Genomic DNA, 113,449 nt, shown 5'->3' with positions numbered 1-113,449 from the left:
GTCGTGAACACCGGCGAGATCATGGTGTTCGTCGGCGAGGACTTCGTCATCACGGTCCGACATGGCCGGCACGGGTCACTGGGTCCCCTGCGCGAGGAGCTGGAGGCGCATCCCTACCAGCTCTCGAAGGGCCCGGCGGCGGTGCTGCACGCGATCGCCGACCACGTCGTCGACGACTATCTGAGCGTCACGGACGCGGTACAGGCCGATATCGACCAGGTCGAGACGGATGTGTTCTCGGAGAACGGCGCACGGGTCGACCCCGGCCGCATCTACCAGATGAAGCGTGAACTGCTGGAGCTGAAACGGGCCGTGGTGCCGCTGGGCCGCCCGGTGGAGGACCTGGCCACCCGGCCGATACGGGTCGTCGCACCGGAGATACAGGCCTACTTCCGGGACGTGCTCGACCATCTGATCCGGGCCAAGGAGCAGATCGCCGCGTTCGACGAACTGCTCAACTCGATCCTGCAGGCCCACCTCGCGCAGGTGACCGTCGCGCAGAACGAGGACATGCGGAAGATCACGGCCTGGGCGGCGGTGATCGCCGTGCCGACCATGGTGTGCGGCGTGTACGGCATGAATTTCGACCACATGCCGGAGCTGCACTGGCGATTCGGCTATCCGGTGGTCATGGCCGTCATGGCGGGGGCGTGCCTGGTGCTGTACCGGGGCTTCCGGCGCAACGGCTGGCTCTGAGCCGCAGAAGCCGGCGGCCGGGCCGCGCGGCTCAGCCGCTCCAGGCGGGATGGCGCGGGTCGTCGGTGCGTACCAGGACGTCGGCCGTGCCCGCGGGGTCGGTCTCGTACTCGTAACGCTCGAAGGCGGGAAGCATCCAGTGGTCTGCCTCCGGGGTACGACGGCGCAGCGCGCCGGGGGAGAGGAGGAGGTGCACGGTCAGGTCGAAGGGGAACCAGTGGCGCAGCAGGAGGGGGCCGTGGAGCAACAGGATCCCGTCGGGCGGGAGTTGGACGTAGGGGCTGCGAGTGGCCCGGTCGGTGACCGGGTCCCATAGGTCGGGCAGGACGCGCCCGCTGCCGCCGGGGTCCAGCGGGCCGAAGACCTCCCGCCACAGGGCGCCGGTGTCGAACCAGCCGCCGTAGTACGACTCCGCGTCCCGCCGCCCGTGTTCCAGGCGAAGTGAAGCGGGACGCAGGAAGCCCTCGGCGCCGACCACGAGCGACGGGCGGCCTCGCACCCGCAGCGCCTCCCCGACCCGCTCGGCGAGGTCGCCGGGCCGAGCAGCCGGAGCCCCGTCGAACCCGACACGCGGCCAGCCGCTTGCGTCGGCCGGCTCCAGTCCGACCAGCCGGTCGGCGAGCAGCTCGGCGAGCCGGTCCCAGGTGATCGCTTCGAGTCGCACAAAGCCCATGATGCCGGGTGGCAGGGAGGTGAGGTGACAGAGCCTGCAGAAGGGGCGGACGGTGCTGGACCGATGAAAGCGGCTGGGGCGGCGCGAGTGGCGGGAACGGTGAGGGGGTTGCTCTTGGGTGGGCGGGGTCGTGAGGCGTGGCTGTCGTACACCGATCTCACGGTGGCAGTAGCGGTAGCCGTGGTGGACGAGAACCAGGCTCCGGTGCGGCACCGTACGCGGGTGCCGGTGTTCAACTTCCGGCGCGGGAAGGAGAGCGACAGGCGGGAGATCGACAGGCGAAAGAACGGCATGCAGGAGGAGGACATGCGCGAGGGGAAGTCGGAGTAGGCAAGGCATGGGACGTGTGGGCGGCAGCGGGGAAAGTACCGCGTATGGCGCTTCCCTCAACTCCCCACTCCCCCGGTCGGCTTGTCGTCATCCAGGCGCTGAAACCCAAGCGCTGCGCCGCTTGCGGGCGCGGGCCGCTGTCGCTGCTCGTGCTGGAGGACGGGGCACCGCGCTGCCTGCACTGCGCGGACCTCGGGCACCTGGTGTTCCTGCCGCGCGGGGACACCGCGCTGACCCGCAGGTCCCGGGAGGAGAGCGGGCTGTCGGTCGTGGTGGTGCGGTTCAACCGGCGCAAGAGCCGTTACGAGCGGCAGGGCGTGCTCGTGGAGGAGGCGGCGCTGGCCCGGGCCGAGGCCCGCTGTCTTGCGGACGCGGAGGCGCGGCGCCGACGGCGGGCCCGGGACGCGCGGCGCAGGGGGACGGAGGACGAGCGGTTCGCGGCGGCGTTCGCGGCCGAGATCCTGCGGCTGTTCCCCGGCTGCCCGGCCGACCGCGCACGCGCCATCGCGGCGCACGCGTCCGCGCGGGGCAGTGGGCGGGTCGGGCGCAGCGCGGCCGGGCGAGCCCTGTCTGAGGGGGCGGTGATCTCGGCGGTCGTGGCGGCCGTACGGCATGTGGACACGCCGTACGACCAGCTGCTGATGAGCGGGGTGGCGCGGCACGAGGCACGGCGCCGGATCGCCCCGGCCGTGGAGAGCGTGCTGCGGGCGTGGCAGGACGCCGGGGCGGACGTGGGTTGAGAGCACGTGAAGAGCGGCAGGAAGCGGCGTGAGGGGAGAAAGAGACGGAAGAGGAGAAAGAGAAACGAGAGGGGACGTGGTGATCGACGGGCCGTTCTTCGTGCTGGTCGTTGCGGGGGTGCTCGGCACCGGGCTGATGGCAGGGGTCTTCGGCGCGTTCTCGCTCTTCGTGATGCGAGGGCTCGCCGCGCTGCCGCCCGTGCAGGGCGTCGCGGCGATGAACGCGATCATTGTCGCCGCCGTCCGGCCGGCCTTCATGACGGTGTTCACCGGCTCGGCGGTGCTGAGCGCGATGATCGCGGTGGTGACGTTCGTGGTGTGGCCGGACGAGGGGAAACTCGAGTTGCTGCTGGGCAGCGCGCTGTACCTCGTCGGCTCGTTCGGGCTGACGGTGGTCGCGAACGTCCCGCGCAACGCCAGACTGGCCCGGCTGTCCCCGGACGCCCCGGAGGCCGCCGCGTACTGGCCGACGTACGTGCGCGAGTGGACGTACTGGAACCATGTCCGGGCCGTCGCCGCCACCGCTGCGGCCCTGGTCTACGTGCTGGCCCTCACGTGACCTCCCCGGGCCCCCTTCGCCCGGCCCGCCCCTGACAGCACCAGACCCTGGAAGAAAGCGCTCTCCGCCACCCTGCGCAGCGCTCGGCGCGGACGTATCGTGGCCGAAAGAGTGCCGAGGCTGCCGCCGGAGAACGGCAGGCCGAAAGCTGGAGGCCGAAGGCCGAAGGCTGCCGCCGATGACGTACGGCCCGTCGTACACCCGGTACCCGCGCGGTACCCGTACGCGAGGAAGTCGACCATGGCCGATCCCAAGGGGTTCATGACCACGCCGCGCCAGGAGTGGCCGCGGCGGCCCGTCGAGGAGCGGGTGCGGGACTGGGACGAGGTGTACGTCCCCGGAGCGCTGCTGCCCATCATCAGCAAGCAGGCCGACCGGTGCATGGACTGCGGGATCCCGTTCTGCCACGACGCCTGCCCGCTGGGCAATCTGATCCCGGAGTGGAACGACCTGGTCTCGCGGGAGGACTGGCGGACGGCGAGCGACCGGCTGCACGCGACGAACAACTTCCCCGAGTTCACCGGCCGGTTGTGTCCCGCGCCCTGTGAGGCGGGCTGCGTCCTGGCGATCAACCAGCCGGCCGTCACCATCAAGAACGTCGAGTGCGCGATCGCCGACCGGGCCTGGGCGGAGGGCTTCACCCCGCCGCGGCCGCCCGAGCGGCTGTCCGGGAGGACGGTCGCCGTCATCGGCTCCGGGCCCACCGGGCTCGCCACGGCACAGCAGTTGACCCGGGCCGGGCACACGGTCGCCGTGTACGAGAAGGACGACCGGATCGGCGGGCTGATGCGGTACGGGATCCCCGAGTTCAAGATGGAGAAGCGGCATCTGGAGCGGCGGATCGAGCAGATGCGGGCCGAGGGCACGAAGTTCCGTACGTCGACGGCGATCGGGCGGGACGTGGGAGCGGTGGAGCTGCGGGGACGGTACGACGCGGTGGTGATCGCCACGGGAGCGACGGCGTGGCGGGAACTTCCGGTACAGGGCCGGGAGTTGAACGGGATACACCAGGCGATGGAGTATCTGCCGCTGTCGAATCGAGTGTGTGAGGGGGACCTGGAGGTTTCGCCGCTGTCGGCGGCCGGCAAGCACGTGGTGATCGTGGGCGGCGGGGACACCGGGGCGGACTGTCTCGGGACTGCCGTGCGCGAGGGGGCCGCGTCCGTGACCCAGCTGGACATCTACGCGCAGCCCGGCGCCGAGCGCGACGAGGACACCGAGCCGTGGCCGACGTACCCGAAGATCTACCGGCTGTCGGCCGCGCACGAGGAGGCCCGGGACCTGCGTACGGCGCCGGCGGCGGACGCGGACGCGCGGCTGTTCGCGGCGTCCACGCTCCGCTTCGCCGGGGACGACAGCGGGCGCGTGCGGTCGCTGCACCTGGTGGAGGTCGACGAGCTGCGCCGCCCGCTGCCGGGCACCGGGCGGACGCTTCCCGCCGATCTCGTGCTGATCGCCCTCGGGTTCTCCGGGCCGGACCAGGAGGACGGGCTGATCCGGCAGTTGGGAGTGGCTCTCACCCCTCGCGGCACCATCGCGCGGGACGACGGCTTCGCGACCAACGTGCCTGGGGTGTTCGCCGCCGGGGACGCGGCACGCGGGCAGTCGCTCATCGTCTGGGCGATCGCGGAGGGACGGGCGGTGGCGGCGGCCGTCGACCGCTATCTGACCGGGAGTTCGCAGCTGCCGGCGCCGGTCTCTCCGAGGGATCGGCCGATGAGGGTGTAGGTGTGGCCGACGGCTTCCTGCCGACCGTTCGCTGTTCTGGGCGGTGGCTGCGGCTGTGGCTGTGGCTGTGGCAATGACGGCGGTGGCGGTGGCAATGACGGTTGCGGTCGGCCGCGCGCCTCCCCCCTCCCGCACTGCCCTGGAAGCGTAGGCCCCCCGGTCGGCTCGGGTCAGCCCTTCCGCTCGTCCGTGCCTGCCACCTTTCCCGTCGACAGGGCCACCCTGTTCCACGTGTTGATCGTGCAGATCATGGCCAGGACGTGGGCCAGTTCCTCCTCGTCGAAGTGGGCTGCGGCCTCGGCGTAGACGGTGTCGGGGACGCCCGCCTCGGCCACGAGGGTCAGTGCCTCCGTGAGCGCCAGGGCGGCCTGCTCCTTCGGGGTGAAGAAGTGCCGGGCCTCGCGCCAGACGGCGACCATGTGCAGCCGGTCCTCGCTCTCGCCGGCCTTGCGGGCGTCGCCCGTGTGCATGTGCAGGCAGTACGCGCAGCGGTTGAGGTGCGAGGCGCGGATCTGGATCAGCTCGACCAGCGCCGGGTCGAGGCCCGCGCGGGCGGCGGCGTCGAAGCCGATGATGGCGCGGAAGACCTTCGGAGCGGACTTCGCGAAGTCCAGTCGGGTACGAGAGGCCTCGGCCTCGGCGATCGCGGGGGTGAAGTCGGTGGCGGTGGCGGTGGTGTTCGTCGTCATGGCTTCAACCTACCGGCCGGATAGACCGGCTGTAGGGTGCATTTCCATGACGGAATCATGGGTCAATTCCGCCGAGCGGATCGGCGCGGATCTACATCTGGAGCTGTCCGGTCCGGGTAGCCGGCGGGCGGCGCTGACCCGGGCCCTGCGGGAGGCCGTGCGCAGCGGACGGCTGGCGCCCGGCACGCGCCTGCCGCCGTACCGGTCGCTCGCCGCCGATCTGGGCGTGGCCCGCAACACGGTGGCCGACGCCTACGCGGAACTGGTCGCGGAGGGCTGGCTGACCGCCCGCCAGGGCTCGGGAACCCAGGTCGCTGACCGGGCGGAGCCGCTGCGCAACGCCGTACGGACGCCGGTGAAGGCGCCTTCACGCGCGCGTGGCCCGCGACACGATCTGCGGCAGGGCACGCCGGACGCCTCGGCGTTCCCGCGGGCCGCCTGGTCGGCCGCGTACCGGCGGGCGCTGCAGGCGGCGCCGAGCGAGGCGTTCGGGCCGGGGGATTCGGCCGGGCGCCGGGAGCTGCGGGAGGCGCTGACCGAGTATCTGGCACGCGCGCGTGGTGTGCGGACCGAGCCGGACCGGATCGTCGTCTGCTCGGGCTTCGCACATGCGCTGCGGCTGCTGTTCGGCCAGGGCGGGGGCGGGGTGCTGCGCGGTCCGCTGGGTGTGGAGGCGTACGGGCTGGGCTTCCACCGTGAGCTGCTCGCCGCGGCCGGGGTGCGCACGGCGCCGCTCCCACTGGACGAGCACGGCGCGCGCGTGGACGCACTCGGGCGGGAGCGGGCAGTGCTGCTCACGCCGGCGCACCAGTTCCCGACCGGCGGCCCACTGCATCCGGAGCGCCGGGCGGCCGTGATCGACTGGGCACGCGCGCGTGGGTCGGTCGTCCTGGAGGACGACTACGACGGCGAGTTCAGGTACGACCGCAAGCCCGTCGGCGCCCTCCAGGGCCTCGATCCGGAGCGGGTGATCCATATCGGATCGGTCAGCAAGAGCCTGTCGCCGGCGCTGCGGCTGGGCTGGATGGTGCTGCCGGGGCGCTACGTCGGGCCCGTGCTCGCGGCGAAGGGCGAGCGGGAGAGCTGGGCGAGCGTCCTGGACCAGCTGGCGCTGGCGGAGTTCCTCGTCTCCGGGTCGTACGACCGTCATGTGCGGCGCATGCGGCAGCGCTACCGGCACCGGCGTGACCGGCTCGTCGCCGCGCTCGCCACGCACGCCCCGCATGTCGAGGTGACGGGCATCGCGGCCGGACTGCACGCGGTGCTGCGACTGCCGCCCGGCACCGAGCGGTCCACGGTGAAGGCCGCCGCGTGGCAGGGCGTCGCCCTGGACGGACTCGCCGCGTTCCGGCATCCGGAGGCGGAGACGACGGCGGACGACGGGCTGGGGGACGGGTTGGGTGACGCGTTGGGTGACGGACCGAGCGACGGACTGGTGGTCGGGTACGCGGCCGCCGCCGAGCACGCCTACGGCGCGGCGCTGGAGGCTCTGTGCGGGGTGCTGCCGCCGGTGTGAGGGGCGGGGCCTTCCTGCTGAGGAGGGGCAGGCCCTGTCCTGTTCTGCCCTGTCCTGCGGAACTCCGTGAGTGCCTGACGCGTTCAATCATCAAATCGGTACTACAACAAGTAAGTTGAGCGAGAAACAACACATGGTCAGGGTCAGGACAGCAGGAAGTCGGCCTCCCCCGCCTTGGCTCCCTCGATGAACGCGGTCATCTCGTCCGCGGTGTAGATCAGCGCCGGGCCGTCCGGGTCGGTGGACTGGCGTACGGCGATCCGGCCGTCGGCAAGTTTCATCGCCTCCAGGCAGTTTCCGCCGTTGCCGCCGCTCCAGGGCTTGTGCCAGCCCTCACTGCCCAACTCCCGCGCAGGCATGCCGTTGTAGACGTGTCCACGCGGCTCTATGCGGTCCATTCACAGCTCCTTGCGGAGATCCCGGAGGATCTCCTTCGTGCGTTGTGCCGTAGCGGCCTGCGCCGCCATGCGGTCCATGACCTCGAGGTGGGTGGCCACCTCGGTGCGCGCGTCCAGATAGACGGCGCCGGTCAGGTACTCGCTGTAGACCATGTCCGGCAACTCCGGCATGGCGAATCGGAACAGCACGAACGGCCCGTACGTCCCCGGATGCGGCCCGCTCGCGAACGGGGCGACCTGGAGCGTCACATGGGGCAGCTTCGTGGCCTCGAGCAACTTGTCGATCTGCGCACGCATCACCTCCGGATCGCCGACCGGGCGGCGCAGGGCGGTCTCGTCCATCACCGCCCAGAAGCGGGGTGCGTCGGGACGAGTCAGCAGTTGCTGGCGCTGCATGCGCAGGGCGACGTGCCGCTCGATGTCGTCCGGGCTGGTCTCGCCGATGGCACCGGACCTGAGCACACCGCGCGCGTAGTCCTCGGTCTGGAGCAGGCCGGGGACGAAGTGCGGCTCGTAGGAGCGGATGAGGCTGGCCGCGCCCTCCAGGCTGACGTACATCGAGAACCAGCCGGGCAGGATGTCGTGGAAACGCTGCCACCAGCCGGGCCTGTTGGCCTCCTCGGCCAGCTGGACGAAGAGTTCGGCCTCGTCGTCGGGCACGCCGTAGGCCTTGAGCAGCAGTTGCAGGTACGGGATCTTGAGGGCGACCTCGGCCATCTCCATACGGCGGACGGTGGCGGGAGCGACGTGCAGGACGCGGGCGGCCTCCTCGCGCTTCAGCCCGGCGCGCTCCCGCAGGTCCAGCAGGCGCCGACCGAGGACCACCTGACCCACCGTCGGCGCGGACCGCGGCTCGCTCACGCTCCCACCTCCACCGAAAGCTCCACAGCTGGACAGCTCCACCGAAATGTTTCCGACAGCCCTGCGGCGCCATTCGAAGATACATTCGAAGACCGGGCGGATCTCCGATGCTCCCAATTGGCGCCGCTCTAGGTGCTGTTGCGAGCAGTGTGCCACGGCCTTTGACCGAGTCACACAGCACTCTGCATTTTTCAGAGTGACACTTGCCAAGTGTTCACGGCGGGGAGATAGTGGCAAGCGTGATTCCGTCCGCGCCCTTAGGAACAGACGCCGCCGCAGACCGTCCCGGTCTCGGTGCCGCCACGGGAGCAGCTCCTCAGGGGGGCGCTGCCCGGCGCCGGTTCCGTTTCGAGCTGGCCGCACATCCGGGTTCCGTCGCCCAGGCAAGACGCCTGACGCATGCCCGGCTGACCCGCTGGTCGGTGTGCGCGGACACCTGTGACAGCGCGGCCCTGGTCATATCCGAGCTGGTCACGAACGCGATCGTGCACACAGCAAGCAATCGCGTGGTGTGCGAGCTGCACGACCACGACGACACCGTGCGCATCGCCGTACGCGACTGGGGCTGTGCCCCTGGCGAACCCCACCCGTCCCCGCAGCGACCCGACGAGGAGCACGGGAGGGGATTGTTTCTCGTCGACGCGCTGTGCCGGGCCTGGGGCGCCCAGGAGCACGGCCCCGGGCTGCTGGTCTGGGCCGAGCTGGCCCGCCGGACCGACGCCGCCCCCGAGACCCCGGTCCACGACACCCCGGGCCACGAGACCGCGGCTCACGACACCACCGCCTACGGCAGCACCGCTTACGGCAGCACCGCTTACGGCATCGCGGATCCGTGCAACGACCTCGGCTGGGGCGCCCGCACCAAGCCGGGCCGCCCGGACGACTCCGACGAGGACGAGTCACCGGAGGGCCGGCACCCGGGTTCCGGGCACCCGCCGCACCAGCCCTCCGACGAGCCGCACCCCTTGCACCGGCCTTCCGACCAGCAGCACCGTCTGCGCCCGCCCTTCGAGCAGCAGTACCGTCCACCTCAGCTCCCCGAACAGCAGCAGCGCCACTGGACGCCGGAGTCCCACCGGCACGGGACGCCAGAGCCGCACCGGCACCGCGCCCCGGACCGGCCCTCGCACCAGCCCCTGCACCGGGCCCCCGAGCAACGCCACGCCGGGGAGCGCCCGTGACCGGCGGCCGCGACTCCGTCCCGCAGGGCGGCGCCGACTCCGAGCAGTACGGCGGCGCTCACTCGGGCGGGCGTGAGGACAGCGGCTGGGATCAGGACGGCTCTGCCGGCATCGACCGCAACGGCGCCGCACGCCCCTTCCGGCCCGCCCCCGTCGCTCCCGCCGACCGAGGCTCCGTGGGCTCTCTCGGCCTGGACACCCTGGTGCGGCTGCAGCGCCGCAGGTCCGTCCCGGACGCGCCCCGTCGGCTCACTCTGCCGGAGGGCATGACCGCACCGCTCGGCTGGGACGCCGTGGCGGTTCCCGACCGTCTCGGCCCGCTGGTCGTCCCCCGGCTGCCGCGGCTGGGCTGTGTGTACACCGACGGCGCCCGCTGGTGGTGGATCGTTCCGTCGGACTCCGACTACGCCCTTCCCTGGCCGTCCCCGGCCCACTACGCCCCCGGCGCCCTGGTCAGCGGCACGGCCCGGCTCATCCACCGCCCGGACGGCACGGTGCCGTACACCCCGCCGATCCCGCTCTACCTCTCCCTGTGCCGGGTGACCGGGACGACCCCGGACTGGTCTCGGGCGGTCTCGGTGTAGTCGCCGCGCTTGCTTCGGCCGCGGTGCCCGCCAGGGTGCCGGGTACTGGCTCACAGGAGCGGCTGCGGGACGTCCGTGCTTTGTCGCGCCCACACGGCGGTAGCCGCATATCGGACACGGCCCCGCGCCCCTTGGCCGGGTGACCCAGATCGGCTGATGGGCCGACCCCTCCGCCGAGTCCCGCCGTACACCCCTTTCGATCCCCTCGCACTCCCCGACGCGCCCTGCCCCGCCATCGGCCCGTCCGGGGACAGTGGCCGTTCGGCGATTCACCGGGGAGGTCGGTGGTGAGGAAGCGGCGGGGGACGCCCGAGCCCACGGTGTCGGAGTCGGAGCGGCTGCTCGTCGGCGGGCCGCTGCGGTACGACACGGGATGGAACGAGCATGCGGACGCCTTCCTGGAACTGAGCTTTCGCGCGATGGTGGTCCGGCTGCCCGGCATGCTGGCGTCCAGCCTCCGGCTGGCCCTGCGGGCCGACGCCCGGGCCGCCCGGATCGTCCTGGCCGCCGAGGTGGTCCGGGGCGCCGCCCAGGCGATGAGCCTGCTGGCCGTGAACAGCGCGCTCGGCAGCCTGCTGACCGGCCCGGACATCGGGCAGCGGCTGTGCGCGGCGGCTCCGGCCCTGATCGCCATGGCCGCCGTGTCCCTCGTCTCCGTGCTGCTGCGGGCGGCCTCCACCTACGCGACCGGGCGGCTGGAGCCCCAGTAGGGGGCGCGGCGAAGCCGCTCCAGTGGAGCCGGTGCTTGCACCGGGGGGTGGCGACCGAGCTGTATCTGGAGCGGGCGGCCAATGTGGAGCTGGCCGCCATCGAGGACCACGCCTTCCACAAGCTGCTGGACACCGCCCAGTACGGCGCCGAGTCCGCGCGCCGCATGATCTCCTACGGCACCCGGGTGATCAGCGCGCTGATCTCGCTGGCCACGGCGGCGGGCGTACTGGCGGTGCTGCATCCGGTGCTGCTGCCGCTGCTGGCCACCATGACCCTGCCCAGCGCCTGGAGCGCGCTGCCCAACGCCCGGCGCCGCTATGCGTCCTTCCATGTCTGGGTCCAGCACGCCCGCGCCGGCAGGCTGATCAGCCATCTGCTCACCGAGCCCGCCGCGGCCCCGGAGATCCGGGTGCACGGGGTCGGCCCGTTCCTGCTGCGGCACTTCCGGTCCATGTCGGAGACCGCGGAGGCGGAGCAGGCCCGGCTGTCCCGGCTGGCCGCCCGGACCAGCCTGATCGCGGCGGGCTGGACGGGCCTCGCCACGCTCGCGACCTACGCCACGCTGGGCGCGCTGCTGCTGGCCGGCGCGATGGCCCTGTCGGTCGCCGGTACGGCGGTGATCGCGATCCGTACGGGAGCGGCGAGCCTGGACAGGCTGGTGCTGGAGATCAACCAGCTGCACGAGGAGGCCCTGTTCGTGGCGGATCTGCAGCGGCTCTACGTGGAGGCGGCCGAGCGCGCCGTCCCGGCGGGCGGCGAGCCGCTGCCGGAGGATCCGCGGGAGATCCGGTTCGAGCACGTCACCTTCAGCTATCCGGGTGACTCGGCCCGCCCCGCCCTGGACGACGTCACCCTCACCCTGCCGCTCGGCCGGATCATCGCGCTCGTCGGCGAGAACGGCTCGGGCAAGTCCATGCTGGTCAAGCTGCTGGCGGGCCTGTACACCCCGGACCGCGGCCGGATCCTGTGGGACGAGGTCGACGCGGCCCGCGCCAACCGGCGGCTGCTCGCCGAGCGCATCGCGATGGTGGCCCAGGACTTCAAGCGCTGGCCGTTCACGGCCCGGGTGAACGTGGCCGTCGGCCGCTCCTGTGCGCCCATCACCGAGGAACGCCTGGCCGAGGCGGTCGCCGAGGCGGGGGCCGGGGAGGTGGTCGCGGATCTGCCGCGCGGCCTGGACACGCTGCTGGCCCGCGACTTCAGCGGCGGGCACGAGCTGTCCGGCGGTCAGTGGCAGCGGCTCGGCATCGCCCGGGCCGCGTACCGGCGGGCGCGGGTGCTGATCGTGGACGAGCCGACGGCCGCGCTGGACGCGCGCGCCGAGCTGGAGGTGTTCGAGAAGATCCGGGCGCTGGCCGACAACGGGCAGACGGTCGTGCTGATCACCCACCGGCTGGCCTCGGTCCGGCACGCCGACCTGGTGCATGTGCTGGAGCACGGGCGGCTGGTGGAGTCCGGCACGCCCGAGGAGCTGCTGGCCGGCGGCGGTGTCTACGCCGAGCTGTACGCCCTCCAGGCCGAGCAGTTCACGGCGAAGGTACCGGCGCCGAAGCCGGCCTGAGCCGACCCGGTGGCGGCAGCGGGCTCACTCCGGGCCGTCGCCGGCCCGCACGATCACCAGGAATGTGTCCGTCGCGAGGTCCATGACGACCTCGGCGGGCAGGCCCTCCAGACGTCGTGCGTGCGCGAACTCCTCCGCGGGCCAGGATCCCCGCGGGCCACCGGCGGGAAAGCGTTCGAGCACGGTTCGCCCGTTCACCATCTCGCACCTCCAGAAAGCGTCGTCCTTATGGGAGTTAACGCCCTGGGGAAGGAAAACACCTCGCTCAGTGATGGGACTGAGATATTACCTACACCCTTTCAACGCGAAGCGTGAGGATCCGTTCACTTGGTGACATGAAAGACACCCTCTGTGTCAGGAGTCGTACGCGTCGTGAAGGCGGAGCCGCCAGCGGCCTGGATTCTGCCGACCGGCGCTCAGGACCGCATCGGCAGGGCCGTCAGTACCGTACCGGCAGGGCCATCAGCCCGCGCGCACGCAGGGACGGACGCCACCTCAGCTCCCCGTCTCCCAGAGCCAGCTCGGGGAACCGCTCCAGCAGGGCCGCCAGGGCGATCTCCGTCTCCGCGCGGGCCAGGGGCGCGCCGAGGCAGTAGTGGATGCCGTGGCCGAGGGCGAGGTGGCCGGAGGCGTCTCGGGAGAGGTCGAGGCGGTCGGGGTCGGGGAAGCGGGCGGGGTCGCGGTTGGCGGCGGCCGGGCACACCAGCACGGTCTCCCCCGCCGGGATGGTGACACCGGCGACGGTCACGTCCTCCACCGGGAAGCGGCGGATACCGAGCGGCGCGGGACCGTCGTAGCGGGCGAATTCCTCGACGGCGGCCGGTAGTTGTGCCAGGTCCTTGCGCAGCGCGGCGAGCTGGTCGGGGTGCTGGAGGAGGGCGAGCACGGCGTTGCCGATGAGCTGGACCGTGTTCTCGTAGCCGGCGAAGAGGATGAGGAAGGCCAGCGACATCAGCTCGTCCTCGCTGAGCCGGCCGCCGTCCTCGTCGCGTACGTCGATCAGGTCGGACAGGAGGTCGTCGGCGGGCGCCCTGCGTTTGGTCGCGAGCAGCCGGGTGAGGAAGCCGAGCATCGCCGCCATCGCCTCCTTCGAGGCGTCCGGGCGGGCCGGGTCGGGGGCGGTGAGGGTGTCGGTCCACTGCCGGAAGTCCAGCCGGTCCTCCTCCGGGATGCCGAGCAGGTCGCAGATGACGGTGATCGGCAGCGGGGCGGCGTAGGAGGCGATCAGATCGGTGGTGCCGTGCGGGCCGAGCGCGTCCAGGAGCCGGTCGGCGGTACGGCGGATGGGCTCGCGCAGCTGCTGGACGCGGCGCGGGGTGAAGGCACGGCCGACCAGGCGACGGATGCGGGTGTGGTCGGGCGGGTCCATGTTGAGGAGGTTGGCGTCGAGGGCGGGCGGCAGGGAGAGCCCCTTGTACGTGCCCGCCGACGCGTTCCGCTTGTCCAGCGAGAGCCGCGGGTCGGCGAGCGCGGCGCGGACGTCCTCGTACCGGGTGACGAGCCAGGCGGGGGTGCCGTCGGGTCCGGTGATGCGGTGCACGGGCGCGGTGTCGCGCAGGCGCCGGTAGACGTCGTAGGGGTGGTCGATGAGACCGTCCGCAGGATCCATACCCGCAGCTTACGCGGGCTCATACGCGGGCTCAGGCGTCGTACTCCTGGATGCGCCGCCCATGGCTCCGGTCGGTCAGCGCGGGCAGGCGGTGGCCCAACTCGCGGAGGACGGCGGGGAGGTCGAGGGTGAGCAGCTCGCGGTCGCGCATCAGGACCCGGCCGTCGACGACGGTCGTGCGGACGTCCGACGCTCGGGCGCTGTGCACGAGGGTGGCGGCGAGGTCGTGGACGGGCTGGGTGTGCGGGCCGGTGAGGTCGACCAGGATGATGTCGGCGCGCCGGCCGGGCGCGAGGGTGCCCACGCCGGAGCCGAGGCCGACCGCGCGGGCACTCTGCACGGTGGCGTGGTGCAGCGCCTGACGGGCTGTCAGCCAGCGGGGATCGCCTTCGGCCGCCTTCTGGGTCAGGGCGGTCAGCGTCATCGCCTCCCAGACGTCGAGGGAGTTGTTGGAGGCGGCGCCGTCCGTGGCGAGGCCGACGGGGACGCCGGCGGCGCGCAGGGCCCGTACCGGAGTGGTGGCCGGCCAGGCGAACCTGAGGTAGCCGCGGGGCGCGCTCGCCACGGCCGTACGGCCGCCCGTGCGGGCCAGCAGCGGAAGGTCGCGCTCGACGATGCCGGTGCCGTGCGCGATGAGCAGGTCGGTGTCGAGCAGTCCGGCGTGGTCCAGGACCTCGATGGGGGTGCGGCCGTGCCGGGCCAGGCTGGTGTCGGTCTGGTCGCGGTTCTCGGCGGCGTGGAGGTGGACGGGCAGGCCGTGCCGGCGGGCGAGTTCGGCGGTGGCGGCGAGGTCGGCGTCGGTGACGGTGTAGGGGGCGTGCGGGGCGAGGGCGGTGGTGATACGGCCGTCGGCGGCGCCGCGGTGGCGCAGCGCGAACTCCGCCGAGCGCTCCCGGCCTTCGGGGCCCTGGCTGGAGAAGTAGGCCTCGCCGAGGTGGGCGCGCAGCCCGCACTCGGCGACGACGGCGGCGACGGCGTCCATGTGGAAGTAGTGGTCGGCGAAGCAGGTCACCCCGCCCCGGATCATCTCGGCGCAGGCGAGCCGGGCGCCCAACTCCACGTCGTCGGCGGTGAGATTGGACTCGACGGGCCAGACGACGTCGTTGAACCACTCCTCGATCGGCAGATCCTCGGCGAGGCCGCGCAGCATCGTCATCGGCGCGTGCGTATGGCAGTTGATCAGCCCGGGCATGGCGACCTGCCCGCGTGCCTCGATCCGCTCCAGGGCGGGCAGTTCCCGCGCGGACGCGGCGGTCGTCACCGACTCGATGACCCGGTCGCGTACGACGATCGCCGCGTCGGTGCGAAACCCGATCTCTTCCTGCTCCTCATGGACGAGCACGGTGCAGCCGGTGATGACGAGGTCGGCGGGAGAGGCGCTCATGCGGCCACCGTACGGTTATGCGGCCGCCGGCAGCGGTACCTCGATCCCCTGGGTCTCCAACTCGCTCAGCGCAGCACACAGTTGTCCGAGGTGCCGGTGCGTGAGGCGGCCGGTGTCGTCGAGGTGGACGGCGCAGGCCGTGGTCGTGTCGACAAGTCGCTCCAGAAGGTCCGCGACGGCGTCCGTGCCCGCGGTGTGCCGGGCGAGGGCGGGCAGTTCGGCGGCGGCGAGCGCGATCGCGGTGCGGGCCTCGGCGAGGGTGCGGTAGGCCTCCCGACGCAACGCCCACCGCTCGGCACGGTGACCGGGCTCGGCGCGATCACCGGACACGGCACGCTCGCCGGGCCCGCCGAGGTCACCGGAGGCGGCGCCGGCGCCAGACTCACCGTGAGCACCAGACGTACCGCGAGCATCAGACTCACCACGAACGCCGGACTCGCCGAGAGCACCTGACTCGCCGAGGACGTGGACCAGATAGGCCTGCGCGGCGCGACCGGCCGTGGCGAGCCGGGCGTGTACCCCGGCGCCGCGCTCCCCCGGCATCGGCAGATGCCCGACGATCAGCACGAGCGCGCAGGCCAGCAGGGTCTCGCCGATACGGCTGGCGGAGGCCTGCGGCTCACCGCCGGCCATGGTCAGGGCGAGGACGAGGACGGTGACGACGGCGGTCTGCGCGGCGAAGTGCCGGGTGGCGACCGGGACGAGCGCCCCGCAGACCGCGACCAGCGCGATCAGCCCGGCGGGCCGGGGCAGCAGCGCGGCGAGCCCGGCGAACACCAGGGCGCCCAGCACGGTCCCGGCGGCCCGGCACAGCACCCGGGAGACGAGCGGCCCGAGGTCGGGCTTGACGAGGAAGACGGCGGTGGCGGGCAGCCAGTACCAGTGCTGGTGCTGGCCGTACCAGCGGGTGTGGTGCAGCGCCTGGGCGATGGCGGCGCTGGCCCCGAAGCAGAGGGCGACGCGCAGCCCGTACTCGCGTCCGCCGGTGCCGAACGCGGCGCGCAGGGCGTCCTGGACACCTCGGCGCCGGGTGAGCAACCGCTGTCGCGCGCCGTGTCGCGCGCCGTCCGCCCGGTCGAAGGACTCGGCGGCGCGCAGCAGGGCGTCGTCCAGGGCGCGCAGGGCGGCAACTGACCGGCTGGGGGCGGGAAGCGGGCCGGTGCCGGTGTCGCCGCGGACGGCGGCGGCGAGCCGCCGGGGCCCTTCCGCGGCCCGCGCCGAGACCGGCTCCCCCGCCCAGAACAGGGCGGTGGCGGCCTCGGCGAGGGGCAGGGCGGCCATGTACTGGGCGTGCAGCCGGCGCTCGGTGGCCGAACTGGCGTACCGGCGCAGCCGGGGTCCGGCGAGGGCGTCCTGGGCGTGGTCGAGGGCGGCGGTGAGCGCGGCCCGCCGCGCGGTGGCATGCGGTCCTCCCACGGCCTCGACCAGCGCGGCGACGGCGTCGTACACCTCGGCGACCGCCGCCCGCTCCCCGTCGAACCGGAAGTCCCCCGCGGGCGCACCGGGCGTGGGCAGGGCGAGCCGCAGCAGAAGCAGCCAGCCGGCCCCGGCGAGGAAGGCGAGGGCCCGCTGCCACCCGCTCTCGGCCGCCGGCATCCCGGCGCCGAGCGCAGCCCCGACGAGCAGTTGCGTGCCGGCGGCGGAGGCGACGGGCCCGACCGCGCTCACACCGCCGGCGACCAGCCCGAGCCCCGTGAGCGCCAGGGTCAGCGGTACGGCGGCCAGCCCCTGCCCGGCATACGTGCCCACGAGCAGCCCGAGGGCGCCGGCCAGCGCGGGCACCCCGAGCCGTGCGACGGAGGCCCGCCGGCTGCCGGGCCGGTCGTTGATGCCGGCGAGCATCGCGGCGACGGCGGCGAGGACGCCGACGGCCGTCCGCCCGGCGAGCACCCCGGCGAGCAGCAGCGGTCCGGCGGCGAGGACGCCCCGGATCACCGCGCCCCAGGGGACGGGACCGCGCTGGGCGCGCAGGGCGTGGGCGAGCCAGAGGGGTGTGACGGGCCGGGACACGGGGCTCCTGTACATACGAGGGCGGGGTGGGCCTTCGGACGACGGTGGCCGGGCTGCGGGGCGTGCTTCCCACGGTAGATCGCGTTCCCTGAGCGAACGGGCCGATCACGTTTCGAGGAGGTGAAAGGTGCCGGGGTGGGCGGTTTCTTTATGAACGCAATGCGCCGGCGATGATCTTCTCGACCTCGGTCACGGCGGGGACGAGGACTTCGGGTCGGGCCCGCAGCCCGCCCACCACCGCGTCGATCCCGCGCAGCCCGGCCCGTTCCAGCAGCCGCTTCTCGTTCGTCACCCACTCTCCGCGGGCCGCGAGTACGGCGTGGGCGGCCTGGGCGGCGGCTGTGGCGAGGGCGCCGGCGGTCTCGGTGAGGCGGCCGTGGGCGGCGTGGTTGTTCTTCGCGTAGTCCAGGGTGGCGCGGGCGGTGCCGTGCCAGTGGCGGGCGGCGGCGGTGCGCAGCTCGGCCGGGTAGCCGGCGGGTCGGGGCAGGGTGCCCTTGAGCACCTGGTTGAGGGCCAGTTCGGCGACCAGCAGATAGGTGGGGATGCCGGCGAGGTGGAAGAGCAGGGGCTCCACCCGGAAGCGGCCCTCCTCGGCCTCCGCCAGCTCATGCTCGACCACGTCCAGGTCCCGGTAGTGCACATCCACCCGGCGTCCGTCGACGGTCAGCCAGGCGCCGCCGTTGAAGACCCCGCCGCCCCAGCCGCCGACCTCGGACACCTCCCCTTCCCAGCCGACGGCGCGCAGGGCGTCCGGGTCGAAGGCACCGCGGTAGTAGATCGCCAGGTCCCAGTCGCTGTCGGGGCGATGGGTGCCCTGGGCGCGGGAGCCGCCGAGGGCGACGGCCCGCACGGCGGGGAGGGCGGCGAGGCGGTCGGTGGTGCGGGCGAGGAACTCGGCGTCGGAAGGCTGGGACATGCCCTCAGCCTGCCGCAGCCATCCCGAAGTCCGCTCCTGAAATTTCCGCGAGGCCCTCCGCGATGCGTCGCAGTGGCTCGCGCAGCGCCGTGAGATCGGCTCGCATCTCCGCGGCCTGAGGCCAGGCGAGTTCGTGGTCGAGCGGCGCGGTGTCGGCGGGGCGGCCCGCCTCGTACGCGGCGAGCCGGGGGTGCCAGGTGGTGGTGAAGGGCCGGATGGTGTCGTTGATCAGGGCGTAGGCGAGGCTCTGCACCGTGGTGGCGCCCTCGGCCGTGCCCTGCTCCAGGCGGATGCTGTAGGTGTGCAGCGTGCCGCGGGTGAAGTCGATGAGCGACTTCAGCGACGACAGGGCCTCGCGCAGGCTGCCCGTGCCGGGGGCGAGTTCCTGCACCCCGATCCGGGTGACCAGCTCGACCTGGATGTCGAAGGCCGCCATCCGCTCCGACTCGCTGGGGGCTGCTGACACGAGGGCCTCCCTACGGCTTCCGGGTAGGGCCAGCGTAACCGTCTCGCGGTGGCCGCAGAGGGTGCGCAGGGCCGCGTGCCGGAGGGCTTCGGCGCGGGCGGGCGCGGGGTCGTGCTGGTGCCAGGCGTGCAGGGTCACGGGGTGGAGGGACCAGTGGTCGCCATCCGCACCGCCCTGGCCGGTCTCGGCGGCCGGCGTCAGCAGGCTGCGCGTGTGCAGTTCCGCGATGCCGTTGCCCGCGCGCCGGCCCGCCACGACGCGCGGCACCCGGTCCACGGCGGCCAGCACCCGGCACACGTCCTCGGCGGTCACCGGCAGGGGGTACAGGGCCGCCGCACAGCGCAGTACGTCGGCCGCGTCGACGGTGTCCACGTCGTGGACGACGGCCGCCGTGACGTCGTGGCCGGCGAGCGTGTCGAGGAGGGATGCGCCCCGGGCGTGCAGCCGTTCGTACAGGTCCTGGGCGCGGCGCCCGGCCCGCAGAGCGCCGCCCAGCAGTGCCAGGGCGAGCGGATGGCCGCCGGCCGTCTCGGCCAATGTCCCGTTCCCGCCGACGAGTTCGAGCGCGTGGACGTCGTCCAGCGGCCCCAGGTCGACGGGCGTACCGAGGGCGGCGTAGGCGCGGCTGCGCAGGGTGTAGACGGTGTGACCGAGCGGGTGCGGTGCCGCCATCGCCGCGATCGTCCGCAGCGGGACCCGGTCCTCGGCGACAGCGTCGACGATCCACAGGAACGGTTCGCCGATGCCATCGAAGTGGCCGAAGAGGGACGGGGCCGCGCCGCCCAGGCCGCAGGCGCGCAGCGACGCGTCGTAGTCCCGTCCGTCCAGCCGGAACACACCGCCGGGGTACGCCGCCTCGAAGCGGACCGCGTACTCGTCGGCGAGGAGTGTCTTGCCGATGCCGGCCATGCCGCGGATCTGCACCGTGCGGGTGGCGGACCGGCCGACGGTGAGCGGGGCCGCGTGGGCGTGCAGGGCCGAGTGCACACGCCAGAGTTCCGAGAGCCGGCCGAGGAACTCGGGGTGCGGTTCCGGCGCCCGGCGCCGGCCCTGCCCACCGCCGCGCTCACGGATCGCCATGGGCCCGGCCAGCCGTGCGACATGCTCGCGGACGTCCTCGACGAGGGCGGCGGGGTCGTCGGCGGACGCGTGCCGGGCGTCGCGGAGTTCGACGGGGTGGATGTGCCCGGTGGTGGGCTCCGGGTTGACGACCATGACCCGGCGCCGCGGATCGCCCTCCTCCAGTCCCGCGAGATAGGCGGTCGTCAGCTCCCACTGGCAGGCTTCCCGTTCGGGGTAGGCGGCCGAGTAGTAGGCCAGCAGCGCCTTGGAACGGCCCAGTTCGCGCCGGATGGTGTCGCTGATGCCGGCGAAGGACGCGACGCCGGTCTCGTCCGTGAACACCGTCAGCCCGCCGTCGCGCAGCGCACGGGCAAGCGGACGAACCTGCTCCACATCACCGCGGCTGTAACTGAGGAAGACGTCCCACACGGCGACTTACCCTACTGTGGGTACCGGGGAGGGCGATCATGGCACACAGGCGGCGCAGGCGGCGGCGACCCAGCGGTCCCACGCAGATCACGGCCAAGCTCACGATCCCGTTCGTCGGCGAGATCTCCGGCACCTGGGAGCCCGCCGACGCGGAGCGCAGCGCGGCCTGGGAGCTGTATCTGGAGCTGGTGACGCGGGTCTCGGTCGAGGAACTGGGACGCGAGGAAGGGCTGCTGCGCGAAGCCCTGTCCTCGATGTACACCTTCTTCACCACCACACGGGAGATCCTCCGGCGCTACGGCCCCGAGGTCGCGCCGCCCCTGTCCCCCGGCCATGTGAGCTTCGGCGTCCTCGCGGTGACCGTCCTCAACCGGGTCCTGCGCCCGCTGCTCGGCAACTGGCATCCGCGGCTGACGGCCCATGAGTCCGGGCGGCCCGAGGGCAGCGATCCGGTGGCGTGGGAGCGGGAGTGGGAGCACGCGGACGCGCTCCGCACGGAGATCGCGGCGGTGCGCGGGTCCCTGACCTCGCTGGCCCGAACGCTGCAGGAGGTGGCCGGGGTCAGTGATCTGATCAACCCGGCCGGCGCCCCGGCGCCGCGGTCGTCAGGGCCGGAAGGCAGGCGAAGGACAGATTCGGGGTACCCCCCCCCGGAGTTCAGGGGGCTCCTGACAGCACCGGCGAATAGAGGCTCGTCGCGCTGCGGATCTCGGACACCGCACGCCGGACGGGTCGCGAAGACGCCATACGGGGCCGCAGCCCGCTGAGAGAGCCGTCCTGAAATCCAGATGCGGGCAGGGCCGAGGGGAACGATCATCGGGACGTCGCCCACTGTCGTATGCCGTCTGTCGTGTGCCGGTTGCCGTCTGCCGTCTGTCGTGTGCCGGTTGCCGTCTGCCGTCGTAGGAGCCGCCTCGTGATCCAGCGCGTGACCGTCCCGACTCTCTTCCCGCCTCCCGCCTATGCCCATGCCTCCGTCGTCGAGGCCGGGACGAAGCTGGCCTTTCTCGCCGGGTCCGTGCCGCTCGACGAGAAGGGGGAGATCGTCGGTCCGGGTGACCCGGTGCGGCAGGCCGAGCAGGCGATGGCCAACCTTCATGCGCAACTGACGGCCGTCGGGAGCGACTTGGCGCATGTGGTCGCGACCGAGGTGTACGTGGTGAGCAGTGAGCCCTCCGTGCTGTCCGCGGTGTGGGAGGTCGTCGAGGCGTCCGGGCTGAGCACGGGCCCGCACTCGTCCACCCTGCTCGGCGTCGCCTGCCTCGGGTACACCGGGCAGCTGGTGGAGATCACGGCCACGGCCGTGGTGCCGGAGCGGGCCGGGGCGACCGGAGCGGGAGGAGAACCGGTGACGGACGAGGTGGTACTGCGCCGGGCCGTGGCGGACGACGCCCGCGCCGCCGCCGATGTGTGGCTGCGGTCCTTCCGCGCGGCGCTGCCCACCGTCGTCCGGCCGCACTCCGACGACGACGTGCGGGCGTACTTCCGGGATGTCGTGGTACCGGCGCGGGAGACCTGGGTGGCGCAGGCGGCGGGAGACGGTGGCATCGTCGGGGTGATGGTCCTGGACGAAGAGGAGTTGTCCCAGCTGTATCTGGACCCCGAGTGGCGGGGGCGCGGCATCGGCGACCGGTTCGTGGCGCTGGCCAAGGAGCGCCGCCCGGGCGGGCTGACCCTGTGGACCTTCCAGGTCAACCAGCCCGCCCACCGGTTCTACGAGCGCCACGGCTTCACCGCCGCCGAGTCCACCGACGGCAGCGGCAACGAGGAACGGGAGCCGGACGTGCGTTACGTCTGGCGACCCTGAGCCCGGTCGTCCAGCCCACCCGGGGGTCGGCGACTCTGAGCCCCGTCCTCCGGCTCGTCCAAAGGTCGGCGACCCTGAGCCCCGTCCTCCGGCTCGCCCGAGGGCCGGCCCCAGCGGCGGGTCTTGGGCAAGGGCGTGCCGTAGCTGCCCGCCCGGCTGGTGGTCAGGCCCAGGTTGACCAGGGACTCCGCGAGCTTGACCGCCGCCGCGACCCCGTCGACCACCGGCAGCCCGAGCTTGTCCCCCACCGCCCGCTGCAGTCCCGTCATCCCCGCGCAGCCCAGGACGAGGACCTCGGCGCCGGCGTCCCGGGCACGCTCGGCCGCCGTCAGGAACGCGGACTCCGTGCGGCCGGGATCGTCGGCGAGGTCGAGGACGCCCAGGCCGGTACCGACGACGGCGGCGCAGTTGCGGGCCACGCCGGCGGTCTCCAGGCTGTCCTCGATCTGCCCGCGCGAACGGTCGAGGGTGGTGACGACGCCGTAGCGACGGCCGAGCAGGCAGGCGAGGTGGGCGGCGGCCTCGGTGATGTCCACGACAGGGACGTCGACCAACTCCCGTACACCTTCCCGGCCGTGCTCGCCGAACCCGGCCAGCACGACCGCGTCGTACGCCGGTCCGTCGTACGTCCGCAGTGCGTCGAGGACGGCGGCGGCGGAGAGATAGCTGTCGAGCCAGCCCTCGGCGGACGCCGGACCCCAGGCCGGGGTCAGACCGGTCACGGTGGTGTCCGGTCCGGCGGCGGCCCGCGCGCCACGGACGATGTCCTCGGTCATCTCCCGCGTGGTGTTGCAGTTGGTGACGATGATCCGCACGCCCGTCAGACCTCCCGGGCCGTGCGCGTCCGGCGGCTCAGCAGCGCGTACAGGCCGGCGCCGAGTGCCGTGCCGATGAACCAGGAGTACGGCGCCACGTCGCTGAAGCCCTTCACCAGGGCCAGTACGGCGGCGACCGCGGCGGCGGGCAGGAACGCCCACAGCGCCGTCGGGTTGACGCCCCCGCGGTAGTGGTACGGGCTGCCCGGCCGGGCGTCGAACAGCGCGTCGACGTCGATCCTGCCGCGCTTGACCCGGTAGTAGTCGGTCATGATCACGCCGAACAGGGGGCCCAGGAAGGCGCCGAGGCCGCCGAGGAAGTAGTTCACCACGGTCGGGTCGGAGAAGAGGTTCCAGGGGGTGACGACCAGCGCGGCCACGGTGCTGATCATGCCGCCGATCCTGAAGGTGATCTTCTGCGGCCAGACGTTGGCGAGGTCGTACGCCGGTGAGACGAAGTTGGCGACGATGTTGACGCCCATGGTGGCGATCGCGAAGGCCAGCGCGGCGATGACCAGCACCCAGGTGTTGCCGACCTTGGCGACCAGTTCCGCCGGGTCCGTGATGGCCTGTCCGAACGCCTTCAGCGAGCCGGACGTGACGATCACCGAGACGACGACGAAGGCGGTGGAGTTGACGGGCAGGCCCCAGAAGTTGCCGCGCCGGACGGTCTTGTAGTCGGGTGCGAAGCGGGAGAAGTCGCAGAAGTTGAGCATCAGCGTGCCGTACGTGGCGAGGATGAGGCCGATCGCGCCGAACCACTGCCGCCACTGCTCGCCCGTGGACACGGGATGCGGGGTGGAGGTGAGCGAGATGCTCCAGTGGGCCTTGGCCAGCACCCAGACCGCCAGCGCGATCATCACCAGCCAGATCACCGGGCCGCAGAAGTCCTGGAACTTGCGCACCGCCTCCATGCCCTGGCTGATGATCACCCACTGCAGCAGCCAGAGCGAGACGAAGGAGATCCAGCCGAGCGCGTCCAGGCCGAGGAAGGAGTGGTGGGTGAGGGAGGCGAGGCCGGGCCAGGCCGCCAGCAGCATCACGTTGACGGCGACGGAGGCCAGATACGTCTGGATGCCGTACCACATGATGGCGATCACGGCCCGGATCAGCGCGGGGATGTTGGCGCCCCAGACGCCGAAGCTGATGCGGCTGACGACCGGGAAGGGCACGCCGTGGCGCTGGCCGATCCTCCCCATCCAGTTCATGCCGGCGTAGATGAGCACGAAGCCGACGAGCAGGGCGGTGAAGACCTGCCAGACGTTCATGCCGAGGACCAGCAGACCGGCGGCGAAGGTGTAGTTGCCGAGGTTGTGGACGTCGGACATCCACATGGCGAAGAGGTCGAAGACCTTCCAGTTCCGCTGCTCGGCGGGGGCGAGATCCTCGTTGACGAGGCGGGGGTCGGGGACGAACGCGGGGGCGCCGGTGGCTTCGGCGCGGTCGGCGAGGGACACGGGGCCTCCTGGACGGGGGACGAAGGGCCGTACCGCAGCTATCACGGGAACTCGGGCACACCACTGGCCGAAAGCCAGCGATGCGGCCCGGTTTGGTATACCAAACTGCCGACATGGTGCCGTCGTCAAGCGTGCGGACCGATGTCCTTGCCGTTACGGCCCCGTAAAAGTCGCCTCGCGTCGGCGAAGATGGGCCCATGACGAAGATCGAACCCCTGGGCGCGGTGCGCGAGCGGGTCCTGGCGAGCCTGCGGGAGGACATCATCGCCGGGCGTCTGGGACCGGGTGACCGGCTCGTCGAGCGGGAGTTGGCCGACCGGTTCGGTGTCTCGCGCGTGCCCGTGCGGGAGGCGATCCGCGCACTCGTCGCCGAGGGCTTCGTCCTCTTCGAGTCGGCCCGCCGCACGGTCGTACGGCGGCTGACCCCGACCGACGTCCGGGAACTCTTCGAACTGCGCGAGGCGTTGGAGGTGTACGCGGCGGGGCTGGCGGCGTCCCGGGTGACCCCCGAGGCCCTGGCGGAGCTGAGGGAACTGCTGGAGCGGGCGGCACGGGCGACGAAGGAGGGGGACGCCGAGGCGATCACGGACATCAACACGCGCTTTCACGACCGCATCCGCGCCCTGGCCGGCAACAGCCTGCTGATCTCGGTCATGGAACCGGTCGACGGTCGCCTGCGCTGGCTCACCCGGCGCAACGAGGAGTGGCCACAACTCCTCACCGAACACCGCGGGTTGTACGAGGCGATCGCCTCCGGCGACCCCGACCGCGCCCGCGCCCACGCGCTCGACCACGTCCGCGCCAACTACCGGTCGACGGTACGGCATCTGTTCGGATCCGATCCCGCCGAGGGTGGCTGAGCCCCAGCTCTCGGCTCCCGAAGAACCGGCGTCGAGAGTTCTCGGCCGCCGATGGACCGTTGTCGGCAGCTGCCGGCCCCCGAAGAACCGCTGTCGGCCGCGGGCGGTCACCCCAGCCCCGCCGCCTCCGCCGCCGCGCGCAGCACCTCGCGGAGCATCTCGGCGGTGAGGCGGCCGGTGAAGGTGTTGCGCTGGCTGACGTGGAAGCAGCCGAAGAGGTCCAGTCCGTCGAGGGCGACCCGGGTGCCATGGGCGAAGGCAGGGTGGGGCCGGGGAACGGTCCAGCCCGCCTCGGCGAACGCCGACAGCGCGGCCTGCCAGCCGAAGGCACCGAGGACGACCGCCGCCTTCAGTGTCGGCCGCAGCAGCCTCAGCTCCTGGACCAGCCAGGGGCGGCAGGTGTCGCGCTCGCCAGGGGTCGGCTTGTTGGCGGGCGGAGCGCAGTGCACGGGCGCGGTGACGCGGACGCCGTACAGCTCCAGCCCGTCGTCGGCGCTGACGGAGGACGGTTGCGAGGCGAGCCCCACGTCGTACAGCGCCTGGTAGAGCACGTCTCCGGAGCGGTCGCCGGTGAACATCCGGCCGGTGCGGTTGCCGCCGTGCGCGGCCGGGGCCAGCCCGATGATCATCAGTCGGGCGTCGGCCGGACCGAAGCCCGGCACCGGCCGCCCCCAGTACGTCCAGTCGGCGAACGCGGCCCGTTTCGTCCGGGCCACCTGTTCACGCCACTCGACCAGCCGAGGGCAGGCCCGGCAGTCCGCTACCCGCCGGTCGAGCCGGGCGAGGGCGCTGCTGTCCTCCATACGGCCACCGTATGCCCATCGGCCCCGGACGCCGGATTCCCTCTGTCGCCGGACCCGATCACCCGGCTTCATCTTCGGCTTCGGCTTCGGCTTCGGCTTCGGCTTCGAGAACAGCCGCGGGGGTGCGGGGGTGCGGCGCATCCGGGGTGCGCCAAGGGTGGGCCCACCACCGGCGCTGACCGAACCCCCGCGGAAAACGTCTCCGGCTCACCCCGCCGAGGGAGTTAAGGTCGGGACATGGCTTCCGAGGATGCGGACGAGAACGTGAACCGTGGCACCGGCGGACCCGCCGGACCGGAGGGGACGAGCCCCGCCCAGGAGGCCCCGGCCGCTGAGACCGCCCAGAACGGTCGGACCGCTCAGGACTTCGCTGCCTCCGCCGACCAGCCCGCCGACCCGAAGATCGCCGCTGCGGTGGCCGCCGCCGAGGCCGCGGGGCCGGCCAACGGTGAGACGGTCCGGATCGACAGCTGGATCTGGGCCGTCCGTCTGATCAAGACACGTTCCCTGGGCGCCGCCGCCTGCCGGGGCGGCCACGTCCATGTGAACGGCGAGCGTGTGAAGCCCGCGCACTCCGTGCGCATCGGCGACGAGGTGCGCCTGCGGCACGAGGGCCATGAGCGCATCGTGATCGTCAAGCGCCTGATCCGCAAGCGGGTCGGCGCCCCCGTGGCCACCCAGTGCTACGTCGACAATTCGCCGCCGCCCCCGCCCCGCGAGGCCATCGCCCCCGCCGGCCTCCGCGACCGAGGCACCGGCCGCCCCACCAAACGCGACCGCCGTGATCTGGAACGCCTCCGCGGCCTCGCGGGCCCGGGCACCCCCGGCGGCTTCGGTGCCTTCGGCGGCGCCGCGAGCCCAGGCGGCTTCGCCGGCCCCGGCGGTCCCGGTGGATCCGGCCGGCCTGGTGGATCCGGTGGCCGAGCCGGCTCCGGCTCAGGCGGGCGCGGCGGATCCGGCGTGACCGGCAAGCGCGGTGGATCCGGGACCGACAGGCGCGGCTGATCCACGCCCGTCGGCGCCGGCAGGCGCGCCAGACCCACGTGCGGTGGGACCTGCGGGACCAGTAGACCGCCCTCGGGAGGGGCCCCGGCCGCGCTGCCCCCTCGGCACGCGCCCGTGCCGTCGGTCGGGCCCCCGTGCTCGGCCGGCGGCGTCAGTGGCGTGGGCCAGGATCACCGCCGCCGTACCAAGCGCAGCAGCTCGCCGTTGTGCCCGCGTCGGGCCCAGGCGATCAGGGCGAGCGGCACGATCAGGATCAGCGGGGTCGCCGCGTTCTGCCCGTGGAAGGCCGTGAGCTGGACGATGAACGCGCCCACCATGAGCGCGCTGAGCGCGATCGCCGCCACGGACTGCAGCACAGGGATCAACAACGCGACGGCTCCGGCGAGTTCGAGTGCGCCGATGGTGTACATGGCCCCGCTGCCCCAGCCGATCTTGTCGAAGGACTCGACGGCCGAGGGGTGCGCGATGAGCTTGGGCAATGCACTCGCGATGCCGTAGAACAGCGCGAGCAGCACCTGTACGGACCGCAGCGCGACCCGGGCCGCGCGCCTCCTGCCACTGAGGGAGCCGCCGGAGGCGACGGGAGCGGTGGTCTCGGACATGAGGGTCTCCTGGGGGGAAGCGGTGCCGATTGCTTTCACCGAGGTAGACCCGGCACGGTCCGGGAACTCATCGCTCTCCGGCCGCCCGATGCAACCGAGTGCCCGCTATGCCTTCCGCACCGCCCGCACCCATGTCCCGTCCGATGTCAGATACGCGTCCACCTCCAGCCCCGCTTCCTCCAGTGCCGACTCGAACTGCTCCTTCGTCAGGGGCCGCGCCAGGAACGTCTGGGTCCAGACGGCGTCCGGGAACACATACTCCGCGCGGACCGAGTTCACTCCGTTTCCGGCAGGCTCCACCGAGGCGATCCGCACGGTGAAGCCGGTCGGGTCGACGCGCTCCCTCGGCACGTTCGTGTGGTAGTCCTCGCCCTCCCGCTGGATGAGCACACAGCCGCCGTCCGCCACCTGCCGAGCACAGGTGCGCAGAATGCCTCTGCGCACCTCCTCGTCGCCGTTGTGCACGAGGAACGACGCGAGCATCACCACGTCGAACTTTTCGCCGCCGAGGTCCAGATGCTCGATGGGGCTGCATATCGTGCGCGCCCCGCGGACCCGGCTCAGCATGTCGGCGGACTCGTCCACCGCCGTGACCGTGAAGCCGCGCTGGAGCAGGGGGTGGGTCATCCGGCCCACTCCGCTGCCCAGCTCCAGGATGTGCGCCCCGGCGGGTACCGCCGCGGCGATGATGTCCGGCTCGTCGCCCACCGGCAGGCGCTCGTACAACTCGACCGCGCAGCCGTCCGGGGTGATCGCACCGGGTCCCGTGCCCTCGTATCCCTCACGCATTTCGACTGTCATGCCCGAACAACGGCCGGTCTCCGCACACCCGTTCCCGTTCGGTGCCGGTTCACCCGTTCGAGCTATTCCGCAGCACCGCGTCAACCACGGTCATGCACCGGGAGTCGGCTCGGCCCGGAACGGGAACCAGCCGTGCCCGATGTACCAGTGGCCGCCCGCCCGCAGATGGTCCCCCACGGCCCGCTCCACGGACGTGCGGCGCGGCAGCTCCGCGGCCGGCAGGTCGGGGTCGCCGAAGACGAACTGGACGGGTTCGGTGTCGGACGGCTCGGTGTCCTCGCGGGCGGTGCGGAACCGTTCCTGGAAGCGGACGATGTTGGAGTCGGCCGGCAGGTACTGCTTCAACTGCGGATCGAGCAGCCAGGAATGGCACAGCGCGGCCACCGGACGCTCCTCGGGGAAGTGCAGGGCGAAGAAGGCGCGGGCCCGGTCCAGGGAGCGCTCGCAGGCGGACGGGGTCAGCGGGCCGTGGAAGTCGGGGATGTGCAGGTTCAGGCAGGGCGTGCCGGGGACGGCGTCCAGTCCGGCGGCCGCGAGCACCGGCGCCGAGCGCTGCCCGAGCCGAGCGCGCTCGAACTGGAGCCGGCCCAGCTGGTACAGCTCGCCGCGGAAGTGCCGGACGAGCCAGCGCGGCGCACCCACGCCGGTCGTGCCGTGCCGTCTGCGGTGCACCGCCATGTTCCGGCCCAGGTCGGAGAGGGTGTGCCGGGAGATCTCGGGCGGGATGCCGCGTTCCCGGTGCCGGGCGAGGGTGCGCGGGACCGCCGCGAGGAAGACATAGGCGGCGAAGGTGCCGGTCAGCTCGGCCGGCGCCGCGTCGAACAGTTCTGCGAGGTCGGGTGGGTGGCCGGTCCCCTCCGGGCCGCGGAACAGCTCCTCTACGCACTCCCGCAGGAGTCTGAGCGCTCCGGGGTCGTCGGTCACCCTGCGCCGCCGGGCCACCAGTTCGTTGATGTCCTCGTGCGGCACGGTCAGGTCGAGGAGCAGTTCGGGCAGGTCATCGGCGTCCGGCAGCAAGGGATCCCCCTTCGGCGAACGGCGGTCGGGCGCCGTTGATGAACGTCGGTCCCGAAGAGTACGTTGCAGGAAGGAGTGGTGATCCGATGCGTACGGGCAGTGAACCGGCGACCGCGCGCAGTGCTCTGCGGGCGCGCTTCTGGCTGTGCGTGTGGGGACTGGTCTGGGCAGTCTTCGGCACGGTGGCGTTCGCGCTCGCCGGGCGCCCCGGCTGGGCGGCGGCCTGCGGGGTGCTGTGGCTGGTGGTCACCGTCGACATGACCATGATCCTCCGCCACATCCGGCAGGGCCCGCACTACCAGCCGGGCCGTGATGTGCCGCCGTACCGGCCGCCGGAGAACGGACCGCCGTTCCCGAGGCAACCGAGGCACCGGCATCCGTGATCGACCCGGTCACCGGTATCCGCGACCGACACGCCACCGGCCGCCGGGGACAGTGCCCGGAGCCGATGCGCGACGGCGCACGCGGGCGCACGGCGCTCAGTCCTCGAACCGAGCGGCCTTCAGATACTGCGGGTTGGGGTCCAGCGCGGCCGCCAGGCGGAAATGGCGTTTGGCCTGGTCGGAGCGGCCCTGGCGTTCATAGGTGCGGGCCAGCGCGAAGTGCGCGAACGCGTTGTCCGGCTCCCGCTCGAGCACGATCGTGAACTCCAGCTCAGCGGGCCGCAGTTGCGCCGCGGCGAAGAACGCACGCGCGCGGAGCAGCCGAGCCGCGGTGTTCTCGGGGTGTGCGGCGATGACTCCGTCGAGCAGCTTCACCGCACCCCGCGGGTCCCGTGAGTTGAGCAGATGCTCGGCCGCACGGAAGTCGATGACATGCGTCTCCGGAGTACGTCCGCTGGAACCGCTGGTCTCGGGCACGCCACAATCCTTCCCTCGCTGAAGCGTTCCAACGCCCGTGGAGGGGGCCGCTATTCCGCGGGACCTGTCCGGAACCTATTCCGCGGATCTCTCGCGTGCCCGTCGTACGAGGTCCTCCCACACCTCGGCGACGCGCCGGCGCAGGGCGTCCAGGGGCACGTCGTTGTCGATCACGATGTCCGCGATCTCCCGGCGCTGCTCGCGGGTCGCCTGCGCGGCCATGCGCGCGCGTGCGTCCTGCTCGGTCATCCCGCGCAGCCGGACGAGCCGGTCGAGCTGGGTCTCGGGGCTCGCGTCCACGACGACCACGAGGTCGTAGAACGGCGCCAGGCCGTTCTCGGTGAGGAGGGGCACGTCGTGGATCACCACGGAGCCGGCGGCCGCGGCCTCCTCCAGCTCACGGGAACGGGCGCCCACCAGGGGGTGCACGATCGAGTTGAGGACGGCGAGTCTCTCGGGGTCGGCGAAGACGATCGCGCCGAGCTTGGGCCGGTCCAGGCTGCCGTCCGCGGTCAGGACGTCCGCGCCGAAGGCCTCGGCCACGGCGGCGAGACCGGGGGTGCCCGGTGCCACCACCTCGCGCGCGATGCGGTCCGCGTCGATCAGCACCGCACCGTGCTCGACGAGCAGCCGTGACACCTCGCTCTTGCCGGCGCCGATCCCACCGGTCAGGCCCACTTTCAGCATGAGCGGAAGCTTAGGCCCACCCACTGACAGCGGGGCTGGCGGAGGTCAGTTGTCGCCTTCCCGCTCCGCCAGGAAACGCTCGAACTCGCGCCCGATCTCGTCGGCCGAGGGGATGTCCACCGGCTCGGCGAGCATGTTGCCCCGGGTCTCGGCGCCCGCGGCCGCGTCGTACTGGTGCTCCAGGCCCTGGACGAGCGCGGTGAGTTCCTCGTCGCCCTCCTGGATCTGCCGGTCGATCTCCGTTTGCGTGCGGTGCGCGTCCGTGCGCAGCGAGTGCGCGATGGCCGGCAGCACCAGCCCGGTGGCGGCCGTGATGGACTCCAGGACGGTCAGGGCGGCGTCGGGATACGGCGAGCGGGCGATGTAGTGCGGGACGTGCGCCGCGACGCCCAGGACCTCGTGCCCGGCCTCCATCAGGCGGAACTCGACCAGCGACTCGGCGCTGCCGGGCACCTGGGCCTCCTCGAAGGGGCTGCGGTGGCCCGGGACGAGGTCGGTGCGGTTGCCGTGCGGGGTGAGACCCACCGGGCGGGTGTGCGGGACCCCCATGGGGATGCCGTGGAAGTTCACGGACAGGCGGACGCCGAGCCGCTCGACGATCTGGCGCACGGCCGCCGCGAACCGCTCCCACTCCACGTCCGGCTCGGGGCCGGACAGCAGCAGGAAGGGGGCACCCGTGGTGTCCTGGACGAGGCGGACCTCGATGGCGGGCACCTCGTAGTCGGTCCAGCGGTCCCGCTTGAAGGTCAGCAGGGGCCGACGGGCCCGGTAGTCCACGAGCCGGTCATGGTCGAACCGGGCGACGAGCTGGTGGGGCAGTGAGTCGAGCAGCCGGTCGACGATCTGGTCTCCGGTCTCACCCGCGTCGATGTATCCGTCGAAGTGGTAGAGCATGACAAGGCCGGCCGACTCCTGGGCGAGCGCCATGTCGACAACGGCGAGGCCCTTCGGCTCCCATGCGTACAAACCCTGCGGATCAAGCACTGTGACCGCTCCTCCTCGTGTTCGTCATCGTCAACACGCCCTGGAACGCGGTCATTCCCGCGACACGCCGCTGTTCAGGGATCCGGGGGACGGTACGAACGAAGGACTTCGGAAAGACCCCGAAAACGCCTGGGGGGCCGCACCTCGAAAGGTACGGCCCCTCAGAACCAGCTATCGGCTAAGCCGAGCGGCTAGCGTTCAGCTCTGGCCGCCGGCCAGCTTCTCGCGCAGCGCGGCCAGCGCCTCGTCCGAGGCCAGCGCACCGGAGGTGTCCGCGCCCTCGGAGGAGTACGAACCGCCGGTCGCGGCCGGAGCCGCAGCCTCGCCGCCCTCGGCGGCAGCCGCCGCGTCGGCCTCGCGGGACTTGATGACCTGCTGCTGGTGCTGCTCGAAGCGCTGCTGCGCCTCGGCGTACTGGCGCTCCCACTCCTCGCGCTGCTTCTCGTAGCCCTCGAGCCAGTCGTTGGTCTCGGGGTCGAAGCCCTCGGGGTAGATGTAGTTGCCCTGGTCGTCGTACGACGCGGCCATGCCGTACAAGGTCGGGTCGAACTCGACCGAGGCCGGGTCGGCACCGAAGGACTCGTTGGCCTGCTTCAGCGAGAGGCTGATGCGACGGCGCTCGAGGTCGATGTCGATGACCTTGACGAAGATCTCGTCGTTGACCTGGACGACCTGCTCCGGGATCTCCACGTGGCGCTCGGCCAGCTCGGAGATGTGGACCAGACCCTCGATGCCCTCGTCCACGCGGACGAACGCACCGAACGGAACCAGCTTCGTGACCTTACCGGGCACGACCTGGCCGATCTGGTGGGTGCGGGCGAACTGCTGCCACGGGTCTTCCTGGGTCGCCTTCAGCGACAGGGAGACGCGCTCGCGGTCCATGTCGACGTCGAGGACCTCGACGGTGACCTCCTGGCCGACCTCGACAACCTCGGACGGGTGGTCGATGTGCTTCCAGGACAGCTCGGAGACGTGGACCAGACCGTCGACGCCACCCAGGTCCACGAAGGCACCGAAGTTGACGATCGAGGAGACCACGCCGGAGCGGACCTGACCCTTCTGCAGGGTCGTGAGGAACGTCTGGCGGACCTCGGACTGGGTCTGCTCCAGCCAGGCACGGCGGGACAGGACCACGTTGTTGCGGTTCTTGTCCAGCTCGATGATCTTGGCCTCGAGCTCCTTGCCGACGTACGGCTGGAGGTCGCGGACGCGGCGCATCTCGACGAGGGAGGCCGGAAGGAAGCCACGCAGGCCGATGTCGAGGATGAGACCACCCTTGACGACCTCGATGACGGTACCGGTGACGATGCCGTCCTCTTCCTTGATCTTCTCGATGGTGCCCCAGGCACGCTCGTACTGGGCGCGCTTCTTCGAGAGGATCAGGCGGCCTTCCTTGTCCTCCTTCTGGAGGACCAGGGCCTCGATCTCGTCGCCGACGGCCACGACCTCGTTCGGGTCGACGTCGTGCTTGATCGAGAGCTCTCGGCTCGGGATGACACCTTCGGTCTTGTAACCGATGTCGAGCAGGACCTCGTCCCGGTCGACCTTCACGATGACGCCGTCGACGATGTCGCCGTCGTTGAAGTACTTGATCGTCTCGTCGATCGCGGCGAGGAAGGCTTCCTCGTTACCGATGTCGTTGACCGCTACCTGCGGGGTGGTGGCGGTGGTCTCGGTGCTGCTCGTCATGTGGGAAAGGGCTCCGGTACGGACATTGAAGTCGTAGGTACTGCTTACGCCGGGAGCCCGTTTCGCTCTGCAGAAGCCGGACAGCCAAGGAAGCGCCACCTTGTGGACACCGGAGTGCCCGGTGGCGCCTCGACAACCGAGGGGACATACAACAGATGCGAGCGCAGCCTGCTACGTCTGAGGTGCGCAGGCCCGCAGCGCAACTTGTAGCATACGGGGGTAGTCGGACCGGGTCAATGCGCGAAGGCGCACACCAGGGGCGGATCGCCGCATTTCCGGCAGAAGAAACGTCCCTTGAGGCCACGTGAGGCCACGCAGACCTATGGGACCGCTTCCGTGCGGGACCCCTGGCGGGTTGGACGGAAGAGTACGACGAGGGAGCCGATCATCCAAGAGCCGGAAGCGTACGAGCCCGAAGGATCCGAGACCTTCGAGCCGGAGGCCACGCGACGTGATGCCGACGTCGCGGAGAGCGCCCGGGCCAACCGGGGCTGGTGGGACCGCAACGCGGACGAGTACCAGATCGAGCACGGCACGTTCCTCGGCGACGACCGGTTCGTGTGGGGCCCCGAGGGCCTGGACGAGCTGGAGGCCGAGCTGCTCGGCCCGCCGGAGGAGCTGAAGGGCAAGGACGTCCTGGAGATCGGCGCGGGCGCGGCGCAGTGCGCACGCTGGCTGGCCGCCCAGGGGGCCCGCCCGGTGGCGCTGGACCTCTCGCACCGCCAGCTCCAGCACGCCCTGCGGATCGGCGGATCGTTTCCGCTGGTCTGCGCGGACGCCGGTGCGCTGCCCTTCGCGGACGGCGCCTTCGACCTGGTGTGCTCGGCGTACGGGGCGCTGCCGTTCGTCGCCGACCCCCGGCTGGTGCTGCGCGAGGTGCGCCGGGTGCTGCGGCCGGGCGGCCGGTTCGTGTTCTCGGTGACGCACCCGATCCGCTGGGCGTTCCCGGACGAGCCGGGCCCCGAGGGCCTCTCGGTCTCCTCCTCCTACTTCGACCGCACGCCGTACGTGGAGCAGGACGACGAGGGCCGCGCGGTCTACGTCGAGCACCACAGGACGCTCGGCGACCGCGTCCGGGACATCGTGGCGTCCGGCTTCCGGCTGGTGGACCTGGTGGAGCCGGAGTGGCCGTCCTGGAACACCTCGGAGTGGGGCGGCTGGTCGCCCCTGCGCGGAAACCTGATCCCGGGGACGGCGATCTTCGTGTGCGAGCGGGACTGAGGCACGCGCGCGCAGCCGAGTTGTCCACAGGCTCGCCGGGCACGTCGGCGGACGTACGACACTGGTGGGCGTGATCCGTTACGACGCCCTGGACGCGCTGCCCGTGCGTTCCGCCCTGCCTGCTCTCGCCGAGGCCCTGGAGAGCGCCGGCACCGCCGTGCTGGTGGCGCCGCCCGGCACCGGCAAGACGACGCTGGTGCCGCTCGTGCTGGCGGGACTGGTCGGCGGCGGGTCCGCGCGGCGGGTCGTGGTGGCCGAGCCGCGCCGGATCGCGGCACGGGCGGCGGCGCGCCGGATGGCGTGGCTGCTCGGTGAGAAGCCCGGCGAGAGCGTGGGCTTCACGGTGCGCGGCGAGCGCGCGGTGGGACGGCACACGCGCGTGGAGGTCGTGACGACCGGCGTGCTGCTGCAGCGGCTGCAACGGGACCAGGAGCTGCCGGGCGTCGACGTCGTCGCCCTCGACGAGTGCCATGAACGGCATCTGGACGCCGACACGGCGGCCGCGTTCCTGTGGGACGTACGGCAGGCGCTGCGGCCGGACCTGCGGCTGGTGGCCGCGTCGGCGACGACGGACGCGGAGGGCTGGGCGCGGCTGCTGGGCGGGGCCCCGGTGGTCGAGGCGGAGGGTGTCGCGCATCCGGTGGAGGTGGTGTGGGCGCCTCCGGTGCGTCCGGTACGGCCGCCGCACGGGATGCGCGTCGATCCGGCGCTGCTGGCGCATGTGGCCTCGGTGGTGCGGCGGGCGCTGGCCGAGCGGGGCGGGGACGTGCTGTGTTTCCTGCCCGGTGTGGGCGAGATCGCGCGCGTGGCGGGGCAGCTCGGCGGACTCGGTGAGGTCGACGTGCTCCAGGTGCACGGGCGGGCGCCGGCCGCCGTGCAGGACGCGGTGCTGGCACCCGGGGCGCGGCGCCGGGTGGTGCTGGCGACCTCGGTGGCGGAGTCGTCGCTGACGGTGCCCGGGGTGCGGGCGGTGGTGGACTCGGGGCTCGCGCGGGAGCCGCGGGTGGACCACGCGCGCGGGCTGAGCGGGCTGACGACGGTACGGGCGTCACGGGCCGCCGGACGGCAGCGGGCGGGACGGGCCGGGCGTGAGGCGCCGGGGGCGGTGTACCGGTGCTGGACGGAGGCCGAGGACGGGCGCCTGCCGGCGTTTCCGGCGCCGGAGATCAAGGTGGCCGATCTGACCGCGTTCGCCCTGCAGGCGGCGTGCTGGGGCGATCCGGACGCCTCCGGGCTGGCGTTGCTCGATCCTCCGCCGGGTGGGGCGATGGCGGCGGCGCGCTCCGCGTTGGCCGCGGTGGGGGCGGTGGACTCCGTCGGCAGGGCCACGGAGTCCGGTGTGCGGCTGGCCCGGCTGGGGGTGCACCCTCGGCTGGGGCGGGCGTTGCGTGACACCTTTGGCCAAGGGGCCGAGGTGGTCGCGCTGCTCTCTGAAGAAGTGCCGCGGGACTACGGGGATGATCTTGCTGGTGCCTTGCGGCGGGCCCGGCGTGGCGGTGACGCTTACGCTGCGCGGTGGGCCGGGGAGGTGCGGCGGCTGCGGGCCGTCTCCGCGGAGTTCTCCCACCCGCCGGCCGGTCGGCCGGACGGCGCCCTTGGGATGAAGCCGGGCGCCCTTGAGATAAGGCCTGGCGCCGGTGACGATCGGCTCGCCGGGGTCGTCGCCGCGCTCGCGTTTCCCGAGCGGGTCGCCAAGCTCGACGGTGGGTCGTATCTCATGGCCTCGGGGACTCGCGCCGAGCTGGTGGAGGGGTCCGCGCTGCGGGGTGCTCCGTGGATCGTCGTCGCCGTGGCCGACCGGGCCAGCGGAAAGGGGCACGCGCGCGTGCTGCTCGGGGCCGCCCTTCAGGAGGACGTGGCGCTGGCCGCTGCCGGAGCGCTGCTCGTGGAGCAGGACGAGGTGCACTGGGCCGATGGGGATGTCGTGGCCCGGCGTGTCGAGCGGCTGGGGGCGGTCGAGCTGGCCGTGCGGCCGCTGAAGGACGCCGACCCGGCGCTCGTACGGGCCGCCCTGCTCGACGGGCTGCGCCAGGAGGGGCTCGGGCTGCTGCGGTGGACGCCGGAGGCGCAGACGCTGCGGCAGCGGCTGGCGTTCGTGCGGGCGCAGCGCGGGGAGCCGTGGCCGGACGTGTCCGACGACGCGCTGCACGCGCGTGTGGACGAGTGGCTGGAGCCGGAGCTGGGCCGGGCTCGACGGCGCGCGGATCTCGCGCGGCTCGACGCCGGGCAGGCGCTCGCGCGGTTGCTGCCGTGGGCGAGCGGGGAGGCCGGCCGGCTGGACGAGCTGGCGCCCGAGCGGATCGCCGTGCCGAGTGGGTCCAGAATCCGGATCGACTACGGGGATCCGGAGCGGCCGGTGCTCGCGGTGAAGCTTCAGGAGATGTTCGGGCTGGCACAGACGCCCGCCGTTGCCGGTGTGCCGCTGCTGGTGCACCTCCTCTCCCCCGCCGGGCGGCCCGCCGCCGTCACGGCCGACCTCGCCTCCTTCTGGAAGGACGGCTACAAGGGCGTACGGGCGGAGCTGCGCGGGCGGTATCCGAAGCATCCCTGGCCCGAGGACCCGGCGAGCGCCGAGCCCACCCGGCACACCAACGCGCGGCTCAGGCGCTGACCGGTTCGGGTTCCGTCGCCTGTGTGGGGGTGGGGTCCTGCGGGCGGCGGGCGCGGGCTTCCAGACAGAGGGAGAGGGCGAGGAGCAGCAGGGCCGCGGTCAGGGAGCCCCAGGGGACGTACGAGGTGAGGGTCAGGACCAGGGTGCGGTTGTGCTTGACCAGGGCGACCGTGTGCTCGATGTAGTCCTCGCGCATCTTCACGTCCCCGGCGAAGGCCGTGACCTTGGCGCGGCCGCCCAGCAGGGTGCCGCCGCGCAGCTCCTCCTTGTGGAGTTCCTCGCCGTAGACGGGTGCGCCGGTGACCGGTTCGACCCAGAACCTGCGGACCGTGCTGTACCAGCGGGTCGTGCCCGTCCTGGCGACCGATTCCGGGGTGATGCCCTGGACGGGCATGGCCTTCGGCATGGCGACCTTGGTCCAGGGAACGGCCTGTTCGAAGTAGTAGACCTTCAGGCCGCGGAAGGTCTGGGTGCCCCTGTAGTGGATGGGGCTGGTGGTGCGGGTCTGCGCGTCGAAGTACTCGTAGTCGCGTTTCTGCGTCAGGAAGGGCCACTTGAACTCGATGCCCGCGCGGGTGACCGGGTCGCCGTCGACCATCTCGCCGGTGGCGTGCACGGGGTCCTGGCTGTGGGCGTCGAAGATGTAGCGCTCGGGGACCTTGGAGACCATCCTGCCGTCGGGGCCCTGGACGTAGGAGAGGCCGTCCCAGACCACGACCGGCCGGCCCGCGGTCTCCTCGATCTTCTTCGCGGCCTCCACATCGCCCTTGAGGGTCTGCACGATGGTGACCTTGGAGACCTTCCTGGCCCGCATGGTGCCGTAGTCGAGGAGGGTCGCGCCCTTGGCCTCCAGGACCATGTCCTGGTACTGGTTCGCGGGGATCCTGGCCAGGCGCGGGAAGGCGTACCAGCGCATGAGCGGGGACAGCGCCGCGCAGAAGACGGCGCAGGCGAGCAGGACCAGGCTTGCCTTGCGGCGCATTGCAGGCCTCCTTCCCGGACGGGCTCGGCTCGGCCACGGCGGCTACGGGTGCGAGGGCACCGTCGTCAGCAGCGGCTCGGGGGACGTCCGGCCCGACGGCGTACCCATGGCGGTCATCGCCAGGACCAGGACGAGCGCGAGGGCGAGACCGGTCGCGGCGGCGATCAGGGCGCGCATACGGGCCTCCGGCGGGGTTCCTGGCGTTCGTTGCCCTGACGTCTCCTGAGGGGTCGTCAGGTTCGGCACCGTAGCAACGCGCGGGTGAGATGAGAACAGCGGTGCACGCACGAACGAGGGCGCCCTCCCCGCCGGTGCGGAGAGGGCGCCCTCGCGTGATCTCAGGAGGAGGCGGACGGGGTCGGGGACGGGCTCGCCGAGGTGTCGTCGGCGGCGACCTTCAGCTCGACGGTGAGCGTCGCGCCGCCGGTCGTGGTGATGCGGAGCAGGAAGGTGCCGGTGGTGTCGTCCGCGTACAGCTTCGGCAGCGTCAACTGGCCCTTGGCGTCCGTCTGCAGGTCGGTCAGGGTGCGCACGGGCTTGCCGTCGGCGTCCTTGAAGTAGGGGCCCTTGTCGTTCTCGGTGGCGTCGGTCTCGGACTTGATCAGGGTGGCGGTGGCCGCGACCTTGTCCGCGACGGCGCCCTTGTACGTCGCCTTCACCTGGACCTGATCGGCGAACTCGCCGCCCGGGGTGCAGGTCAGCGGGGTGTCACTGGTGCGGGTCAGGGTGTCGGCGGCGCGCGCGGTGACGCCGGCGGTGTAGTCGACGCCCTTGACCTTGCGGCCCACGACGGTGGCGGTGACCTTGAAGTCGCCGGTCTTCTCGCCCGCCTGGAGCGCCGGTGCGAGGGCGACCCCCTTGGCGTCGGTGGCGACCGTGGCCACGGTCTCGCCGCCGGTGAAGGTGGCGTCGGTGTCCCCGCTGATCGTGAACCTGATCCTCACCTTGGCCACGGACTTGTCGGCCTTGGTCTCGGCGCGGGTGCCGATCCGCTCGGTGAAGGCGTGGCCGGCCATGGTGGTCAGCTCGGCGGTGCCCGCGTCCTCCAGGTGGTCCACCGTGTCGGTGGGGGTCTGCGGCGGCGTCGGCGGGACGGGCGGCTTCGGCGGCTTGGGGCTGGGGCTCTCGTGCCCCCCGCCGGGCTTGCCGGGCTTCGGGTCCGGCTTCGGGGACGACTTCTTTCCGGGCTTGGCCTTCGGCGGGTCCGACGGCTTCGGGGACGGGGTGCGCGGGGTGCTGCCGTCGCTGCGGTGGGTGGGCAGGCCGCCGGTGCCGTCGGGCACGGAGTGGGTGCCCTTGCGGTAGTACTCCAGCCACGACAGGACGGTGTTCAGATAGTCCTGCGAGTCGTTGTAGCTGAGGATCGCCGTGTGCAGGTCCTTCGCGTCGGCGAGGTCCCAGCCGTCGCGGCACAGGTAGTGGCCCGCGGCGAGGGCGGCGTCGTAGACGTTGTTGGGGTCCTTCTTGCCGTCGCCGTTGCCGTCGCGGCCGGCCCAGGCCCAGGTCGACGGGATGAACTGCATGGGGCCGACGGCCTGGTCGTACTCGGTGTTGCCGTCGTACTCGCCGTGGTCGGTGTCCTTGATGAGCGCGAAGCCGTTGCCGTCGAGCGCCGGGCCCAGGATCGGGGTCAGCGTGGTGCCGTTCGCGTCGACCTCGCCGCCGCGGGCCTGGCCCGACTCGACCTTGCCGATGGCGGCGAGCAGCTGCCAGGGCAGGTTGCAGCCGGGCTTGCTGGAGCGCAGTTCGGCCTCGGCCTTCTTGTAGGCGTCGAGGACCGTGGCCGGTATGCCGGCCTCGCCGTCACCCTGGGCGACGGGCGTGCCGGTGGTCGGCGAGGGGCTGGGGTTGGGGCTGTTGAGGGGCGGCAGGTCCGTGTAGTACGGCGAGTTGCCGGTGGCGTTGCCGTCGGAGGTCGCGTCGGGTGCGGGGGCAAAGGCGCCGGCCGTCGTCTGTCTGCCGTGGTCCTCGCCGGGCGCTCCCGGAGCCTGGGACGCGGACAGGGCCGCGACCGCTACCGCGGCCACGGCGGTGGTCGCCGCCCCCTTGCGCAGCCGCCTTCCGAAATGCGCCGCCATCGAGTGAACCCCTCCCGTGGACGCCCCGCGTCCTTCTCCGTCCGTCTGCCTCGCTCTGGTGTGACGGTTGACCCAGTGATCTGGTTGCGCCTGTGGCGTCCTTACGTCCGTGCGATGTACGTACGACCGTGTGCACGACCATGCGTCGGGCGCGGCGCCGCAGGCGACCCTACGGCAACTTGCTGTGCATCGGGACCCGTTCACGCCCGTTATTCACCGGTTGGCCGACTCTCGTTGGCGCGTACGGTCCCGGGCGGGGTTCACGCATACTGGGCAGAACTCGATCACCGGCTCGACACCGGGGCCGACGGCCGTTCCAGGGGGCTCTGTTGCCGTTCACGCTCAGCCATGCGGCAGCCGTCCTGCCCGCGGTCCGCCGGGACGGGACCGGCCGCGGCCCGCTGCGGCCAGCGGCGCTCATCGCGGGGTCCTTCGCGCCCGATATGACCTTCTATGCGGCGAGTGTCCTGCCGGAAGGGATGGAATTCGGCTCTGTCACGCACTCGTTCGCCGGGGTCTTCACGGTCGACGTGCTCATCTCCTGGGCGCTGGTGGGGCTGTGGCTGCTGGTCCGCGAACCGCTGCTCGCGCTGCTGCCCCGGGTCCGGCAGGGCCGGCCGGCCGCGCTCCTGCGCTGCGGTGCGCCACACGCGCGTGCGGGGGCCGTCTCGGTGGTGTGGTGGCACGTCTCCGCAGCGCTGGGGGCGCTGACCCATGTGGGGTGGGACGCGTTCACGCATGACGGACGGTGGGGGACACGACTGATTCCGGCCATCGAGCGGGACCGCCTGGCCGGTCTGCCGCTGTTCTCGTGGCTGCAGTACGGCTCGTCCGTGGTGGGCGCGGTCCTGATCGTGGTGTTCGCCGCGCGCGCGGTGCGGCGTGCGCCGGGCGGGGAGCCGGTGGGGGTGCCGGTGCTGTCCGTACGGGACCGGTGGCTGGCCGGGGCGGTGATCGGCGGCTGCGCGGCGGCGGGGGCGGGGCAGCGGGCGGCGCGCCTCATGGAACTGCGCCGCGAAGCGGCTCCTGCGAGGGCGGCGGCGGGCGACGGGTGGGCTTCCGTGGACGCACCGGGGCGGCTGTGGGATCTCGTGCCGACCCTGTGCTTCGGGGCGGGCGCCGGGCTGGTCCTGGGGCTGCTGCTCTACGCCGCCTGCGTCAGGGTGTGGCGTCCTGGCCGGGTTCCGGACGGCCCAGGGGGTTGCGGTGATCCTCATGGGGTGGTCGGTGCGGACCCGGAGCGGCCGGTCGCTCGGTGAGAGACACGACGAAGACCGTGAGGGTCGGCCGGGGGCGCGATCGCGGGATCGCGGTGAGCGCGAGGGCGAGGTAGCCGCGGGCCAGGTCGACCCACTGGCGCCAGTCCGGGGCGTGGTCCACGCGGGCGGTCAGGCCGGCGAGTCCGTGCCGGAGGGCCGTGGCGGCCGTGCGGACGGTCACGGCCAGGTCGGCGGGGATGCGGGCGGTGCTTGCGTCGGCCACGAGGGCCGGGACCGGCGAGGCGGGCATGGCCTGCGCCGAGGCGGTGGCCGCCCGGGCCCGGAGGTCTGCCTCGGGCGTCCGGCGGTGAAGCGTGCGTATACCCATGCCCGCAGTTTTGCGGCTGTGGGGGGTGGGGGGCGTTTTGGCGGGGGCCACGTGAGTGACGTCCCTCCGGGGGGTCGGCCGAAGGTCCTGCGCAGGCGCCGGGTTCTTGTGCTGGTGGGGTGGGGGCGGAGGGGATTTCGGGGTGCGGGTCGGCCCGGTGGGTGCCGGTGCCGGCGGAGGGGGCGTTGCAGCCGGGGCTGGTAGCAACACCCCCTCCACCCGAGCGCCGCAGGCTAGTGCGCAGCCGACTCCCAGTCCGGGCCCACGCCGACCGAGACGTCCAGGGGGGCGCGGAGCTGGACGGCGCCCGCCATTTCGTGGCGGACGATGTCTTCCGCGGCCGCCCGTTCGCCGGGGGCGATCTCCAGGACGATTTCGTCGTGTACCTGGAGGAGCATGCGGGACTTCAGGTCCGCCGCCCGCAGCGCGCCGTCGACCTTGAGCATGGCGATCTTGACGATATCGGCCGCCGTGCCCTGGATGGGCGCGTTGAGAGCCATCCGCTCGGCCGCCTCACGACGCTGGCGGTTGTCGCTGTTCAGGTCGGGGAGGTAGCGGCGGCGGCCGAAGAGGGTCGCGGTGTAGCCCGTCGCCCGTGCTTCGTCGACCGCGCGGCGCAGATAGTCCCGGACGCCGCCGAAGCGCTCGAAGTACGCGTCCATGAGGGCGCGTGCCTCGGCCGCCTCGATGTTCAGCTGCTGGGAGAGACCGAAGGCGGAGAGGCCGTAGGCCAGGCCGTACGACATCGCCTTGATCTTGCGGCGCATCTCCGCGTCCACCGCGGCGGGCTCGACGCCGAACACCTGGGACGCGGCCGTGGTGTGCAGGTCCTCGCCGGAGGTGAACGCCTGGATCAGGCCCTCGTCCTCGGAGAGGTGGGCCATCACACGCAGCTCGATCTGGCTGTAGTCGGCGGTCATCAGGGACTCGAAGCCCTCGCCGACCACGAAGCCGCGGCGGATCGCCCGGCCCTCGTCCGTGCGGACCGGGATGTTCTGCAGGTTCGGGTCCGTGGAGGACAGGCGGCCGGTGGCGGCCACCGTCTGGTTGAACGTGGTGTGGATACGGCCGTCGCCCGCGACCGTCTTGATCAGGCCCTCCACCGTGACGCGGAGCTTGGCCTGCTCGCGGTGGCGGAGCATGATCACCGGCAGTTCGTTGTCGGTCTGGCCGGCGAGCCAGGCCAGGGCGTCGGCGTCCGTGGTGTAGCCGGTCTTGGTCTTCTTCGTCCTGGGCAGGCCCAGCTCGCCGAAGAGGACCTCCTGGAGCTGCTTGGGCGAGCCCAGGTTGAACTCGTGACCGGCGGCCGCGTGGGCCTCCTTCACGGCCTGCTGCACCGCTCCCGCGAACGTCTGCTCCATCGCCTCCAGGTGTGCGCGGTCGGCCGCGATGCCATGCCGCTCCATGCGGGCGAGCAGGGCGGACGTGGGCAGCTCCATGTCGCGCAGGAGGTCCGCCGCGCCGACCTGCTCCAGGCGGGTCCCGAAGGCCTCGCCGAGGTCGAGGACCGCGCGGGCCTGCACCATCAGGGACTCGGCCTCGGCGCCGTCGTCGGTGCCGAAGGCGAGCTGGCCGTCGGCCGCGGCGGCGGGCGCCAGCTCGCGGTGCAGGTACTCCAGGGACAGCGCGTCCAGGTCGAAGGAGCGCCGGCCCGGCTTGACCAGGTACGCGGCGAGCGCGGTGTCCATGGTCACGCCCTCGACGGACCAGCCGTGCTCGGCGAAGACCCGCATGGCCCCCTTGGCGTTGTGGAACACCTTGGGGCGGCCGGTGTCGGCCAGCCAGGCCGCGAAGGCGTTCTCGTCGGCCTCGTCCAGCTCGGCCGGGTCGAACCAGGCGGCCGCTCCCCCGGCCGCGGCCAGGGCGACCTCGGCGACCGAGCCGGTGCCCAGCGCCCAGGTGTCGACGGTGGCGACGCCCAGGGTCTCGGCACCGTGCTCGACGAGCCAGGGGGCCAGCTCGCCGGTGCCCAGGACCTTGCCGTCGATCTCCACGCCGTCGGTCACCACGGGGGCGGCCTCGGCCTCCTCGGAGCCGGGGTCGACGGCGAAGAGACGCTCGCGCAGGGACGGGTTGCGGATCTCCAGGGTGTCCAGGACCATCGTGACGGTCTTGCGGTCGTACGGGGCCCGCTCCAGGTCGGGGACCGCCTTCGGCAGCTCGACCTGGCGCTCCAGCTCGGTGAGGACGCGGTTGAGCTTGACCGACTCCAGGTGGTCGCGGAGGTTCTGCCCAGCCTTGCCCTTGACCTCCTCGACGCGCTCGACCAGCTCCGCGAAGGAGCCGAACTGGTTGATCCACTTCGCGGCGGTCTTCTCGCCGACGCCGGGGATGCCGGGGAGGTTGTCGGACGGGTCGCCGCGCAGGGCCGCGAAGTCGGGGTATTGGGCGGGTGTCAAGCCGTACTTCTCGAAAACCTTCTCCGGGGTGAACCGGGTCAGCTCCGAGACGCCCTTCGTCGGGTAGAGCACGGTCACGTTCTCGGTGACGAGCTGGAAGGAGTCGCGGTCGCCGGTGACGATCAGCACCTCGAAGCCCGCGGCCTCGGCCTGGGTGGCGAGGGTGGCGATGACGTCGTCCGCCTCGAAGCCCTCGACGGCGAAGCGCGGGGCGTGCATCGCGTCGAGCAGCTCGCCGATCAGCTCGACCTGGCCCTTGAACTCGTCCGGGGTCTTGGAGCGGTTCGCCTTGTACTCGACGAACCGCTCCGAGCGCCAGGTCTTGCGCGAGACGTCGAAGGCCACGGCGAAGTGCGTGGGCGCCTCGTCACGCAGGGTGTTGGCGAGCATCGACGCGAAGCCGTAGATCGCGTTCGTCGGCTGGCCGGTCGCGGTCGTGAAATTCTCCGCGGGCAGCGCGAAGAACGCGCGGTAGGCCAGCGAGTGCCCGTCCATGAGCATCAGCCGGGGACGGGTGCCGCCGGGGGTCTTGTCGGTCTTCTTCGATGCTGTCTCTGCCACGTCCCCGATCCTGCCACGCCGCACTGACACTCCGGTGCGGGCCGCCGAGGGTCGCGTCCCGGTCACCCGGTGTGAGAGGGCGGCCGGAGAGGAAGGGGGCGGCGGCGTTGTCAGTCGGCCGTGGGAGGATCGGCTCCGTACTTGTCACGCGCAGTCGAAGGGGAGCGTGCGATGGCGACGAAGCCGCCCAAGGGTGATCCGGTTCAGGACGCGCCGCAGGTCGCGGAGCCGAAGCACGCGGCCGCGGGACTGCCCGCCATCGGGCACACGCTGCGCATCGCCCAGCAGCAGATGGGTGTGCGGCGCACGGCGCTGACGTTGCTGCGGGTGAACCAGAAGGACGGGTTCGACTGCCCGGGCTGCGCCTGGCCGGAGCCGGACCACCGGCACAAGGCGGAGTTCTGCGAGAACGGCGCGAAGGCGGTGGCCGAGGAGGCCACCCTGCGCCGCGTCACCCCGGAGTTCTTCGCCGCGCGCTCCGTGGCGGACCTGGCCGGCCGCAGCGGCTACTGGCTGGGCCAGCAGGGACGGCTCACGCACCCCATGTATCTCCCCGAGGGCGGCTCGCACTACGAGCCGGTCAGCTGGGAGCGCGCCTTCGACATCATCGCCGAGGAGATCGCCGCCCTCTCCTCGCCCGACGAGGCCGTCTTCTACACCTCGGGCCGTACGAGCAACGAGGCCGCGTTCCTGTACCAGCTGTTCGCGCGCGAGCTGGGCACGAACAACCTGCCGGACTGCTCCAACATGTGCCACGAGTCGTCCGGTTCGGCGCTCAGCCAGACCATCGGCATCGGCAAGGGCAGCGTCCGGCTGGAGGACCTCTACCAGGCCGACCTGATCATCGTCGCCGGCCAGAACCCGGGCACGAACCACCCGCGGATGCTCTCCGCGCTGGAGAAGGCCAAGGCGAACGGCGCGAAGGTCATCAGCGTCAACCCGCTGCCCGAGGCCGGCCTGGAGCGGTTCAAGAACCCGCAGACGCCGCAGGGCCTGCTGAAGGGCGCCGCCCTCACCGATCTGTTCCTGCAGATCCGCATCGGCGGCGACCAGGCCCTCTTCCGGCTGCTGAACAAGCTCGTCCTGGAGACCGAGGGCGCGGTCGACGAGGAGTTCGTGCGCGAACACACCCACGGTTTCGAGGAGTTCGCCGCGGCCGCGCGTACCGCCGACTGGGACGAGACACTGGCCGCGACCGGCCTCCCGCGCGCGGAGATCGAGCAGGCGCTCGCCATGGTGCTCGCCTCGAAGCGGACCATCGTCTGCTGGGCGATGGGCCTGACCCAGCACAAGCACGCCGTGCCGACCATCCGCGAGGTGGTCAACTTCCTGCTGCTGCGCGGCAACATCGGCCGGCCGGGCGCGGGCGTGTGCCCGGTGCGCGGCCATTCGAACGTGCAGGGCGACCGCACGATGGGCATCTTCGAGCGGCCCGCGCCGGCCTTCCTGGACGCGCTGGAGAAGGAGTTCGGGTTCGCGCCGCCGCGCGAACACGGCTTCGACGTCGTACGGGCCATCCGCGCGCTGCGCGACGGCGAGGCGAAGGTGTTCTTCGCGATGGGCGGCAACTTCGTCTCCGCCTCCCCCGACACCGAGGTGACCGAGGCCGCGATGCGGCGCGCGCGGCTGACCGTGCATGTGTCGACCAAGCTCAACCGCTCGCACGTGGTCACGGGCGCGCGTGCCCTGATCCTGCCGACGCTCGGGCGGACCGAGCGCGATCTGCAGGGCAGCGGTGAGCAGTTCGTCACCGTCGAGGACTCCATGGGCATGGTGCACGCCTCGCGCGGGCGGCTCGCACCCGCGAGCGGCCGGCTGCTGTCCGAGCCGGCGATCGTGTGCCGGATGGCGCGCCGGGTGCTGGGCGAGAACAGCGTGGTGCCGTGGGAGGAGTTCGAGAAGGACTACGCGACGATCCGGGACCGCATCGCGCGCGTGGTCCCCGGTTTCCAGGACTTCAACGCGCGCGTGGCCCGGCCGGGCGGCTTCACCCTGCCGCACGCCCCGCGCGACGAGCGCCGCTTCCCGACCGCCACGGGCAAGGCGAACTTCACGGCGGCGCCCGTGGAGTATCCCGAACTGCCCGAGGGCCGGCTGCTGTTGCAGACCCTGCGCTCGCACGACCAGTACAACACCACGATCTACGGCCTGGACGACCGCTACCGGGGTATCACGGGCGGCCGCCGGGTGGTGCTGGTGCACCCCGAGGACGCGCGGACGCTCGGGTTCGCCGAGGGGTCGTACGTGGACCTGGTGAGCGAGTGGAAGGACGGGGTGGAGCGGCGGGCGCCCGGTTTCCGGGTCGTGCACTATCCGACGACCCGGGGGTGCGCTGCGGCGTACTACCCCGAGACGAACGTCCTGGTCCCGCTCGACGCGACCGCCGACACCAGCAACACCCCGGCCAGCAAGTCCGTCGTCGTACGCCTCGAAGGTCACGCCGAAGGCCGTCTGGAACAATCGGCGACCGACTGAGCGTTTGCTCAGCCAGGAGACAGCCGTAAGAGACAGCTGTACGACGAACGGAGCCGGGCCCATGGGCGAGCAGCAGCAGGTGAGATTCCCCAAGGACGTCATCGACGAGTACGCGGCGCTCGGTGTCGACCTGCCCGCCCTGTTCTCGGCCGGACACCTCGGCACGCGGATGGGTGTGCAGATCCTGGAGGCCTCGCCGGAGAAGGTCGTCGGGACCATGCCGGTGGAGGGCAACACCCAGCCGTACGGCCTGCTGCACGGCGGCGCCTCCGCGGTGCTGGCGGAGACCCTGGGCTCGGTCGGTTCCATGCTGCACGGCGGCAGCTCGAAGATCGCGGTCGGTGTGGACCTGAACTGCACGCACCACCGCGGGGTCCGCTCGGGCCTGGTGACCGGTGTGGCCACGCCGGTGCACCGGGGCCGTTCGACGGCGACGTACGAGATCGTCATCAGCGACGAGGAGGGTCGCCGGGTATGCAGCGCCCGGCTGACCTGCCTGCTGCGGGACGCCCGCCCGGGCGACGCGGCGTCGGCGGCGCAGCCCGCCGCGGACTGACCCGCGCTCGCGCCGGGCCACCGTTCCCCGCCCCCCCTCCCCGGCGCCTCTCCCCGTCGCCCCCTCTGCCGTCCCTCCCCGCTGCCCCCGGCGGTCTCACCTCTTGGGACGGCGAGGGGCCACATGAAACAGCGTCAAAGTGCCGTGAAAGCCGAGGAGTTGGTCGGCCACGCCAGCCCGGCGCGGCGCTACTGAGCGTGGAGGGGGGATACCGGCCACCGCGACCCGAGCGACCCAGCCATACGCGGAGCTTTCGCTGGTGACGGACCCGCGGACGCCGTTCCGGACAAAGGCGGGTTCGGACCGCAAGATCACGAAAACCCCACCGCGGTGCGGCGCGGAAATACGCCTGGGGAAGGCCGAGTTCCTCCCCTGAATGTAACGCTGCGTAATACGCACGCAATAGAGATTCCCGGAAGCACACCGGGTTCGCGCCACTCGCAGCACGCCTCTCAGGCCCGGAAAGTCCCCTGCGGCAACGACGGCACGTCATTACCAAAACGCTTGAGACACCTGAATTGATCAAGGTGAGTCCTGCGGGTTCTCATATTCCGGACGGGGCGAATCGGCCGTAATTCCGCCCTTCCCCCCAGGGTGTACCGCTCTGCATTACGTCGTGTCATAACAAGAGAGTCACAGCCTTGGTCAGACTCTCCTCCACGTTCCCCACACACGCTTAGAGTCACCGCCAGTCACGGCGCCCCGATTGCCTCTTCGGCTGGAAAGTTCGGGAACGCGCGCGGCTCGACCGCCTCCAGGAGGATGCGGCCGTACTGGGGAAAGGACTGATCGTGCGTCAACGTTCGCTCATCGCCATCACCGCCGCGCTGGCCGCGGGAGCACTCACCCTCACCGCCTGCGGCTCGCGCGACAGCGGCGGCAACGGCTCGGACTCCAAGGGCGGCACCACCGTCGTCATCGGCGTCGACGCCCCCCTCACGGGCGACCTGTCCGCGATCGGCCTCGGCATCAAGAACTCGGTCGACCTCGCCGTCAAGCAGGCGAACAAGCAGAAGCTCGTCGACGGTGTGACCTTCAAGATGGAGGCCCTCGACGACCAGGCCCAGCCCTCCTCCGGCCAGCAGAACGCCTCCAAGCTCGTCAGCGAGTCCGACGTCCTCGGTGTGGTCGGCCCGCTGAACTCCTCCGTGGCCGAGTCCATGCAGAAGGTCTTCGACGACGCCAAGCTGGTCGAGGTCTCCCCCGCCAACACCAACCCGGCCCTGACCCAGGGTCCGAACTGGGCGACCAAGAAGGCCCGTACGTACAAGTCGTACTTCCGCACCGCGACCACGGACGCCATCCAGGGCCCGTTCGCCGCGCAGTACGTGTACGGCAAGGCCAAGAAGAAGAAGGTCTTCGTCATCGACGACAAGAAGACCTACGGCGCCGGCCTCGCCGCCACCTTCACCGACGAGTTCAAGAAGCTCGGCGGCAGCGTGGCGGGCACCGAGCACATCAACCCCGACACCAAGGACTACTCGGCCGTCGCCACCAAGGTGAAGAACTCCGGCGCCGATGTCGTCTACTACGGCGGCGAGTACCCGCAGGCCGGCCCGCTCAGCAAGCAGATCAAGGCCGCGGGGGCCAACATCCCGGTCGTCGGCGGCGACGCGATCTACGACCCGACGTACATCAAGCTGGGCGGTGCCGCCAGCAACGGCGACCTCGCCACCTCGGTCGGCGCCCCGCTCGACCAGCTGCCCTCCGCCAAGGACTTCCTCGCCAACTACAAGGCGGGCGGCTACAACGAGGAGTACGGCGCCTACGGCGGCTACGCCTACGACTCCGCGTGGGCGATCATCCAGGCGGTCAAGCAGGCCGTGTCCAACGGGAAGGTCCCCTCGGACGCCCGTGCCAAGATCACCGCGGCCATGCAGAACGTCTCCTTCGACGGCGTGACCGGCAAGGTCTCCTTCGACGAATTCGGTGACACCACGAACAAGCAGCTCACGGTGTACTCCGTGACCGGTGGCGCCTGGAAGACCGTGACGTCCGGTACCTACAACGGCGGCTGATCCACTCCGCACCCGTATCACTCATGAGCCGCGCGGGGCGCTGTTCCACTGGCGCCCCGCGCGCTCTCGCATCCGGACATCCGGCACACCCCGTCGAACATCCGAAAGTCTCGGAGGACTTGCGGTGAACGAACTGCCGCAGCAGCTGGTCAACGGCCTGCTACTGGGATCCATGTACGGGCTGGTCGCCATTGGCTACACGATGGTCTACGGCATCGTCCAGCTCATCAACTTCGCCCACGGCGAGATCTTCATGACCGGCGCGTTCGGCGCGCTCACGGTCTATGCGTACGTCCTGCCCGACGGCACCTCCATGTGGGTCGCCCTGCCCCTGATGCTCATCGGCGGCATCATCGTCGCGGTCCTCGTCGCGGTGGGAGCGGAACGGTTCGCCTACCGGCCCCTGCGGGGCGCGCCGCGGCTGGCCCCGCTCATCACGGCCATCGGCCTCTCGCTCGCCCTCCAGCAGGCGGTGTGGGCCTGGTACCCCGACGCCAAGTCGGCCCGTACCTTCCCGCAGATCGACGGCGGCCCCTTCCACATCGGCAATGTCACCATCCAGACCGGTGACATCTTCCTGGTGGTCGCGGCCCCCCTCAGCATGGCGTTCCTCGCCTACTTCGTCATGAAGACCCGTACCGGGCGCGGTATGCAGGCCACCGCGCAGGATCCGGACACCGCGAAGCTCATGGGCGTCAACACCGACCGCATCATCGTGATCGCGTTCGCCCTGGGCGCCGCGTTCGCCGCGGTCGGCGGTGTCGCCGACGGTCTGAAGTACGGTCAGATCGACTTCCGCATGGGCTTCATCCTCGGTCTGAAGGCCTTCACCGCGGCCGTCCTCGGCGGCATCGGCAACATCTACGGCGCCATGATCGGCGGTCTCGCCCTCGGCGTCGCCGAGACCCTGGCCACCGCCTACATCGCCGACCTCCCGGGCATGGAGAAGTTCGGCAGCCAGTCCTGGGCCGACGTCTGGGCCTTCGTACTCCTCATCCTCGTTCTGCTGTTCAGGCCGCAGGGTCTGCTCGGCGAGCGCGTCGCGGACAGGGCGTGACACCGATGACCACACAGACCACGGCATCCGAAACCCCGAGCGCTCCCGCCGCCGGCGCCCCGACCGGCCTCATCGGCCTCCCGCCGGGGCTCGGCCGGGCCCTGGCCACCGGCGGCGCCGTTCTCACCATCGTCTCCACGTTCCTGTCCTGGACCTGGACGCAGGACTTCCCCGGCGACCTCACCGTCTACGGCTACCCGGGCGGCCTGCAGGTCCTGGTGCTGATCGGCGCCGCCCTGACCACGCTTCTCGCTCTCGCGTCGTACGACGTCAAGGGCCTGAAGTGGCTGGCCCCGGCCGGTGCGGACGCCGCGCTGAAGCTCGCGGCCCTCGCCACGTTCGCCACCGCCTGGTACACGGTCATAGCGATCAGCGTCGAACTCGGCGGTGTCGTCAACCTGGAGCCCGGCGGCTACTTCGTCGCGGTCACCAGCCTGGCCTCGCTCGTCGGCGCTCTCGCGCTGCCGTTCCAGCGGCCCGAGCCCGACCCCGTCGACCCCGAGGACAGCGGCTGGGAGCAGTTCCGGCACCGGGCCGGGCACGGCTGGGAGACCGTCAAGGCCGCCTTCGTCACCGACCGTCCGCGCCCGGTGGGCAAGCTCCCCGCCTACGCCGAGATCCTGATCATCGTCGCGGTCCTCGCGCTCGCCCTGACCGTCTTCACCTACGGCATCGGCACCGAGTACGACGAACTCTTCGTCGGCTTCCTGATCACCGCCGTGTTCTCCTTCACCGCGCTGAACAAGTCCGGTCTCATCGTCCACGCCTCCCAGATCACCGGCAGGCACCAGAACATCACGATCTGCGGCGCGTTCGTCACGGCGGCGCTGTTCCCGTTCACCCAGACCAACGACCAGTACGCGACCCTCGGCGTCTACATCCTCATCTTCGCCACCGTCGCCCTCGGCCTGAACATCGTCGTCGGCCTCGCCGGTCTGCTGGACCTCGGCTATGTCGCCTTCCTCGGCGTCGGCGCCTATGCGGCGGCCCTGGTCTCCGGCTCGCCCAGCTCGCCGTTCCACGTGCACTTCCCGTTCTGGGCCGCCGCACTGGTCGGCGCCGCCGCCTCGCTGGTCTTCGGCGTCCTCATCGGCGCGCCGACGCTGCGCCTGCGCGGCGACTACCTCGCCATCGTCACGCTCGGCTTCGGTGAGATCTTCCGGATCACGGCCAACAACCTCGACGGCACCTCCGGCCCGGACATCACCAACGGCTCCAACGGCATCTCCTCGATCCCGAACCTGAAGATCCTCGGCGTCGACCTCGGCGCCCAGCACGATGTCGCCGGCTTCACCATCGGCCGGTTCGCCAACTACTTCTTCCTGATGCTGGTCATCACCGCGGTCGTCGTCCTCGTCTTCCGGCGCAGCGGCGACTCCCGCATCGGGCGGGCCTGGGTCGCGATCCGCGAGGACGAGACCGCCGCGCTCGCGATGGGCATCAACGGCTTCCGGGTCAAGCTGATCGCGTTCGCCGTCGGCGCCTGCCTCGCCGGGCTCGCCGGCACCGTACAGGCCCATGTCACCTACACGGTCACGCCGGAGCAGTACTACTTCGCCGGTCCCGTCCCGCCCAACTCGGCGTTCCTGCTGGCCGCGGTCGTCCTCGGCGGCATGGGCACCATCGGCGGCCCGCTCATCGGCGCCTCACTGCTCTTCCTCATCCCGAACAAGCTCCAGTTCCTCGGCAACTACCAGCTGTTCGCCTTCGGCGTCGCGCTCATCCTGCTGATGCGCTTCAGGCCGGAGGGCCTCGTCCCCAACCGGCGCCGCCAGCTCGAGTTCCACGAAGAGGCCGAGGCGCCCGCAGTGCTCGGCAAGACAGGGGCCTGACCTGAGATGACCACGCAGACCATCACCAGCGGCGAGACCGTCCTCGATGCCCGGGGCGTCACCATGCGCTTCGGCGGCCTCACCGCGGTACGCAATGTCGACCTCACCGTGGGCAGCGGCGAGATCGTCGGCCTCATCGGGCCCAACGGCGCCGGCAAGACCACCTTCTTCAACTGCCTGACCGGGCTGTACGTCCCCACCGAGGGCGAGGTCCGGTTCAAGGGCCAGGTGCTGCCGCCGAAGTCCTTCAAGGTCACGGCGGCCGGTATCGCCCGCACGTTCCAGAACATCCGGCTGTTCGCCAACATGTCGGTCCTGGAGAACGTCCTCGTCGGCCGGCACACCCGGACGAAGGAGGGCTTCTGGTCCGCCATCCTGCGCGGGCCCGGCTTCCACCGGGCCGAGGGGGCCTCCCGCGAACGCGCCATGGAACTCCTGGAGTTCGTGGGCCTCGCGCACAAGGCCGAGCACCTCGCCCGCAACCTGCCCTACGGCGAACAGCGCAAGCTGGAGATCGCGCGCGCCCTGGCCAGCGAACCGGGCCTGCTGCTCCTGGACGAGCCGACCGCCGGCATGAACCCCCAGGAGACCCGCGCCACCGAGGAACTGGTCTTCGCCATCCGGGAGAAGGGAATCGCCGTCCTCGTCATCGAGCACGACATGCGGTTCATCTTCAACCTGTGCGACCGCGTGGCCGTGCTCGTGCAGGGCGAGAAGCTGGTCGAGGGCGACAGCGCCACCGTCCAGAGCGACGAGCGGGTCATCGCCGCCTATCTCGGTGAGCCCTTCGAGGACGCCCCCGGCGCCGAGGAGATCGCCGAGGTCGAGGCCGCCGAGGCACAGGCCGAGGCCGCCGAGGCCCAGTCCGAGGCTGCCGGGGCCGAGGACGAGGAAGACCAAGTCGAGGCCGCCGAAGCCCAGGCCGAGGCCGCTGAGGGCCGGGCCGAGGATGGGGCCGAGGTCGCCGAGGACCAGGCCGAACCCACCACGGACGCCGCGCCCGGCAAGGAGAGCGACCGATGACCGCACTGCTCGAAGTCGAGGACCTCCGGGTCGCCTACGGCAAGATCGAGGCCGTCAAGGGCATCTCCTTCAAGGTCGAGGCGGGCGAGGTCGTCACCCTCATCGGCACCAACGGCGCCGGCAAGACCACGACCCTGCGCACGCTGTCGGGCCTGCTCAAGCCCGTCGGCGGCCAGATCAGGTTCAACGGCAGGTCACTGAAGAAGGTCCCCGCCCACCAGATCGTCCAGCTCGGCCTGGCCCACTCCCCCGAGGGCCGGCACATCTTCCCGCGCATGACGATCGAGGACAATCTGCGCCTCGGCGCGTTCCTGCGGAGTGACAAGCCGGGCATCGAGAAGGACATCCAGCGGGCCTACGACCTCTTCCCGATCCTCGGGGAGCGCAGGAAGCAGGCCGCGGGCACCCTCTCCGGCGGTGAGCAGCAGATGCTGGCGATGGGCAGGGCACTGATGTCCCAGCCCAAGCTGCTGATGCTGGACGAGCCGTCGATGGGGCTGTCCCCGATCATGATGCAGAAGATCATGGCGACGATCGCCGAGCTGAAGTCGCAGGGTACGACGATTCTGCTGGTCGAGCAGAACGCCCAGGCGGCGCTCTCGCTCGCCGACCACGGCCATGTCATGGAGGTCGGCACGATCGTTCTGTCCGGCACGGGACAGGACCTGCTGCACGACGAGTCCGTACGCAAGGCATACCTCGGCGAGGACTGACCGGTACGACACTGCCCGCGCCCTCTTCTCCGGGGCGCGGGCAGCGTCATGCGAACGGGGCGGTCAGCCCTTCTTGGCGGCCTTCTTCTCCTCGTTGTCCGCGATGACCGCCTCGGCGACCTGCTGCATCGACATGCGGCGGTCCATCGAGGTCTTCTGGATCCAGCGGAAGGCGGCCGGCTCGGTCAGGCCGTACTCGGTCTGCAGGATGGACTTCGCGCGGTCGACCAGCTTGCGCGTCTCCAGGCGCTGGGTGAGGTCGGCGACCTCCTGCTCCAGCTGCTTCAGCTCGGTGAAGCGGGAGACGGCCATCTCGATGGCGGGGACGACATCGCTCTTGCTGAACGGCTTGACCAGGTACGCCATGGCGCCGGCGTCCCGGGCCCGCTCGACGAGGTCGCGCTGCGAGAAGGCGGTGAGCATCAGGACAGGCGCGATGGACTCCTCGGCGATCTTCTCGGCCGCGGAGATGCCGTCCAGCTTGGGCATCTTCACATCCAGGATGACCAGGTCCGGCTTGTGCTCGCGGGCCAGCTCGACGGCCTGTTCACCGTCCCCGGCCTCGCCGACGACGGTGTACCCCTCCTCCTCCAGCATTTCTTTGAGGTCGAGCCGGATCAGGGCCTCGTCCTCGGCGATGACGACTCGGGTCGTCAGCGGAGGCACGTGCGACTTGTCGTCGTCGGGCGCGTCTACGGGCTGGGGCGACTCGGCGGTCACGGGGGCTCCTCGTTCCAGGCAGGGGTACTGCTGACAAGAGCCTACCTAGCTACGGTATGGTGGACGCGCGGAGGGTCGGGGGAAACCTTTGATTCTGCGAGCCCCGGTAGCCCAATTGGCAGCAGGCAACGGATTCAAAACCCGTACAGTGTCGGTTCGAGTCCGACCCGGGGCACTTTTCCTTGGATTCCAAGGTCACCACTTCTGGCGGGCCCCTCTTCGTGAGGGGCCCTTCGTCGTGGTAGGGACCGTTACTTCGGGCTGTCGTCCTCGCCGATGTGGTGGACCCGGACCAGGTTGGTCGAGCCGGAGACCCCGGGCGGGGAACCCGCGGTGATCACCACGATGTCGCCCTTCTCGCAGCGGCCGTACTTCAGCAGCAGCTCGTCCACCTGGTCGACCATCGCGTCGGTGGAGTCGACGTGCGGACCGAGGAAGGTCTCGGCACCCCAGGTGAGGCTGAGCTGGGAGCGGGTGGCCGGCTCCGGGGTGAAGGCGAGCAGCGGGATCGGCGAGCGATAGCGGGACAGCCGGCGGGCGGTGTCTCCGGACTGGGTGAAGGCCACCAGGAACTTCGCGCCGAGGAAGTCGCCCATCTCGGCGGCGGCCCGGGCGACCGCGCCGCCCTGGGTGCGCGGCTTGTTCCGCTCGGTCAGCGGCGGCAGGCCCTTGGCCAGCATGTCCTCCTCGGCCGCCGCGACGATCTTCGCCATGGTGCGCACGGTCTCGACCGGGTACTTGCCGACACTGGTCTCGCCGGAGAGCATCACCGCGTCCGTGCCGTCGAGGACCGCGTTGGCCACGTCGGAGGCCTCGGCGCGGGTCGGCCGGGAGTTGTCGATCATCGAGTCGAGCATCTGGGTGGCGACGATGACCGGCTTGGCGTTGCGCTTGGCGAGCTTGATCGCGCGCTTCTGCACCATCGGCACCTGCTCCAGCGGCATCTCGACGCCCAGGTCACCGCGCGCGACCATGAGTCCGTCGAAGGCGGCCACGATGCCGTCGAGGTTCTCCACGGCCTGCGGCTTCTCGACCTTGGCGATCACCGGGAGGCGGCGGCCCTCCTCGGCCATGATCCGGTGCACGTCCGCGGCGTCGTCGCCGCTGCGGACGAAGGAGAGGGCGATCACGTCGCAGCCGGTGCGCAGCGCCCAGCGCAGGTCGTTCTCGTCCTTCTCGGAGAGGGCGGGGACGGAGACGGCGACGCCGGGGAGGTTCAGGCCCTTGTGGTCGGAGACCATGCCGCCCTCGACCACCCGGGTGCGGACCCGGGGGCCGTCGACGGCGGTGACCTCCAGGCAGACCTTGCCGTCGTCCACGAGGACACGCTCACCGGGAGAGACGTCGGCCGCGAGGCCGGCGTAGGTGGTGCCGCACTGGTGGCGGTCGCCCTCGACGCCCTCCTCCACGGTGATCGTGAAGGTGTCACCGCGTTCAAGGAGTACCGGTCCTTCGCCGAAACGGGCGAGCCGGATCTTCGGACCTTGAAGGTCGGCGAGAATTCCGACGCTGCGGCCGCTTTCGTCGGCCGCCTTCCGAACCCGCCGGTAACGCTCCTCGTGTTCGGCGTGGGTGCCGTGGCTGAGGTTGAATCGGGCGACATCCATTCCGGCGTCGACCAGTGCCTTGATCTGGTCGTACGAGTCGGTGGCGGGCCCCAGAGTACAGACGATCTTTGCTCGGCGCATATGTCGAGCCTAGGCCTTACCCGCGGGTAGAGAATCGGCCCCACATGACCACTCAACAACCTTTGAGTGAAGGGTCGTTGACAAGTGTTGAATTGTGCGGCCACTCGCTCCGATGAGCGATTTTCCCTCGGAAGTGTCCATCACGGCGTGGCGGCGGCTCGGGCAGCCCGGGCACCTCGTTCCGTACGGCGCCCAGGTGCCGTACCGCCTCCCCCGCCCTCCTCTCCTCCCCTGCCTTCTTTTATTACCTTCCTTCGACCAGGGGGATGAGGCGTGGCGCCTGTCGGGCCCGCGGGATCTGGAGCCGGGCGTCCTGGAGGCCGAAGGTGGTGAACGCCGTTCGGGTGGCCGGCGGGTAAGGGGCGTTTCCGGTGAGGGAGTTGAGGATCGTGGCGCTGCGCCAGGCGGCCAGGCCGAGGTCGGGCGCGCCCACGCCGTGGGTGTGCAGTTCGGCGTTCTGGACGTACACCGAGCCGGTCACGGACGGGTCGAGGACGAGCCGGAACTCCTGGTCGATGCGGGGGCGTTCGCTGTTGTCGCGGCGCATGTAGGGGTCGAGCCCGGCGAGGATGCGGTCCAGCGGACGTTCGCGGTAGCCGGTGGCGAGGACGACGGCGCCGGTGGTGAGCCGGGTGCGGCTGCCCTGCTGGAGATGTTCCAGGTGGAGTTCGACCTGGGTGGTGGCGATCCGGCCGGCCGTACGCACCAGGACGCCCGGGGTCAGGACGGCGTCGGGCCAGCCGCCCTGCAGGCTGCGCCGGTACAGCTCGTCGTGGATGGCGGCGAGCGTGCCTGCGTCGATGCCCTTGTGCAGCTGCCACTGCGCGGCGATCAGCCGGTCCCGGACGGGCTCGGCGAGGGCGTGGAAGTAGCGGGTGTAGTCGGGGGTGAAGTGCTCCAGGCCGAGCTTGGAGTACTCCATCGGCGTGAACGCCTCGCTGCGGCCGATCCAGTGCAGCTTCTCGCGGCCGACGGGCCGGTGCCGCAGCAGGTCGAGGAAGACCTCCGCGCCGGACTGTCCGGAGCCGACGACGGTGACGTGGTCGGCGGCCAGGATGTCGGAGCGGTGGTCCAGGTAGTCGGCGGCGTGGATGACGGGCACGCCCGGCGCGTCCACGAGCGGCTTCAGCGGGTCCGGCACATAGGGGGCGGTGCCGATGCCGAGGACGACATTGCGGGTGTAGGTGCGGCCCAGGGCCTCGGCCTCGCCCTCGGCGTCGAGCTGGGTGAAGTCGACCTCGAACACGTCCCGTTCCGGGTTCCAGCGGACCGCGTCGACCTGGTGGTGGAAGCGCAGCGCGGGCAGGCTCTGCGCGACCCAGCGGCAGTAGGCGTCGTACTCGGCGCGCTGGATGTGGAAGTGCTCGGTGAAGTAGAAGGGGAAGAGCCGCTGGCGGGTCTTGAGGTAGTTCAGGAAGCTCCAGGGGCTGGTCGGGTCGGCGAGGGTCACCAGGTCGGCGAGGAACGGCACTTGGACGGTGGCGCCCTCGATGAGCAGACCGGGGTGCCACTCGAAGCCGGGGCGCTGTTCGTAGAAGACGGCGTCGAGTTCGGCGAGCGGGTGGGCGAGGGCGGCCAGCGACAGGTTGCAGGGACCGATGCCGATGCCTACCAGGTCGCGGGGGGATTCGGGCTCATGACGTGGGGGGTTGGTCATACGAGGGTGCCTTCTTCCACGAGTTTCAGGAGCTGGGCCAGGTCGTCCGGCCGGATGTGGGGGTTGAGGAGGGTGGCCTTGAGCCAGAGGCGGCCGTCGAGCCGGGCACGGCCGAGGACGGCCCGGCCCTCGTGCAGCAGCCTGCGGCGTACGGCGGCCACTGCGGCGTCGTCGGCCACGGCGGGCCGGAACAGGACCGTGCTGATCACGGGCTGGTCGTACAGCTCGAAGCCGGGGTGTTCCCTGACCAGCGCGGCGAACTCGCGTGCGCGGGCGCAGACTTGGTCGACGAGGTCGCCCAGGCCGGTGCGGCCGAGCGTCCTCAGGGTGACGGCGATCTTGAGGACGTCGGGGCGGCGGGTGGTGCGCAGGGAGCGGTCGAGCAGGTCGGGGAGCCCGGCCTCGGTGTCGTCCTCGGCGTTCAGATAGTCGGCGCGGTGGTGCAGTGCGGTGAGTTCGCCGGGGCGGGCGACGGCGAGCAGACCGGCGGCGACCGGCTGCCAGCCGAGCTTGTGCAAGTCGAGGGTGACGGTGTGGGCGGCCTCGAGTCCGGCGAGTCTGTCCCGGTGCCGGTCGCTGAAAAGGAGGCCTCCGCCGTAGGCCGCGTCGATGTGCAGTCGGGCTCCGTGAGCCGTGCACAGGCCGGCGATCTCGGGCAGCGGGTCGATCAGGCCGGCGTCGGTGGTGCCTGCGGTGGCGGCGACCAGCAGGGGGCCGGAGAGCGTGGTGAGGGCCTCGTCGAGGGCGGCGAGGTCGAGGGTGCCGCCCGCGGCCGGGACGACGACCGGGTCGGGCAGGCCGAGCAGCCAGGCGGCGCGCGGCAGCGAGTGGTGGGCGTTGGCCCCGCACACGAGCCGTACGCCGCCGCCGTACGCCTCGCGGGCGAGCAGCAGGGCGAGCTGGTTGGACTCGGTGCCGCCGGTGGTGACGAGGGCGTCGGCGAGACCGGCGGCGTGGGCGAGCGCGCGGGTGACCGCGGCTTCCAGGGCGGAGGCAGCCGGGGCCTGGTCCCAGGAGTCCAGGGACGGGTTGAGGGTGCTCACCGCGAGGTCGGCGGCGGCGGCCACGGCGAGCGGCGGGCAGTGCAGATGGGCCGCGCACAGCGGCTCGGCGGGGTCGGCGGCGCCTTCGGCCAGGGCATGCACGAGGGTGCGCAGGGCCTCGGGGTCGCCCTGCTCCGGCAGGACGTCCCCGAGGACCTCGGCGACGCGCACGGCGACGGCCTCGGGTCCCCCGGCGGGCAGCGGCCCGCCGCGCGCCCGGCCGCCGGCCGCGAGCGCCTCCAGGACCGTACCGAGGAGGGGGCGCAGGGCCGCGGGACCGTGGGGGCCCGAAGCGAGGGGCGGCGTGCGCAGCGGTTCGGCACCGCTCATCGGCTGTCCTCCGCTCAAGGGCTCTCCTCCCCGCACGGCCAGGCCTTCGGGGAGTTCTCGGCACCGGTGGGCTTCCGGCTTGTGGCTGGACTTCCAGCTTGTACGGAAAGAGGCCCGTGCGTCCAAAAAGCCCAACGATCGCTACCCGAAAGGGGGTAATGCCGTGCGGAGAAAGCGTGTTGGAGCGGTGTGTGTGCATGCCTGACGCCGATCGCGCCGAGGGCACCGTCCGGCTGCCGAGCCGGTCCCAGAGGCCCCGGTGCCAGGGCCTAGGCCGGTGCCCCGAAGTCGTCGGCGTGTTCCCGGGCCCACTGGGTGAAGGGGCGGGCCGGGGTGCCGGTCAGCTTCTCCACCGTGTCGGTGATCTCCGGTGGCACCCCGACGCTCTCCTCGTAGGTCCGCAGCAGCCGTTCGACGATCTGCGGCGGGGCGTGCGGGAACAGCTCCGGGCCCGCTTCACGTGGGTCCGTCTCCACGAACGTCAGCTCCCGGCTGACGACCGCGCCGATCGCCGCGATCTGCTCGGCGTTGGTGGTCGCAGCGGGCCCGGTCAACCGGTGCGCGGCGCCCTCGTGCCCGCCGTCGAGCAGGGCCCGCTCGGCCACGGCCGCGATGTCGTCCTCGTGGATGGGTGCGGAGGTCGCGCCCGCGAACACCCCGCGGACGGTGTTCCCGGCGCGGATCTGCGGGGCCCACTGCAGGGCGTTGGTGGCGAAGGCGCCCGGCCGCAGGAAGGTCCAGTCGAGCCCGCTGTCGCGGATCTGCTGCTCGACGGTGGCGTGCATGACGTGGATGGGGTGGGTCTCGTCGGCACCCTCCTGGATGATGGCGCTGGACAGCAGCACGACATGCCGCACCCCGTGGGCGCGGGCCGCCGCCAGCAGGTCGGCCGCGCCAGGGTGGGCGTAGAGGAAGAGGGCCGTCGCCCCGCCGAGCAGGGCGGCCGGGTCGTCCGGCTGGAAGCACACCACCTCGGCGCCGTCCGGCAGTGCGGCCCGCTGCGGATCGCGGGTGAGGGCCCGCAAGGGCCGGCCGGCGGCGAGGAGACGGTCGACAAGGGCACGGCCGACATTGCCGGTCGCTCCGGTCACTACGATCACGGAAGGTGCCTCCAAAGGCTCGACTGATCGCTCCTGACCCTGTCGAGCCTAGGAAGGTCTCCGGACCGTGGCATCGTCGGCAAGGACCAGCCGCGCCCTAGGCCGCCGGACCTACTCCGCCTCCTGTTCCGTCTCGTATTCCGTCTCGTATTCCGTCTCGTATTCCGTCCCCTACTCCGTCTCCTGCTCCGCGTGTTCCGCCGGTTCCCGCTGCTCGCCGCGCACCCGCAGGGCCCGGGTCAGGTCGTCCAGGCGGTCGGCGAGCGTACGGCGCAGGGCCGGGGTCGGGTCGGCCTCGCGCAGACAGGCCTCGCCGAGCCGCAGGTTCTCGGTGTCGACGGCGTGGGCCGGGAAGGCCCAGCGGCCGGCGGCGACCGCCATGGCGGGGCCGCGCCGGGCCGACAGGGCCACGGCGTCCGGGTAGAAGCGCGGCACGTACTCCCGTATCAGATCGGCCTGTTCGGGCTGCCAGAAGCCCTGCGCGGTGGCCGTGAAGAGGTAGTTGGACAGTTCGTCGCCGGTGAACATCGCCTCCCAGACCGCCCGCTTGGCCTCCGGGTCGGGCAGGGCGGCACGGCAGCGGGCGGCGCCCTCCTGGCCGGTGGCGCTCGGGTCGCGCTCCAGCTCGGCGGCGATGGCGGCCTCGTCGGTGGCGCCGAGCGCGGCGAGCCGGCCGAGGATGCGCCAGCGCAGTTCGGGGTCCAGCTCCGGCCCGCCGGGAACCGTGCCGTCGGCGAGCCAGGCGGCGATGGCGTCGGGGTGGGCGGCCGCGGTGATCAGGTGCCGTACGGCGATCAGGCGCAGCCCGGGGTGGTCGCCGTCCTCGGTGCGGCGCAGCAGATCGCGGCAGAGGGCGGTGAGGGCCGACAGGGCGGCCGGGCGGTCCTCGGGCTTCAGGTACTGGTCGGCGATCTGGCCGGAGGCGAAGGCGAGGACGCCCTGGACGAGGGCCAGGTCGGTCTCGCGCGGGAGGTGGGCGCGGGCCGTCTCCAGGTAGGCGGCGGGCGCCAGTTCGCCGTCGCGCACGGCGTCCCGGAGGGCGTTCCAGACGACCGCGCGGGTGACCGGGTCGGGCAGTCCGGACAGGCCGGCCCGGACCGTTTCGAAGGACTCGGCGTCGAAGCGGACCTTGGCGTAGGTGAGGTCGCCGTCATTGAGCAGGAGCAGCGCGGGACGCCTTCCGATGGGCTGCGGGGCGGCCTGCGGGACGTCCAGGTCGAGCCGCGTGCGCAGCACCAGCCGGCCCTCGTCGGCGATGTCGTGGTCGTACAGGCCGGCGGTGAGGCGGTGCGGGCGGCTGCCCGCGCGGTCGACGGTCAGGGTGCAGACGCCGTCGGCGGAGGCGACGAGGGGCGTGAGCTTGTCCACGCCGGTGGTGCGCAGCCAGCTGTCGGCCCAGGCGGGCACGGAGCGGTCGGTGGCGGAGGCGAGGGAGTCGATGAAGTCGGCGAGGGTGGCGTTGCCGAACTTGTGCCGGGCGAAGTGGGTGTTGATGCCGGCGAGGAAGTCCTTCTCGCCGAGCCAGGCGGCCAGCTGGCGCAGCGCCGAGGCCCCCTTGGCGTAGGAGATGCCGTCGAAGTTCAGCAGCGCGGAGGCCGTGTCGTCGACCTTGTCGGGGGCGACCGGGTGGGTGGTGGGCCGCTGGTCGGCGTCGTAGCCCCAGGCCTTGCGGGTGACGCCGAACTCGGTCCAGGGCCCGGTGAAGCGGGTGGCCTCGGCGGTGGTCTGGTAGCCCATGTACTCGGCGAAGGACTCGTTCAGCCAGATGTCGTCCCACCATTTGAGGGTGACGAGGTCGCCGAACCACATGTGGGCCATCTCGTGCGCGATGACCATGGCGCGGGTCTGCCGCTCGGTGTCGGTGACGGCGGAGCGGTAGACGAAATCGTCGCGGAAGGTGACCAGGCCCGGGTTCTCCATGGCGCCCGCGTTGAACTCGGGGACGAACGCCTGGTCGTAGGAGTCGAAGGGGTACGGCTCCTCGAACTTCTCGTGGTAGCGGTCGAAGCACGCGCGCGTGACGTCGAGGATCTCGTCGGCGTCGGCGTCGAGGTGCGCCGCGAGGGAGCGGCGGCAGTGGATGCCGAAGGGCAGTCCGCGGTGCTCGGTGCGCACCGAGTGCCAGGGGCCGCCGGCGACGGCGACGAGGTAGGTGGAGATCAGCGGGGTGGGCGCGGCCTGCCAGACGCCGTCGGCGCGCCGTTCGGCGATGCCGTTGGCGAGCACGGTCCAGCCCTCGGGCGCCTTGACGGAGACCTCGAAGACGGCCTTCAGGTCCGGCTGGTCGAAGGCGGCGAAGACGCGCTGGACGTCGTCCATGAACATCTGCGTGTAGACGTACGTCTCGCCGTCGCTGGGGTCGGTGAAGCGGTGCATGCCCTCGCCGGTGCGGGAGTAGCGCATGATCGCGTCCACGCTCAGCTCGTGCTCGCCCGCGGCGAGGTTCTTCAGCGGCAGCCGGCCGTCGTCCAGCGACTCCGGGTCGAGGGGCTGTCCGTCGAGCGTGACCGTGCGCAGCTCGGCGGGCTTCAGCTCGACGAACGTGTCCCCGGCGGACCTCGCGGTGAACCGGATCACGGTGCGGGAGTCGAAGGTCTCGTCCCCGCTCGTGAGGTCCAGATCGACCGTGTAGCGGTGGACGTCGAGGAGCTGTGCTCGGAGCTGCGCTTCATCGCGCCTGAGAACGGACATGCAGGCCATGCTGCCTGATTGCACTGACAGCGCACAGGGGGTGGGCGGGTTCACGGCTTATGTCCGGCTCGCCGGTCCCAGGAGCCCCACCGGGGGTCAGTCGTCCGGCTGCTGGCCGTTGGCGGCGTCCTCGGCGATGCGCTCGTGGTGCCGGATCACCTCCGCGATGATGAAGTTCAGGAACTTCTCGGCGAAGGCCGGGTCGAGCTTGGCGTTCTCCGCGAGGCGGCGCAGCCGCTCGATCTGGCGGGACTCGCGGGCGGGGTCGGCGGGCGGCAGCTGGTGCACGGCCTTGAGCTGGCCGACCTGCTGGGTGGCCTTGAAACGCTCGGCGAGCAGATGGACGACGGCCGCATCGATGTTGTCGATGCTGTCGCGCAGCCGTTCCAGTTCCCGACGGACCTCGGGGTCCACGTCACCGGTTCCGGTGTTGCTGGTGGTCATGCACGTCACCCTATGGGTTCGCCGGGCCGTTCCTCCGGGGTGTCCGGAGAGTGGATCATCGGCGGATCGTCCGGGTCCGGGACGCTGTCGCTCCAGCCGCCGGGCACGCTGCGGCCCTGCTGGGCGCGGAAGCGGACCGGGGCGAGGCCCACCCGGCGGGTGAACAGCCGGGAGAAGTAGGCGGGGTCGTCGTAGCCGACGCGGCGGGCGACGGCGGCGACGGGCAGCTCGGTGGCGGCGAGGAGTTCCTTGGCCCGGCCGAGTCGGATGCCGAGCAGATAGTCCTTGGGGCTGCAGCCGGCGGCCCGGCGGACGGCGCTGCGCAGCTCGGCGGGGGTCATGCCGTGCACGCGCGCGTGGTCGGCGACGCTCATCGGCGTGCAGGCGTCCCGCGCGAGCGCCTGGAGCACCTGGTCGCCGTCCGGGGCGAGGTCGGCGCGGGCGCGGCGCAGGGCGACGAGGAGTTCGTGCACGGCGGCGCCGGTCTCCACCTCCAGCAGCGGGTTGCCGCGGCGGGCGGCGCGGGCGATGCGGGCGACCACCGCGCGGGGCCCCGAGGCGTCGGAGAGCGGTACGACGGGCCGCTCGGGCTCGATGTAGCCCAGTTCGGTGTACGTCGTGGTGGCGGGCCCGGCGAAGTCGACGAAGCCCTCGTCCCAGCCGGTCGCCGGATCGGGCGCGTAGTGGTGGGACACGCCGGGGGTAAGCCAGAGCAGCGCGGGCGCGGTGACGGTCGTACGGCGGCCGTCGGCGCCCCGGTACCAGCCGCCGCCCGCGCTGATCACGACGGCCACGTGGTGGTCGAGGGCGCGCGGGCCCACGGTGGGCAGCGCGCCGTGCTGGAGGCCGACGCCGAGGCAGACCAGGCCGAGACGGTGGTGTGCGGGTCCGGGGCTGAAGAACCGCATCCAGGTCTGGTACATCGGCGCTCCTCCCGGCGTCGGCGACCGCGGACTTTTGTCCAGGCGTTGTGCCCAGGTGTTTTGTCCAGGCGTTCTGTCAGGCGTTGTGCCAAGACCTTTTTGTCCAAGCACCGCCGATCTTCGTCCATGGCGGTGATCGCCGGAAGGGGTGAGGCTTGGGCCATGAGCGAGTTCGCGGTGGGGGAATCCGACTTCCTGCTGGACGGCCGGCCGGTGCGACTGCTGTCCGGGGCGCTGCACTACTTCCGGGTGCACGAGGAGCACTGGCGGCACCGGCTGGCGATGCTGCGGGCGATGGGCCTGAACTGCGTGGAGACGTACGTCCCCTGGAACCTGCACTGGCCGGTCCCGGGCGGCTACCGGGACGTGCGGGCGCTCGGCCGCTTCCTGGACGCCGTCCGGGAGGCCGGTCTGTGGGCGATCGTGCGGCCGGGCCCCTACATCTGCGCCGAGTGGGAGAACGGCGGGCTGCCGCCCTGGGTCAGCGGCGAGGCGGGCACGCGCGTGCGCACGCGTGACCAGCGTTATCTGTCCCTTGTGGAGCACTGGTTCCACCACCTGATGCACGAGATCGTGCCCCGGCAGATCGACCGCGGCGGCCCGGTGATCCTGGTGCAGGTCGAGAACGAGTACGGCAGTTACGGCAGTGACACCGGCTATCTGGAGGAGCTGGCCGGTCTGCTGCGCGCCAAGGGGGTCACGGTCCCGCTGTTCACCTCGGACGGCCCCGAGGACCACATGCTGACCGGCGGTTCGATGCCCGGGGTGCTCGCCACGGTGAATTTCGGCTCCCACGCGCGCGAGGCCTTCGCGACGCTGCGCCGGCACCGCCCCGAGGGCCCGCTGATGTGCATGGAGTTCTGGTGCGGCTGGTTCGACCACTGGGCCGGCGAGCATGTCGTACGGGATCCGGAGGAGGCCGCCGGGGCGCTGCGGGAGATCCTGGAGTGCGGGGCGTCGGTGAACCTGTACATGGCGCACGGCGGCACCAGCTTCGGCGGCTGGGCGGGCGCCAACCGGGGCGGCGGCGCGCTGCACGGGGGCCCGTTGGAGCCCGATGTGACCTCCTACGACTACGACGCCCCCGTGGACGAGTACGGCCGCCCGACGGAGAAGTTCTGGCGCTTCCGCGAGGTGCTGGCCGACTACCAGGACGGGCCGCTGCCCGAACTGCCGCCTCCGCCCGTCCCGTTGGGCCGTCCGGCGGAGGTGACGCTCGACGGCTGGGCGTCCCTGGGCGACGTCCTTCGGACGCTGGGCGGCGAGGAGACGGTGGCACCGATGCCGCCCACCTTCGAGGAGCTGCAGGTCACCCGGGGCCTGGTCCGCTACGCGGTGGACGTGCCCGGTCCACGGCAGCCGTATCCGCTGACCCTGCGCGGGCTGCGGGATCTCGCGGTCGTGTACGTCGACGGCGAGCGGGCCGGGGTGCTCACCGAGGAGGAGCCGCGGCTGAAGGAGCCCGTCGCGGGCCCCGCGCGCGTGGAGCTGTGGGTGGAGTCCCTCGGGCGGGTGAACTACGGGCCGCGCTTCGGTGAGGCGAAGGGGATCACCGGCGGCATCCTGCACGAACGGCAGTATCTGCACGGGGTACGCGCGCGTGCGCTGGATCTGGACGCCTTCGAGGGCGGGGTGGCGCGGGTGCCGTTCGGCGCGCTGCCCGAGGAGGGCGCGGCGGGCCTGTACCGGGGCAGCGTCCTGGTCCGCGGGGCCGGGGACGCCCGGCTGGAGCTGCCCGGCCTGACACGCGGATTCGTCTGGATCAACGGCTTCAGCCTGGGCCGTTACTGGTCGGTGGGCCCCCAGCGCTCCCTGTACGTCCCCGGCCCGGTGCTGCGGGAGGGCGAGAACGAGGTGTGGGTGCTGGAGCTGCAGGAGACGGACCCGGGCCGGCCGGCGCCCCGGCTGCTGCCGGTGTGACCGGCCGCCCGTCCCGCCTACAGTGGAGAGGAGTTCCGGCGTCTTTGGGGGTGCGGACGTGGCGAACGGCGGACCGGTCCAGCACGGCTACCCGCACCTGGAGACGGTGCGGGCCGCCATCACCGCGCTGTACAAGCGCCTGTCCTGCGACACGGTCCAGACGTTCTCGACCAGCCTCGCCCCCGCCGACGTGGCCTTCTGCGACACCGATGACCTGCATCTGGGCGCGCAGCGGGTGGCCCGCGAGATCGTGCGGCACTTCCGGCTTCCGGACGCGCGGCTGATCGTCGGCTTCCGGGAGATGACCCACGCGGCGAACGTCGAACTGGCGGCGGGCCCAGAGTACTTCGTGGAGCTGAACGACCGTTTCCGCACCCATCGCCGGGACATCGGCGCGGCGCTCGCCCACGAGGTGTGCCACGTCTACCTGCACCGCCTGGACCTCGCCTTCCCGACCACGGCGGAGAACGAGATCCTCACGGACACGGTCACCGCCTATCTCGGCGCGGGCTGGCTGCTGCTCGACGCCTTCCGGGAGGACGGGGTCTCCTCGCAGAAGCTCGGCTACCTCACCCCGGAGGAGTTCGGGTACGTGCTGGCCAAGCGGGCGCTGCTCTTCCACGAGGACCCCTCGGTGTGGTTCACCAGCCCGCAGGCCTACGACGCGTACGCCAAGGGGATGGCCCAGGCCCGCCGGGACGAGCAGCAGCCGCCGCTGACCGGGGCCGGCTGGGCGGGCCGGCGCCGCTACGCCCACGACCGCCGGCACGCGCCCTCCGCCGTACCGGGGGCGCCCTACGCCTTCACCCCCGACCCCGCCGGCCACCTCCGCGTGACCTTCGCCTGCCCCACCTGCCACCAGCGGATCCGGGTACCGGTGAAGGGGCGGGTACGGGCGCGGTGCGGGTTGTGCCGGACGGTACTGGAGTGCGACACCTAGGTCGGGGCACCTCGCTGGGGGGCGCCGGGGGGTCAGGTGTGCCGGGGCGCCGGCCGTACGTCTCCAGGGCGGTGTGGACCAGACAGGCCGCGCCCACGGTCGTGGCGATGTCGCCGCCGTGTACGACCGCCTCACCGCCGGCCGCGCGGATCTCCGCGACGACGGACGCGGCCGGACTCTCCGCGCCGGGTGCTCCGTCCAGCCCGACGCCCAGGTCGTTGACGACGACTCGGGCGCCCTCCGCGGCGAAGGCGAGGGCATGGGCGCGGCCGAGCGGGACGGTGCTGCCGAGGAAGGGTCCGTCGGTCAGGCCGAGGGGTTCGGCCGCCTGCCGGGAGGCGAAGGCGATGGGGATCTGGGACATGTTCTGCACCCCTCCGGCGACCACCAGGTCCTGGGTGCCGGAGAGCACGGCCTGCGCGGCGAAGTGCACGGCCTGCTGGGAGAAGCCGCACTGCCGGTCGACGGTCACACCCGGCACCTCCTCGGGGAGTCCGGCGGCCAGCCAGCAGGTGCGGGCGATGTCCCCGGCCTGCGGCCCGACCGCGTCCAGACAGCCGAGGACGATGTCCTCCACGGCGGCCGGGTCGATCCCGGCCCGCTCCACCAGCGCCTTCAGCACATGCGCTCCCAGATCGGCCGGGTGGTCCGCGCTGAGCCCTCACCCGCGCCGTCCGCCATGGCAACTCCCTCACAGGAAAGGGGCGTTATGCGAAAGGCGTCACTCGCGTACGGCGATCCCGTCCAGCACCATCGACAGATACTGGCGGGCGATCTCCTCGGGGCTGTGCTGTCCGCCGGGCCGGTACCAGGAGGCGGCGACCCACACGGTGTCGCGCACGAACCGGTAGGTGAGGCGGACGTCGAGGTCGGCGCGGAAGACGTGCTCGGCGACGCCGCGCTCCAGCGTGCCGAGCCACGCCTTCTCGAAGCGGCGCTGGGAGTCGGCGAGGAACGCGAAGCGGTCCTGGGCGACGAGTTGCTTGCTCTCCTTCTGGTAGATCGCGACGGCCGCGCGGTGCCGGTCGATCTCCCGGAAGGACTCGATGACGAGCGCCTCCAGCGTCTCGCGGGGCCCGCGCCCTGCGGCGAGGACGGTGTCGTAGCCGTCCCACAGCTCGTCGAGGAAGGTCCGCAGGATCTCCTCGAGCATCGACTCCTTGGAGTCGAAGTGGTAGTACAGGCTGCCCGCGAGCATCCCGGCGTGGTCGGCGATCCGGCGGACGGTGGTGGCGTTGTAGCCGTGCTCGGCGAAGACCTCGGCAGCTGTGCTGAGGAGTTCGCCGCGCCGGGCCGCTGCCGCGGTCACCTGGGGCTTCTTGTTGGTCGGCACGGACCCATTGTGGTCTGTCCCTCGTCAGGGGTGCCGGCTGCTGACGGCGACGACCTCGCCGGTCAGATACGAGGAGTGGCCGGAGGCCAGGAAGACGATCACATTGGCCACCTCCCAGGGCTCTGCGTACCGCCCGAAGGCCTCCCGTCCGGTCAGTTCCTGGAGCAGTTCGGCGGAGGTCGCCTTCACCAGGTGCGGATGCATGGCGAGGCTCGGCGCCACGGCGTCGACCCGCACGCCGTAGGCGGCGGCCACCTCGAACAGGGCCCGCGCCTGGCCCTCGTCGGTGACGTCGCACGGCAGGGCCGTCACCGCGCCCGGGAACTCCCGGCCCAGTTCGGCCTCGTACTCCTTCAGCCGGCGGGTGTGCGCGTCGCTGATGAGCACGCGCGCGCCCTACCAAACACTTGCTAGGGAAGGTCGAGGCAAGAAGGTGCCGGTGGTGGATGGCCCATCGCGCCTGGGAGGCCGAACTGGCAGCGGACCGCCGGTCGGTGGTGTCGTGGCCGGAGAAATACGGTGGCCGTGCGGCCACCGCCTTCGAGTGGCTGGTGTTCGAGGAGGAGTACTGGGCGGCGGGCGCGGCGGGCCGCGTCGGCCAGAACGGCATCAGCCTGCTCGCGTCGACGCTCTTCGCCCACGGCACGGAGGAGCAGCGCGCGCGTGTGCCGGCTCTTGCGGGGACAGAGGACCTGGTCGTCACGGGCGGCCTTCGCCGACCGAGCCTTCGGGTTGTTCCGCTGCGATCCCAAGGCACCGAGACCGCACCAGGGGCTCACGTATCTGATGTTCGACCTGCGGGCACCGGGTGTCACGGTCCGCCCGATCGGCCGCCTGGACGGCAGGCCGGCGTTGGCCGGGCTGTTCCTGGACGACGTGTTCGTGCCGGACGAGGACGTGATAGGCGAGCCCGGCGGGGGCCGGCGGATCGCGATGTCCACGACGGGCGACGAACGCGGGCTCACCCCGCGCTCGCCGGGCCGCTTCCTCGCCTCGGCGCACCGGCTGGTCGAGCTGTGGCGCTCGCGCGGCCGCCCGGAGCACGCCCGCGCCCGGATGGCCGACGCCCTGATCGGCGCCCGCACCTACCAGCTGTTCACCTACGCGGCCGCCTCCCGCTTCCTGGAGGGCGAGCGCCTCGGTCCCGAATCCAGAAGGAACGCCGCTGATGCGCTTCCTGCCCGACGCCGAACAACGCGCCTTCAGCGAGGAGCGGTTCCGGCGGATCGACGCCGGGGTGTGAGTCAGTCCGCCCGCACGACGCCCGCGGCGCGCGCGGCCGCCAGCCACTGCGGGAACTCGCCGACGAGCCGGTCGTACAGCTCGGCGTCGGAGACGCGCCGCGGGTCCTGGCCGACGTGGAAGAAGCCCGCGTTGTCCACGATCCGCTTGCCCGGTACGGCCAGCTCGTCCAGTTTCCGCAGGAACTCGAACTGCCGGCTGCCCGGGTCGCCGAAGCCGACGAACTGCCAGAACAGCGGCAGCCTGGCCGCCTTGCAGAGGTAGCGTTCGGCGGCGAGCTTGTTGATCGGGCCGCCGTCGGTCTGGAAGACGACCAGGGCGGGGTCGGTGGCGCCGCTGTCCAGGTAGTGGTCGATGACGGCGTCCATCGCCAGGTGATAGCTGGTCCTGCCCATGTGGCCGAGCCCGGCCACGATCCGCTCGACGCTGCCCGCGTGGCTCGCGAGGGCGATGTCGGTGACCGCGTCGACGTCCGTGGAGAAGAACACCACCGGCACCCGGCCGTCGTCGTCCAGGTGCGCGGACAGGCCGAGCACCCGGTCGGCGAGCGTCTGCACGCTGCCGTCGTCGTAGTACGGCCGCATGGAGCCGGAGTAGTCGATCACGAGGTAGACGGCGGCGCGGAGTCCGTCCAGGCCGTGCCGGGTGAGCGACACTCCGGCGGTCTTGTACAGGCTGACCAGCGCGGGCGCGGTCTCCTCCACCTTGCGCAGACTGATCGCGGCCATGGTTCCCCCTCGACGGTGCGGACATGCGACGGCGCCTGCCCAGAGTCCGGTCGGGGACGGTGGGCAGGCGCCGTCAGTGTTCCGTACGCCGTTGTACGGGACGTCTTTCGGGGTGCCGTCAGACCGCCAGGGAGCGGTCGGTCGGGCGGATCGGGGCCGGCAGGTCGCTGGCACCGGTCAGGAACCGGTCGACACCGCGGGCGGCCGAGCGGCCCTCCGCGATCGCCCACACGATCAGGGACTGGCCGCGGCCGGCGTCACCGGCGACGAACACACCCGGCACGTTGGTCTGGAAGTCGGCGTCGCGGGCGATGTTACCGCGTTCGTCGAGGTCCAGGCCGAACTGGTCGACGAGGCCGTTCTCGCGGTCCGTGCCCGTGAAGCCCATGGCGAGGGTGACCAGCTGGGCCGGGATCTTGCGCTCGGTGCCCGGCTTGGAGGTCAGCCTGCCGTCGACGAACTCCACCTCGGCCAGGTGCAGCCACTGCACATTGCCGTCCTCGTCGCCCTCGAAGTGGGTGGTGGAGGCGGAGTAGATCCGCTCGCCGCCCTCCTCGTGGGCCGAGGTGACCTTGTAGAGGATCGGGAAGGTCGGCCAGGGCTGGTTCGTCACGTGCCGCTCGTCGTTCGGGCGCGGCATGATCTCCAGCTGGGTGACGGAGGCCGCGCCCTGGCGGTGGGCGGTGCCCACGCAGTCCGCGCCGGTGTCACCGCCGCCGATGACGACGACGTGCTTGCCCTCGGCCGAGATCGGGGGCGCCACGTAGTCGCCCTCCTGGACCTTGTTCGCCAGGGGCAGGTACTCCATCGCCTGGTGGATGCCCTTGAGTTCGCGCCCCGGCACCGGCAGGTCACGGGCGGTCGTCGCACCGGCGGCGATGACGATCGCGTCGTACCGCTTCTTCAGGTCGGTCGCCTTGAGGTCGCGGCCGATCTCGATGCCGGTGCGGAAGCGGGTGCCCTCCGCGCGCATCTGCTCGATACGGCGGTTGATGTGCCGCTTCTCCATCTTGAACTCGGGGATGCCGTATCGGAGGAGGCCTCCGACGCGGTCCGCGCGCTCGTAGACGGCGACGGTGTGGCCGGCCCGGGTCAGCTGCTGGGCGGCGGCGAGGCCCGCCGGGCCCGAGCCGATGACCGCGACCGTCTTGCCGGACAGGCGCTCGGGGGCCTGCGGGGCGACGGTGCCCGCGTCCCACGCCTTGTCGATGATCGAGACCTCGACGTTCTTGATGGTGACCGGCGGCTGGTTGATGCCGAGCACACACGCCGACTCGCAGGGGGCCGGGCAGAGGCGACCGGTGAACTCCGGGAAGTTGTTGGTCGCGTGCAGGCGCTCGGAGGCGGCCGACCAGTCCTCGCGGTAGGCGTAGTCGTTCCACTCGGGGATCAGGTTTCCGAGCGGACAGCCGTTGTGGCAGAACGGGATACCGCAGTCCATGCAGCGGCTGGCCTGCTTGCTGATGATCGGCAGCAGGGAGCCGGGGACGTAGACCTCGTTCCAGTCCTTGAGGCGCTCACCGACGGGACGGGTCTGGGCGACCTCGCGGCCGTGGTTCAGGAAGCCCTTCGGGTCAGCCATTGATCGCCGCCTCCATCATCTTCTCGGTGATCTCGGTCTCGGTCAGACCGGCTCGCTCGGCGGCGTCCTTGGCGGCGAGCACTGCCTTGTACGTGCTGGGGATGATCTTGCTGAACCGGGCCACGGCCACGTCCCAGTCGGCGAGCAGCTTCTCGGCGACCGTCGAGCCGGTCTCCTCGGCGTGGCGGCGCACCACGTCGTGCAGCCACTGCTTGTCCGCCTCGTCCAGCGCCTCCACCGACTCGACGTTGCCGATGTTGACGTTGTCGCGGTCGAGGTCGATGACGTAGGCGACGCCACCGGACATGCCCGCCGCGAAGTTGCGGCCGGTCGGGCCGAGGACGACCGCGCGGCCGCCGGTCATGTACTCGCAGCCGTGGTCGCCCACGCCCTCGGAGACGACCAGCGCGCCGGAGTTGCGGACGCAGAACCGCTCACCGGTACGGCCGCGCAGGTACAGCTCGCCGCCGGTGGCGCCGTAGCCGATGGTGTTGCCCGCGATGGTCGAGTACTCGGCGAGGTGGTCGGCCGCGCGGTCCGGGCGGACGACGACACGGCCGCCGGAGAGGCCCTTGCCGACGTAGTCGTTGGCGTCGCCCTCCAGGCGGAGCGTCACACCGCGCGGCAGGAACGCGCCGAAGGACTGGCCGGCCGAGCCGGTGAAGGTGATGTCGATGGTGTCCTCGGGCAGGCCCGCGCCACCGAACTTCTTCGTCACCTCGTGGCCGAGCATGGTGCCGACCGTGCGGTTGATGTTGCGGATGGCGACCTGGGCGCGCACCGGCTGGGCCTCGGTCGCGTCGTTCGCGGCCAGGGCGTCGGCGGCGAGCTTGATCAGCTCGTTGTCCAGGGCCTTCTCCAGGCCGTGGTCCTGCTGGATCAGCTGGTGGCGCACCGCGCCCTCGGGCAGGTCGGGCACGTGGAACAGCGGCTCCAGGTCCAGGCCCTGCGCCTTCCAGTGGTCCACCGCGCGCTCGACGTCCAGCACCTCGGCGTGGCCGACGGCCTCCTCGATGGAGCGGAAGCCCAGCTCGGCCAGCAGCTCGCGGACCTCCTCGGCGATGAACTGGAAGAAGTTCACGACGTACTCGGCCTTGCCGGCGAAGCGGTCGCGCAGCGTCGGGTTCTGGGTGGCGATGCCGACCGGGCAGGTGTCCAGGTGGCAGACGCGCATCATCACACAGCCGGAGACGACCAGCGGAGCGGTCGCGAAACCGAACTCCTCGGCGCCGAGCAGCGCGGCGATGACCACGTCACGGCCGGTCTTCAGCTGGCCGTCGGTCTGGACGACGATCCGGTCGCGCAGGCCGTTGAGCAGCAGGGTCTGCTGCGTCTCGGCGAGGCCCAGCTCCCAGGGACCACCGGCGTGCTTCAGCGACGTCAGCGGGGAGGCACCCGTACCGCCGTCGTGGCCGGAGATGAGCACCACGTCCGCGTGCGCCTTGGAGACACCCGCGGCGACCGTGCCGACGCCGACCTCCGAGACCAGCTTCACGTGAATCCGCGCCTGCGGGTTCGCGTTCTTCAGGTCGTGGATCAGCTGGGCCAGGTCCTCGATGGAGTAGATGTCGTGGTGCGGCGGCGGGGAGATCAGGCCGACGCCCGGGGTGCTGTGCCGGGTCTTGGCGACCCAGGGGTACACCTTGTGGCCGGGCAGCTGGCCGCCCTCGCCGGGCTTGGCTCCCTGGGCCATCTTGATCTGGATGTCGTCCGCGTTGACCAGGTACTCGGAGGTCACGCCGAAGCGGCCGGAGGCGACCTGCTTGATGGCGGACCGGCGCGCCGGGTCGTACAGGCGCTCCGGGTCCTCGCCGCCCTCACCGGTGTTGGACTTGCCGCCCAGCTGGTTCATGGCGATGGCGAGGGTCTCGTGCGCCTCCTTGGAGATGGAGCCGTACGACATCGCGCCGGTCGAGAACCGCTTGACGATCTCGCTCGCCGGCTCGACCTCGTCGATGGAGATCGGGGCGCGGCCGGAGTCGAAGCCGAACAGGCCGCGCAGCGTCATCAGGCGCTCGGACTGCTCGTTCACCCGGGACGTGTACTTCTTGAAGATGTCGTAGCGGCCCGTGCGCGTGGAGTGCTGCAGGCGGAAGACCGTGTCCGGGTCGAACAGGTGCGGCTCGCCCTCACGGCGCCACTGGTACTCGCCGCCGATCTCCAGCGCGCGGTGCGCCGGGGCGATGCCGGAGGCCGGGTAGGCCTTGGCGTGGCGGGCGGCGACCTCGTCGGCGATGACGCCGATGCCGACGCCGCCGATCTTGGTGGCGGTGCCGTTGAAGTACTTCTCGACGAAGGCCTCGTCCAGGCCGACGGCCTCGAAGACCTGGGCGCCGCGGTAGGAGGCGACGGTGGAGATGCCCATCTTCGACATGACCTTCAGCACGCCCTTGCCGAGGGCGTAGATCAGGTTCTTGATGGCCTTCTCGGACTCGATGCCGCTGAGGAAGGTGCCCGCGCGCAGCAGGTCCTCGACCGACTCCATCGCCAGGTACGGGTTGACGGCGGCGGCGCCGAAGCCGATGAGCAGGGCAACGTGGTGGACCTCGCGGACGTCACCGGCCTCGACCAGCAGGCCCACGTGGGTGCGCTGCTTGGTGCGGATGAGGTGGTGGTGGACGGCCGCGGTGAGCAGCAGCGACGGGATCGGCGCGTGCTCGGCGTCGGAGTGCCGGTCGGACAGGACGATCAGGCGAGCGCCGTTGTCTATGGCCGCGTCGGCCTCGGCGCAGATCTCCGCGATGCGCGCGGCGAGCGAGTCACCGCCGCCGGAGACCCGGTACAGGCCCGACAGGGTCGCGGCCTTGAAGCCGGGCATGTCGCCGTCGGCGTTGATGTGGATGAGCTTGGCCAGCTCGTCGTTGTCGATGACCGGGAAGGGCAGCACGACGGACCGGCAGGAGGCCGCGGTCGGGTCGAGCAGGTTGCCCTGCGGGCCGAGGGACGAGCGCAGAGAAGTGACCAGTTCCTCGCGGATCGCGTCCAGCGGCGGGTTGGTGACCTGCGCGAACAGCTGGGTGAAGTAGTCGAAGAGCAGCCGCGGGCGCTCGGAGAGGGCGGCGATCGGCGAGTCGGTGCCCATGGAGCCGATCGGCTCGGCACCGGTGCGGGCCATCGGCGCCAGGATGACGCGCAGCTCCTCCTCGGTGTAGCCGAAGGTCTGCTGGCGGCGGGTGACCGAGGCGTGGGTGTGGACGATGTGCTCGCGCTCGGGCAGGTCGCCCAGCTCGATCTCGCCGGCCTCCAGCCATTCGGCGTACGGCTTCTCGCCGGCGAGGGCCGCCTTGATCTCGTCGTCCTCGATGATGCGGTGCTCGGCGGTGTCGACGAGGAACATGCGGCCGGGCTGCAGACGGCCCTTGCGGACGACCTTGGCCGGGTCGATGTCGAGGACGCCGACCTCGGAGCCGAGGACGACGAGGCCGTCGTCGGTGACCCAGTAGCGGCCGGGGCGCAGACCGTTGCGGTCGAGCACGGCGCCGACCTGGGTGCCGTCGGTGAAGGTGACGCAGGCGGGGCCGTCCCAGGGCTCCATCATCGTGGAGTGGAAGCCGTAGAAGGCGCGCCGGGCCGGGTCCATGGAGGCGTGGTTCTCCCACGCCTCCGGGATCATCATCAGCACGGAGTGCGGCAGCGAACGGCCGCCCAGGTGCAGCAGCTCCAGCACCTCGTCGAAGGAGGCGGAGTCGGAGGCGTCCGGCGTACAGACCGGGAAGACGCGGTCCAGCTCCTTGTCGCCGAACAGGTCGGAGACCAGCTGCGACTCACGGGCGCGCATCCAGTTGCGGTTGCCCTTGACGGTGTTGATCTCACCGTTGTGCGCGACGAAGCGGTACGGGTGCGCGAGCGGCCACGACGGGAAGGTGTTCGTGGAGAACCGGGAGTGCACGAGCGCGATCGCGGAGGCGAAGCGGCGGTCGGACAGGTCCGGGAAGAAGGGCTCCAGCTGGCCGGTGGTCAGCATGCCCTTGTACACGATCGTGCGCGCGGAGAGCGACGGGAAGTAGACGCCCGCCTCGCGCTCGGCGCGCTTGCGCAGCACGAACGCCTTGCGGTCCAGCGCGATGCCCTCGCTGGCGCCGTCGGCGACGAAGATCTGCCGGAAGACCGGCATGGTGGAGCGGGCAGTGGCGCCGAGCAGCTCCGGGGCGACGGGAACCGTGCGCCACCCGAGGACGGTCAGCCCTTCCTCGACGGCGATCGTCTCGATCTGCGAGACGGCCTCGGCGGTCTCGTCCTCCGGCAGGAAGGCGATACCGACGGCGTACGACCCGGCGGCGGGGAGTTCGAATCCGGCCACCTCGCGGAAGAAGGCGTCGGGCACCTGGGAGAGGATGCCCGCGCCGTCGCCCGAGTCGGGCTCGGAGCCGGTGGCACCGCGGTGCTCCAGGTTGCGCAGTACGGTGAGCGCCTGCTCGACCAGCGTGTGGGACGCCTCGCCGGTAAGGGTGGCGACGAAACCGACGCCACAGGCGTCGTGTTCGTTGCGGGGGTCGTACATACCCTGTGCAGCAGGGCGAGCATCCATGAACGACCAGTTCTGGCCATTCGCGGAGTGCTGGGACGGCTGGCGCGGCGTACGCATCGGCTCTCCCGTCGTCGTCATGTGGCATGTGGCAGGTGCCGAGGGACGACGTTGGCCCTCTGCGTGAGATCAAAATTTCGTGCAGGTTACATGATGGAGCGGTTCTCGGGAAGCGGATACCCCGTTCCAACATGCGGACACCACGGGGTCCGTGGCCAGGTGCCGCACGGGGCGGCGGGGGTGCCACGCGAGGGCGGCGGGTGCCGCACACCGCGGCCGTCGTACCGCACGGCGGCGGTCGGGCCACGCAGAGCGGCGGTCATGCCGCGCAGGGCGGCCAGTGGTGCCGCGCGGAGCGGCGAACGCATGAAAGAGACCGTTACGAACGAGATCGATCGGATCGTCGCCCGGCGGCCCAAGGGGGGGGCGGGGGGAGCGTCTTCACTCACCCCGCGGGGGTGCGACAGGCGTCGTTGCCTGCGGCGCTTACGGCTCATGCCCGGTGGTCACACAGTCGAAACCAGCGAGTAACGGGCTACGGCGGCTACTTATGCGGCCCAACGCATAAGTGCCGGCGGCGCTATCCTACGGCCGTTCCGAACAGGCCGCCCAGGGCGTACGTCACACCGGCCGCGGCACCGCCCAGCACCAGCTGCCTGAGGCCGCTGTACCACCAGCTCCGCGCGGTCACCCTGGCCACGACGGCGCCACACCCGAAGAGCCCGGCGAGAGCGAGCAGCACGGCGGGCCACAGCACGGTCGCGCCGAGGAGATACGGCAGTACGGGCAGCAGGGCGCCGAGGGCGAAGGACCCGAACGACGACACGGCGGCGACCAGCGGCGACGGCAGGTCACCGGGGTCGATCCCCAGCTCCTCCCGGGCGTGTATCTCCAGCGCCTGCTCGGGGTCCTTGGACAGCTGCCGGGCCACCTCGCGCGCCAGGTCGGGCTCCACTCCGCGGGCGACGTACAGCGCGGCCAGCTCGGCCTCCTCGTCCTGCGGGTGCTTGCGCAGCTCACGGCGCTCGACATCCAGCTCGGCCTCGACCAGCTCCCGCTGGGATGCGACGGAGGTGTACTCACCGGCGGCCATGGAGAAGGCGCCGGCGGCGAGCCCCGCGAGGCCGGTGATGACCATCGTCTGCTGGCTCACGGCACCGCCGGCCACACCGGTCAGCAGGGCGAGGTTGGAGACGAGTCCGTCCATGGCACCGAAGACGGCGGGGCGCAGCCAGCCGCCGTTGACATCGCGGTGGGTGTGGTTGTCCCGGTGCGCCTCATGCAGCGCGGCCTGGGTTTCGATGACGGCCATGCGGACCCCCGGATAGCTTAGCCAAAGCTAACTTTGGACGAGTTCTACTTTTCGACTATCCAGAATCTACGCCTATTCATCCATGCTCGCCACCAAGGAAAGGCTGGGCTAACCTGCGCCTTTACCTGCCTTTGCTCATCCGTGCAGGCTTTAGCTCAGATGCCATGAGAGTGACTCGGAAGCTCCGGAGGCTCGTGTGGCCGGACGCCGTGGCACACATCCGCAAAGCGTTTTCGTGGTCCCGCTCGTCTTCGTGGTCCCGCTGGTCTTCGTGGTCCGCTGAAGGAGGCCGCACATGGCATCGACCGCCCGCACTCCCCGGGTCCCGGCGCCCGACGACGCCGGGCTGCGCGACAGGGCCCGCGGCGCGCTGCTCGGCCTCGCCGTCGGAGACGCGCTGGGGGCACCCGCGGAGAACCTCAAGCCGTCCGAGATCCGCACCCGCTGGGGCCGCATCACGGACTACGTCACGGCCACGCCCTCCGGTACGGACGACACGGAGTACGCGATCTTCTCCGGCCTCCTCCTCGCCCGGCACGGCTCGGCGCTCACCCCGGCCCATGTGGAGGCGGCCTGGCACGAGTGGATCGCCGACCGCACCGAGGGCCCCTTCCGGGGCGCGGGCTTCAGCGAGCGCGGCACCCTGGAGAACCTGCGCCGCGGCCTTGCGGCGCCCATCTCGGCCCAGCACCGCCACGCCTGGAGCGACGGCCTGGCGATGCGCGCGGCCCCCTTCGGCGTCTTCGCGGCCGGCCGCCCCGCCGAAGCGGCCCGCCTGGTGGCGATCGACGGTTCGATCAGCCACGAGGGCGAGGGCATCCACGGCGGCCAGGCGGTCGCGGCCGGGGTCGCGGCGGCGATGACCGGCGCCCCGGTCCCGGTGGTGATCGCGGCCGCCCTCGCGGTCGTCCCGGACGACTCCTGGACGGCACGCTCCCTGCGCCGTGCCGTCGCCGTGGCCCACCGCGGCGAACGCGCGGTCCGCCGGGCGGTCGTCATCGGCGGCTATCCCTGGACCGACCTGGCCCCCGAGGCGGTCGCCCTCGCCTTCGGCGCGTACGCGGCGGCCGACGGCGACTTCGAGGAGGCGGTCCTGACGGCCGTCAACATGGGCCGCGACGCGGACACGACGGCGGCGGTGGCCGGCGCCCTGTCCGGCGCGACCCACGGCATCTCCGCGATCCCCCCGCCGTGGGCCTGCGCCATCGGTCCGGCCCGCGGCCGCTGCCTGCCGTCCATGGCGGGCCACCACATCCTGGACGTGGCGGAACTCCTCGTCCCCGGGGAGGGCGGGAAGTGGGGGGCTGGGGTGGTGCTTCCGGGGGTGCTCCCGTCCACCTCCCAGCCAGCCGATTCAGGTGGGTGGGCGGGCCGGCAAAGCCCCCTGGTGGGTGTGGACGGCGAGGGTCGGCCATGACATCCCGGCGTATCGAGGGGCTGCTGCTGGGCCTGGCCGCAGGCGATGCCGCCGGCTGGCCCGCCGCCCGGCACCGCGCCGCCCGTATGCCCGAGTGGACCCGCCGTCTCACCCGCGAACTGGACACCTTCGCCGAGCAGAACGCGACCACGACACTCCCCGTCCCCATCGCCCTCAACCAACCCCCCGAACCCCTCCGACTCGGCCCCTCCGACGACGCCGAGTGGGCGGCCTTCGCCGCGGAGGCGGTGCTGCGGGCCGGCACCGACGACGTCCTCGGCGACCTCAGCCGAGAACGCCGTACCCGTGCCGCCATCGACCTCACCTGGACCGCCGTGGCCGCGGAAGTCGCCGCCGCCGCGGACCGCGCGCCCGAGGTCGAGTCCGCCGTGCTCCCCCTGCGCGCCCGCATCTCCGTCCGCGCCGGTCTCGGCAACCTCGCCACCGGCCTGCGCCCGCCCGCCACCGGCCACGACAACCCGCACTACTTCGACGACGCCGCCTGCGTCCGCGCCTGCGTCCTCGCCGTGGCCCACACCGGCGACCCCGAACGCGCCGCCGCCCTCGCCGAGTTCGACGCCCGCTACACCCAGGACGGCGACGGCGTGCACGGCGCCCGCGCCATGGCCGCGGCGCTCGCGCTGGCCCTCGCCGACGCCGACCCGGACACCTGCGTGGCCGCCGCGCTCGCCGAACTCCCGGCCGACACCGAGATCGGCCGCAACGCCCGCCACGCGCTCGCCCTCGCCGAGGACAGCGAGTCCGCCTTCGCCCTGGTCCCGCCCCTGGAGCACCAGATCGTCGACCACGTCTACAGCTACGGCGTCGCCGCCGCCGAGACCGTCCCGGTCGCCCTGGCCCTGACCGCCGCGGCCGGCGGCCGTATCGCCGAGGCCGTACCCGCGGCCGCCTGCCTGTCCCGCGTCGCCGACTCCGCCCCCGCCCTCGCGGGCGCCCTCACCGGAGCCCTCGGCGGCGGCGCGGCCATCCCGGGCACCTGGCGGGACGCCTGCCGCACCCTGTCCGGCTGCGCCCTGCCCCGCCTCACCGGCACCGACCTGGTGGAACTCGCCGGACTCCTGGAAGCCGCACAACCGGCCCGCCCAGGAGGATGATTCGGGGCATGACGCCCACAGAGCCCGAATGCCCCGCAGGGCCTGAAGAAGCACAAAACGGCGGCACAGCTCCGTACGGACTCGCCGAACGGATCACCGGCGCCCTCGTCGGTGCCGCCGTCGGCGACGCCCTCGGCGGTCCGGTCGAGGGCTACGACCCCGAGCGGATCGCCGAGCGCCACGGCGGCCGCGTCCTCGGCATCGTCGGCCCCTGGCACGGCGACGCCTGGCGCACCGCGCGCCCCATCGCCCCGTACCACAAGGGCGACGGGCACGTGACCGACGACACCCTGATGACCCACGCGCTGGTACGGGTCTACGCCCGGGTCCGCGACCACCTCGACGCCTACGCGATCGCCGAGCACCTGGTCCCGGACCTGATGACCAACCCGCGCTGGATCCCGGAACTGGAGGCGGAGGCGCTGCCGCTGCAGCGTCTCTTCCTCGCCGAGAAGTGGCTCGTGGCCCGGCTCGCCTACGGTCACGCCGACCCCCGGGAGGCGGGCGTCGGCAACATCGTCAACTGCGGCGCGGCGATGTACACGGCCCCCGTCGGCCTGGTCAACGCGGCCCATCCGGACGCCGCCTACGCCGAGGCGCTGGACATCGCCGGTGCGCACCAGTCGTCGTACGGCCGTGAGGCGGCCGGTGTCCTCGCCGCGGCCGTCGCCGCCGCCACGACGCCCGGCGCGACCCCGGACTCGGTCGTCACCGCCTGCCTGTCCCTGGCGAAGGACGGCACGCGCGAGGCGATCGAGAAGGTCTGCGAAGTGGCCCGCGAGCACAGCGACTTCGAGTCGGCGCTACGGCCCCTGCGCGCGGCGGTGGCCCCGTACGACACCGTCGGCCCCGACTACCGCGCGCCCTCCCTGGCCGCCCGCCGCCCCTCGCGGCTGCACGCGATCGAGGAACTGCCCGTCGCCCTCGGCATGTTGCTGGTCTCCGGCGGCGACTACCGGCATGCCGTGCTCGGCGCGGTCAACTACGGCCGCGACTGCGACTCGATCGCCACGATGGCCGGTGCCCTCGCGGGCGCCCTCGGCTCACCCGTCCCGGAGGACTGGGCGAAGACGGTGGCGGAGGCGAGCCGCCTGGACCTGTGGGCGCCGGCCCGCACGCTCACCGAGGTCGCACGGGAGATCTTCGAGCGGGACGTCGTCCGGCGCCGGGCGCACGAGCGGGCGTTCACGGCACTCGGAGGCACCGCATGCTCCGACTGACCTGGGTCCAGCCGGAGGACCTGCTGGGTCATGAACTCCGCCAGGCCCGTCTGGACGGCCGGGAGCCGTCGGCGATCGAGGCGCGCTGGCGAGCGGCGGGCGGCCCGGACGCCCCGCCCCGGGCGGGCGCGTCCGCCCACCGGGCCTCCCGATACCTGCGCCTCCTGGCGGAGGACCTGCTGGACGAACTGGCCGACCTTCCCAGCGCACTGTCCGAGGACGAGCCGACGGACCTCGCCCGCATCAAGTCCCTGTGCGCGGACTGGCCCGGTGCGGGCAGCCGCGGCCAGTCGCGCCCCGCCCCCGCCCCGGCCGCCCTCGAAGCCGCCTGGCTCGGCCGGGCCATCGGCTGCCTCCTCGGAAAGCCGGTCGAGAAGCTCCCCCTCGACGGCATCCGCGCCCTCGCCCGAGCCTCCGGCAACTGGCCCCTCGCCGCCTACTTCACCGCTGTCGGCGTCCCGGCGGACCTCCTCGCCGAGCACCCCTGGAACCGCCGCTCGGCCCCCACCTCCCTCGCCGAGAACATCGACGGCATGCCGCAGGACGACGACCTCGACTACCCCCTGCTGAACCTGCTTCTGCTGCGCCGGTACGGAAAGACCTTCACCACCTTCGACGTGGCCCGGCTCTGGCTGGACGAACTCCCGCCCGGCCGCACCTTCACCGCCGAGCGCATCGCCCACCGCAACCTCCTCACCGGCATCGAACCCCCGCACACCGCCCGCCACCGCAACCCCTTCCGCGAGTGGATCGGCGCCCTGATCCGCGCCGACGTGCACGGCTGGACCAACCCCGGCGACCCGGCCGCCGCGGCCGAGCAGGCGCACCGCGACGCGGTCCTCACCCACACCGCCAACGGCGTCTACGCGGCGATGTTCACGGCCGCCGTCATCGCCACCGCCGCCGGCGGCGGTCATGACGTCCACGCCTGTCTGCGCACCGGCCGCCGGGTGATCCCGCCCCGCTCCCGGCTCGCGCGGGCGATCGACCACGCCGTCCGGCTGGCCGAGTCCCACGAGGACTTCGACGACGTCGTGGACGCGCTCCACGCCCGCTACTCCCCCGCCCATCACTGGGTCCACGCCATCCCCAACACCGCTGTGCTCACCGCCGCGCTCACCCACGCGGACGGCGACTTCACCGGTTCCATCTGCCGTGCGGTGTCGGGCGGCCTGGACACCGACTCGGGCGGCGCCACGGCCGGCAGCATCGCGGGACTGCTCGCGGGTGACCCCGCCGCCCTCCCCGACCGCTGGCGGGCCCCGCTGAAGAACCGGCTCGCCACCACCGTCGCCGACTTCGACGGCGCCGGCTTCGACACCCTCGCCCACCTCACCCATCTGGAGGCGACCCGCCCATGACCCACATCGTCGTCCTCGGCAGCACGAACATGGACCTCGTCACCTATGTCGCCAAGGCCCCGCAGCGCGGCGAGACCGTGACGGGACGGGAGTTCCATACGATCCCCGGCGGCAAGGGGTCCAACCAGGCGATCGCCGCGGCCCGCGCCGGCGCCACGGTCTCGATGATCGGCGCGGTCGGCAACGACGCCTTCGGCCTGCGGCTGCGCGACACCCTCGAACACTCCGGCGTGGACACGGACTTCCTGCGCACGGTCGAGGGCCCGTCCGGCACCGCGCACATCGTGGTGGACGACGAGGGCGCCAACTCCATCGTCGTCATCCCCGGCGCGAACGGCACCGTAGACCACCTCTCCCCCGGCGACGAGGGCCTGATCGCCTCCGCCGACGCCCTGCTGCTGCAGCTGGAGATCCCGCTGGCCGCGGTCGTCGCGGGCGCCGAGGCGGCCCGCCGGCACGGGGTCCGCACGGTCCTCACCCCCGCGCCCGCCCAGCCGCTGCCGCCCGAACTCCTCACCGCGACCGACCTGTTGGTGCCCAACGAGTACGAGGCGGTCACCCTCACCGGCCGCACCGACCCGCGCGAGGCCGCCGCCGCCCTGCTGGACCTGGTGCCGCAGGTCGTCGTCACCCTGGGCGCGACCGGCAGCCTCTACCTGGCCCGGGGCACCGAGCCGCTCGTGATCCCGGCGCCGAAGGTCACCGCCGTCGACTCCACCGGCGCCGGTGACACCTTCGTCGGCGCGCTGGCGGTGGCCCTCGCCGAGGAGAAACCGGTGCGGGAGGCCCTGTCCTGGGCGGCCGCCGCCGCGGCGATCTCCGTCCAGCGGGCCGGAGCGTCGGCGTCGATGCCGTACCGCTCGGAGATCGACGCCCAGTGCACCGCGTGAGGAGCCCTCGATGAGGTACGACGCATGAGTACGACGACGGCACCGGCCCTGGCCGGTCTGCGGGTGCTGGACCTGGCGACGCTGTTCGCGGGCCCGCTGGCCGCCACGCTGCTCGGTGACTTCGGCGCCGAGGTGATCAAGGTCGAGCATCCGCGCAGGCCCGACCCGTCCCGCGGGCACGGCCCGGCCAGGCACGGCGTCGGCCTGTGGTGGAAGGTGCTCGGCCGCAACAAGCGCACCATCACCCTGGACCTGTCCACGCCCGGCGGCCGTGCCACCCTGCTCCGGCTCGCCGCCACCGCCGACGTGGTGATCGAGAACTTCCGCCCCGGCACCCTGGAGAAGTGGGACCTCGGCTGGGCGGAGCTGTCCGCGGCCAACCCGCGGCTGGTCCTCGCCCGGGTCACCGCCTTCGGCCAGTTCGGCCCGTACGCGCACCGGCCCGGCTTCGGCACGCTCGCCGAGGCCATGAGCGGCTTCGCCGCGATCACCGGCGAACCTCAGGCGCCGCCCACGCTCCCGCCCTTCGGGCTCGCGGACTCGGTCGCGGGCCTCGCCACCGCCTGCGCCGTGCTCACCGCGCTGTCCGCGCGGGAGCGCACCGGCGCCGGGCAGATCGTCGACATGGCGATCATCGAGCCGATCCTGTCGGTCCTCGGCCCCCACCCCACCTGGTACGACCAGCTGGGCCACGTCCAGCAGCGCACCGGCAACCGGTCGGCGAACAACGCCCCGCGCAACACCTACCGCACCGCCGACGGCCTCTGGGTCGCCCTCTCCACCTCCGCGCAGTCGGTCGCGGAGCGGGTGATGCGGCTGGTGGGCCGCCCGGAGCTGATCGAGGAACCATGGTTCGCCACCGGTGCGGACCGCGCAGCCCACGCCGACGTCCTGGACGAGGCGGTCGGCTCCTGGATCGCCGCCCGCACCCGCGCCGAGGTACTGGCGGCCTTCGAGAAGGCCGAGGCAGCAGCGGCCCCGATCCACGACATCCGGGACGTCCTGGAAGACCCCCAGTACCGGGCGCTGGACACGATCACCACGGTCCCCGACCCCGAACTGGGCCCGCTGCGCATGCAGAACGTCCTCTTCCGGCTCTCCTCGACCCCCGGCGCGATCCGCTGGGCCGGCCGCCCGCACGGCGCCGACACGGAGGCGGTCCTCACCGAGCTGGGTCTCACCCCGGCCGAGCTGCGCGCCCTGCACGAGGAGGGCGCCCTGTGAGGCCGTGCCCGCTCACCTGGCTCTACGCCCCCGGCGACCGTCCGCCCGTGGTGGCCAAGGCGCTGACCGCGGGCGCCGACGTGGTGGTGATCGACCTGGAGGACGCTGTCGCCCCGGACCGCAAGGAGTACGCCCGCGCGGCCACTTCCGACCTCCTCGCCGGCCCCCAGCCGGTCCCGGTGCACGTCCGGGTCAACGCCCTGGACAGCCCCTGGGCCGCCACGGACCTGGCCACCCTCGCCGCACTGCCCGGCCTGGCCGGCCTACGGCTGCCGAAGGTGACCGGCCCGGACCAGATCAGGCAGGTCGCCGCGGCCGCCTCCGTCCCGCTGTACGCCCTGCTGGAGACGGCCCTCGGCATCGAGCACGCCCACGCCATCGCCACCGCCCACCCGGCCCTGCGGGGCATCGCCCTCGGCGAGGCGGATCTGCGGGCCGACCTGGGGGTACGGGCCGAAGCGGGCCTCGACTGGCCGCGCTCCCGGGTGATCGTCGCCGCCCGTGCGGCGGGCCTCGCCCCACCGCCCCAGTCGGTCCACCCCGACATCCGCGACCTGGACGGCCTCGCCGCCTCCTGCGCCCACGGCCGCACCCTCGGCTTCCTGGGCCGCGCCGCGATCCACCCCCGGCAGCTCCCGGTGATCGAACGGGCCTATCTGCCCACCCCGGCGGAGATCGAACACGCGGAGACGGTCCTTGAGGCAGCGGCGGCCAGGCCGGGAGCCCAGGCCCTCCCCGACGGCCGCTTCATCGACGCGGCGGCGGTGGGCGTGGCCAGGCGAACGCTGGCGCTGGCGCGCCGGAGCTGACCTCGTACGCCGAGGGCGCCCGGCCGCTTTCCCTGTGCGGCTACCGCCGCGCGGCCCGGGCGCCCTCGGTGTCGTACACCCGGTCGTCAGCTCTTCTTCGTCGCCGACTCGGCCTCGTCCTTTGTGGCAGCTGCCCCGGCCTTGTCCTCGGACTCGCCCTCGGCCTCCGCCTCGGTGGCGGCAGCCTCGGGCTCCTCCGGCTCCTGGGGCGCGTCACCGGGTACGTCCTCAGCGGCCCCCGGCTCGACCACGGCTTCCCGGCCGGGGCGCTTCCTGGACGACACCGCGATGTACGTCACCGCCAGCAGGAACACGATGATCGCGGTCCAGTCGTTGAGGCGGAGGCCCAGGATGTGGTGCGCGTCGTCCACGCGCATGTACTCGATCCAGCCGCGGCCCACGCAGTACGCCGCGACGTACAGCGCGAACGCCCGGCCATGGCCCATCTTGAAGCGGCGGTCGGCCCAGATGACCAGCAGGCCCACGCCGAGGCACCACAGGGACTCGTAGAGGAAGGTCGGGTGGTAGTAGCCCGGCACCCGGCCGCCCTCGGAGGAGGTGATGTGCAGGGCCCACGGAACATGCGTCTCACGACCGTACAGCTCCTGGTTGAACCAGTTGCCCCAGCGGCCGATGGCCTGCGCGAAGGCGATACAGGGCGCGACGGCGTCGGCGTACGCCGGCATCGGGACGCCGCGACGGCGCGCGCCGATCCACGCGCCGAGCGCACCGAGCGCGATCGCGCCCCAGATGCCGAGGCCGCCCTCCCACACCTTGAAGGCGTCCACCCAGTCACGGCCCGGGCTGAAGTACAGCTCGTAGTCCGTGATCACGTGGTACAGCCGGCCGCCGACCAGACCGAACGGCACCGCCCAGACCGCGATGTCGGCGACCGTGCCGGCCCGCCCTCCACGAGCGATCCAGCGCTTGTTGCCGAGCCAGACGGCGACGAAGACGCCGATGATGATGCAGAAGGCGTAGCCGCGCAGCGGGATGGGCCCGAGGTACAGCACCCCGCGCGACGGGCTGGGAATGTAGGAAAGTTCCATGGCAGGTCCGACGCTACCGTGCCGGGCCGCGGGGACGGCAAGCAGCCCGGCTACGGCTCCATAACGGGGACGTGAGAAAAACAGGCGGGCGGAGGATGATCCCTTACCCTCGGTCGGCCTGCTCCACCATCTGCTTGAGCTTGGCCGGGGTCATGGTCTGGTCCTGGTAGATGTTCTTCCCGCCGAGCAGGACCGTGGGCGTACCGGTGAAGCCGCCGCTCTGGAAGGCCTTCTGGGACTTGTTCACCCAGCTGTCGTGGGTGCCGTCGTTGACGCACTTCTGGAAGGCGGGCGTGTCCAGCCCGCCGACCTTGCCCGCCAGCTCGATCAGCTTGGCGTTGCTGGAGTAGGCGTCGTCGGTCTCCTTGGGCTGGTTCGCGTACAGCACGTCGTGGTAGTCGCGGAACTTTCCGGCGTCCTGGGCGCAGGCCGCGGCGTTGGCCGCGCGCAGGGAGCCGGTGCCGCGGAGGTTGCCGTCGATCAGCCGGACCAGGTGGTACTCGATTCTGAGCTTGCCGGAGTCGGCCAGCTCATGGAGCGTCGGGCGGTAGGCGACCTCGAAGGCCTGGCAGGCCGGGCAGCGCAGGTCCTCCCAGACGGTGAGCGTCGACCTGGCGCCGTCCTTGCCGACCGGGATCGCGAGACTGTCCTTGCCCTGGGCGCCCGAGGGCGCCACGACCGGGCCCGCCTTCTCGCCCTTGTTCTTGCCGGCGTTCGCGGCCAGAACGCCGATCACCGCCGCGAGGCCCAGGACGCAGACGATGCTCGCGCCCACGATCAGACTGCGCCGTCGCCTGTCCACGGCCTTCTGCTTCTCGCGCTCGACCGCCAGCCGCTCCCGGGCGGTGCGCTTTCCGTCACGGTTCTTCTCGCTCACACCCCCAGAACGAACCGGGGAGGCGCAGCGCGCCTCCCCGGCCAGAGGTCCACCCGTTCGAGTGACCGAATATTCCGTTACGGACAGATACGAATGACGAATGAAAGCAGCCGAGCGACTACGGAAAGTTACGGCTACTGTCCGCGCACGCCCTTCGCCAGCTCCCCGGCCAGTTCGCGGACCGCCGCGAGACCGGACGCGTGGTCGGGGGCGTCGAGCATCCGCTTCACAAAGGCCGAGCCGACGATGACGCCGTCGGCGAAGCCGGCGACCTCGGCGGCCTGGGCGCTGTCGGAGACGCCGAGTCCGACGCAGACGGGCAGCGCGGTGCCGGTGGCCCGGGTGCGCTCGACCAGGTTCTGGGCCTGTGCGCCGACGGATTCGCGGGTGCCGGTGACGCCCATCAGCGAGGCCGCGTAGACGAAGCCGCTGCCCGCCGCGGTGATCTGGGCGAGCCGCTCGTCCTTGCTGCTCGGCGCCACGACGAAGACCGTCGCCAGGCCGTGCTTCTCGGCGTGCTCCCGCCACAGCGCCGACTCCTGGACGGGCAGGTCGGGCAGGATGCAGCCCGCGCCGCCCGCCTCGGCCAGCTCGGCGGTGAACCGCTCGACGCCGTAGCGGTCGATGGGGTTCCAGTACGTCATGACGAGGACGGGCTTGCCGGTGGCCTCGTGGGCCTCCTTGACCGTCCGCATCACGTCCGCGATCTTGACGCCGCCGCGCAGGGCGATGTCGTCGGCGGTCTGGATGACCGGGCCGTCGAGGACGGGGTCGCTGTGCGGCAGACCCACCTCCACGATGTCCGCCCCGCCGTCGAAGACGGCCTTGATCGCCTCGATGCCGCCGTCCACGGTCGGGAACCCGGCCGGGAGGTAGGCGATGAGCGCGGACCGGCCCTCGGCCCTGGCGGCCGCGAGGGTGTCCGACAGCAGCTGGATCTTCCCGCTCACTTGGCGTCCCCCTCGATCTCGGCGGTGTCGGTGGCGTCGGCGGCGACCTCGGCGTCGGTGTCGTACAGGCCGAAGTAGCGCGCGGCGGTGTCCATGTCCTTGTCGCCGCGGCCGGAGAGGTTGACGACGATCAGGCCGTCCTTGCCCAGCTCCCGGCCGACCTCCAGGGCACCGGCCAGGGCGTGGGCGCTCTCGATCGCCGGGATGATGCCCTCGGTGCGGGACAGCAGGCGCAGGGCCTGCATGGCCGCGTCGTCGGTGATGGCGCGGTACTCACCGCGACCGGAGTCGCGCAGATAGGAGTGCTCCGGGCCGACGCCCGGGTAGTCCAGACCGGCGGAGATCGAGTACGGCTCGGTGATCTGGCCCTCGTCGTCCTGCAGGACGTACGACCGGGAGCCGTGCAGGATGCCGGGCTCTCCGGCGGTGAGCGTGGCGGCGTGCTCGCCGGTGTCCACGCCGTGTCCGCCGGGCTCGCAGCCGATGAGGCGGACGCCCTCGTCGGGGATGAAGGCGTGGAAGAGGCCGATGGCGTTGGAGCCGCCGCCGACGCAGGCGACGGCGGCGTCGGGGAGGCGGCCGGCCCGCTCCAGGAGCTGGCGGCGGGCCTCGACCCCGATGACCCGGTGGAAGTCGCGGACCATCGCCGGGAAGGGGTGCGGGCCGGCCACCGTACCGAAGAGGTAGTGGGTGTGGTCGACGTTCGCCACCCAGTCGCGGAACGCCTCGTTGATGGCGTCCTTCAGGGTGCGGCTGCCGGACTTCACGGCGACGACCTCGGCACCGAGCATGCGCATCCGGGCCACGTTCAGGGCCTGGCGCCTGGTGTCGACCTCGCCCATGTAGATGGTGCAGTCGAGGCCGAACAGCGCGCAGGCGGTGGCGGTCGCGACGCCGTGCTGGCCGGCGCCGGTCTCGGCGATGACCCGCGTCTTGCCCATCCGCTTGGTGAGCAGGGCCTGGCCGAGCACATTGTTGATCTTGTGGGAGCCGGTGTGGTTGAGGTCCTCGCGCTTGAGGAACACGCGGGCGCCTCCGGCGTGTTCGGCGAAACGGGGGACCTCGGTGAGCGCCGACGGGCGGCCGGTGTAGTTGACCAGCAGGTCGTCGAGTTCGCGGGCGAACTCGGGGTCGTGCTTGGCCTTGTCGTACTCGACGGCGACCTCGTCCACGGCGGCGACGAGGGCCTCAGGGATGAACTTGCCGCCGAACGCGCCGAAGTAGCCTTCGGCGCTGGGTACCTGACCGGTGGGGTCAGGGAAGAAGAAATCGCTGGGCATGCCAGAACCTCACGGTGAGTGCGTGTGAAAAGACACTATTCGCCGTGGGGGCGGAGCTTATGGAACGACCTCAGGCCGTGTGTGGCTGGTCGCGCAGTTCCCCGCGCCCCTTTAGGGCGCGCTGCCATCGACGTCCATTTACTTGCCCGGGCTCGTCACCGATGACGTACCGCACCCTGCGGCCGTGGACGCGCCTCGCCGGGGCGCGGCAGCCTCTTGGGCGGCAGCCGCGCGCCAGGCGGGCGTAGCGGTCCACGGTCGTCACGGTGAGAGTCATCGGGATCAGCCTAGCGGGTGATCAGCTTCGGCCGTGCCGCAGAGCGGGATGCTCGCCCGCGGCGACCAGGTCGGAGACGGCGGACTTCGGGTCGCGGCCGGTGACCAGGGACTCGCCGACCAGGACCGCGTCGGCGCCGGCGTTGGCGTAGGCGATCAGGTCGTGCGGGCCGCGGACGCCGGATTCGGCGACCTTGACGATGTGGTCCGGGATCTCCGGTGCGACGCGCTCGAAGGTGCCGCGGTCGACCTCCAGCGTCTTCAGGTTGCGCGCGTTGACGCCGATGATCTTGGCGCCCGCGTCCACCGCCCGCTCGACCTCGTCCTCGTCGTGCACCTCGACGAGCGGGGTCAGACCGATCGACACCGCCCGCTCGATCAGCGACTCCAGGGCCGGCTGGTCCAGGGCGGCCACGATGAGCAGCACGAGGTCGGCGCCGTAGGCCCGGGCCTCCCAGAGCTGGTACGAGGTGACGATGAAGTCCTTGCGCAGGACCGGGATGTCGACCCGGGCCCGGACGGCCTCCAGGTCGGCCAGTGAGCCGCCGAAGCGGCGCTGTTCGGTGAGGACGGAGATGACGGCCGCGCCGCCCGCCTCGTAGTCCGCGGCCAGCCCGGCCGGGTCGGCGATCGCGGCCAGCGCGCCCTTGGAGGGGCTGGAGCGCTTGACCTCGCAGATCACCTTGACGCCGTCGCCCTTGAGCGCGGCCACCCCGTCCTTGGCGGCGGGAGCCTTGGCCGCGCGCTCCTTGAGCTCGTCGAGGCTGACGCGTGCCTGCCGCTCCGCGAGGTCGGCACGGACTCCGTCGATGATCTCGTCGAGCACACTCACGCGAGCGGCCCCCTTTCATGACGGTGGTTCCTTCGGGTTTTGAAAACCCGTGGTCATTGCGATGGTATCCGGAGGAACGCGGAGGTCCCGCATCCGGTGGACACCGGTCCCAGCAACTGGACGCCCCACCTCCGATCAGGGATGCAACCAGCCGCCGGACGGCAGGTTGCGGACGGCCGTGAACAGCAGCACCAGCGCGCCGGACGCCCACAGGGGCACCGGTCCCAGGTTCATCCGCATCGGCCGGCCGCGCACCTCGTGGACCACCCAGACGGTCCACAGCACGGCGAAGCCCAGGTAGCCGGCCACGGCCAGCGCGTTGTCGTGCACGGCGGTGAGGAGGTCACCGCGGACGAATGCGTGCGCGCTGCGCAGTCCGCCGCAGCCGGGGCAGTACAGGCCGGTGAGCCGGTACAGCGGGCAGACCGGGTAGTGGCCCGGCTCGTTCGGGTCGACGGCGCCGACGTACGCGAAGGCCCCGGCGACGACCGCGAACAGCCCGGCCGGGACGGCGAGGCGCCGCCACAACCGGTCGGCGGGGGCTCGGGAGGAAACAGCGTACGGGTCGGCGTTCACGCGAGCATTGTCCCCTCCGATCCGGCGCCCCGCGCGCCGGTCCCCGGCGGTACGGCTGCCGACAGCCGCGCGGAATACCACGAGGGGCGGCCCGCACCCTCTTCAGGTGCCGGGCCGCCCCTCGGGGAAGCAGTGTGTTGCGCTCAGCTCTCCGCGCCGACCGGCTCGCGGGTCGCGGCGGGCGCCCCGGTCACCACGAGGGGCTTCGGGTTCGCGCCGAGGCCCATGGCCTTCATGATGCCGCCGACCACCGCGCCGCCGAGGATGAGCACCATGCCGACCCAGAAGCCGACGAGGTTGGCCATCACCATGAAGGCGCCCGCGACGCAGAAACCGATGAAGGAAATGATGACGCCGGTCCAGGCGGCCGGGGTGTGACCGTGGCCGTGGCTGCTGCCCGCCATGTCTGTGCTCCTCGTTGCTGTGTACGTGTCCCAGGAGAGCCGCGTACATGTCGTACGGCTCCGAGCCCGCCCGTCACTGTCCGAGCCGGACGCTCGCGGTCCATTGTCCCGTACGCCGGCGCGTACCGGACGCGGGGGTGGCGTCTGATGCGCCACACCCGCTCCGGCAGGGCCGGCGGCTCAGGCGCCGGTCGGGTCCTCGCCCCGGTCCAGGGCCTTCCAGATCTCCTCGGGCCGCTCCGGGTCGACCGGCCGGGCCTTGCGGCGCGGCCGGTCGGTGCCACGCTCGTACCGGCCGGACATGGCGGGCCACAGGGAGCCGTAGCGCAGCGCCAGCAGACCGGCCAGCAGGATCAGCGCGCCGCCGACGGCCGCGACATAGGGCCAGCCGGTGTGGCTGAGCGAGGCGACGGTGGCCGAGGTGTCACCACTCGCCTGGGCGGCCTTCTCGTCCAGCGCGGAGTTGTCGGAGGCGGCCACGAGGGCGGCGGCCACGATGCCGGCGCCGGAGAGCGCGAGCACCCCGGCGACGACGAGCCGGCCGGCCCTGCGGACGGCGAAGACGGCGACGAGCGCGGCGAGGCCCACTATGGCGAGGGCCGCGGGGACGCCCGTGACGTCGCTGCCCTTGACGGTGAGCGGGAACGCGCCGTCGGCCACCGTCGCGGTGCCCTCCGCCCAGCGCTGCCGGGTGGCGAGCAGCGCCACGGCCGCGCCGAGCGCGCCGCACAGGAGGGCCACGGCGAGGCTCCGCCGGCCGGACCGGGCGGGCGCGGCGGCTTCGGTACGGGGGTGAGGTACGGCAGTCACGTACTCCACTATCGCCTGAACCCCGGGCGAACCGTCACCCGGGGTTCGTATGACAATCACCCCACTCGTCGGAAGGGCCTTACTTGCCCAGCCGGTTGGCCGTGTGGACGGCTCGCAGGACGGCCGCCGCCTTGTTGCGGCACTCCTGGTCCTCGGCGACCGGGTCGGAGTCGGCGACGATGCCGGCACCGGCCTGGACGTAGGCCGTGCCGTCGCGCAGCAGGGCCGTGCGGATGGCGATCGCGGTGTCGGAGTCGCCGGCGAAGTCCAGGTAGCCGACGCAGCCGCCGTACAGACCGCGCCGGGAGGGTTCCAGTTCGTCGATGATCTGCATGGCGCGCGGCTTGGGGGCGCCGGAGAGGGTGCCCGCCGGGAAGCACGCGGTGAGCACGTCGAAGGCCGTACGGTCCTCGGTCACCCGGCCGGTGACGGTCGAGACGATGTGCATCACGTGCGAGTAGCGCTCGATGGACATGAAGTCGACCACTTCGACGGAGCCCGGTTCGCAGACCCTGCCGAGGTCGTTGCGGCCGAGGTCGACGAGCATCAGGTGCTCGGCGCGCTCCTTGGGGTCGGCGAGCAGTTCGTCGGCGAGTGCCTGGTCCTCCTGCGGGGTGGTGCCGCGGGGGCGGGTGCCGGCGATGGGGTGGACCATCGCGCGTCCGTCCTCGACCTTCACCAGGGCCTCGGGGGACGAGCCGACGACATCGAACCCGTCGAAGCGGAAGAGGTACATGTACGGCGACGGGTTGGTGGCCCGCAGGACGCGGTAGACGTCCAGGGCGCTCGCCGTGCAGGGGGTCTCGAAGCGCTGGGAGGGCACGACCTGGAAGGCCTCGCCCGCGCGGATGCGCTCCTTGATGTCCTCCACGGCCAGCTGGAAGTCCGGGCCGCCCCACAGCGCGGTGTACTCGGGCAGCTCGGAGGGCGGCAGCACGGCCGGGGGCTGGGCCACCGCGCGCGTGAGGTCGGCCTCCATGGCGTCGAGGCGGGCCACGGCGTCGGCGTAGGCCTCGTCGACCCCGGTGTCGAGGTCGTTGTGGTTGATCGCGTTGGCGATCAGCAGGACCGAGCCCTCCCAGTGGTCCATGACGGCGAGGTCGCTGGTCAGGAGCATGGTCAGCTCGGGGAGCCTGAGGTCGTCGCGCTCGCCGGGGCCGATCTTCTCCAGGCGGCGGACGATGTCGTAGCCGAGGTAGCCGACCATGCCGCCGGTGAAGGGCGGCAGGTCCTCCTGGCGCGGGGTGTGCAAGGTCTGGACCGTGGCGCGCAGCACCTGCAGGGGGTCGCCGTCGACGGGGACGCCGACGGGCGGGGTGCCGAGCCAGTGGGCCTGGCCGTCGCGCTCCGTCAGCGTCCCGGCGGAGCGGACGCCGACGAAGGAGTAGCGGGACCAGGAGCGGCCGTTCTCCGCGGACTCCAGCAGGAAGGTGCCGGGGCGCTCGGCGGCCAGTTTGCGGTAGAGCGCGACGGGGGTGTCGCCGTCGGCGAGGAGCTTGCGCGTGACCGGGATGACCCGGCGGTCGGCGGCGAGCTTGCGGAAGGTCTCGAGGTCCATGGCTGCCGACCCTACTGATCGAACGGCGGAGCGGCGGAATCCGCGTCCTTGAGGAGCACGTCCTCGTCGAAGCAGGTGCGCGCCCCGGTGTGGCAGGCCGCGCCCACCTGGTCGACCTTGACGAGCACGGTGTCGGCGTCGCAGTCGAGCGCGACGGACTTCACCCACTGGACGTGGCCGGAGGTGTCGCCCTTGACCCAGTACTCCCGGCGGCTGCGCGACCAGTAGGTGCAGCGGCCGGTGGTGAGCGTGCGGTGCAGCGCCTCGTCGTCCATCCAGCCGAGCATGAGCACCTCACCCGTGTCGTACTGCTGGGCGATGGCGGGCAGGAGGCCTTCGGCGCTGCGCTTGAGGCGGGCGGCGATCTCCGGATCGAGGCTGCTGGGCCGGGGCTTCCCGGGCGTACTGGTCATGCATGCCATTGTGCCGCGCGGGTACGACAGTGCCGGTGCCGTGTCCACTGCGCGGACTCGGCGCCTGGCCGTAGGCTGACCCCATGTCGACCTTCGCCAAGCGTGAACGGCTGTTGCTCGCCGACCTCTTGGAAACCGTCGGTCCGGACGCCGAGACCCTCTGCGAGGGCTGGCGGACCCGCGACCTGGCCGCGCACGTGGTGGTGCGCGAGCGCCGCCCGGACGCCGCGGGCGGCACGCTGATCAAGCAGCTCGTACCGCGCCTGGAGAAGGTGATGGCCGAGTACACCGCGAAGCCGTACGAGGAGCTGATCCAGCTGATCCGTACCGGCCCGCCGCGCTTCTCGCCGTTCCAGCTCAAGCAGGTCGACGAGGCGGCCAACACGGTCGAGTTCTACGTCCACACCGAGGACGTCCGCCGCGCCCAGCCGGAGTGGAGCCCGCGCGAGCTGGACCCGGTCTTCCAGGACGCCCTGTGGTCCCGGCTGGAGCGCACCGCGCGGCTGGTGGCCCGGGGTGTGCCGACGGGTCTGGTGCTGCGCCGCCCGGACGGGCAGACGGCGGTGGCGCACCGGGGTGCCCCGGTGGTGACGGTGACCGGTGAGCCGTCGGAGCTGCTGATGTTCGCGTTCGGCCGGCAGGACACGGCCAAGGTGCAGGTGGACGGCGAGGCGGACGCGATCACCAAGCTGCACGAGTCCAAGCAGCTGGGCATCTGAGCGGGACCGCCCATGATCAAGGTGGCCATGACCGGGGTGTACGTGGACGACGTGGTCCGGGCGCACGCGTTCTACACGGAGGTCCTCGGCTTCGAGACCCGTACCCACCTGGACCTCGGCGGCGGCACGCTCTTCGTCACGGTCGGGGCCCGGGGTGGCGCCCAGCCCGATCTCCAGCTGCTGCTGGAGCCCGGCCAGGGCCCCATCGCCGAGCCGTACCGCTGGGCGCTGTACGAGGCGGGCATCCCGTGCATCGTCTTCTCCGTCGAGGATCTCGGGACGGAGTACGAGCGGCTTGTCGGCCGGGGTGTCCGGTTCACGCACGAGCCGCAGGAGCAGGGGCCGGTGCTGGCGGCGGTGTTCGACGACACCTGCGGCAATCTGGTGCAGCTGGTTCAGCCGAAGGCGTGAACTTCAGCCGGGGAGTTCCGCGCGGCGCAGCGCCGGTACGACGAGGGCGACGACCCCGCCGAGACCGCAGACGGTGGCGCTGACGACGTAGACCGGCGCGAGCCCCCAGGCCCCGACGGCGGCGGCCGCGAACGGCATGCTCAGCGGGGTGAGGCCGAGGCTGATCAGGCTGGAGACGGCGGTGACCCGGCCGAGGTAGGCGGGGTCGGACTGGGTCTGCAACAGGGCCCCGCACAGGGCGCCGCTGAGCCCGGTGAGCAGGCCGACGAGCAGGGCCGTGCCGACGGCCGCGGGCAGGGTGGGTACGAACGCCAGGGCGCCGACGGCCACGGAACCCACGGCACAGGCGCACCCGGTGACCAGCCCGGCACGCGGCAGCCAGCCCCGGACGGTCAGCAACAGCGAGGCGGCTCCGGCGCCGACCCCGAACCCGGCGAGTACCCAGCCCATGCCGGAGGCGCCCCAGCCACGCCGGTCGGCGAGCAGGGTCAGGCCGACGTTCAGCGGGCCGACGAAGCCGAGGTCGCCGAGGGCGATGGCCAGCATCAGCGGGGCGAGGACGCGGTGCCTGCGGATGTAGCGCAGACCGGCGCGGAGATCGCTCCAAGCGGTCGTGTTCACGGTGCCGTCCGCCGTCGGCAGGTCCCGGATACGCACGGAGAGCAGCAGCGGAACCGATACGGCGATGAGCAGCCCCGCGAGCGCGAAGGCGGCGGCCGCTCCGCCGAGGGCCACGCCGAGGCCGCCGAGCGGAGCGCCGACCACACTGGAGAACCGGATGGCGAGACCGCGCAGGCCCTGCACCCGGGCGAGCTGGTCCTTCTCGGTGAGGCGGGCCGGCAGGGCACCCACGGTGGGCATGAAGACGGCGTCGACGGTGCCGAAGACCAGCGCGAGCGGGGCGAGCGGCCACAGTCCGGGGCTGGTGAGGAACAGCAGCGCGGCCACGGCGAGGACGGCCGCGCAGCGCACGGCATCACTGCCGATGACGACCCGCCGCGGCCCGAACCGATCGGCGATCACTCCGCCGCCGAGCATCAACACGGCCCGGGGAAGCGCGCTGACGGCCATCACGAGACCGGCCTGCCCGGGCGTCCCGCCCCGGACGGCGGCCCAGGACAGGGCCAGGTAGTAGATGCTGTCGCCGAGCATGGAGGAGGTGTACGCGGCGAGCCAGCGCAGGACGTCGGGGTCGCGGTGGGCGGGGAGCGTGTGAAGCGCCCCCGCCCGGGAGACGGCTATGTGGGAGTCGGTCACCGGGTCAGGCGGCCCACTCGCGCAGCAGTCGGGCGATTTCCGCCAGGTCGGCTTCGTCGCTGCGGATATCCGCGACGAGTTTGGCCCAGTGACCGGTCGGCGGGTCGAGCGGCGTGCCAGACGCCTCCATGTAAGCGCGGATACAGCCGATGCCGATCGACGCGTTGTAGTCCGTGAACGGTCGGAGTCTCAGCGCGGTATGCAGGAACGTGGCCGCTCGCGTGGGAATCTCCTCGTAGTAGGGCTCGCCCGCGATGCGCTCGTACTTGTGCCTCTCGGCCATGCAGTGCAAGGCACCCCAGTCCCGGATCGGGGTGTTCTGCGGTGAGACCTCGACCTGAACGCTGAGGATCCAGCCCGCGTCAACGTATAACGTCATCGGAGCCCCACAGGGAATCGCTCCTCGAAGTCGGCCATGATCTCGCGGGCGTACTTCGTGGCCCCCTCCACGAACCGCTGCTTCTGCCGCCGCCGCACCACGTCTTCGGTCAGTATGTCGTGCGCCAGCCTCTTGATCGCGACGCCCTGTTCCTTGGCCTCCGCGCGCAGCTCGGCCAGCTCTTCCTCGGTGAATTCAATCGTGATCCCAGGCATACGAGCACCTTAGAGGGGCGGCAACCATGATCACTACCGCGTTCACTACCGAGAGGGACTCTTCGAACTAGCGAACGGGATGCCCCGCCTCCCGCAGCGCTCGCTTCACCTCGCCGATCCGCAGATCCCCGAAGTGGAACACCGACGCGGCCAGGACCGCGTCCGCGCCCGCCGCGACGGCCGGCGGGAAGTCGGACAGCTTGCCGGCGCCGCCCGAGGCGATGACCGGGACGGTGACGTGCTTGCGGACAGCCGCGATCATCTCCAGGTCGTAGCCGTCCTTGGTGCCGTCGGCGTCCATCGAGTTGAGCAGGATCTCGCCCGCGCCCAGCTCGGCCGCCCGGTGCGCCCACTCGACTGCGTCGATGCCGGTGCCCTTGCGGCCGCCGTGTGTCGTGACCTCGAAGGACCCGGACTCGGTACGGCGGGCGTCGACCGACAGGACCAGGACCTGGCGGCCGAAGCGCTCGGCGATCTCGCGGATCAGGTCGGGGCGGGCGATCGCGGCCGTGTTCACGCCCACCTTGTCGGCGCCGGCGCGCAGCAGCTTGTCCACGTCCTCGGCCGTGCGGACGCCGCCGCCGACCGTCAGCGGGATGAACACCTGCTCCGCGGTGCGGCGCACCACGTCGTACGTCGTCTCCCGGTTGCCCGAGGACGCGGTGATGTCCAGGAACGTCAGCTCGTCGGCGCCCTCGGCGTCGTACACCTTGGCCATCTCGACGGGGTCGCCCGCGTCGCGCAGGTTCTGGAAGTTGACGCCCTTGACGACCCGGCCGTTGTCGACGTCCAGGCAGGGGATGACTCGGACCGCCAGGGTCATGGCTGCTCAGACTCCTCTGAATGCTTCAAGCTCTACTTCGACCAGGATGCGCGGATCGACGAAGCCCTCGACCACCAGCAGGGTCGAGCACGGGCGCACGGAGTCGAACAGCTCCTTGTGGGCCCGCCCCGCCTCGTCGACGTCGCGCACATGGCTCAGATACATACGGGTGCGGATCACGGACTCGATGCCGAGCCCGAACTCCTTCAGCGCCTCGAGGGCGTTGCCGAAGGCGACCTTGGTCTGCTCGTACGGGTCGCCCTCGCCGTACAGCACCGTCCCCTTGAAGGACGTGGTGCCCGCCACGGACACCCGGTCCCCCGCCGCCACGGCGCGCGCGAAACCGAAACTCTCTTCCCAGGGGCTTCCGCTCTGCACGCGCCGTACGGCTTCGGACGTCATGACGACACAGCCTCCAAGGCCTCTTCCAGGGTGAACGCCTTCGCGTACAGGGCCTTCCCGACGATGGAGCCCTCGACACCGAGGGGTACCAGTTCGGCGATGGCGCGGAGGTCGTCCAGGGACGACACGCCGCCGGAGGCCACGACCGGGCGGTCGGTGACCGCGCAGACGTTCTTCAGCAGCTCCAGGTTGGGGCCCTGGAGGGTGCCGTCCTTGGCGATGTCGGTGACGACGTAGCGGGCGCAGCCCTCCTTGTCGAGGCGCTCCAGCGTCTCGTAGAGGTCGCCGCCGTCGCGGGTCCAGCCGCGGCCGCGCAGGGTCGTGCCGCGCACGTCCAGGCCGACGGCGATCTTGTCGCCGTGCTCGGCGATGACCTTGGCGACCCACTGAGGGGTCTCCAGGGCGGCGGTGCCGAGGTTCACGCGCGTGCAGCCGGTGGCCAGGGCTGCCGCCAGGGACGCGTCGTCGCGGATGCCGCCGGACAGCTCCACCTTGATGTCCATCGCCTTCGCGACCTCGGCGATCAGCTCGCGGTTGTCACCGGTGCCGAACGCGGCGTCCAGGTCGACCAGGTGCAGCCACTCGGCGCCGGAGCGCTGCCAGGCGAGGGCGGCCTCCAGCGGGGAGCCGTACGAGGTCTCCGTGCCGGACTCGCCGTGCACGAGGCGGACCGCCTGGCCGTCACGGACGTCGACGGCGGGGAGGAGTTCGAGCTTGGCCATGGTCTACAGGGTTCCGATCCAGTTGGTGAGGAGCTGGGCGCCGGCGTCGCCGGACTTCTCGGGGTGGAACTGGGTGGCCCACAGGGCGCCGTTCTCCACGGCGGCCACGAACGCCTTGCCGTGCGTCGACCAGGTGACCTTGGGGGCCTCGATCACCGGGTTGTTCGCCTCCAGCTGCCAGTCGTGGACGGCGTAGGAGTGCACGAAGTAGAAGCGGGCGTCGGCGTCGAGGCCCGCGAACAGCTCCGAGTCGGCGGGGGCGTCGACGGTGTTCCAGCCCATGTGGGGCACGACCTCGGCCTGCAGCGGCTCGACCGTGCCGGGCCACTCGTCCAGGCCCTCGGCCTCCACGCCGTGCTCGATGCCGCGCGCGAACAGGATCTGCATGCCGACGCAGATGCCCATCACGGGCCGGCCTCCGGACAGCCGGCGGTCGACGACCCAGTCACCGCGCGCGGCACGCAGCCCCTGCATGCAGGCGGCGAACGCGCCGACGCCCGGCACCAGCAGTCCGTCGGCGTTCATGGCCTTGTCGAAGTCACGCGTGATCTCGACATCGGCGCCCACGCGCGCGAGGGCGCGTTCGGCGGAGCGGACATTGCCGAAGCCGTAGTCGAAGACGACGACCTTCTTCGCAGCCGCGGTCAATTCCACACCTCCAGCCGCATGACACCCGCGACGAGGCACAGGGCCGCGCCGATGGAGAGCAGCACGATCAGGCTCGCGGGCATCTTCTGCTTGACGAAGGAGACGATCCCGCCGACCAGGAAGAGACCGACGACGATCAGCAGGGACGAGAGGCTGTTCATGGGGTTACAGCGCGCCCTTCGTGGAGGGGAGGATGCCGGCCGCGCGCGGGTCGCGCTCGGACGCGTAGCGCAGCGCCCGGGCCAGCGCCTTGAACTGGCACTCCACGATGTGGTGCGCGTTGCGGCCGTACGGCACGTGCACGTGCAGCGCGATCTGCGCCTGGGCCACGAAGGACTCCAGGATGTGCCGGGTCATCGTGGTGTCGTACTCGCCGATCATCGGCGCCATGTTCTCGGGCTCGGTGTGCACGAGGTAGGGGCGGCCGGACAGGTCGACGGTCACCTGGGCGAGGGACTCGTCCAGCGGGACCGTGCAGTTGCCGAATCGATAGATCCCCACCTTGTCGCCGAGCGCCTGCTTGAAGGCGGCGCCGAGCGCGAGGGCGGTGTCCTCGATGGTGTGGTGGGAGTCGATGTGCAGATCGCCGTCGGTCTTCACGGTCAGGTCGAACAGACCGTGCCGGCCGAGCTGGTCGAGCATGTGGTCGTAGAAGCCGACGCCGGTGGCGATGTCGGTCCGCCCGGTGCCGTCGAGATCGATCTCGACCAGGACCGAGGTCTCCTTGGTGGTGCGCTCCACGCGTCCAACGCGGTTCATGCCTCAAGCTCCTTCTTCAATTCCCGTACCGCGTCGAGGAACGCGTCGTTCTCCGCCGGGGTTCCCGCGGACACCCGCAGCCACCCCGGTACGCCGTTGTCCCGGACCAGGACACCCCGGTCGAGGATCTTCCGCCAGGCCTCGTGGGCGCTCGCGAACCGGCCGAACTGCACGAAGTTCGCGTCGGACTCGGTGACGTCGTAGCCGATCGCGCGCAGTTCGGCGACCAGCCGGTCCCGCTCCGCCTTGAGCTGCTCGACGTACTTCAGCAGCGTGTCGGTGTGCTCCAGGGCGGCCAGCGCGGTCGCCTGGGTGATGGCCGACAGGTGGTACGGCAGCCGGACGAGCTGGACGGCGTCCACGACCGCCGGGTCGGCGGCGAGGTAGCCGAGGCGCAGGCCCGCCGCGCCGAACGCCTTCGACATCGTGCGGGAGACGACCAGGTGCGGGCGGCCTTCGAGCAGCGGCAGCAGCGAGTCGCCGTGGCTGAACTCGATGTACGCCTCGTCCACGATCACCATCGACGGCTTGGCCGCCTGTGCCGCCTCGTACAGCGCGAGGACGGTCTCCGGCGGAACCGCGTTGCCCGTGGGGTTGTTGGGGGTGGTGATGAAGACGACGTCCGGCTTGTGCTCGGCGATCGCCCGCTCGGCGGCGGCGAGGTCGATCGTGAAGTCCTCGCCACGGGGCCCGGAGATCCAGCCGGTGCCGGTGCCGCGCGCGATGAGCGCGTGCATCGAGTACGACGGCTCGAAGCCGATCGCCGTACGGCCCGGTCCGCCGAAGGTCTGCAGCAGCTGCTGGATGACCTCGTTGGAGCCGTTGGCCGCCCACACGTTCTCGATGCCGAGGGGGTGCTTTCCGGTCTTCGTCAGGTACTTGGCCAGCTCGGTGCGGAGCTGGAGCGCGTCCCGGTCGGGGTAGCGGTTCAGGTCGCGGGCGGCCTCGCGGACCCGCTCCGCGATCCGCTCGACGAGCGGTTCGGGCAGCGGGTAGGGGTTCTCGTTGGTGTTCAGCCGTACGGGGACGTCCAACTGGGGCGCGCCGTAAGGGGACTTGCCGCGCAGCTCGTCCCGTACGGGGAGATCGTCGATGCCGGTCACTTGCCTTCAGGAACCTTCCAACCGAACCGAGCCTTGATCGCCGCGCCGTGCGCCGGCAGGTCCTCCGCCTCCGCCAGCGTCACCACATGGTGGGCGACCTCGGCGAGCGCGTCCTTCGTGTAGTCGACGATGTGGATGCCGCGCAGGAAGGACTGGACGGACAGGCCCGAGGAGTGGCAGGCGCAGCCGCCGGTGGGCAGGACGTGGTTGGACCCTGCCGCGTAGTCGCCGAGCGACACGGGGGCCCAGGGGCCGATGAAGATCGCGCCCGCGTTCTTGACGCGATCGGCGACCTCCGAAGCGTGAGCGGTCTGGATCTCCAGGTGCTCGGCGCCGTACGCGTCGACGACCCGGAGGCCCTCCTCGACGCCGTCGACCAGCACGATCGCGGACTGCCTGCCCCGCAGCGCGGGCACGATCCGGTCCTCGACGTGCCTGGTGGCCGCGACCTGCGGCTCCAGCTCCTTCTCCACCGCGTCCGCCAGCTCGACGGAGTCGGTGACCAGGACGGCCGCCGCGAGCGGGTCGTGCTCGGCCTGGCTGATCAGGTCCGAGGCGATGTGCACCGGGTCGGCGGTGTCGTCCGCGAGGACCGCGATCTCGGTCGGACCCGCCTCGGCGTCGATGCCGATCCGGCCGGTGAAGAAGCGCTTGGCGGCGGCGACCCAGATGTTGCCCGGGCCGGTGACCATGTTGGCGGGCGGGCAGGACTCCGTGCCGTAGGCGAACATCGCGACGGCCGTGGCGCCGCCCGCGGCGTAGACCTCGTCCACGCCGAGCAGGGCGCAGGCGGCGAGGATCGTCGGGTGCGGCAGCCCGCCGAACTCGGCCTGCGCCGGGCTGGCGAGCGCGATCGACTCGACGCCGGCCTCCTGGGCCGGTACCACGTTCATGATCACGGAGGACGGGTAGACGGAGCGGCCGCCCGGCGCGTACAGCCCGACACGCTCGACCGGCACCCACTTCTCGGTGACCGAGCCGCCCGGCACCACCTGGGTGGTGTGCGTCGTACGGCGCTGCTCGCGGTGGACCAGGCGGGCGCGGCGGATGGACTCCTCCAGCGCGGCGCGCACGGCCGGGTCGAGGGCCGCCAGCGCGTCGGTGAGCGCCTGGGCCGGGACACGGACGGATTCCAGCCGTACTCCGTCGAACTTCTCGGCGAAGTCGATCAGCGCCGCGTCGCCACGATGATGCACGGCCTCGCAGATCGGACGCACCTTCTCCAGGGCGGCCTGAACGTCGAAGTCGGCTCGGGGCAGCAGGTCGCGCAGGGCGGGGCCCTCGGGAAGGGCGTCGCCGCGCAGATCGATTCGGGAGATCACAGTCCCAATTCTCTCAGACCGGCGTCGCGAGACGGTGGCGCGTATCAATGGCTGATACAGAACGTGGCCGAACTCGGAAGATCACCTTCACGTCTAGTGTTCCGGACGTCACTCAGCGGGCATGAACGGCTGTACGAAAGCACTGGACCAGGAGAGGACAAAGGTGACCGAGGGGGCCGGCCTGGTTGCCGGAGATCTGCCCGACGAGCTGACCGCGGCCGAGGCGGGCATGTGGCAGGCCTTCCGCAACGGCAGTGTGTACGACCTGAGCAGCGCGGACACCGTCGTGGACGATCCGCACGGCGGCCACCCCTGGGGCCCGGAGCGCGCGGTGCGGGCCCGGATCGTGGCCTGGCTGCTGCTGGACGGCCCGCCCGCGCTCGCGGGCCGGGTGTCCTCGCTGAAGCTGACCGGTGTGCGGATCACCGGCACGCTGGACCTCTCCGGCGGCACGGTGCGGCCGTACGTGGAGCTGCGCGGCTGCCGCTTCGACGACGAGGTGCTGCTGCCGGAGGCCCGGTTCACGACCCTGCGGATGGTGGACTGCGCGGTGCCCCGGCTGGAGGCCGCCCGGGTGCACACCGAGGGCGATCTGCATCTGCCGCGCTGCCGCTTCCAGAACGGGGTCCGGCTGACCGACGCGCACATCGGCACCGATCTGCTGCTCAACCAGGCCGTCGCCTACCGCGACCGCAGCGGCCGGTCGATCGCGGCGGACGGCATGACCGTCGGCCAGGACCTGCAGGCGGAGATGCTGGAGTCGCACGGCGAACTGAGCCTGCGTGCCGCCCAGGTCGGCGTCTCGCTCAGTCTGCGCGGCGCGAAGCTCGACAACCCGTACTCGCGCTACGCCCTGAACGCGCCCCAGCTGACCGTCGAACGCACCCTGTACCTGACCCCGGCCGGCGTGGGCAGCCCGCTGCTGAGCGGCACGACACCCGCGCGCGGGACGCGGATCCAGCCGTTCGAGTGCCGGGGCGGGCTGCGGCTGGACGACGGGCGGTTCGGGGACGCCGTCGACCTGGAGCGGGCGCGGTTCGCCCTCACCGACGACCAGGTGCTGTCGATGCGCCGGGTGCAGACGCCGGAGCTGCGCTTCCTCGGCGACGCCCCGCAGCGCGGCCAGGTGCTGCTGTCCGGTGCGCGGATCGTCAACCTGGTGGACCGCGCGGCCAGCTGGCCGGGGCCGGGCAGTCTGCACATGGGCGGCTTCACGTACGAGAACCTGGTGCCGCGGGGCCCGTTCCCGCTGACCCGGCGCCTGGACTGGGTGGCGGCGGCCACCGCCGAGTACAACCCGGAGCCGTACGAGCGGCTGGCCGCCGTCCTGCGGGCGGCCGGGGAGGACGAGGACGCACGCGAGGTACTGCTCGCCAAGCAGCGCCGGCGCCGCGAGACGCTGCCGCCGGCCGGCAAGGTCTGGGGGTTCGTGCAGGACTGGACCGTGGCCTACGGCTACCGGCCGGGCCGGGCCGCGGTGTGGATGGCGGTGCTGTGGGCGGCGGGCACCCTGGCGTTCACGCACGCGGACCATCCGCCGATGAACCACGACAGCCATCCGTACTGGAGCCCGGCCCTGTTCACGCTGGATCTGCTGCTGCCGGTGATCGACCTGGGCCAGACCGGCCAGTGGCAGCTGAGCGGGGGCTGGCAGTGGCTGGCCGCCGTGATGATCCTGCTCGGCTGGATACTGGCGACGACGGTGGCGGCGGGGGCCACGCGGCTGCTGCGGCGAGGATGAACGGCCGGGGGCCAGGCGGCCACGGCGGCGGGGATGAAGTCCGACTTGACCCGTTTCCCACACAGTGGCCGCATTTTCCGCACCGCGGGGGCACAAAAGCGGACCAGTCTCCTTTTGCCGGTCCTTGACCCGCGACCGTACAACTTTCCGCAACTTCCCCCAAGTCTCTGGCGCGCTGCCGACCTGCGGTCTTTCAATGGTCGACACCATGGCTCTGCTGCCCTCGTTCATCCGCCCCACACGGATGGCCAAACGCTCCGCGCGCCTCGTCTCCGGTCATTCACCGGCCGGGGACGAGGCGATGCTCGACGCGCCCGACGACCGGCTCTCGCCCGCGCTGGTCGCCGCCGGCCGGGGCGAGTACGAGGCCGCGGCCGGCCTGCTGGCCGCCACCCGCGCCGCGGCGGCCTGGGAGAACCACGACCGGTACGTACGCCGCCTCGCCGCCTTCGCCCGCTCGCGCCCCGAGTGGTTCGAGGCCTGGCGCGGCGCCGCCCCGGAGGATCCCGGTGCCCTGCTGGTCGGGGCCCAGCTGGCGGTGGACCGCGTCTGGCCCTCGCCGGCCCGCGCCGAGCTGCTGCGCGAGGTCAGCCCGCTCATCACCGCCGCCGCCCGCGCCGACGACCGCGACCCGGTGCCCTGGCGGATCGCGCTGGACCATGCGCGCGGCTCCCGGGCCGGCCACCGGTACTTCGAGGAGCTGTGGGAGGCGGCCGTCCGGCGCGCCCCGCACCACTACGGCTGCCATGTGGCCGCGCTGCGCTACCTGGCCGACTCCTGCTGCGTCCGGTGGAAAGACACCCCCCACACCCCCCGTGCCTCGCACCGGGAGTGCTTCGACTTCGCCGACCGCGCCGCGCAGGACTCCCCGGCCGACTCGCTCGTGCAGGCCCTGCCGGCCCGGGCGGCCCTCGGCTATCTGACCGACGGCTGCGGCCCCGAGATCCCGCGCGCCCGGCTGGACGCCGCCGCCGACCGGGCGCTCGAACTGTCCGCCCGCTTCCCGGCGGCCGACCCGTGGCCCGCCCAGATCCGCAACAAGCTCCTGTACGTCCTGATGCGCCTGGACCGCTGGGAGGACGCCGGCGCCCAGCTGCGGCTGATCGGCCCGTACGCCACGTCCTTCCCGTGGGACCGGTTCTCCGACGACCCGCTCGGCCACTTCCTTGGCCTGCGCGAGCATCTGCTCATGGCCGGTCCCGGACCCGTCCCGGCGGGCCTGCTGACCTGGCTCGCGGTCCCGCTCGGCGAGCACGGCGGACACGCCCGCGCCGACGACCACTAGGCTGAGGCGTCGTGACCACCGTCCGTCTCCCGCTCTTCCCGCTGAACACAGTGCTGTTCCCGGGTCTCGTGCTGCCGCTCAACGTCTTCGAGGAGCGCTATCGCGCCATGATGCGCGACCTGCTCAAGACACCGGAGGAGGAGCCGCGCCGGTTCGCCGTCGTGGCCATCCGCGACGGCCACGAAGTCGCGCCGAGCGCCCCCGGTATGCCGGATCCCACCGCACAGCCCGAACGGGGACCGGCCGCGGGCTTCGGCCCGGAGCCCCTCCAGGCCTTCCACGGGGTGGGCTGCGTGGCGGACGCGGCGACCATCCGCGAGCGGGCCGACGGCACGTTCGAGGTGCTGGCGACCGGCACGACCCGGGTGCGGCTGCTCTCCGTCGACGCGTCCGGGCCGTTCCTGACGGCGGAGCTGGAGGAACTTCCGGAGGATCCGGGTGACGAGGCGGGCGCGCTGGCCGAAGGGGTGCTGCGCTCCTTCCGCCAGTACCAGAAGCGCCTGGCGGGCGCCCGCGAGCGCTCGCTGTCCACCGGCGCCGAACTGCCGGACGACCCGAGCGTGGTGTCGTACCTGGTGGCCGCCGCGATGGTGCACGACACACCGACCAAGCAGCGGCTGCTCCAGGCGCCCGACACCGCGTCCCGGCTCCGGGACGAGCTGAAACTCCTTCGCGCCGAGACGGCGATCATCCGTAATCTGCCGTCGCTCCCGGCGTTCGAGCTGACGCGGACGCCGACGAGCCTGAACTGAGCAGCACGGCAGAGCGACACCGCTGAGGAAGACCGCCAGGGAAGACGGCTGGGGAAGACGGATGGCGAAGAAGTCGAAGAAGCAGCAGCAGTCCGGGGGCACCCCCGCCACGGTCGCCCTCGCGGCGGCCGGCGTGGACTTCACGGTCCACTCCTACGACCACGACCCTGCCCACCCCTCCTACGGCGAGGAAGCGGCGGAAGCGATGGGCGTGTCACCCGACCGCGTCTTCAAGACCCTGGTGGCGGACGTCGACGGCGCCCTGACGGTGGCGGTGGTCCCGGTGTCCGGCTCCCTGGACCTCAAGGCCCTGGCGGCCGCGGTCGGCGGCAAGCGGGCGACGATGGCGGACCCGACGCTGGCGGAGCGGACCACGGGCTATGTCCGCGGCGGCATCTCTCCCCTGGGCCAGCGCAAGAGGCTGCCGACGGTACTGGACGACTCGGCCGGGACACACGACACGATCTGCGTGTCGGCGGGGCGGCGGGGCCTTGAGGTGGAAGTGGCCCCGGGAGATCTGGCGAAGCTGACGAACGCCGTACTGGCACCCGTCGGACGGGGCTGACGCCGGGCGCCCAGCGGTCACGCCTGGTGCGGATAGGGCGGCTCGGGATCCCGGGGCCCGAACAGCGCGGTCAGCCCGAGATGCACCACCAACGCGCCCAGCGGCCAAGCCAGCAGAGCGCCCTTCGCTCCCAGCTTCAACGGCGCCGAGAAGGTGACCCCCTTCCCCACGTCCTTGGCATGCGCGAGCACATCGGACTCGGGCCCCAGGTACACCCCCAGCCGCCATGCCAGCAGCGACCCGAGCAGCGCACCGAGCCCCAGCGCCACGACGACCGGCACGCCCCCGCGCCGCCGCAGCAGGAACACGACGACGGCACTGACGACCCCGAGGGCAAGCCCCAGCAGGGTGAACGTGCCGTCCACGCCTATCGCCTGCTCCCCCTCGCTGTCCTTGAGATAGACGACCCAGCTCTTGTCGACCTGGTCGCCGACCAGCGGCACATGCGGTGCCAGCCACCACCACAGCAGCCCCAGCAGCACCCCGCCCAAGGCCATGGCCACCGTGATCACGGCGGCATCCCGCAGTTCGGTCTTCATCCCGGGGCCGTCCTGTTCGTACCCGCCCCCCTCCGGCGTCCCGGCAGGCGGCGGCGCCTGCCGGAGCTGGTGCTGGGAGTCTTCGTGCGGCGGCGGTGGTGGAGTCAGCGGTGCGGTCACCCTGACATCGTGCCAGGTCGCGCTGTGCGCCGCGTCACCGGACGGCGGCCCGGCGGTACGCCCAGGTCGCCACGGCCAGCGAGACCACCCCGACACCCGCGCACACTCCCAGGTCGACGAGGACGACGGCCCAGTCCGGGTGTGCCCCGAAGGTCCGGGCGTAGGCCTCCACGCCGTAGGTCGACGGCAGCAGATCCCGCGCCAGCCGTACGATCCCCGGCATCCGGTCGGCCGGCAGCACACCCAGCAGCAGCGCCGCCGACATGCCCAGCTGCCCGAGCAGCGTGGCCAGCTCGGGCCGCGGTGCGAGCAGCCCGCAGGCGGCGCCCAGCCCGGACAGCGCGGCCCCGGCGAGCGGGATCACGGCCACCAGGATCCACAGGTTGGCCATCGGCAGCCCGAACAGCGTGCACCCGAAGACGGCCGTCACCAGTGTCCCCGGCACGGTGAAGGAGGCGTATGCGGCCGCCGCGCCCAGCACCACCGCGGCCGGCGGCACCGGCAGGGTGGCGTAGTGATCGAGCCCCCCGCTGGCCCGCAGCTGACCGAAGTACTGCGAGAGCAGATTCAGCGCGACGTACGCGACGACCAGCACCGATGAACCCGCCACCACGGACTCGGCCTCGCTGCCGCTGTCGACCACGCCCCGCATCATCACGGCGATGCCGATGGACTGGAAGGTGGCCACGAACAGCAGCGGGATCCGCGCCACCCGGGCCCGGGACAGCTGCGCCCGGTAGACGGCCGCCAGCGACGGCCACAGCCGTGCGGGCGGCCCGAGTTCGGCCGCGCCCCGTGCCGTCTCGGGCACGGCCGGGGCACCGCCCGGCAGCACCTCCGCGGGTACGACACTCACGTCGAGCTGCTCCTCTTCCCTGCGGCGGCCGCCTTCCCGGCGGCAGTCGCGTAGCTCCCTACGGCAGTCGTACCGACCCATACGCATCGCACGGCCGCCGCGCTCACGCCTTCACCAGCCCCTGCCGGGCCGCGCCGCCCAGCGCCAGGTAGACGTCCTCCAGGCTGGGCGTGGCGAGCGTGAAGTCGTCCAGGGCGGCGAAGGCGGCCCCGCCGGTCACGGTGGCGACGACGGCGCGGGCCTCGTCGGGGGCGAGCCGCAGCGTCCAGCGCCGGCCGGACTCCGCCGCGCGCTCGCGCAGCGCGGCGACCTCGGGCACCTCCAGCGGCGCCCGCTCCCGCCACACCAGCTCGACCCGGACCTCGCCGGCGACCTGTTCCTTCAGCCCGGCCGGGGTGTCGCAGGCGATGACCCGCCCCTGGTCGAGCACGGCGACCCGGTCGAGCACGGTCTCGGCCTCGATGACGTTGTGGGTGACCAGCAGCACGGTCGTGCCGTGCTCGGCGCGCCGCCGGTCCACGGCGGCCCAGACCGCGCGCCGGGCCACCGGGTCCATGCCAGTGGTCGGCTCGTCCAGCACGAGCAGCGGCCGCCGGCCGACGAGGGCGGCGGCGAAGCAGGCGAGCCGCCGCTGCCCGCCGGACAGCTTCTTCAGCGCCCGCCCGGCGATCGGCGTCAGCCCCAGCTCCTCCAGTACGGCGTCCCGCTCGGCCCGTGCCCGCCCTGCGTCCAGGCCGCGCAGGCGTCCGGTGGTCTCGGCGGCGAGGGAGACGGTCAGCTCGTCCAGTGCGGAGGACTCCTGGCCGAGGTAGGCGAGGAGGCGCGCGGCCCGCTCGGGGTGGCGGACGATGTCGTGCCCGAGGATCTCGACGCTGCCGGTGTCCGGCCGGAGCAGCCCGGTGAGCTGTCGTACGAGGGTGGACTTGCCGGCGCCGTTCGGCCCGAGGAGCCCGAAGACCTCGCCGCGCCGCACCTCCAGCTCGACCCCGTCGGTGGCCCGCACCTCGGGGGTGCCGGGCGCGCCCCGGCGCCCCTTCACGGCCGGGTACGTCTTGCCGAGCCCGCGCACGCGTACGACCTCGTCATACCGAGGTGCCTGTGCCGCGCGCGTACTCACAAGGGACGAGAGTACGGGGTCGGAGCCCTTTACTCGCCCTTGGGGCCGGTCCCGCTCACTCCCCCGGCACGCTCTCCGCCGCGGCCGGTACGTCGATCTCCCGCCAGAACCCCGCCCGAATGGCGTAGCGGTCGTGCTCGTCGATCTGGTCGTCCTTGTGGGCGAGCAGCCCGAACCGCGCGGCGTAGCGCAGCAGCTCCCCGTCGATGCGGTGCGGGATGCGCGGATACAGCTGCGACAGCTTCTGCAGATGACCCTGGTCGCCGAGCCGGGACATCCAGCGACGGGCGAAGACCTGTCCCACCTCGTACGGGTCGCCGCCGACGGTGGTGATGTCCTCCTCGCGGTCGGCCCACCGCTGCTCGGCGGTGGTGAGCTGGGCGAGCGTCGGCATGGCGGCGACATCGGGCGGTTCGGTGACGGCACCCGGCCGGTCCACCCAGCCCTTGTCGGAGGACCAGCGCAGGGTCGCGGTCGCGGGGTGCTGCACGGGCTGGGCACCGGGGGCGCGCAGCGCGGCGAGGTCCTTGGGGGTGGGGACGCCCTTGCCGACGGCCCGCTCCTGGACGCCGTTCCCCGTCGCGGCGGCCGGGGGCGCGCCCGGCTCGGGCGGGCGCTCGGCCGCCGCGGTGAGCGCGGACTCGGGCAGCGGCGCGGACAGGATCGCGGCGATCTCGGGCCGGGGCACGGGCGGCGGGGCGCAGACGCCGGTCAGCTCCTTGGCGCGGACGGCCTGGGTGATCCAGGCGCGGTCCAGGACGCGCCGCTCGTCGGCCTCGGCGACCAGGTCCTCGGACTGGTTGTAGTCGCCGTCGGCGGCCTGTACGGCCCACAGGTGGACGGCGACGCCGTGTTCCTTGGCGGCCATCATGCCGGGCAGCAGATCGCCGTCGCCGGTGACGAGGACGATGTCGGAGCAGGCGCGGTTGCGGGCCAGCTCGGTCAGCTCGGCGTGCATGGCGGCGTCGACGCCCTTCTGCGCCCAGCGTCCGTCGCTGCGGGTGAGAGCGCCGAGCCGGACCGTGACGCGGGGCATGACACGTAGGCGGCGATGCTCCGGTTGGGGGACGCGGTCGGGGGCGCCGTCGAACCAGTAGATACGCAGCAGCGGCCGCTCGGTCTCCGACTCGGCACGTTCGCGCAGCGCCTGGATCAGCGCGGTGTGGTCGACGGTGATCCGGGACCGCGAGGGCTCACCGGCGAGGAGGCTGGCGGCGGCACCCAGCAGGTACCCGGCGTCCACCAGGACGATGCAGCGGTCCACGCGTCTCACCCTCTTCCCGGGAGGTCTTGCTTCGGACTTCCTTCGAGTCTGCCCGACGGCGCAGAGGTTAACGGCCCGAACTCGATCTTCGGCGTGGCGTTTGCGGATCCCGATCGCTCACCACCCCTGTCACACACGGTAATTATCCGACATGCGCGTGATGTCAGCGTATGTGAATCTGGTCCCGGCCCTGGCCCCTAGATCCCCCACAGGAGGCAGATCACCATGGCCAAGAACAAGAATCGCAAGCAGGGTGGCCCGCAGAACCGCGCGTCGCAGCCCGAGCAGACACGCGAGAACGCACAGCGGCAGTCCGAGGCACACGAGTCGCCGGTGTCGCACATCCAGGGCAACCCCACGGATGTTGCTCGCAAGAAGCAGAAGAGCTTCGGCCACAACTAAAGGGCAGTTGAAGCCCAGGCACACACGAGGGGCGCACCCGCATCGGGTGCGCCCCTTCGCGCTTCCTCGGTCTCAGCCCGCCAGGCAGGAGGGGCCGAGCAGCACCTTCAAGTCGCCGAAGAGCGCCGGGTCGGGCTTGACCCGGTGCCGGTCCAGGCGCAGCACGGTGGTCTTGCGCGGGCCCTGGAGTTTGATGCGGACCTCGC

The 113,449-nt window shown here is 72.0% G+C and carries 102 protein-coding genes, 1 tRNA gene and 5 pseudogenes (1 of these 108 cut by a window edge); 43 read left to right on the top strand and 65 right to left on the bottom strand.

Features of this window, described 5'->3' with window-relative positions; all coding sequences use genetic code 11:
- Window positions 1-696, top strand: the 3' portion of a protein-coding gene (corA, locus tag AB0L75_RS12265; protein ID WP_365179215.1) for a magnesium/cobalt transporter CorA. The gene continues 432 nt to the left of window position 1, outside the view; the window shows 696 of its 1,128 coding nt (coding positions 433-1,128); the start codon falls outside the window, past its left edge; it ends in the stop codon at window positions 694-696.
- Between the two features lie 31 nt (window positions 697-727).
- Here the strand turns inward: corA and AB0L75_RS12260 are convergent, their stop codons facing one another.
- On the bottom strand, window positions 728-1,360 hold the full coding sequence (locus tag AB0L75_RS12260) for a uridine kinase (protein ID WP_365179212.1): 633 nt from the start codon (window positions 1,358-1,360) through the stop codon (window positions 728-730).
- Between the two features lie 171 nt (window positions 1,361-1,531).
- On the opposite strand from AB0L75_RS12260, the gene AB0L75_RS12255 reads away from it, so the two are divergent.
- The 4 genes from AB0L75_RS12255 (at window position 1,532) to AB0L75_RS12240 (ending at window position 4,726) form a co-directional block, all read left to right on the top strand.
- Window positions 1,532-1,699 carry a hypothetical protein gene (locus AB0L75_RS12255; protein ID WP_365179209.1) on the top strand — a complete coding sequence of 56 codons (168 nt, stop codon included), beginning with the start codon at window positions 1,532-1,534 and terminating at the stop codon, window positions 1,697-1,699.
- A gap of 44 nt (window positions 1,700-1,743) precedes the next feature.
- Window positions 1,744-2,439, top strand: a complete 696-nt coding sequence (locus AB0L75_RS12250; RefSeq protein WP_365179206.1) for a DUF2293 domain-containing protein — start codon at window positions 1,744-1,746, stop codon at window positions 2,437-2,439.
- A 79-nt stretch (window positions 2,440-2,518) separates the two neighbouring features.
- Window positions 2,519-2,998 (top strand): anthrone oxygenase family protein, encoded by a 480-nt coding sequence (locus AB0L75_RS12245; RefSeq protein ID WP_365179812.1) that lies wholly within the window; start codon window positions 2,519-2,521, stop codon window positions 2,996-2,998.
- Window positions 2,999-3,238: 240 nt separating this feature from the next.
- Window positions 3,239-4,726, top strand: coding sequence for a glutamate synthase subunit beta (locus tag AB0L75_RS12240; RefSeq protein WP_365179203.1), 1,488 nt, complete (start codon window positions 3,239-3,241; stop codon window positions 4,724-4,726).
- A 170-nt stretch (window positions 4,727-4,896) separates the two neighbouring features.
- On the opposite strand, the gene AB0L75_RS12235 is transcribed toward AB0L75_RS12240, so the two are convergent.
- Window positions 4,897-5,415, bottom strand: a complete 519-nt coding sequence (locus AB0L75_RS12235) for a carboxymuconolactone decarboxylase family protein (protein ID WP_365179200.1) — start codon at window positions 5,413-5,415, stop codon at window positions 4,897-4,899.
- Between the two features lie 46 nt (window positions 5,416-5,461).
- Here AB0L75_RS12235 and AB0L75_RS12230 point away from each other — a divergent pair, with 46 nt between their 5' ends.
- Window positions 5,462-6,931: a PLP-dependent aminotransferase family protein gene (locus AB0L75_RS12230; RefSeq protein WP_365179197.1), complete on the top strand. Its 1,470-nt coding sequence runs from the start codon at window positions 5,462-5,464 to the stop codon at window positions 6,929-6,931.
- Between the two features lie 143 nt (window positions 6,932-7,074).
- On the opposite strand, the gene AB0L75_RS12225 is transcribed toward AB0L75_RS12230, so the two are convergent.
- Window positions 7,075-7,329 carry a DUF397 domain-containing protein gene (locus AB0L75_RS12225; protein ID WP_023551555.1) on the bottom strand — a complete coding sequence of 85 codons (255 nt, stop codon included), beginning with the start codon at window positions 7,327-7,329 and terminating at the stop codon, window positions 7,075-7,077.
- Window positions 7,330-8,190 carry a helix-turn-helix transcriptional regulator gene (locus tag AB0L75_RS12220; RefSeq protein ID WP_365179194.1) on the bottom strand — a complete coding sequence of 287 codons (861 nt, stop codon included), beginning with the start codon at window positions 8,188-8,190 and terminating at the stop codon, window positions 7,330-7,332.
- 230 nt (window positions 8,191-8,420) lie between these two features.
- On the opposite strand from AB0L75_RS12220, the gene AB0L75_RS12215 reads away from it, so the two are divergent.
- The 3 genes and pseudogenes from AB0L75_RS12215 to AB0L75_RS12205 all read left to right on the top strand — a co-directional run bounded on the left by AB0L75_RS12215 (window position 8,421) and on the right by AB0L75_RS12205 (window position 12,227).
- Entirely contained in the window at window positions 8,421-9,371 is a 951-nt protein-coding gene (locus tag AB0L75_RS12215) for an ATP-binding protein (protein ID WP_365179191.1), read from the top strand.
- 176 nt (window positions 9,372-9,547) lie between these two features.
- On the top strand, window positions 9,548-9,955 hold the full coding sequence (locus AB0L75_RS12210; protein ID WP_365179809.1) for a hypothetical protein: 408 nt from the start codon (window positions 9,548-9,550) through the stop codon (window positions 9,953-9,955).
- 287 nt (window positions 9,956-10,242) lie between these two features.
- Window positions 10,243-12,227: pseudogene (locus AB0L75_RS12205) on the top strand (ABC transporter ATP-binding protein).
- 24 nt (window positions 12,228-12,251) lie between these two features.
- Here AB0L75_RS12205 and AB0L75_RS12200 read toward each other — a convergent pair.
- The 6 genes from AB0L75_RS12200 to AB0L75_RS12175 all read right to left on the bottom strand — a co-directional run bounded on the left by AB0L75_RS12200 (window position 12,252) and on the right by AB0L75_RS12175 (window position 20,103).
- On the bottom strand, window positions 12,252-12,428 hold the full coding sequence (locus AB0L75_RS12200; protein WP_365179189.1) for a hypothetical protein: 177 nt from the start codon (window positions 12,426-12,428) through the stop codon (window positions 12,252-12,254).
- Between the two features lie 238 nt (window positions 12,429-12,666).
- Complete coding sequence (locus AB0L75_RS12195) at window positions 12,667-13,836, bottom strand: cytochrome P450 (protein WP_365179186.1); 1,170 nt, start codon at window positions 13,834-13,836, stop codon at window positions 12,667-12,669.
- 31 nt (window positions 13,837-13,867) lie between these two features.
- Complete coding sequence (locus AB0L75_RS12190) at window positions 13,868-15,220, bottom strand: amidohydrolase (protein WP_365179183.1); 1,353 nt, start codon at window positions 15,218-15,220, stop codon at window positions 13,868-13,870.
- Window positions 15,221-15,235: 15 nt separating this feature from the next.
- The gene (locus tag AB0L75_RS12185) at window positions 15,236-17,245 is read right to left on the bottom strand and encodes an FUSC family protein (RefSeq protein ID WP_365179180.1); all 2,010 of its coding nucleotides are present in this window, start codon (window positions 17,243-17,245) and stop codon (window positions 15,236-15,238) included.
- Between the two features lie 133 nt (window positions 17,246-17,378).
- The gene (locus AB0L75_RS12180; protein ID WP_365179177.1) at window positions 17,379-18,146 is read right to left on the bottom strand and encodes a nucleotidyltransferase domain-containing protein; all 768 of its coding nucleotides are present in this window, start codon (window positions 18,144-18,146) and stop codon (window positions 17,379-17,381) included.
- Window positions 18,147-18,150: 4 nt separating this feature from the next.
- A complete protein-coding gene (locus tag AB0L75_RS12175) occupies window positions 18,151-20,103 on the bottom strand; it encodes a toll/interleukin-1 receptor domain-containing protein (protein ID WP_365179174.1) in 1,953 nt (650 codons plus the stop codon).
- Between the two features lie 38 nt (window positions 20,104-20,141).
- On the opposite strand from AB0L75_RS12175, the gene AB0L75_RS12170 reads away from it, so the two are divergent.
- From AB0L75_RS12170 to AB0L75_RS12160, 3 genes and pseudogenes are all read left to right on the top strand, one after another.
- Entirely contained in the window at window positions 20,142-20,870 is a 729-nt protein-coding gene (locus AB0L75_RS12170) for a hypothetical protein (RefSeq protein WP_365179168.1), read from the top strand.
- Window positions 20,871-20,941: 71 nt separating this feature from the next.
- Window positions 20,942-21,400 (top strand): annotated as a pseudogene (locus AB0L75_RS12165) (RidA family protein); the annotation flags it as partial.
- A gap of 51 nt (window positions 21,401-21,451) precedes the next feature.
- Window positions 21,452-21,910, top strand: a complete 459-nt coding sequence (locus AB0L75_RS12160) for a GNAT family N-acetyltransferase (protein WP_365179806.1) — start codon at window positions 21,452-21,454, stop codon at window positions 21,908-21,910.
- On the opposite strand, the gene AB0L75_RS12155 is transcribed toward AB0L75_RS12160, so the two are convergent.
- Both AB0L75_RS12155 and AB0L75_RS12150 read right to left on the bottom strand, forming a co-directional pair.
- Complete coding sequence (locus AB0L75_RS12155) at window positions 21,892-22,725, bottom strand: aspartate/glutamate racemase family protein (protein ID WP_365179166.1); 834 nt, start codon at window positions 22,723-22,725, stop codon at window positions 21,892-21,894. The genes AB0L75_RS12160 and AB0L75_RS12155 overlap by 19 nt on opposite strands.
- 5 nt (window positions 22,726-22,730) lie before the next feature.
- Window positions 22,731-24,182: an NCS1 family nucleobase:cation symporter-1 gene (locus tag AB0L75_RS12150; protein ID WP_365179163.1), complete on the bottom strand. Its 1,452-nt coding sequence runs from the start codon at window positions 24,180-24,182 to the stop codon at window positions 22,731-22,733.
- Window positions 24,183-24,379: 197 nt separating this feature from the next.
- Here AB0L75_RS12150 and AB0L75_RS12145 point away from each other — a divergent pair, with 197 nt between their 5' ends.
- Window positions 24,380-25,042 carry a GntR family transcriptional regulator gene (locus AB0L75_RS12145; protein WP_365179160.1) on the top strand — a complete coding sequence of 221 codons (663 nt, stop codon included), beginning with the start codon at window positions 24,380-24,382 and terminating at the stop codon, window positions 25,040-25,042.
- A gap of 107 nt (window positions 25,043-25,149) precedes the next feature.
- Here AB0L75_RS12145 and AB0L75_RS12140 read toward each other — a convergent pair whose 3' ends face one another.
- On the bottom strand, window positions 25,150-25,845 hold the full coding sequence (locus AB0L75_RS12140; protein ID WP_365179157.1) for a uracil-DNA glycosylase: 696 nt from the start codon (window positions 25,843-25,845) through the stop codon (window positions 25,150-25,152).
- 237 nt (window positions 25,846-26,082) lie between these two features.
- On the opposite strand from AB0L75_RS12140, the gene AB0L75_RS12135 reads away from it, so the two are divergent.
- A complete protein-coding gene (locus tag AB0L75_RS12135) occupies window positions 26,083-26,850 on the top strand; it encodes an RNA-binding S4 domain-containing protein (RefSeq protein WP_365179155.1) in 768 nt (255 codons plus the stop codon).
- 170 nt (window positions 26,851-27,020) lie between these two features.
- Here the strand turns inward: AB0L75_RS12135 and AB0L75_RS12130 are convergent, their stop codons facing one another.
- From AB0L75_RS12130 to AB0L75_RS12120, 3 genes are all read right to left on the bottom strand, one after another.
- Window positions 27,021-27,452, bottom strand: coding sequence for a DoxX family protein (locus AB0L75_RS12130; protein WP_365179152.1), 432 nt, complete (start codon window positions 27,450-27,452; stop codon window positions 27,021-27,023).
- 105 nt (window positions 27,453-27,557) lie between these two features.
- Complete coding sequence (locus AB0L75_RS12125) at window positions 27,558-28,241, bottom strand: class I SAM-dependent methyltransferase (protein ID WP_365179149.1); 684 nt, start codon at window positions 28,239-28,241, stop codon at window positions 27,558-27,560.
- A gap of 102 nt (window positions 28,242-28,343) precedes the next feature.
- Complete coding sequence (locus tag AB0L75_RS12120; protein ID WP_365179146.1) at window positions 28,344-29,270, bottom strand: acyltransferase domain-containing protein; 927 nt, start codon at window positions 29,268-29,270, stop codon at window positions 28,344-28,346.
- Window positions 29,271-29,356: 86 nt separating this feature from the next.
- Between AB0L75_RS12120 and AB0L75_RS12115 the strand changes: the two genes are divergently transcribed.
- Window positions 29,357-29,653 (top strand): DUF6343 family protein, encoded by a 297-nt coding sequence (locus tag AB0L75_RS12115; protein ID WP_365179143.1) that lies wholly within the window; start codon window positions 29,357-29,359, stop codon window positions 29,651-29,653.
- Between the two features lie 96 nt (window positions 29,654-29,749).
- On the opposite strand, the gene AB0L75_RS12110 is transcribed toward AB0L75_RS12115, so the two are convergent.
- The 4 genes from AB0L75_RS12110 to rpsA form a co-directional block, all read right to left on the bottom strand.
- Window positions 29,750-30,130, bottom strand: coding sequence for a tetratricopeptide repeat protein (locus AB0L75_RS12110; protein WP_365179141.1), 381 nt, complete (start codon window positions 30,128-30,130; stop codon window positions 29,750-29,752).
- A gap of 75 nt (window positions 30,131-30,205) precedes the next feature.
- Entirely contained in the window at window positions 30,206-30,817 is a 612-nt protein-coding gene (gene coaE / locus AB0L75_RS12105; protein ID WP_365179138.1) for a dephospho-CoA kinase, read from the bottom strand.
- A 45-nt stretch (window positions 30,818-30,862) separates the two neighbouring features.
- Window positions 30,863-31,801 (bottom strand): PAC2 family protein, encoded by a 939-nt coding sequence (locus AB0L75_RS12100; protein WP_365179135.1) that lies wholly within the window; start codon window positions 31,799-31,801, stop codon window positions 30,863-30,865.
- A 198-nt stretch (window positions 31,802-31,999) separates the two neighbouring features.
- A complete protein-coding gene (gene rpsA / locus AB0L75_RS12095; protein WP_067042841.1) occupies window positions 32,000-33,490 on the bottom strand; it encodes a 30S ribosomal protein S1 in 1,491 nt (496 codons plus the stop codon).
- A gap of 336 nt (window positions 33,491-33,826) precedes the next feature.
- Here rpsA and AB0L75_RS12090 point away from each other — a divergent pair, with 336 nt between their 5' ends.
- Window positions 33,827-34,711 carry a class I SAM-dependent methyltransferase gene (locus AB0L75_RS12090; RefSeq protein WP_365179803.1) on the top strand — a complete coding sequence of 295 codons (885 nt, stop codon included), beginning with the start codon at window positions 33,827-33,829 and terminating at the stop codon, window positions 34,709-34,711.
- A 70-nt stretch (window positions 34,712-34,781) separates the two neighbouring features.
- Entirely contained in the window at window positions 34,782-37,322 is a 2,541-nt protein-coding gene (hrpB, locus tag AB0L75_RS12085) for an ATP-dependent helicase HrpB (protein ID WP_365179132.1), read from the top strand.
- Here the strand turns inward: hrpB and AB0L75_RS12080 are convergent.
- From AB0L75_RS12080 to AB0L75_RS12070, 3 genes are all read right to left on the bottom strand, one after another.
- The gene (locus AB0L75_RS12080) at window positions 37,312-38,304 is read right to left on the bottom strand and encodes a DUF3068 domain-containing protein (protein WP_365179129.1); all 993 of its coding nucleotides are present in this window, start codon (window positions 38,302-38,304) and stop codon (window positions 37,312-37,314) included. The genes hrpB and AB0L75_RS12080 overlap by 11 nt on opposite strands.
- A gap of 42 nt (window positions 38,305-38,346) precedes the next feature.
- Window positions 38,347-38,481 carry an SPW_0924 family protein gene (locus AB0L75_RS12075; protein ID WP_365179126.1) on the bottom strand — a complete coding sequence of 45 codons (135 nt, stop codon included), beginning with the start codon at window positions 38,479-38,481 and terminating at the stop codon, window positions 38,347-38,349.
- Between the two features lie 161 nt (window positions 38,482-38,642).
- Window positions 38,643-40,382, bottom strand: coding sequence for a lytic transglycosylase domain-containing protein (locus tag AB0L75_RS12070; RefSeq protein WP_365179124.1), 1,740 nt, complete (start codon window positions 40,380-40,382; stop codon window positions 38,643-38,645).
- Window positions 40,383-40,711: 329 nt separating this feature from the next.
- Between AB0L75_RS12070 and AB0L75_RS12065 the strand changes: the two genes are divergently transcribed.
- Window positions 40,712-41,641, top strand: coding sequence for a DUF4184 family protein (locus tag AB0L75_RS12065; protein WP_365179122.1), 930 nt, complete (start codon window positions 40,712-40,714; stop codon window positions 41,639-41,641).
- Here AB0L75_RS12065 and AB0L75_RS12060 read toward each other — a convergent pair.
- Entirely contained in the window at window positions 41,541-41,969 is a 429-nt protein-coding gene (locus AB0L75_RS12060) for a hypothetical protein (RefSeq protein WP_365179119.1), read from the bottom strand. The genes AB0L75_RS12065 and AB0L75_RS12060 overlap by 101 nt on opposite strands.
- A gap of 233 nt (window positions 41,970-42,202) precedes the next feature.
- Window positions 42,203-44,929: a DNA polymerase I gene (gene polA, locus AB0L75_RS12055; protein ID WP_365179116.1), complete on the bottom strand. Its 2,727-nt coding sequence runs from the start codon at window positions 44,927-44,929 to the stop codon at window positions 42,203-42,205.
- Between the two features lie 171 nt (window positions 44,930-45,100).
- Here polA and AB0L75_RS12050 point away from each other — a divergent pair, with 171 nt between their 5' ends.
- The 7 genes from AB0L75_RS12050 to AB0L75_RS12020 all read left to right on the top strand — a co-directional run bounded on the left by AB0L75_RS12050 (window position 45,101) and on the right by AB0L75_RS12020 (window position 54,603).
- Complete coding sequence (locus tag AB0L75_RS12050; protein WP_365179113.1) at window positions 45,101-47,404, top strand: FdhF/YdeP family oxidoreductase; 2,304 nt, start codon at window positions 45,101-45,103, stop codon at window positions 47,402-47,404.
- 61 nt (window positions 47,405-47,465) lie between these two features.
- The gene (locus AB0L75_RS12045; protein WP_365179110.1) at window positions 47,466-47,960 is read left to right on the top strand and encodes a hotdog fold thioesterase; all 495 of its coding nucleotides are present in this window, start codon (window positions 47,466-47,468) and stop codon (window positions 47,958-47,960) included.
- Window positions 47,961-48,751: 791 nt separating this feature from the next.
- On the top strand, window positions 48,752-49,978 hold the full coding sequence (locus AB0L75_RS12040) for a branched-chain amino acid ABC transporter substrate-binding protein (protein WP_365179107.1): 1,227 nt from the start codon (window positions 48,752-48,754) through the stop codon (window positions 49,976-49,978).
- A 124-nt stretch (window positions 49,979-50,102) separates the two neighbouring features.
- Window positions 50,103-51,035: a branched-chain amino acid ABC transporter permease gene (locus AB0L75_RS12035; protein WP_365179105.1), complete on the top strand. Its 933-nt coding sequence runs from the start codon at window positions 50,103-50,105 to the stop codon at window positions 51,033-51,035.
- A gap of 5 nt (window positions 51,036-51,040) precedes the next feature.
- Complete coding sequence (locus AB0L75_RS12030) at window positions 51,041-52,867, top strand: branched-chain amino acid ABC transporter permease (protein ID WP_365179102.1); 1,827 nt, start codon at window positions 51,041-51,043, stop codon at window positions 52,865-52,867.
- Window positions 52,868-52,873: 6 nt separating this feature from the next.
- Window positions 52,874-53,890 carry an ABC transporter ATP-binding protein gene (locus AB0L75_RS12025; RefSeq protein ID WP_365179099.1) on the top strand — a complete coding sequence of 339 codons (1,017 nt, stop codon included), beginning with the start codon at window positions 52,874-52,876 and terminating at the stop codon, window positions 53,888-53,890.
- Window positions 53,887-54,603 (top strand): ABC transporter ATP-binding protein, encoded by a 717-nt coding sequence (locus AB0L75_RS12020; RefSeq protein ID WP_365179096.1) that lies wholly within the window; start codon window positions 53,887-53,889, stop codon window positions 54,601-54,603. Before AB0L75_RS12025 ends, AB0L75_RS12020 begins: the two co-directional genes overlap by 4 nt.
- A gap of 63 nt (window positions 54,604-54,666) precedes the next feature.
- On the opposite strand, the gene AB0L75_RS12015 is transcribed toward AB0L75_RS12020, so the two are convergent.
- The gene (locus AB0L75_RS12015; RefSeq protein ID WP_365179093.1) at window positions 54,667-55,323 is read right to left on the bottom strand and encodes a response regulator; all 657 of its coding nucleotides are present in this window, start codon (window positions 55,321-55,323) and stop codon (window positions 54,667-54,669) included.
- 100 nt (window positions 55,324-55,423) lie between these two features.
- Between AB0L75_RS12015 and AB0L75_RS12010 the strand changes: the two genes are divergently transcribed.
- Window positions 55,424-55,498: transfer RNA gene (locus tag AB0L75_RS12010), tRNA-Leu, on the top strand.
- Window positions 55,499-55,574: 76 nt separating this feature from the next.
- Here the strand turns inward: AB0L75_RS12010 and pyk are convergent.
- From pyk to AB0L75_RS11975, 7 genes are all read right to left on the bottom strand, one after another.
- Window positions 55,575-57,011: a pyruvate kinase gene (gene pyk, locus AB0L75_RS12005; protein WP_365179090.1), complete on the bottom strand. Its 1,437-nt coding sequence runs from the start codon at window positions 57,009-57,011 to the stop codon at window positions 55,575-55,577.
- Window positions 57,012-57,255: 244 nt separating this feature from the next.
- Window positions 57,256-58,668 carry a SidA/IucD/PvdA family monooxygenase gene (locus AB0L75_RS12000; RefSeq protein ID WP_365179088.1) on the bottom strand — a complete coding sequence of 471 codons (1,413 nt, stop codon included), beginning with the start codon at window positions 58,666-58,668 and terminating at the stop codon, window positions 57,256-57,258.
- Window positions 58,665-60,041, bottom strand: coding sequence for an aminotransferase class V-fold PLP-dependent enzyme (locus AB0L75_RS11995; RefSeq protein ID WP_365179085.1), 1,377 nt, complete (start codon window positions 60,039-60,041; stop codon window positions 58,665-58,667). The genes AB0L75_RS12000 and AB0L75_RS11995 overlap by 4 nt, the downstream gene beginning before the upstream one ends.
- Before the next feature lie 269 nt (window positions 60,042-60,310).
- Window positions 60,311-61,141, bottom strand: a complete 831-nt coding sequence (locus AB0L75_RS11990; protein WP_365179083.1) for an NAD(P)H-binding protein — start codon at window positions 61,139-61,141, stop codon at window positions 60,311-60,313.
- 171 nt (window positions 61,142-61,312) lie between these two features.
- A complete protein-coding gene (pepN, locus tag AB0L75_RS11985; RefSeq protein WP_365179080.1) occupies window positions 61,313-63,832 on the bottom strand; it encodes an aminopeptidase N in 2,520 nt (839 codons plus the stop codon).
- 96 nt (window positions 63,833-63,928) lie between these two features.
- Complete coding sequence (locus AB0L75_RS11980; protein WP_365179078.1) at window positions 63,929-64,276, bottom strand: chorismate mutase; 348 nt, start codon at window positions 64,274-64,276, stop codon at window positions 63,929-63,931.
- A 5-nt stretch (window positions 64,277-64,281) separates the two neighbouring features.
- The gene (locus AB0L75_RS11975; protein WP_365179075.1) at window positions 64,282-65,199 is read right to left on the bottom strand and encodes an AraC family transcriptional regulator; all 918 of its coding nucleotides are present in this window, start codon (window positions 65,197-65,199) and stop codon (window positions 64,282-64,284) included.
- Between the two features lie 162 nt (window positions 65,200-65,361).
- Here AB0L75_RS11975 and AB0L75_RS11970 point away from each other — a divergent pair, with 162 nt between their 5' ends.
- Both AB0L75_RS11970 and AB0L75_RS11965 read left to right on the top strand, forming a co-directional pair.
- A complete protein-coding gene (locus AB0L75_RS11970) occupies window positions 65,362-67,119 on the top strand; it encodes a beta-galactosidase family protein (protein ID WP_365179072.1) in 1,758 nt (585 codons plus the stop codon).
- Window positions 67,120-67,177: 58 nt separating this feature from the next.
- Window positions 67,178-68,059, top strand: coding sequence for a hypothetical protein (locus AB0L75_RS11965; protein WP_365179069.1), 882 nt, complete (start codon window positions 67,178-67,180; stop codon window positions 68,057-68,059).
- 283 nt (window positions 68,060-68,342) lie between these two features.
- On the opposite strand, the pseudogene AB0L75_RS11960 reads toward AB0L75_RS11965, so the two are convergent.
- From AB0L75_RS11960 to AB0L75_RS11950, 3 genes and pseudogenes are all read right to left on the bottom strand, one after another.
- Window positions 68,343-68,735: pseudogene (locus tag AB0L75_RS11960) on the bottom strand (beta-ketoacyl synthase N-terminal-like domain-containing protein); the annotation flags it as partial.
- Between the two features lie 45 nt (window positions 68,736-68,780).
- The gene (locus tag AB0L75_RS11955; RefSeq protein WP_365179066.1) at window positions 68,781-69,392 is read right to left on the bottom strand and encodes a TetR/AcrR family transcriptional regulator; all 612 of its coding nucleotides are present in this window, start codon (window positions 69,390-69,392) and stop codon (window positions 68,781-68,783) included.
- Window positions 69,393-69,416: 24 nt separating this feature from the next.
- Window positions 69,417-69,788 (bottom strand): annotated as a pseudogene (locus AB0L75_RS11950) (SDR family oxidoreductase); the annotation flags it as partial.
- Between the two features lie 47 nt (window positions 69,789-69,835).
- Here AB0L75_RS11950 and AB0L75_RS11945 point away from each other — a divergent pair.
- Window positions 69,836-70,649: pseudogene (locus AB0L75_RS11945) on the top strand (acyl-CoA dehydrogenase family protein); the annotation flags it as partial.
- Here AB0L75_RS11945 and AB0L75_RS11940 read toward each other — a convergent pair.
- From AB0L75_RS11940 to AB0L75_RS11925, 4 genes are all read right to left on the bottom strand, one after another.
- Window positions 70,637-71,362, bottom strand: a complete 726-nt coding sequence (locus tag AB0L75_RS11940) for a VWA domain-containing protein (RefSeq protein WP_365179064.1) — start codon at window positions 71,360-71,362, stop codon at window positions 70,637-70,639. The pseudogene AB0L75_RS11945 and the gene AB0L75_RS11940 sit on opposite strands and share 13 nt — an antisense overlap.
- 118 nt (window positions 71,363-71,480) lie before the next feature.
- Complete coding sequence (locus tag AB0L75_RS11935; protein ID WP_365179061.1) at window positions 71,481-72,944, bottom strand: glutamate synthase subunit beta; 1,464 nt, start codon at window positions 72,942-72,944, stop codon at window positions 71,481-71,483.
- The gene (gltB, locus tag AB0L75_RS11930) at window positions 72,937-77,529 is read right to left on the bottom strand and encodes a glutamate synthase large subunit (RefSeq protein ID WP_365179058.1); all 4,593 of its coding nucleotides are present in this window, start codon (window positions 77,527-77,529) and stop codon (window positions 72,937-72,939) included. Before gltB ends, AB0L75_RS11935 begins: the two co-directional genes overlap by 8 nt.
- A 520-nt stretch (window positions 77,530-78,049) precedes the next feature.
- Entirely contained in the window at window positions 78,050-78,781 is a 732-nt protein-coding gene (locus tag AB0L75_RS11925) for a VIT1/CCC1 transporter family protein (protein WP_365179055.1), read from the bottom strand.
- Window positions 78,782-79,076: 295 nt separating this feature from the next.
- Between AB0L75_RS11925 and AB0L75_RS11920 the strand changes: the two genes are divergently transcribed.
- Genes AB0L75_RS11920 through AB0L75_RS11890 form a run of 7 tightly spaced genes read left to right on the top strand, consistent with a single transcriptional unit; the run spans window position 79,077 to window position 86,817 of the window.
- Window positions 79,077-80,198, top strand: a complete 1,122-nt coding sequence (locus AB0L75_RS11920) for an ADP-ribosylglycohydrolase family protein (protein ID WP_365179051.1) — start codon at window positions 79,077-79,079, stop codon at window positions 80,196-80,198.
- Entirely contained in the window at window positions 80,195-81,313 is a 1,119-nt protein-coding gene (locus AB0L75_RS11915; protein ID WP_365179048.1) for an ADP-ribosylglycohydrolase family protein, read from the top strand. The genes AB0L75_RS11920 and AB0L75_RS11915 overlap by 4 nt, the downstream gene beginning before the upstream one ends.
- An 8-nt stretch (window positions 81,314-81,321) precedes the next feature.
- Window positions 81,322-82,533, top strand: a complete 1,212-nt coding sequence (locus AB0L75_RS11910; protein ID WP_365179046.1) for an ADP-ribosylglycohydrolase family protein — start codon at window positions 81,322-81,324, stop codon at window positions 82,531-82,533.
- Window positions 82,521-83,894 (top strand): ADP-ribosylglycohydrolase family protein, encoded by a 1,374-nt coding sequence (locus AB0L75_RS11905; RefSeq protein ID WP_365179043.1) that lies wholly within the window; start codon window positions 82,521-82,523, stop codon window positions 83,892-83,894. Before AB0L75_RS11910 ends, AB0L75_RS11905 begins: the two co-directional genes overlap by 13 nt.
- Complete coding sequence (gene rbsK / locus AB0L75_RS11900; protein WP_365179040.1) at window positions 83,891-84,784, top strand: ribokinase; 894 nt, start codon at window positions 83,891-83,893, stop codon at window positions 84,782-84,784. Before AB0L75_RS11905 ends, rbsK begins: the two co-directional genes overlap by 4 nt.
- A 24-nt stretch (window positions 84,785-84,808) precedes the next feature.
- The gene (locus tag AB0L75_RS11895) at window positions 84,809-86,008 is read left to right on the top strand and encodes a CoA transferase (RefSeq protein ID WP_365179037.1); all 1,200 of its coding nucleotides are present in this window, start codon (window positions 84,809-84,811) and stop codon (window positions 86,006-86,008) included.
- Window positions 86,005-86,817, top strand: a complete 813-nt coding sequence (locus AB0L75_RS11890; RefSeq protein ID WP_365179034.1) for a CoA ester lyase — start codon at window positions 86,005-86,007, stop codon at window positions 86,815-86,817. The genes AB0L75_RS11895 and AB0L75_RS11890 overlap by 4 nt, the downstream gene beginning before the upstream one ends.
- Window positions 86,818-86,903: 86 nt before the next feature.
- On the opposite strand, the gene lgt is transcribed toward AB0L75_RS11890, so the two are convergent.
- The 10 genes from lgt to hisI all read right to left on the bottom strand — a co-directional run bounded on the left by lgt (window position 86,904) and on the right by hisI (window position 95,842).
- Entirely contained in the window at window positions 86,904-87,866 is a 963-nt protein-coding gene (gene lgt / locus AB0L75_RS11885) for a prolipoprotein diacylglyceryl transferase (RefSeq protein WP_365179031.1), read from the bottom strand.
- A gap of 103 nt (window positions 87,867-87,969) precedes the next feature.
- Window positions 87,970-88,743, bottom strand: a complete 774-nt coding sequence (locus tag AB0L75_RS11880) for a thioredoxin domain-containing protein (protein ID WP_365179028.1) — start codon at window positions 88,741-88,743, stop codon at window positions 87,970-87,972.
- Between the two features lie 134 nt (window positions 88,744-88,877).
- The gene (trpA, locus tag AB0L75_RS11875; RefSeq protein ID WP_365179025.1) at window positions 88,878-89,693 is read right to left on the bottom strand and encodes a tryptophan synthase subunit alpha; all 816 of its coding nucleotides are present in this window, start codon (window positions 89,691-89,693) and stop codon (window positions 88,878-88,880) included.
- Window positions 89,690-90,973 (bottom strand): tryptophan synthase subunit beta, encoded by a 1,284-nt coding sequence (gene trpB, locus AB0L75_RS11870; RefSeq protein WP_365179022.1) that lies wholly within the window; start codon window positions 90,971-90,973, stop codon window positions 89,690-89,692. Before trpB ends, trpA begins: the two co-directional genes overlap by 4 nt.
- Window positions 90,974-91,271: 298 nt before the next feature.
- Complete coding sequence (gene trpC, locus AB0L75_RS11865; protein ID WP_365179020.1) at window positions 91,272-92,081, bottom strand: indole-3-glycerol phosphate synthase TrpC; 810 nt, start codon at window positions 92,079-92,081, stop codon at window positions 91,272-91,274.
- 135 nt (window positions 92,082-92,216) lie between these two features.
- Entirely contained in the window at window positions 92,217-92,657 is a 441-nt protein-coding gene (locus AB0L75_RS11860; protein WP_365179017.1) for a DUF2752 domain-containing protein, read from the bottom strand.
- A gap of 143 nt (window positions 92,658-92,800) precedes the next feature.
- Window positions 92,801-93,061, bottom strand: coding sequence for an HGxxPAAW family protein (locus tag AB0L75_RS11855; RefSeq protein WP_365179014.1), 261 nt, complete (start codon window positions 93,059-93,061; stop codon window positions 92,801-92,803).
- A gap of 180 nt (window positions 93,062-93,241) precedes the next feature.
- On the bottom strand, window positions 93,242-93,880 hold the full coding sequence (locus tag AB0L75_RS11850; RefSeq protein WP_365179011.1) for a TIGR02234 family membrane protein: 639 nt from the start codon (window positions 93,878-93,880) through the stop codon (window positions 93,242-93,244).
- Between the two features lie 70 nt (window positions 93,881-93,950).
- Complete coding sequence (locus AB0L75_RS11845; RefSeq protein ID WP_365179008.1) at window positions 93,951-95,429, bottom strand: anthranilate synthase component I; 1,479 nt, start codon at window positions 95,427-95,429, stop codon at window positions 93,951-93,953.
- An 11-nt stretch (window positions 95,430-95,440) separates the two neighbouring features.
- Window positions 95,441-95,842, bottom strand: a complete 402-nt coding sequence (hisI, locus tag AB0L75_RS11840) for a phosphoribosyl-AMP cyclohydrolase (RefSeq protein WP_365179005.1) — start codon at window positions 95,840-95,842, stop codon at window positions 95,441-95,443.
- 83 nt (window positions 95,843-95,925) lie between these two features.
- Here hisI and AB0L75_RS11835 point away from each other — a divergent pair, with 83 nt between their 5' ends.
- Window positions 95,926-96,561, top strand: coding sequence for a TIGR03085 family metal-binding protein (locus AB0L75_RS11835; RefSeq protein WP_365179002.1), 636 nt, complete (start codon window positions 95,926-95,928; stop codon window positions 96,559-96,561).
- A gap of 12 nt (window positions 96,562-96,573) precedes the next feature.
- Entirely contained in the window at window positions 96,574-96,972 is a 399-nt protein-coding gene (locus AB0L75_RS11830; RefSeq protein WP_365178999.1) for a VOC family protein, read from the top strand.
- Between the two features lie 3 nt (window positions 96,973-96,975).
- Here the strand turns inward: AB0L75_RS11830 and AB0L75_RS11825 are convergent, their stop codons facing one another.
- From AB0L75_RS11825 to hisD, 11 genes are all read right to left on the bottom strand, one after another.
- Window positions 96,976-98,229 (bottom strand): MFS transporter, encoded by a 1,254-nt coding sequence (locus tag AB0L75_RS11825; RefSeq protein WP_365178997.1) that lies wholly within the window; start codon window positions 98,227-98,229, stop codon window positions 96,976-96,978.
- A 4-nt stretch (window positions 98,230-98,233) separates the two neighbouring features.
- Complete coding sequence (locus AB0L75_RS11820; RefSeq protein ID WP_365178994.1) at window positions 98,234-98,608, bottom strand: hypothetical protein; 375 nt, start codon at window positions 98,606-98,608, stop codon at window positions 98,234-98,236.
- Window positions 98,605-98,823, bottom strand: a complete 219-nt coding sequence (locus tag AB0L75_RS11815; protein ID WP_365178991.1) for a hypothetical protein — start codon at window positions 98,821-98,823, stop codon at window positions 98,605-98,607. The genes AB0L75_RS11820 and AB0L75_RS11815 overlap by 4 nt, the downstream gene beginning before the upstream one ends.
- A gap of 67 nt (window positions 98,824-98,890) precedes the next feature.
- A complete protein-coding gene (gene hisF / locus AB0L75_RS11810) occupies window positions 98,891-99,646 on the bottom strand; it encodes an imidazole glycerol phosphate synthase subunit HisF (RefSeq protein ID WP_365178988.1) in 756 nt (251 codons plus the stop codon).
- Window positions 99,647-99,652: 6 nt separating this feature from the next.
- On the bottom strand, window positions 99,653-100,048 hold the full coding sequence (locus AB0L75_RS11805; RefSeq protein WP_365178986.1) for a RidA family protein: 396 nt from the start codon (window positions 100,046-100,048) through the stop codon (window positions 99,653-99,655).
- Complete coding sequence (gene priA / locus AB0L75_RS11800; RefSeq protein WP_365178983.1) at window positions 100,045-100,770, bottom strand: bifunctional 1-(5-phosphoribosyl)-5-((5-phosphoribosylamino)methylideneamino)imidazole-4-carboxamide isomerase/phosphoribosylanthranilate isomerase PriA; 726 nt, start codon at window positions 100,768-100,770, stop codon at window positions 100,045-100,047. Before priA ends, AB0L75_RS11805 begins: the two co-directional genes overlap by 4 nt.
- A 3-nt stretch (window positions 100,771-100,773) precedes the next feature.
- Window positions 100,774-101,424 carry an imidazole glycerol phosphate synthase subunit HisH gene (hisH, locus tag AB0L75_RS11795; RefSeq protein ID WP_365178979.1) on the bottom strand — a complete coding sequence of 217 codons (651 nt, stop codon included), beginning with the start codon at window positions 101,422-101,424 and terminating at the stop codon, window positions 100,774-100,776.
- Window positions 101,415-101,579: a hypothetical protein gene (locus AB0L75_RS11790; RefSeq protein ID WP_365178976.1), complete on the bottom strand. Its 165-nt coding sequence runs from the start codon at window positions 101,577-101,579 to the stop codon at window positions 101,415-101,417. The genes hisH and AB0L75_RS11790 overlap by 10 nt, the downstream gene beginning before the upstream one ends.
- Before the next feature lie 4 nt (window positions 101,580-101,583).
- Window positions 101,584-102,177: an imidazoleglycerol-phosphate dehydratase HisB gene (gene hisB / locus AB0L75_RS11785; protein ID WP_031166423.1), complete on the bottom strand. Its 594-nt coding sequence runs from the start codon at window positions 102,175-102,177 to the stop codon at window positions 101,584-101,586.
- On the bottom strand, window positions 102,174-103,280 hold the full coding sequence (locus tag AB0L75_RS11780) for a histidinol-phosphate transaminase (protein WP_365178973.1): 1,107 nt from the start codon (window positions 103,278-103,280) through the stop codon (window positions 102,174-102,176). The genes hisB and AB0L75_RS11780 overlap by 4 nt, the downstream gene beginning before the upstream one ends.
- Window positions 103,277-104,602: a histidinol dehydrogenase gene (hisD, locus tag AB0L75_RS11775; protein ID WP_365178970.1), complete on the bottom strand. Its 1,326-nt coding sequence runs from the start codon at window positions 104,600-104,602 to the stop codon at window positions 103,277-103,279. The genes AB0L75_RS11780 and hisD overlap by 4 nt, the downstream gene beginning before the upstream one ends.
- 163 nt (window positions 104,603-104,765) lie before the next feature.
- Here hisD and AB0L75_RS11770 point away from each other — a divergent pair, with 163 nt between their 5' ends.
- The 4 genes from AB0L75_RS11770 (at window position 104,766) to ybaK (ending at window position 108,945) form a co-directional block, all read left to right on the top strand.
- Window positions 104,766-106,343: an oxidoreductase gene (locus tag AB0L75_RS11770; RefSeq protein ID WP_365178967.1), complete on the top strand. Its 1,578-nt coding sequence runs from the start codon at window positions 104,766-104,768 to the stop codon at window positions 106,341-106,343.
- 196 nt (window positions 106,344-106,539) lie between these two features.
- Window positions 106,540-107,628, top strand: coding sequence for a hypothetical protein (locus AB0L75_RS11765; RefSeq protein WP_365178964.1), 1,089 nt, complete (start codon window positions 106,540-106,542; stop codon window positions 107,626-107,628).
- Window positions 107,629-107,639: 11 nt separating this feature from the next.
- Window positions 107,640-108,380: an LON peptidase substrate-binding domain-containing protein gene (locus tag AB0L75_RS11760; RefSeq protein ID WP_365178961.1), complete on the top strand. Its 741-nt coding sequence runs from the start codon at window positions 107,640-107,642 to the stop codon at window positions 108,378-108,380.
- A 61-nt stretch (window positions 108,381-108,441) separates the two neighbouring features.
- On the top strand, window positions 108,442-108,945 hold the full coding sequence (gene ybaK, locus AB0L75_RS11755) for a Cys-tRNA(Pro) deacylase (protein ID WP_365178958.1): 504 nt from the start codon (window positions 108,442-108,444) through the stop codon (window positions 108,943-108,945).
- A 17-nt stretch (window positions 108,946-108,962) separates the two neighbouring features.
- Here the strand turns inward: ybaK and AB0L75_RS11750 are convergent, their stop codons facing one another.
- The 4 genes from AB0L75_RS11750 to AB0L75_RS11735 form a co-directional block, all read right to left on the bottom strand.
- Window positions 108,963-109,604, bottom strand: coding sequence for an AAA family ATPase (locus AB0L75_RS11750; RefSeq protein ID WP_365178955.1), 642 nt, complete (start codon window positions 109,602-109,604; stop codon window positions 108,963-108,965).
- A 34-nt stretch (window positions 109,605-109,638) separates the two neighbouring features.
- Window positions 109,639-110,460 carry an ABC transporter permease gene (locus AB0L75_RS11745; protein WP_365178952.1) on the bottom strand — a complete coding sequence of 274 codons (822 nt, stop codon included), beginning with the start codon at window positions 110,458-110,460 and terminating at the stop codon, window positions 109,639-109,641.
- A 103-nt stretch (window positions 110,461-110,563) separates the two neighbouring features.
- Window positions 110,564-111,577, bottom strand: a complete 1,014-nt coding sequence (locus AB0L75_RS11740; protein WP_365178949.1) for an ABC transporter ATP-binding protein — start codon at window positions 111,575-111,577, stop codon at window positions 110,564-110,566.
- 55 nt (window positions 111,578-111,632) lie between these two features.
- Entirely contained in the window at window positions 111,633-112,841 is a 1,209-nt protein-coding gene (locus AB0L75_RS11735; RefSeq protein ID WP_365178946.1) for an NYN domain-containing protein, read from the bottom strand.
- A 225-nt stretch (window positions 112,842-113,066) separates the two neighbouring features.
- Here AB0L75_RS11735 and AB0L75_RS11730 point away from each other — a divergent pair, with 225 nt between their 5' ends.
- On the top strand, window positions 113,067-113,243 hold the full coding sequence (locus AB0L75_RS11730) for a hypothetical protein (RefSeq protein WP_365178943.1): 177 nt from the start codon (window positions 113,067-113,069) through the stop codon (window positions 113,241-113,243).
- Window positions 113,244-113,449: the final 206 nt, after the last annotated feature.

It is taken from the genome of Streptomyces sp. NPDC052101 (assembly GCF_040680235.1).
Taxonomy (GTDB): Bacteria; Actinomycetota; Actinomycetes; order Streptomycetales; family Streptomycetaceae; genus Streptomyces.
Note: the sequence above shows the minus strand (reverse complement) of the source record. Positions and strands in the feature narration are given on the sequence as shown.

Bases quoted from the DNA above. Each gene is read 5' to 3' on its own strand.
- AB0L75_RS12080 (WP_365179129.1), bottom strand. From the start codon at position 38,304: ATGCGCCGCAAGGCAAGCCTGGTCCTGCTCGCCTGCGCCGTCTTCTGC.
- AB0L75_RS11910 (WP_365179046.1), top strand. From the start codon at position 81,322: ATGACGCCCACAGAGCCCGAATGCCCCGCAGGGCCTGAAGAAGCACAA.
- AB0L75_RS11915 (WP_365179048.1), top strand. From the start codon at position 80,195: ATGACATCCCGGCGTATCGAGGGGCTGCTGCTGGGCCTGGCCGCAGGC.
- AB0L75_RS11855 (WP_365179014.1), bottom strand. From the start codon at position 93,061: ATGGCGGGCAGCAGCCACGGCCACGGTCACACCCCGGCCGCCTGGACC.
- AB0L75_RS12235 (WP_365179200.1), bottom strand. From the start codon at position 5,415: ATGACGACGAACACCACCGCCACCGCCACCGACTTCACCCCCGCGATC.
- AB0L75_RS11995 (WP_365179085.1), bottom strand. From the start codon at position 60,041: ATGAGCGGTGCCGAACCGCTGCGCACGCCGCCCCTCGCTTCGGGCCCC.
- AB0L75_RS12240 (WP_365179203.1), top strand. From the start codon at position 3,239: ATGGCCGATCCCAAGGGGTTCATGACCACGCCGCGCCAGGAGTGGCCG.
- AB0L75_RS12060 (WP_365179119.1), bottom strand. From the start codon at position 41,969: ATGGGTATACGCACGCTTCACCGCCGGACGCCCGAGGCAGACCTCCGG.
- trpB (WP_365179022.1), bottom strand. From the start codon at position 90,973: ATGCCCAGCGATTTCTTCTTCCCTGACCCCACCGGTCAGGTACCCAGC.
- coaE (WP_365179138.1), bottom strand. From the start codon at position 30,817: ATGCTGAAAGTGGGCCTGACCGGTGGGATCGGCGCCGGCAAGAGCGAG.
- AB0L75_RS12185 (WP_365179180.1), bottom strand. From the start codon at position 17,245: ATGTACAGGAGCCCCGTGTCCCGGCCCGTCACACCCCTCTGGCTCGCC.
- AB0L75_RS12000 (WP_365179088.1), bottom strand. From the start codon at position 58,668: ATGACCAACCCCCCACGTCATGAGCCCGAATCCCCCCGCGACCTGGTA.
- AB0L75_RS12030 (WP_365179102.1), top strand. From the start codon at position 51,041: ATGACCACACAGACCACGGCATCCGAAACCCCGAGCGCTCCCGCCGCC.
- AB0L75_RS12050 (WP_365179113.1), top strand. From the start codon at position 45,101: ATGGCGACGAAGCCGCCCAAGGGTGATCCGGTTCAGGACGCGCCGCAG.
- AB0L75_RS11920 (WP_365179051.1), top strand. From the start codon at position 79,077: ATGGCATCGACCGCCCGCACTCCCCGGGTCCCGGCGCCCGACGACGCC.
- AB0L75_RS11765 (WP_365178964.1), top strand. From the start codon at position 106,540: ATGGTCGACACCATGGCTCTGCTGCCCTCGTTCATCCGCCCCACACGG.
- AB0L75_RS11805 (WP_365178986.1), bottom strand. From the start codon at position 100,048: ATGACGTCCGAAGCCGTACGGCGCGTGCAGAGCGGAAGCCCCTGGGAA.
- AB0L75_RS11895 (WP_365179037.1), top strand. From the start codon at position 84,809: ATGAGTACGACGACGGCACCGGCCCTGGCCGGTCTGCGGGTGCTGGAC.
- AB0L75_RS11830 (WP_365178999.1), top strand. From the start codon at position 96,574: ATGATCAAGGTGGCCATGACCGGGGTGTACGTGGACGACGTGGTCCGG.
- AB0L75_RS12140 (WP_365179157.1), bottom strand. From the start codon at position 25,845: ATGGAGGACAGCAGCGCCCTCGCCCGGCTCGACCGGCGGGTAGCGGAC.
- AB0L75_RS12180 (WP_365179177.1), bottom strand. From the start codon at position 18,146: ATGTCCCAGCCTTCCGACGCCGAGTTCCTCGCCCGCACCACCGACCGC.
- AB0L75_RS11975 (WP_365179075.1), bottom strand. From the start codon at position 65,199: ATGTACCAGACCTGGATGCGGTTCTTCAGCCCCGGACCCGCACACCAC.
- AB0L75_RS12135 (WP_365179155.1), top strand. From the start codon at position 26,083: ATGGCTTCCGAGGATGCGGACGAGAACGTGAACCGTGGCACCGGCGGA.
- AB0L75_RS11835 (WP_365179002.1), top strand. From the start codon at position 95,926: ATGTCGACCTTCGCCAAGCGTGAACGGCTGTTGCTCGCCGACCTCTTG.
- AB0L75_RS11790 (WP_365178976.1), bottom strand. From the start codon at position 101,579: ATGAACAGCCTCTCGTCCCTGCTGATCGTCGTCGGTCTCTTCCTGGTC.
- AB0L75_RS11970 (WP_365179072.1), top strand. From the start codon at position 65,362: ATGAGCGAGTTCGCGGTGGGGGAATCCGACTTCCTGCTGGACGGCCGG.
- pyk (WP_365179090.1), bottom strand. From the start codon at position 57,011: ATGCGCCGAGCAAAGATCGTCTGTACTCTGGGGCCCGCCACCGACTCG.
- AB0L75_RS11815 (WP_365178991.1), bottom strand. From the start codon at position 98,823: ATGCCTGGGATCACGATTGAATTCACCGAGGAAGAGCTGGCCGAGCTG.
- gltB (WP_365179058.1), bottom strand. From the start codon at position 77,529: ATGCGTACGCCGCGCCAGCCGTCCCAGCACTCCGCGAATGGCCAGAAC.
- AB0L75_RS12075 (WP_365179126.1), bottom strand. From the start codon at position 38,481: ATGCGCGCCCTGATCGCCGCCGCGACCGGTCTCGCCCTCGCGCTCGTC.
- AB0L75_RS12225 (WP_023551555.1), bottom strand. From the start codon at position 7,329: ATGGACCGCATAGAGCCGCGTGGACACGTCTACAACGGCATGCCTGCG.
- hisB (WP_031166423.1), bottom strand. From the start codon at position 102,177: ATGAACCGCGTTGGACGCGTGGAGCGCACCACCAAGGAGACCTCGGTC.
- AB0L75_RS11940 (WP_365179064.1), bottom strand. From the start codon at position 71,362: ATGGCCGCGATCAGTCTGCGCAAGGTGGAGGAGACCGCGCCCGCGCTG.
- AB0L75_RS12230 (WP_365179197.1), top strand. From the start codon at position 5,462: ATGACGGAATCATGGGTCAATTCCGCCGAGCGGATCGGCGCGGATCTA.
- AB0L75_RS12250 (WP_365179206.1), top strand. From the start codon at position 1,744: ATGGCGCTTCCCTCAACTCCCCACTCCCCCGGTCGGCTTGTCGTCATC.
- AB0L75_RS12195 (WP_365179186.1), bottom strand. From the start codon at position 13,836: ATGGATCCTGCGGACGGTCTCATCGACCACCCCTACGACGTCTACCGG.
- priA (WP_365178983.1), bottom strand. From the start codon at position 100,770: ATGGCCAAGCTCGAACTCCTCCCCGCCGTCGACGTCCGTGACGGCCAG.
- rbsK (WP_365179040.1), top strand. From the start codon at position 83,891: ATGACCCACATCGTCGTCCTCGGCAGCACGAACATGGACCTCGTCACC.
- AB0L75_RS12115 (WP_365179143.1), top strand. From the start codon at position 29,357: ATGCGTACGGGCAGTGAACCGGCGACCGCGCGCAGTGCTCTGCGGGCG.
- AB0L75_RS11905 (WP_365179043.1), top strand. From the start codon at position 82,521: ATGCTCCGACTGACCTGGGTCCAGCCGGAGGACCTGCTGGGTCATGAA.
- AB0L75_RS12145 (WP_365179160.1), top strand. From the start codon at position 24,380: ATGACGAAGATCGAACCCCTGGGCGCGGTGCGCGAGCGGGTCCTGGCG.
- AB0L75_RS12045 (WP_365179110.1), top strand. From the start codon at position 47,466: ATGGGCGAGCAGCAGCAGGTGAGATTCCCCAAGGACGTCATCGACGAG.
- AB0L75_RS12020 (WP_365179096.1), top strand. From the start codon at position 53,887: ATGACCGCACTGCTCGAAGTCGAGGACCTCCGGGTCGCCTACGGCAAG.
- AB0L75_RS12190 (WP_365179183.1), bottom strand. From the start codon at position 15,220: ATGAGCGCCTCTCCCGCCGACCTCGTCATCACCGGCTGCACCGTGCTC.
- AB0L75_RS11820 (WP_365178994.1), bottom strand. From the start codon at position 98,608: ATGACGTTATACGTTGACGCGGGCTGGATCCTCAGCGTTCAGGTCGAG.
- AB0L75_RS12125 (WP_365179149.1), bottom strand. From the start codon at position 28,241: ATGCGTGAGGGATACGAGGGCACGGGACCCGGTGCGATCACCCCGGAC.
- AB0L75_RS11730 (WP_365178943.1), top strand. From the start codon at position 113,067: ATGGCCAAGAACAAGAATCGCAAGCAGGGTGGCCCGCAGAACCGCGCG.
- AB0L75_RS11935 (WP_365179061.1), bottom strand. From the start codon at position 72,944: ATGGCTGACCCGAAGGGCTTCCTGAACCACGGCCGCGAGGTCGCCCAG.
- hisI (WP_365179005.1), bottom strand. From the start codon at position 95,842: ATGACCAGTACGCCCGGGAAGCCCCGGCCCAGCAGCCTCGATCCGGAG.
- AB0L75_RS11845 (WP_365179008.1), bottom strand. From the start codon at position 95,429: ATGGACCTCGAGACCTTCCGCAAGCTCGCCGCCGACCGCCGGGTCATC.
- AB0L75_RS12130 (WP_365179152.1), bottom strand. From the start codon at position 27,452: ATGTCCGAGACCACCGCTCCCGTCGCCTCCGGCGGCTCCCTCAGTGGC.
- AB0L75_RS11980 (WP_365179078.1), bottom strand. From the start codon at position 64,276: ATGACCACCAGCAACACCGGAACCGGTGACGTGGACCCCGAGGTCCGT.
- lgt (WP_365179031.1), bottom strand. From the start codon at position 87,866: ATGGAACTTTCCTACATTCCCAGCCCGTCGCGCGGGGTGCTGTACCTC.
- rpsA (WP_067042841.1), bottom strand. From the start codon at position 33,490: ATGACGAGCAGCACCGAGACCACCGCCACCACCCCGCAGGTAGCGGTC.
- pepN (WP_365179080.1), bottom strand. From the start codon at position 63,832: ATGTCCGTTCTCAGGCGCGATGAAGCGCAGCTCCGAGCACAGCTCCTC.
- AB0L75_RS12170 (WP_365179168.1), top strand. From the start codon at position 20,142: ATGGCACACAGGCGGCGCAGGCGGCGGCGACCCAGCGGTCCCACGCAG.
- ybaK (WP_365178958.1), top strand. From the start codon at position 108,442: ATGGCGAAGAAGTCGAAGAAGCAGCAGCAGTCCGGGGGCACCCCCGCC.
- AB0L75_RS12200 (WP_365179189.1), bottom strand. From the start codon at position 12,428: ATGGTGAACGGGCGAACCGTGCTCGAACGCTTTCCCGCCGGTGGCCCG.
- AB0L75_RS11925 (WP_365179055.1), bottom strand. From the start codon at position 78,781: ATGGCCGTCATCGAAACCCAGGCCGCGCTGCATGAGGCGCACCGGGAC.
- AB0L75_RS12070 (WP_365179124.1), bottom strand. From the start codon at position 40,382: ATGGCGGCGCATTTCGGAAGGCGGCTGCGCAAGGGGGCGGCGACCACC.
- AB0L75_RS12025 (WP_365179099.1), top strand. From the start codon at position 52,874: ATGACCACGCAGACCATCACCAGCGGCGAGACCGTCCTCGATGCCCGG.
- hisF (WP_365178988.1), bottom strand. From the start codon at position 99,646: ATGACCCTGGCGGTCCGAGTCATCCCCTGCCTGGACGTCGACAACGGC.